The 110,002-nt window shown below is 52.0% G+C and carries 108 protein-coding genes (1 of these 108 only partly in view); 1 reads left to right on the top strand and 107 read right to left on the bottom strand.

Going from position 1 to position 110,002, the window contains the following annotated elements; translation table 11 throughout:
* Nucleotides 1–155: 155 nt before the first annotated feature.
* The 107 genes from ABH899_RS03735 to ABH899_RS03205 form a co-directional block, all read right to left on the bottom strand.
* Nucleotides 156–1,583 (bottom strand): ArnT family glycosyltransferase, encoded by a 1,428-nt coding sequence (locus ABH899_RS03735; RefSeq protein WP_369994051.1) that lies wholly within the window; start codon nucleotides 1,581–1,583, stop codon nucleotides 156–158.
* Between the two features lie 10 nt (nucleotides 1,584–1,593).
* Nucleotides 1,594–1,956, bottom strand: a complete 363-nt coding sequence (locus tag ABH899_RS03730) for an SMR family transporter (protein ID WP_009674964.1) — start codon at nucleotides 1,954–1,956, stop codon at nucleotides 1,594–1,596.
* Complete coding sequence (locus ABH899_RS03725; RefSeq protein ID WP_218228540.1) at nucleotides 1,953–2,735, bottom strand: glycosyltransferase family 2 protein; 783 nt, start codon at nucleotides 2,733–2,735, stop codon at nucleotides 1,953–1,955. Before ABH899_RS03725 ends, ABH899_RS03730 begins: the two co-directional genes overlap by 4 nt.
* Nucleotides 2,736–3,024: 289 nt before the next feature.
* The gene (locus tag ABH899_RS03720; protein WP_369994048.1) at nucleotides 3,025–3,378 is read right to left on the bottom strand and encodes a four-helix bundle copper-binding protein; all 354 of its coding nucleotides are present in this window, start codon (nucleotides 3,376–3,378) and stop codon (nucleotides 3,025–3,027) included.
* Nucleotides 3,379–3,465: 87 nt separating this feature from the next.
* The gene (locus ABH899_RS03715) at nucleotides 3,466–4,236 is read right to left on the bottom strand and encodes a DUF2087 domain-containing protein (protein ID WP_369994087.1); all 771 of its coding nucleotides are present in this window, start codon (nucleotides 4,234–4,236) and stop codon (nucleotides 3,466–3,468) included.
* Nucleotides 4,237–4,377: 141 nt separating this feature from the next.
* A complete protein-coding gene (locus ABH899_RS03710; protein WP_009674934.1) occupies nucleotides 4,378–4,794 on the bottom strand; it encodes a YlbF/YmcA family competence regulator in 417 nt (138 codons plus the stop codon).
* 32 nt (nucleotides 4,795–4,826) lie between these two features.
* Nucleotides 4,827–6,311 (bottom strand): tRNA (N6-isopentenyl adenosine(37)-C2)-methylthiotransferase MiaB, encoded by a 1,485-nt coding sequence (miaB, locus tag ABH899_RS03705; protein ID WP_009674948.1) that lies wholly within the window; start codon nucleotides 6,309–6,311, stop codon nucleotides 4,827–4,829.
* 154 nt (nucleotides 6,312–6,465) lie between these two features.
* Nucleotides 6,466–7,035: a phosphate propanoyltransferase gene (gene pduL, locus ABH899_RS03700; protein ID WP_009674971.1), complete on the bottom strand. Its 570-nt coding sequence runs from the start codon at nucleotides 7,033–7,035 to the stop codon at nucleotides 6,466–6,468.
* A gap of 121 nt (nucleotides 7,036–7,156) precedes the next feature.
* Nucleotides 7,157–8,023 carry a 2-oxoacid:ferredoxin oxidoreductase subunit beta gene (locus ABH899_RS03695; RefSeq protein WP_369994043.1) on the bottom strand — a complete coding sequence of 289 codons (867 nt, stop codon included), beginning with the start codon at nucleotides 8,021–8,023 and terminating at the stop codon, nucleotides 7,157–7,159.
* A complete protein-coding gene (locus ABH899_RS03690; RefSeq protein WP_369994040.1) occupies nucleotides 8,011–9,762 on the bottom strand; it encodes a 2-oxoacid:acceptor oxidoreductase subunit alpha in 1,752 nt (583 codons plus the stop codon). The genes ABH899_RS03695 and ABH899_RS03690 overlap by 13 nt, the downstream gene beginning before the upstream one ends.
* Before the next feature lie 222 nt (nucleotides 9,763–9,984).
* Entirely contained in the window at nucleotides 9,985–10,923 is a 939-nt protein-coding gene (locus ABH899_RS03685; protein WP_369994039.1) for a dipeptidase, read from the bottom strand.
* A 118-nt stretch (nucleotides 10,924–11,041) separates the two neighbouring features.
* The gene (locus ABH899_RS03680; RefSeq protein ID WP_005550495.1) at nucleotides 11,042–11,302 is read right to left on the bottom strand and encodes a stage V sporulation protein S; all 261 of its coding nucleotides are present in this window, start codon (nucleotides 11,300–11,302) and stop codon (nucleotides 11,042–11,044) included.
* 170 nt (nucleotides 11,303–11,472) lie between these two features.
* Nucleotides 11,473–12,267, bottom strand: coding sequence for a TIGR00282 family metallophosphoesterase (locus ABH899_RS03675; protein WP_036739441.1), 795 nt, complete (start codon nucleotides 12,265–12,267; stop codon nucleotides 11,473–11,475).
* A gap of 84 nt (nucleotides 12,268–12,351) precedes the next feature.
* Nucleotides 12,352–13,896 carry a ribonuclease Y gene (gene rny, locus ABH899_RS03670; RefSeq protein ID WP_009674960.1) on the bottom strand — a complete coding sequence of 515 codons (1,545 nt, stop codon included), beginning with the start codon at nucleotides 13,894–13,896 and terminating at the stop codon, nucleotides 12,352–12,354.
* A gap of 312 nt (nucleotides 13,897–14,208) precedes the next feature.
* A complete protein-coding gene (locus ABH899_RS03665) occupies nucleotides 14,209–14,868 on the bottom strand; it encodes a RecX family transcriptional regulator (protein ID WP_369994035.1) in 660 nt (219 codons plus the stop codon).
* A gap of 108 nt (nucleotides 14,869–14,976) precedes the next feature.
* A complete protein-coding gene (recA, locus tag ABH899_RS03660) occupies nucleotides 14,977–16,038 on the bottom strand; it encodes a recombinase RecA (protein WP_016423447.1) in 1,062 nt (353 codons plus the stop codon).
* Between the two features lie 287 nt (nucleotides 16,039–16,325).
* Nucleotides 16,326–17,579, bottom strand: coding sequence for a competence/damage-inducible protein A (locus tag ABH899_RS03655; RefSeq protein WP_009674935.1), 1,254 nt, complete (start codon nucleotides 17,577–17,579; stop codon nucleotides 16,326–16,328).
* Nucleotides 17,580–17,822: 243 nt separating this feature from the next.
* Entirely contained in the window at nucleotides 17,823–18,410 is a 588-nt protein-coding gene (pgsA, locus tag ABH899_RS03650; protein ID WP_009674945.1) for a CDP-diacylglycerol--glycerol-3-phosphate 3-phosphatidyltransferase, read from the bottom strand.
* On the bottom strand, nucleotides 18,410–19,738 hold the full coding sequence (rimO, locus tag ABH899_RS03645) for a 30S ribosomal protein S12 methylthiotransferase RimO (RefSeq protein WP_218228538.1): 1,329 nt from the start codon (nucleotides 19,736–19,738) through the stop codon (nucleotides 18,410–18,412). Before rimO ends, pgsA begins: the two co-directional genes overlap by 1 nt.
* A gap of 125 nt (nucleotides 19,739–19,863) precedes the next feature.
* A complete protein-coding gene (locus ABH899_RS03640; protein WP_042233112.1) occupies nucleotides 19,864–20,355 on the bottom strand; it encodes a YajQ family cyclic di-GMP-binding protein in 492 nt (163 codons plus the stop codon).
* Nucleotides 20,356–20,400: 45 nt separating this feature from the next.
* Nucleotides 20,401–21,285 (bottom strand): helix-turn-helix domain-containing protein, encoded by an 885-nt coding sequence (locus ABH899_RS03635; RefSeq protein ID WP_009674965.1) that lies wholly within the window; start codon nucleotides 21,283–21,285, stop codon nucleotides 20,401–20,403.
* Nucleotides 21,286–21,337: 52 nt separating this feature from the next.
* On the bottom strand, nucleotides 21,338–22,102 hold the full coding sequence (locus ABH899_RS03630; RefSeq protein ID WP_009674943.1) for a DUF3388 domain-containing protein: 765 nt from the start codon (nucleotides 22,100–22,102) through the stop codon (nucleotides 21,338–21,340).
* A gap of 91 nt (nucleotides 22,103–22,193) precedes the next feature.
* Nucleotides 22,194–23,060, bottom strand: coding sequence for a hypothetical protein (locus ABH899_RS03625; protein ID WP_369994032.1), 867 nt, complete (start codon nucleotides 23,058–23,060; stop codon nucleotides 22,194–22,196).
* 80 nt (nucleotides 23,061–23,140) lie between these two features.
* On the bottom strand, nucleotides 23,141–23,392 hold the full coding sequence (locus tag ABH899_RS03620; RefSeq protein WP_369994030.1) for a DUF3243 domain-containing protein: 252 nt from the start codon (nucleotides 23,390–23,392) through the stop codon (nucleotides 23,141–23,143).
* 124 nt (nucleotides 23,393–23,516) lie between these two features.
* Nucleotides 23,517–24,272, bottom strand: a complete 756-nt coding sequence (ymfI, locus tag ABH899_RS03615) for an elongation factor P 5-aminopentanone reductase (RefSeq protein ID WP_009674962.1) — start codon at nucleotides 24,270–24,272, stop codon at nucleotides 23,517–23,519.
* Nucleotides 24,269–25,555, bottom strand: a complete 1,287-nt coding sequence (yfmH, locus tag ABH899_RS03610; protein WP_369994026.1) for an EF-P 5-aminopentanol modification-associated protein YfmH — start codon at nucleotides 25,553–25,555, stop codon at nucleotides 24,269–24,271. The genes ymfI and yfmH overlap by 4 nt, the downstream gene beginning before the upstream one ends.
* A complete protein-coding gene (yfmF, locus tag ABH899_RS03605) occupies nucleotides 25,552–26,838 on the bottom strand; it encodes an EF-P 5-aminopentanol modification-associated protein YfmF (protein ID WP_369994025.1) in 1,287 nt (428 codons plus the stop codon). Before yfmF ends, yfmH begins: the two co-directional genes overlap by 4 nt.
* Nucleotides 26,839–26,973: 135 nt before the next feature.
* The gene (gene sleB / locus ABH899_RS03600; protein ID WP_009674938.1) at nucleotides 26,974–27,762 is read right to left on the bottom strand and encodes a spore cortex-lytic enzyme; all 789 of its coding nucleotides are present in this window, start codon (nucleotides 27,760–27,762) and stop codon (nucleotides 26,974–26,976) included.
* A 135-nt stretch (nucleotides 27,763–27,897) separates the two neighbouring features.
* Entirely contained in the window at nucleotides 27,898–30,495 is a 2,598-nt protein-coding gene (locus tag ABH899_RS03595; RefSeq protein ID WP_369994022.1) for an FtsK/SpoIIIE family DNA translocase, read from the bottom strand.
* A gap of 64 nt (nucleotides 30,496–30,559) precedes the next feature.
* On the bottom strand, nucleotides 30,560–30,790 hold the full coding sequence (locus ABH899_RS03590; protein ID WP_369994020.1) for a YlzJ-like family protein: 231 nt from the start codon (nucleotides 30,788–30,790) through the stop codon (nucleotides 30,560–30,562).
* Complete coding sequence (locus tag ABH899_RS03585; RefSeq protein WP_170318685.1) at nucleotides 30,787–31,461, bottom strand: ClpP family protease; 675 nt, start codon at nucleotides 31,459–31,461, stop codon at nucleotides 30,787–30,789. Before ABH899_RS03585 ends, ABH899_RS03590 begins: the two co-directional genes overlap by 4 nt.
* Before the next feature lie 707 nt (nucleotides 31,462–32,168).
* Nucleotides 32,169–33,845: a ribonuclease J gene (locus ABH899_RS03580; RefSeq protein WP_009674953.1), complete on the bottom strand. Its 1,677-nt coding sequence runs from the start codon at nucleotides 33,843–33,845 to the stop codon at nucleotides 32,169–32,171.
* A gap of 189 nt (nucleotides 33,846–34,034) precedes the next feature.
* Entirely contained in the window at nucleotides 34,035–34,895 is an 861-nt protein-coding gene (dapA, locus tag ABH899_RS03575; protein ID WP_369994017.1) for a 4-hydroxy-tetrahydrodipicolinate synthase, read from the bottom strand.
* Between the two features lie 29 nt (nucleotides 34,896–34,924).
* Complete coding sequence (gene dapG, locus ABH899_RS03570) at nucleotides 34,925–36,142, bottom strand: aspartate kinase (protein WP_369994015.1); 1,218 nt, start codon at nucleotides 36,140–36,142, stop codon at nucleotides 34,925–34,927.
* Nucleotides 36,143–36,235: 93 nt separating this feature from the next.
* Nucleotides 36,236–37,273 (bottom strand): aspartate-semialdehyde dehydrogenase, encoded by a 1,038-nt coding sequence (locus ABH899_RS03565; protein ID WP_369994012.1) that lies wholly within the window; start codon nucleotides 37,271–37,273, stop codon nucleotides 36,236–36,238.
* 38 nt (nucleotides 37,274–37,311) lie between these two features.
* Nucleotides 37,312–37,908, bottom strand: a complete 597-nt coding sequence (locus tag ABH899_RS03560; RefSeq protein WP_009674970.1) for a dipicolinate synthase subunit B — start codon at nucleotides 37,906–37,908, stop codon at nucleotides 37,312–37,314.
* A complete protein-coding gene (gene dpsA, locus ABH899_RS03555; protein WP_369994009.1) occupies nucleotides 37,905–38,804 on the bottom strand; it encodes a dipicolinate synthase subunit DpsA in 900 nt (299 codons plus the stop codon). Before dpsA ends, ABH899_RS03560 begins: the two co-directional genes overlap by 4 nt.
* Nucleotides 38,805–39,114: 310 nt before the next feature.
* Complete coding sequence (gene dut, locus ABH899_RS03550) at nucleotides 39,115–39,603, bottom strand: dUTP diphosphatase (RefSeq protein WP_050803027.1); 489 nt, start codon at nucleotides 39,601–39,603, stop codon at nucleotides 39,115–39,117.
* Nucleotides 39,584–40,840, bottom strand: a complete 1,257-nt coding sequence (locus ABH899_RS03545) for a M16 family metallopeptidase (RefSeq protein ID WP_369994006.1) — start codon at nucleotides 40,838–40,840, stop codon at nucleotides 39,584–39,586. The genes dut and ABH899_RS03545 overlap by 20 nt, the downstream gene beginning before the upstream one ends.
* A gap of 90 nt (nucleotides 40,841–40,930) precedes the next feature.
* Entirely contained in the window at nucleotides 40,931–41,992 is a 1,062-nt protein-coding gene (locus tag ABH899_RS03540) for a polysaccharide deacetylase family protein (protein ID WP_369994004.1), read from the bottom strand.
* 159 nt (nucleotides 41,993–42,151) lie between these two features.
* Entirely contained in the window at nucleotides 42,152–44,257 is a 2,106-nt protein-coding gene (pnp, locus tag ABH899_RS03535; protein WP_009674966.1) for a polyribonucleotide nucleotidyltransferase, read from the bottom strand.
* 251 nt (nucleotides 44,258–44,508) lie between these two features.
* A complete protein-coding gene (gene rpsO / locus ABH899_RS03530) occupies nucleotides 44,509–44,778 on the bottom strand; it encodes a 30S ribosomal protein S15 (protein ID WP_009674959.1) in 270 nt (89 codons plus the stop codon).
* Nucleotides 44,779–44,931: 153 nt separating this feature from the next.
* On the bottom strand, nucleotides 44,932–45,876 hold the full coding sequence (locus ABH899_RS03525; protein WP_016423449.1) for a bifunctional riboflavin kinase/FAD synthetase: 945 nt from the start codon (nucleotides 45,874–45,876) through the stop codon (nucleotides 44,932–44,934).
* Between the two features lie 86 nt (nucleotides 45,877–45,962).
* Complete coding sequence (truB, locus tag ABH899_RS03520) at nucleotides 45,963–46,898, bottom strand: tRNA pseudouridine(55) synthase TruB (protein ID WP_369993999.1); 936 nt, start codon at nucleotides 46,896–46,898, stop codon at nucleotides 45,963–45,965.
* On the bottom strand, nucleotides 46,895–47,908 hold the full coding sequence (locus ABH899_RS03515) for a DHH family phosphoesterase (protein ID WP_369993997.1): 1,014 nt from the start codon (nucleotides 47,906–47,908) through the stop codon (nucleotides 46,895–46,897). Before ABH899_RS03515 ends, truB begins: the two co-directional genes overlap by 4 nt.
* Complete coding sequence (gene rbfA / locus ABH899_RS03510) at nucleotides 47,905–48,261, bottom strand: 30S ribosome-binding factor RbfA (RefSeq protein ID WP_009672009.1); 357 nt, start codon at nucleotides 48,259–48,261, stop codon at nucleotides 47,905–47,907. The genes ABH899_RS03515 and rbfA overlap by 4 nt, the downstream gene beginning before the upstream one ends.
* 6 nt (nucleotides 48,262–48,267) lie before the next feature.
* Nucleotides 48,268–51,015: a translation initiation factor IF-2 gene (gene infB, locus ABH899_RS03505; protein ID WP_369993994.1), complete on the bottom strand. Its 2,748-nt coding sequence runs from the start codon at nucleotides 51,013–51,015 to the stop codon at nucleotides 48,268–48,270.
* A 13-nt stretch (nucleotides 51,016–51,028) separates the two neighbouring features.
* A complete protein-coding gene (locus ABH899_RS03500) occupies nucleotides 51,029–51,355 on the bottom strand; it encodes a YlxQ family RNA-binding protein (RefSeq protein ID WP_016423451.1) in 327 nt (108 codons plus the stop codon).
* Nucleotides 51,321–51,632 carry an RNase P modulator RnpM gene (gene rnpM / locus ABH899_RS03495; protein WP_009672016.1) on the bottom strand — a complete coding sequence of 104 codons (312 nt, stop codon included), beginning with the start codon at nucleotides 51,630–51,632 and terminating at the stop codon, nucleotides 51,321–51,323. Before rnpM ends, ABH899_RS03500 begins: the two co-directional genes overlap by 35 nt.
* Before the next feature lie 26 nt (nucleotides 51,633–51,658).
* Nucleotides 51,659–52,756 carry a transcription termination factor NusA gene (gene nusA, locus ABH899_RS03490; protein WP_009672008.1) on the bottom strand — a complete coding sequence of 366 codons (1,098 nt, stop codon included), beginning with the start codon at nucleotides 52,754–52,756 and terminating at the stop codon, nucleotides 51,659–51,661.
* Nucleotides 52,757–52,804: 48 nt separating this feature from the next.
* Nucleotides 52,805–53,263, bottom strand: a complete 459-nt coding sequence (gene rimP, locus ABH899_RS03485; RefSeq protein WP_009672012.1) for a ribosome maturation factor RimP — start codon at nucleotides 53,261–53,263, stop codon at nucleotides 52,805–52,807.
* Between the two features lie 202 nt (nucleotides 53,264–53,465).
* Nucleotides 53,466–57,770: a PolC-type DNA polymerase III gene (locus ABH899_RS03480; RefSeq protein WP_369993988.1), complete on the bottom strand. Its 4,305-nt coding sequence runs from the start codon at nucleotides 57,768–57,770 to the stop codon at nucleotides 53,466–53,468.
* A 117-nt stretch (nucleotides 57,771–57,887) separates the two neighbouring features.
* Nucleotides 57,888–59,336, bottom strand: a complete 1,449-nt coding sequence (proS, locus tag ABH899_RS03475) for a proline--tRNA ligase (RefSeq protein ID WP_369993985.1) — start codon at nucleotides 59,334–59,336, stop codon at nucleotides 57,888–57,890.
* A 109-nt stretch (nucleotides 59,337–59,445) separates the two neighbouring features.
* The gene (gene rseP / locus ABH899_RS03470; protein WP_369993983.1) at nucleotides 59,446–60,696 is read right to left on the bottom strand and encodes an RIP metalloprotease RseP; all 1,251 of its coding nucleotides are present in this window, start codon (nucleotides 60,694–60,696) and stop codon (nucleotides 59,446–59,448) included.
* Nucleotides 60,697–60,895: 199 nt separating this feature from the next.
* Nucleotides 60,896–62,041 carry a 1-deoxy-D-xylulose-5-phosphate reductoisomerase gene (locus ABH899_RS03465; protein WP_369993980.1) on the bottom strand — a complete coding sequence of 382 codons (1,146 nt, stop codon included), beginning with the start codon at nucleotides 62,039–62,041 and terminating at the stop codon, nucleotides 60,896–60,898.
* A 57-nt stretch (nucleotides 62,042–62,098) separates the two neighbouring features.
* Entirely contained in the window at nucleotides 62,099–62,896 is a 798-nt protein-coding gene (locus ABH899_RS03460) for a phosphatidate cytidylyltransferase (protein WP_009676789.1), read from the bottom strand.
* A gap of 24 nt (nucleotides 62,897–62,920) precedes the next feature.
* A complete protein-coding gene (locus tag ABH899_RS03455) occupies nucleotides 62,921–63,691 on the bottom strand; it encodes an undecaprenyl pyrophosphate synthase (protein WP_369993978.1) in 771 nt (256 codons plus the stop codon).
* A 63-nt stretch (nucleotides 63,692–63,754) separates the two neighbouring features.
* Nucleotides 63,755–64,309 carry a ribosome recycling factor gene (gene frr / locus ABH899_RS03450; RefSeq protein ID WP_369993976.1) on the bottom strand — a complete coding sequence of 185 codons (555 nt, stop codon included), beginning with the start codon at nucleotides 64,307–64,309 and terminating at the stop codon, nucleotides 63,755–63,757.
* Nucleotides 64,310–64,313: 4 nt separating this feature from the next.
* Nucleotides 64,314–65,039: a UMP kinase gene (pyrH, locus tag ABH899_RS03445; RefSeq protein ID WP_009676779.1), complete on the bottom strand. Its 726-nt coding sequence runs from the start codon at nucleotides 65,037–65,039 to the stop codon at nucleotides 64,314–64,316.
* A 108-nt stretch (nucleotides 65,040–65,147) separates the two neighbouring features.
* On the bottom strand, nucleotides 65,148–65,804 hold the full coding sequence (gene tsf / locus ABH899_RS03440) for a translation elongation factor Ts (protein ID WP_009676775.1): 657 nt from the start codon (nucleotides 65,802–65,804) through the stop codon (nucleotides 65,148–65,150).
* 101 nt (nucleotides 65,805–65,905) lie between these two features.
* Complete coding sequence (rpsB, locus tag ABH899_RS03435) at nucleotides 65,906–66,604, bottom strand: 30S ribosomal protein S2 (protein WP_009676777.1); 699 nt, start codon at nucleotides 66,602–66,604, stop codon at nucleotides 65,906–65,908.
* A gap of 291 nt (nucleotides 66,605–66,895) precedes the next feature.
* Nucleotides 66,896–67,408 carry a hypothetical protein gene (locus tag ABH899_RS03430; protein ID WP_369993971.1) on the bottom strand — a complete coding sequence of 171 codons (513 nt, stop codon included), beginning with the start codon at nucleotides 67,406–67,408 and terminating at the stop codon, nucleotides 66,896–66,898.
* Nucleotides 67,395–68,036, bottom strand: a complete 642-nt coding sequence (locus ABH899_RS03425) for a DUF6115 domain-containing protein (RefSeq protein WP_369993968.1) — start codon at nucleotides 68,034–68,036, stop codon at nucleotides 67,395–67,397. Before ABH899_RS03425 ends, ABH899_RS03430 begins: the two co-directional genes overlap by 14 nt.
* A gap of 31 nt (nucleotides 68,037–68,067) precedes the next feature.
* Nucleotides 68,068–68,388, bottom strand: a complete 321-nt coding sequence (locus ABH899_RS03420) for a hypothetical protein (protein ID WP_009676781.1) — start codon at nucleotides 68,386–68,388, stop codon at nucleotides 68,068–68,070.
* A gap of 51 nt (nucleotides 68,389–68,439) precedes the next feature.
* A complete protein-coding gene (locus tag ABH899_RS03415) occupies nucleotides 68,440–69,852 on the bottom strand; it encodes a flagellar assembly protein A (protein ID WP_369993965.1) in 1,413 nt (470 codons plus the stop codon).
* A gap of 29 nt (nucleotides 69,853–69,881) precedes the next feature.
* The gene (locus tag ABH899_RS03410; RefSeq protein WP_369993964.1) at nucleotides 69,882–70,664 is read right to left on the bottom strand and encodes a FliA/WhiG family RNA polymerase sigma factor; all 783 of its coding nucleotides are present in this window, start codon (nucleotides 70,662–70,664) and stop codon (nucleotides 69,882–69,884) included.
* A 15-nt stretch (nucleotides 70,665–70,679) separates the two neighbouring features.
* Nucleotides 70,680–71,096 carry a hypothetical protein gene (locus ABH899_RS03405; RefSeq protein ID WP_369993961.1) on the bottom strand — a complete coding sequence of 139 codons (417 nt, stop codon included), beginning with the start codon at nucleotides 71,094–71,096 and terminating at the stop codon, nucleotides 70,680–70,682.
* Between the two features lie 2 nt (nucleotides 71,097–71,098).
* Nucleotides 71,099–71,593: a chemotaxis protein CheD gene (locus ABH899_RS03400; protein ID WP_009676751.1), complete on the bottom strand. Its 495-nt coding sequence runs from the start codon at nucleotides 71,591–71,593 to the stop codon at nucleotides 71,099–71,101.
* Nucleotides 71,571–72,209, bottom strand: coding sequence for a chemotaxis protein CheC (locus tag ABH899_RS03395; RefSeq protein WP_103993827.1), 639 nt, complete (start codon nucleotides 72,207–72,209; stop codon nucleotides 71,571–71,573). Before ABH899_RS03395 ends, ABH899_RS03400 begins: the two co-directional genes overlap by 23 nt.
* A gap of 4 nt (nucleotides 72,210–72,213) precedes the next feature.
* Nucleotides 72,214–72,675, bottom strand: a complete 462-nt coding sequence (locus tag ABH899_RS03390; RefSeq protein ID WP_369993958.1) for a chemotaxis protein CheW — start codon at nucleotides 72,673–72,675, stop codon at nucleotides 72,214–72,216.
* Between the two features lie 23 nt (nucleotides 72,676–72,698).
* A complete protein-coding gene (locus ABH899_RS03385) occupies nucleotides 72,699–74,771 on the bottom strand; it encodes a chemotaxis protein CheW (RefSeq protein ID WP_369993956.1) in 2,073 nt (690 codons plus the stop codon).
* 36 nt (nucleotides 74,772–74,807) lie between these two features.
* Nucleotides 74,808–75,971, bottom strand: a complete 1,164-nt coding sequence (locus tag ABH899_RS03380) for a protein-glutamate methylesterase/protein-glutamine glutaminase (RefSeq protein WP_369993953.1) — start codon at nucleotides 75,969–75,971, stop codon at nucleotides 74,808–74,810.
* 36 nt (nucleotides 75,972–76,007) lie between these two features.
* Entirely contained in the window at nucleotides 76,008–76,904 is an 897-nt protein-coding gene (locus ABH899_RS03375; RefSeq protein WP_369993951.1) for a MinD/ParA family protein, read from the bottom strand.
* Complete coding sequence (flhF, locus tag ABH899_RS03370) at nucleotides 76,897–78,669, bottom strand: flagellar biosynthesis GTPase FlhF (protein WP_369993948.1); 1,773 nt, start codon at nucleotides 78,667–78,669, stop codon at nucleotides 76,897–76,899. Before flhF ends, ABH899_RS03375 begins: the two co-directional genes overlap by 8 nt.
* Complete coding sequence (gene flhA / locus ABH899_RS03365) at nucleotides 78,666–80,699, bottom strand: flagellar biosynthesis protein FlhA (RefSeq protein WP_009676772.1); 2,034 nt, start codon at nucleotides 80,697–80,699, stop codon at nucleotides 78,666–78,668. Before flhA ends, flhF begins: the two co-directional genes overlap by 4 nt.
* Before the next feature lie 15 nt (nucleotides 80,700–80,714).
* The gene (gene flhB / locus ABH899_RS03360) at nucleotides 80,715–81,812 is read right to left on the bottom strand and encodes a flagellar biosynthesis protein FlhB (protein WP_218228514.1); all 1,098 of its coding nucleotides are present in this window, start codon (nucleotides 81,810–81,812) and stop codon (nucleotides 80,715–80,717) included.
* A gap of 28 nt (nucleotides 81,813–81,840) precedes the next feature.
* Complete coding sequence (gene fliR / locus ABH899_RS03355; protein WP_009676752.1) at nucleotides 81,841–82,638, bottom strand: flagellar biosynthetic protein FliR; 798 nt, start codon at nucleotides 82,636–82,638, stop codon at nucleotides 81,841–81,843.
* A gap of 6 nt (nucleotides 82,639–82,644) precedes the next feature.
* Entirely contained in the window at nucleotides 82,645–82,914 is a 270-nt protein-coding gene (gene fliQ, locus ABH899_RS03350; protein WP_009676755.1) for a flagellar biosynthesis protein FliQ, read from the bottom strand.
* 25 nt (nucleotides 82,915–82,939) lie between these two features.
* Nucleotides 82,940–83,716 carry a flagellar type III secretion system pore protein FliP gene (gene fliP / locus ABH899_RS03345; RefSeq protein ID WP_009676758.1) on the bottom strand — a complete coding sequence of 259 codons (777 nt, stop codon included), beginning with the start codon at nucleotides 83,714–83,716 and terminating at the stop codon, nucleotides 82,940–82,942.
* Complete coding sequence (gene fliO, locus ABH899_RS03340) at nucleotides 83,703–84,344, bottom strand: flagellar biosynthetic protein FliO (RefSeq protein ID WP_369993944.1); 642 nt, start codon at nucleotides 84,342–84,344, stop codon at nucleotides 83,703–83,705. Before fliO ends, fliP begins: the two co-directional genes overlap by 14 nt.
* Nucleotides 84,345–84,378: 34 nt before the next feature.
* The gene (locus ABH899_RS03335) at nucleotides 84,379–84,741 is read right to left on the bottom strand and encodes a response regulator (RefSeq protein ID WP_009676759.1); all 363 of its coding nucleotides are present in this window, start codon (nucleotides 84,739–84,741) and stop codon (nucleotides 84,379–84,381) included.
* A gap of 26 nt (nucleotides 84,742–84,767) precedes the next feature.
* On the bottom strand, nucleotides 84,768–86,051 hold the full coding sequence (gene fliY / locus ABH899_RS03330) for a flagellar motor switch phosphatase FliY (RefSeq protein WP_369993941.1): 1,284 nt from the start codon (nucleotides 86,049–86,051) through the stop codon (nucleotides 84,768–84,770).
* Nucleotides 86,041–87,039, bottom strand: a complete 999-nt coding sequence (fliM, locus tag ABH899_RS03325; protein WP_369993940.1) for a flagellar motor switch protein FliM — start codon at nucleotides 87,037–87,039, stop codon at nucleotides 86,041–86,043. The genes fliY and fliM overlap by 11 nt, the downstream gene beginning before the upstream one ends.
* A 41-nt stretch (nucleotides 87,040–87,080) precedes the next feature.
* A complete protein-coding gene (locus ABH899_RS03320) occupies nucleotides 87,081–87,527 on the bottom strand; it encodes a flagellar basal body-associated FliL family protein (protein WP_009676757.1) in 447 nt (148 codons plus the stop codon).
* The gene (locus ABH899_RS03315) at nucleotides 87,527–87,748 is read right to left on the bottom strand and encodes a flagellar FlbD family protein (RefSeq protein ID WP_009676773.1); all 222 of its coding nucleotides are present in this window, start codon (nucleotides 87,746–87,748) and stop codon (nucleotides 87,527–87,529) included. Before ABH899_RS03315 ends, ABH899_RS03320 begins: the two co-directional genes overlap by 1 nt.
* A 62-nt stretch (nucleotides 87,749–87,810) precedes the next feature.
* On the bottom strand, nucleotides 87,811–88,641 hold the full coding sequence (gene flgG, locus ABH899_RS03310) for a flagellar basal body rod protein FlgG (protein ID WP_218228512.1): 831 nt from the start codon (nucleotides 88,639–88,641) through the stop codon (nucleotides 87,811–87,813).
* 121 nt (nucleotides 88,642–88,762) lie between these two features.
* Nucleotides 88,763–89,137 (bottom strand): TIGR02530 family flagellar biosynthesis protein, encoded by a 375-nt coding sequence (locus tag ABH899_RS03305; protein ID WP_009676749.1) that lies wholly within the window; start codon nucleotides 89,135–89,137, stop codon nucleotides 88,763–88,765.
* Complete coding sequence (locus ABH899_RS03300) at nucleotides 89,134–89,595, bottom strand: flagellar hook capping FlgD N-terminal domain-containing protein (protein WP_369993938.1); 462 nt, start codon at nucleotides 89,593–89,595, stop codon at nucleotides 89,134–89,136. Before ABH899_RS03300 ends, ABH899_RS03305 begins: the two co-directional genes overlap by 4 nt.
* A 44-nt stretch (nucleotides 89,596–89,639) precedes the next feature.
* Nucleotides 89,640–91,037, bottom strand: a complete 1,398-nt coding sequence (locus ABH899_RS03295) for a flagellar hook-length control protein FliK (RefSeq protein ID WP_369993935.1) — start codon at nucleotides 91,035–91,037, stop codon at nucleotides 89,640–89,642.
* Between the two features lie 30 nt (nucleotides 91,038–91,067).
* A complete protein-coding gene (locus ABH899_RS03290) occupies nucleotides 91,068–91,970 on the bottom strand; it encodes a MotE family protein (protein ID WP_369993934.1) in 903 nt (300 codons plus the stop codon).
* A gap of 24 nt (nucleotides 91,971–91,994) precedes the next feature.
* Nucleotides 91,995–92,441 (bottom strand): flagellar export protein FliJ, encoded by a 447-nt coding sequence (gene fliJ / locus ABH899_RS03285; protein WP_009676776.1) that lies wholly within the window; start codon nucleotides 92,439–92,441, stop codon nucleotides 91,995–91,997.
* Nucleotides 92,442–92,448: 7 nt separating this feature from the next.
* Nucleotides 92,449–93,774, bottom strand: a complete 1,326-nt coding sequence (gene fliI / locus ABH899_RS03280) for a flagellar protein export ATPase FliI (protein ID WP_369993930.1) — start codon at nucleotides 93,772–93,774, stop codon at nucleotides 92,449–92,451.
* Nucleotides 93,771–94,604, bottom strand: a complete 834-nt coding sequence (locus ABH899_RS03275; RefSeq protein WP_369993928.1) for a FliH/SctL family protein — start codon at nucleotides 94,602–94,604, stop codon at nucleotides 93,771–93,773. Before ABH899_RS03275 ends, fliI begins: the two co-directional genes overlap by 4 nt.
* Nucleotides 94,597–95,616 (bottom strand): flagellar motor switch protein FliG, encoded by a 1,020-nt coding sequence (fliG, locus tag ABH899_RS03270; protein ID WP_016423453.1) that lies wholly within the window; start codon nucleotides 95,614–95,616, stop codon nucleotides 94,597–94,599. Before fliG ends, ABH899_RS03275 begins: the two co-directional genes overlap by 8 nt.
* A gap of 12 nt (nucleotides 95,617–95,628) precedes the next feature.
* A complete protein-coding gene (gene fliF / locus ABH899_RS03265) occupies nucleotides 95,629–97,206 on the bottom strand; it encodes a flagellar basal-body MS-ring/collar protein FliF (RefSeq protein WP_009674479.1) in 1,578 nt (525 codons plus the stop codon).
* A 49-nt stretch (nucleotides 97,207–97,255) separates the two neighbouring features.
* Nucleotides 97,256–97,567, bottom strand: coding sequence for a flagellar hook-basal body complex protein FliE (gene fliE / locus ABH899_RS03260; RefSeq protein WP_009674468.1), 312 nt, complete (start codon nucleotides 97,565–97,567; stop codon nucleotides 97,256–97,258).
* A gap of 25 nt (nucleotides 97,568–97,592) precedes the next feature.
* On the bottom strand, nucleotides 97,593–98,042 hold the full coding sequence (gene flgC / locus ABH899_RS03255) for a flagellar basal body rod protein FlgC (RefSeq protein ID WP_326050789.1): 450 nt from the start codon (nucleotides 98,040–98,042) through the stop codon (nucleotides 97,593–97,595).
* 3 nt (nucleotides 98,043–98,045) lie between these two features.
* Nucleotides 98,046–98,459 (bottom strand): flagellar basal body rod protein FlgB, encoded by a 414-nt coding sequence (flgB, locus tag ABH899_RS03250; protein WP_016423454.1) that lies wholly within the window; start codon nucleotides 98,457–98,459, stop codon nucleotides 98,046–98,048.
* 220 nt (nucleotides 98,460–98,679) lie between these two features.
* Nucleotides 98,680–99,465: a GTP-sensing pleiotropic transcriptional regulator CodY gene (gene codY, locus ABH899_RS03245; protein ID WP_009674483.1), complete on the bottom strand. Its 786-nt coding sequence runs from the start codon at nucleotides 99,463–99,465 to the stop codon at nucleotides 98,680–98,682.
* A gap of 64 nt (nucleotides 99,466–99,529) precedes the next feature.
* Entirely contained in the window at nucleotides 99,530–100,930 is a 1,401-nt protein-coding gene (gene hslU / locus ABH899_RS03240; RefSeq protein ID WP_009674474.1) for an ATP-dependent protease ATPase subunit HslU, read from the bottom strand.
* Nucleotides 100,931–101,006: 76 nt separating this feature from the next.
* Nucleotides 101,007–101,558 (bottom strand): ATP-dependent protease subunit HslV, encoded by a 552-nt coding sequence (gene hslV / locus ABH899_RS03235; protein ID WP_009674471.1) that lies wholly within the window; start codon nucleotides 101,556–101,558, stop codon nucleotides 101,007–101,009.
* Between the two features lie 159 nt (nucleotides 101,559–101,717).
* The gene (trmFO, locus tag ABH899_RS03230; RefSeq protein WP_218228506.1) at nucleotides 101,718–103,046 is read right to left on the bottom strand and encodes an FADH(2)-oxidizing methylenetetrahydrofolate--tRNA-(uracil(54)-C(5))-methyltransferase TrmFO; all 1,329 of its coding nucleotides are present in this window, start codon (nucleotides 103,044–103,046) and stop codon (nucleotides 101,718–101,720) included.
* Nucleotides 103,047–103,081: 35 nt separating this feature from the next.
* On the bottom strand, nucleotides 103,082–105,178 hold the full coding sequence (gene topA / locus ABH899_RS03225) for a type I DNA topoisomerase (RefSeq protein ID WP_009674480.1): 2,097 nt from the start codon (nucleotides 105,176–105,178) through the stop codon (nucleotides 103,082–103,084).
* Nucleotides 105,179–105,248: 70 nt separating this feature from the next.
* Nucleotides 105,249–106,361 carry a DNA-processing protein DprA gene (dprA, locus tag ABH899_RS03220; RefSeq protein WP_369993922.1) on the bottom strand — a complete coding sequence of 371 codons (1,113 nt, stop codon included), beginning with the start codon at nucleotides 106,359–106,361 and terminating at the stop codon, nucleotides 105,249–105,251.
* A 122-nt stretch (nucleotides 106,362–106,483) separates the two neighbouring features.
* Nucleotides 106,484–107,416 carry a succinate--CoA ligase subunit alpha gene (gene sucD / locus ABH899_RS03215; RefSeq protein ID WP_217557572.1) on the bottom strand — a complete coding sequence of 311 codons (933 nt, stop codon included), beginning with the start codon at nucleotides 107,414–107,416 and terminating at the stop codon, nucleotides 106,484–106,486.
* Nucleotides 107,417–107,478: 62 nt separating this feature from the next.
* Entirely contained in the window at nucleotides 107,479–108,639 is a 1,161-nt protein-coding gene (sucC, locus tag ABH899_RS03210) for an ADP-forming succinate--CoA ligase subunit beta (RefSeq protein WP_009674470.1), read from the bottom strand.
* A gap of 311 nt (nucleotides 108,640–108,950) precedes the next feature.
* Nucleotides 108,951–109,211 carry a hypothetical protein gene (locus tag ABH899_RS03205; protein WP_009674469.1) on the bottom strand — a complete coding sequence of 87 codons (261 nt, stop codon included), beginning with the start codon at nucleotides 109,209–109,211 and terminating at the stop codon, nucleotides 108,951–108,953.
* 165 nt (nucleotides 109,212–109,376) lie between these two features.
* Between ABH899_RS03205 and ABH899_RS03200 the strand changes: the two genes are divergently transcribed.
* Nucleotides 109,377–110,002, top strand: the beginning of a protein-coding gene (locus ABH899_RS03200) for a YifB family Mg chelatase-like AAA ATPase (RefSeq protein ID WP_369993917.1). Its footprint extends 970 nt past the window's final position; only the first 626 of its 1,596 coding nucleotides appear in the window; it begins with the start codon at nucleotides 109,377–109,379; its stop codon lies off the right edge, out of view.

Raw genomic sequence — 110,002 nt, 5'->3', positions numbered from 1 at the left:
CGGCTGCGTTAAGCGGCTGCGTTAAGCGGCTGCGTTAAGCGGCTGCGTTAAGCGGCTGCGTTAAGCGGCTGCGTTAAGCGGCTGCGTTAAGCGGCTGCGTTAAGCGGCAAACCAAAAGAAAGCAGGACCCTGCATGCAGGGTCCTGCTTTCTTTTTCAGTTCAGCCGGTAAATGTCATAGCCGCCCTCTACGGGAATTTTCTCGAACTTCGCGTTAAGATAGCGGCGCAGTTCCCCGGCCTTATCTCCGTCAATCTGCCCTTTGAGCGGAACAAAATAAGCCGCTCCGCCCGCCCGGAAATATTCCAGCTCTTTGACCGGATCGTCCGGGATGGAATTAAGCACCCTCCAGCCTACCCGGTGGCTGGCGTTCAGGAGCGAGGGGTCGTCGGTGCCGACGACAATGAGATCGCCCGGCTTTGTCAGCCGTTCGACCGCCCGGGCCTGCTCCAGAATGACGGTTTTCTCCTTCCCGTAATCGGGATTCATCATAAGGGCGCAGGCCCATCCGATTCCCGCAACGACGACTGCGGCGGGAATCCAGCCGAACCGGAGCTCCGTCAGCCGGCCGATCGTTTTCGCGGCGAGCAAAGCCGCCACCGGAGCAAAGAAGATCAAATAATAATCGAATTTGATCACCGCCACGATTGTGGCCAGCTCCAGAAGCATCGCCCACCCCCACACGCGGACGGGGATATCCTTCTGCCGGAAGCCGGCAAGCAGACCCGCGGCCGTCAGGGCCAGAAGCGGCCAGGTAAAGGCCTTTGGCAGCTCCCGCAGGAAAAAGTCCCAGGTTTCGGGGGTAAACAGCGCCGTCGCCATTTTCGGGAAAATGTGCTTCGTCGCTATCCCCGATACGAATTGGAATTCCGCTATGGACGAGGCCCAGGCGTAATACAGGGCGGGAAGGCCGAGAGCCAGAACCGCGAACAGCCACAAGCGCCAGTTCAGGACCATTTTCCCCTTATACTTCGCCGCCGCCATGAAAAGCATGGGAATGCCGACGAAGACCGTCGGAACCTTGAGCGAAATCGCCAGCGCCGTAAACAGCGCCGCGGTAAGCACAAAAGCGGTGCCGCCCTTGCGGATCCACACCGTGAACGCATAGAACGCGCCGAGGTAAAAAAACAGCGATGCCGCTTCCGGCATAATGGCCCGGGAATACGTCACCGCAACCGGTAAGATCCCGTACAGCAAAACCGCGATCCAGGCTGTCCGCTTCGTATAAAACGAACGGGCGATCAGGTAAAGAAACCACGCCGAGCCCATAAAAAATGCCAGAGGCACGAGCCTGGCCAGCCAGTACTGGTACCCGAACAGTTTGTACAAAATCGCAATCAGAAACGGGGTAATCTGAAATTCCAGCTCCACATAATTGGGAAGCGGCCCCTGATAATTGAACTGCGGATAGAAAAGATTAAATTTAGTTTCCACAAAATGGCGGGCAATCGATTCCGTATCCGACTGTCTCCATGAATCGATTTCATACGGTGAATTGGTTATGTATGGAATTCTCAGCGCAGCAATCGCAATAAACAAGAGGGCGGTTATGAGCCACGCAGGAATGCGCGTCTTGTGTTCCATGCGCTTCTCCTTATTTATTAATGATAATGATTCCGATTATAATCACGGCCATACCGACCAGCTTTTGCATCGTAAACGTCTCCTGGAACCATAGAAACGACATGACGAACACGATCACGTAGCTCAAGCTCATCATCGGATACGCATAGCTCAGTTCTACCTTGGTGAGCACCTTGACCCACAGCAGAAAGCTCGTTCCGAACAAAATAAGTCCGATCAGGATTTCGGGCGTTTTGACCATCCGGAATACATCCGGAATCAAGGTGGCCGGAGCCAGCGAGAGTTCGCCCAGACGGTTCGCCCCCGCCTTGAGAAGAACTTGCCCGACCGCTCCCATACCGACCGATAATAAAATGACCCACAGTGCGCTCATACGGTACCCTTCACTTTCTTTTGCGTCCCCTGCACAGGGGGTTTAACTTTCATCAACAGGCGGAAATAGCCCGCAATCGTCCGCTTTACGTTCATTTTGCTGCGGCCGACTTTTAAATGGTATTCCAGCACGAGCGGATACTCCCCCGCTTTAATTCCGATTTTACTGAACCGGGCCATCATTTCGGCCATACAATCGAAACCGCTGGTCGTGATCAGTCTTTCTTTGTAAAGGTTCATAGCCTGGTTGAGATATCCGATCCGGTATGCGCGAAAGCCGCTCGAATAATCATGCACCCCCTCGATCGGAAAAAATAACTTGAAAAACACCATCGCCCCGCGGCTGTAGAGCCTCCGGAGAAACGACAAGCCCAGCTCTTGGCCCCCTCTGGCAAAACGGGACGCCACAACCAGATCCAGCTTGTTCTCCTTCAGTTTCGCGACGAGCGCCGGAATCAGGTTCGGATTATGCGTATTGTCCGCGTCCAGCGTCACAAGCACATCGCTCGGCTGGTACTCGCTGGTTACAAATCGGACCAGGGTGTTCATGGCCTCCCCGAGTCCGCGGTTGCGCTCATGGTCGATAACTTGAAGCCATGCATAGGTTCGGCATGCTTCCTTCAAGACCCCGGCCGTTCCGTCCGAGCTTCCGTCGTTGACCACGACCACGCGAAAAGCCTCCCCAAACTGCACCGACAATTGTTCCAGCTTCGGAAGCAGTTTAGGCAAGGCATCCTGTTCGTTGTAGGCCGGGAGCCCCACAATAATAGTTTCCTTCATAAACGATAACTCCTCAGGCAACAAAAATTAGGTCTTCTCTATGATTACAGGCACATCAGCAACATTTACCCAAATAAAAGCGGATTGAAACAGGCTTTCAGTCATAGACGTAATGCGGGAAGGAAGGTTGCACTTTCGGGCATTCTTTCCCTCATTATAACCTTAACTGCCCCATTCCGGTCACCCAATTATTAGTATATTTTAATAGTTTTTACATCTTGTTTTACTTCTTTCCTCGCTTGTGGAAACTAAAAAAAGAACCCATGCGGGGTTCCCTTTTTAAACTGTCTTAAGCAGCCATTCTACGGCAAGCTTCCGCGCAGGAGCGGCATACTTTGGCGCACTCTTGGCAGTGCTCATGTTCATGTTCCGCGCATTCTTTGGCACAAATTTCGCAAACCGTCGCGCATAGATTGCAAATTTCCACAATGAACGGGCTTTGACGGGTCATGGCCGATGCCGCATAGGTACAAATGTCCGCGCATTCACGGGTCAGCCTGATGCACGAGGCCATATGGGAAGCGTGGTCTTCCTTCAGACAGGCATCGAAACAATAATTGCAAGTTTTGATACAATTTATACATTCTTCGATACAGCGTTGAACTTCTTCGTTAACGCCTTCATGGGTCATATCATAGGGCATGGTTATATCCTCCTTTGTCTCTAGCTGCTGCTATACGGATATTAACCTTTTTTGGTGAATTTGACCCAAGCCATGCTTCCTGTTGTCTTAACGGGTTACCCAATACGCGCTTCCGTCGTCATGGCGCTTCATAAAGCCGTATTCGATAAGATACCTGCGGATGGTCACGTAATCGTGCCACGCTTCTTTCAGAACCTCGTTCACTTCTTTTTCCGTGTACTTCCGGTCCGCTTCAAATCTTGTTGCCAGCTGCCGCAGGATAGCGATCTTACGCTTCTCTTTTTTCGGAAATTTGTTGAGCGGCCCGTCTATCCCTTCCGAAAAATAAAGTTTCAAAAACTGTTCGTTCTCCTGCTCCGTAATCGCGAATCTTTCATCAAGCACCGTAGCGCTTTTCGGAACGGCAATAAAGGAGGGCGCTTTACCGGCATCCGGCCGCTGATCCAGGAGCCCCATAAGCGCCAAATACACTTTAGCCTGCTTCTCCCGCTCCCTCATCGTAAACCGGTGATTACGGATGGTTGAGGTGCTTCCGCCGCCAAGTGCTCCCACAATCTCTTTGTCCGACAAGCCGTCGTGAAAAAAACCGAGCAGTTGCTTCTGCAGATCCGTCAGCCCCGTCAGTTTCTTATTCAAGTTGAGCAGGTAATGAAACATGGACCCATGCTCGGCGGCGATATGCCGGGACGCAAACTTTTCGGCTTCGTAAAACGTCTCGTCTTCCCGGTAAATGATCCCTTTAGTGAACGATTTCCCGCAAACCAGACACACATATGCATCTTCCTGATCCGAGAAAATGTATCCCCGTTTGATTTCCTCCGTCGACGCATTCCAAAAAAGCTCTGAAACATCTTTCAAATCAAACACCTTCAATCCTCGTCTATATTTATATAAACAATTTATAATATTGTTTGTTTTTTGTCAACTAACCATCAAAGGAATATACGGCAAAAAAGCCGCTCCCGCAACCGGAAACGGCCTTTCTGTAACAGGAACATTTTATTCGCTGCAGCTGGAAGGCGGTTGTGCCGAACCGGACTCCACCGTGATTTTGTCCGCAATAGTATCCCGGATCACGCCCATAACGAGTTGAAGCAGGTAGTTAATATCCGCCTGGGATTGCTGAAATTCACTGACGATCGGAATATTGTCCAGCTCATCCTGCAGGTCCTCGATTTCCTTCTCGATCTTTTTGACCATAATTTCGTTGTCGAATTTCTCGAAAGCGACAATTTCTTTCTGCTTTTTCTTCATGGCTTGAATCAGAGACTGAATGTGCTCGTTCTGGTTGATCTGTTTTTCGGCTTGTTGAAAAAACTGTACCTCGGAAGAGGTGGTAAGAAGCTCCGCCAGCTCTTTCGTTTTCGCCAAAATATCTTCTCTTACGATCATTTCGGTATTCGTGTAATGCTCCATCCTGCACACTCCGCTTCTTCATTATGGCGTTCTTAGCTTAACATTTGCAGAGGCTCCGCGACAAGCTCGCCTTTTACCAGCCAGGTTTGCGGTTCCGTCACGCGTACATGGGCGAAAGATCCGATGAGATTCTTGGATCCTCTAAAAAGAACGAGTTTATTCGTCCGGGTCCGTCCGGAGAGGACCTCCGAATTCTTCTTGCTCTCTCCCTCAACAAGAACTTCGACCACTTCACCGCGAAGCTTCTCGTTACTTTCCTTACTGAAAGCTCCGAGCACCTCATTGAGCCGGTACAGACGTTCTTTCTTCACATCCTCGGGAACGTTGTCTTCCATTGCGGCAGCCGGCGTTCCTTCACGAGGGGAATAAATAAAAGAATAAGCAAAATCGAACCGGACTTCCTTCACGAGAGACAACGTCTCTTCAAACTGCTCATCCGTTTCTCCCGGGAAACCGACGATAATATCCGTGCTGAGCACCACGTCGGGTATAGCCGTCTTGATTTTGCGCACAAGATCCAAATACAGCTCACGGCTGTATTTGCGGCTCATTCTTTTCAGCACTTCGGTGCTTCCCGATTGGACCGGCAGATGGATATGCTCCATCAAATTGCCTTTGTGCGCGAGCACCTCGACCAGATGATCGTCAAAGTCACGCGGGTGCGAAGTGGTAAACCGGATTCTCGGCACATCAATTTTACGCATATCCGCCATCAGATCACCGAAGGAATACGAGATATCCTCGAAATCTTTGCCGTAAGCATTGACGTTCTGTCCGAGCAGCGTAATTTCCTTAAATCCTTGACGGGCCAGATCTCGCACCTCCGCCAATACGTCCTCCGGACGGCGGCTCCGTTCCTTGCCGCGGGTGTACGGCACGATACAGTACGTGCAGAACTTGTCGCAGCCGTACATAATGTTGACCCAGGCGCGCATGCCTTCCCGCTTCTTGGGCAGGTTCTCGATAATGTCGCCTTCTTTGGACCACACTTCCACGACCATTTCCTTGCTTAAGTAAGCATCCTGCAGAAGGGCCGGAAGCCGGTGAATGTTGTGGGTGCCGAATATGAGATCGACATGCCCGTGTTTTTGTAAGATCCGCTTAACGACGCCTTCCTCTTGCGACATGCAGCCGCAGACTCCGAGCACCAGATTCGGCTTCTCCAGTTTGAGGTGCTTCAGATGCCCCAGTTCGCCGAACACCTTATCCTCCGCGTTCTCCCGGATCGCGCAGGTGTTCAGAAGGATCACATCCGCTTCCTGCTTCTCTTCCGTTGAGGTATAGCCCAGCTCCTCGAGCATGCCTTTCATCGTTTCGGTATCATGTTCGTTCATTTGACAGCCGTACGTGCGGATCATGTACCGCTTGCCTTGGCCAAACTCCTTCATCTCTTCCGGAATGTTGAAATCATACAGCACTTCAATGTTTTCCTTGCCGCGTTTTTTCGCATCCTTATAAGAAGGAGGTTGAAAATAGATCGAAAAATCCTTATCGGATTTAGCGGTTTTCACCGTCATTTCGCCATTCCTCCTGAATATTCCAAGCTAGACTCATAAATCTGATTATACCATGCCTGGTGCCCGGACAAAAGAAGAAAGAGCCGGGCAGAGGAAATCAGCTCCTCGTACCCGGCTCCCTGCGTGCATGGGACAGCTTGTCCCGGCCCGCTTCCTAATCTACAATAATTCCGACATCGCCGGTTTTAAGCCCTGCGGCGTTGCCTTCATCCGTATCGATATGCATATCCAAGGCGAACTGGTCCGATACACGGGCAATAACATCCTCGAAAATTACGGGACGATCCGTCCCCACGCGGACACGCAGGCGCTGTTTGTCCTCGATGCCCCATTTCTTCGCATCCTCGGTATGAAAATGGATGTGGCGGGCCGCAACGATCACGCCCTCTTCCAGCTCCACTTCGCCCTTGGGACCCACAATCTTGATTCCCGGCGTCCCTTCAATATTGCCGGATTCGCGTACCGGCGGATTAACGCCGAGTGCAAAAGCATCCGTGCGCGATATTTCCAGCTGGGAAATATTCCGAGCCGGCCCAAGGATGCGGACCTTGTCAAACCGGCCTTTGGGACCGACGACCGCTACGGTTTCGCCCGCGGCGAATTGTCCCGGCTGGGACAGGTCCTTCAGAACAGTCAGCTCATAGCCCTCGCCGAACAGGCGGGTAATGTGCTCCGGCTTCAAATGAATGTGACGGGCGGAAATCCCGATAGGTATTTGTTTCATTGTGTCTTCATCCCTTCCTGTGTCCATTCTCTGTCTCTATAGCAGGCTCTCCCCCTCAGTTTAACCTCTACGCGGAGAAAAAAAAAGCGCGCAGAGTACTCTGCGCGCCTTTCTGTACGGCTTATTTGAATTCTGCAACCAATTTGTCAAAATCAGCTTGGCTCAGCTTCATATCCTGCTTGGCAAGACCTTCTGCTTTGAAGCCTGTAACGAGGTTCTCGTAGCTTGGCTTCATTTTGTTCTGATAAATAATACCGGTCAGCATGCCGTCGGTTTCCATCAGCTTCGTCATAGCCTGGATCCGGTTGCTCGGATCGTAATCCGGGATCGTCTCCAGATCCACGATATTCTCCTTGAACCAGTCGTACGTGTTCACTTTGTTGAACGTGACGCACGGGCTGAATACGTTAATCAGCGAGAAGCCCTGGTGCTTGATGCCTTCTTCGATGATGTGTGTCAGCTGCTTCAAGTTGCTGGAGAAAGACTGCGCCACGAAAGTCGCGCCAGCAGCAAGCGCCATCTCAAGAGGCGCCAGAGGCGTTTCGATGGAGCCGCTCGGCGTACTCTTCGTTTTGAAGCCTTCGCCGCTTCTCGGAGACGTCTGGCCTTTAGTCAGGCCGTAAATCTGGTTGTCCATGACGATATAAGTCATGTCGATGTTGCGGCGGATCGCATGGACCGTATGAGCCATACCGATCGCGAATCCGTCGCCGTCGCCCCCGGAAGCCAGGACGGTCAGCTCGCGGTTCGCCATTTTAAGCCCTTGGGCAATAGGCAGGGAACGGCCGTGAATTCCGTGGAAGCCGTAGCAGTTCACATAGCCGGAGATACGGCCGGAACAGCCGATACCGGATACGATCGCAAGCTGCTCCGGTTCCAGTCCCACGTTCGCGGCAGCGCGCTGAATGGAGGCCTGAACGGAGAAATCTCCGCAGCCCGGGCACCAGTTAGGCTTTACATTGTTGCGGAAATCTTTTAACGTTGCCATGCTACAGTCAGCTCCTTGCATTCTTGATAAATTTCGGACGGCAAGAACGGGGTTCCGTCGTATTTCAGCATGTTTTTGATTTTATCGGCACTGCCTGCATTCAGCTTGATCAGATTCGCCAGCTGCGCAGTCGCGTTATTTTCGACGACAATTACATTTCTTGCTTTCTCCAGATGAGGCTTCAGCTCTTCGGCAGGGAAAGGATGCAGCAGACGAACGTGAACGTGGTTCGTTGCAAGACCGTCCTTCTCCAGTCTTCCTCTTGCCTCCTCAATCGTTCCGCCCGTCGAGCTCATGCCGATGATCAGAACATCCGGCTCTTCATGAGGCGCAGTGACGAGAATCGGATTGGTTACTTCCACGTGCTTGAGCTTCTCCAGGCGCTTATCCATCATTTTCTTCCGGTTTACCGGGCTCTCGGACGGGCGGCCTTCCTGGTCATGCTCAACGCCTGTCACATGATGCAGACCGTATTTCACACCCGGCAGCACGCGAGGCGATACGCCGTTCTCCGTAAGCTCGTAACGCTTGAACAGCTGTTTGCTGTCCTCGACTTCCTCCGGCTGCGCGACGAGGTTGCCGCGTTCAATAACGATTTTATTATAATCCAGCACTTCCGAAGACTGCTTGCCTAGCGAAAGCTGGAGATCTGTCAGCAGAATGACCGGAAGCTGCAATTTTTCCGCGATGTTAAACGCTTCGATCGTATCGTAGAAGCATTCTTCGATCGTGCTCGGTGCGAGCACGACTTTGGGGATCTCGCCGTGCGTGCCGTAAATCATGGCGTTTACGTCACTTTGTTCCTGTTTGGTCGGAAGTCCCGTACTCGGGCCGCCGCGCTGTGTATCCACGATCACGACCGGCGTTTCCGTCATGCCGGCCAGACCGATCGCTTCCATCATCAGGGACAGGCCGGGACCCGCCGAGGCCGTCATGGCGCGTACGCCGCCGTAGCTGGCGCCGATTGCCATCGTACAAGCCGATATCTCGTCCTCTGTCTGGATAACGGCTCCGCCGAATTTAGGAAGCACCTTCGTCAAGTATTCCATAATTTCCGAAGCCGGTGTGATCGGATAAGCCGGCATGAAGCGGCAGCCGGCGGCTACAGCACCGAGACCGATGGCGTCGTTGCCGATCATGAACAGCTTCTGCTCGCCGTCCGCAGGCTCCAGCTGCAGTTCCACGATCGGGCCGCCTGCCAGCTCCAGCACGGATTCCGCGCCTTTGCGCACCGCTTCGACATTCTTCTCGACTACGGCTGCGCCTTTGCGTCCGAATTCCTCTTCGACCGCTTTGTTGAATACATCTAAAGGCAGCCCCAGCAGCGCCCAGGAAGCGCCGGAAGCCGCCATATTTTTAAACAGGGAAGTTCCAAGCTCTTCCGCAATCGCCGTAATCGGCACCGGGAACAGACGCGCGTTAACGCCTTCCGGCAGGGTGGGATTAAACTTCGCGTCCGCGACGATCACGCCGTGGACTCCCAACTCATGAGAGTTCAAATCAATCGTCTCCTGGTCGAAAGCAACCAGAATATCCAAATCATCCGAAATCGAGCGAATCGGTTTCGTACTGATACGGATTTTGTTGTTCGTATGTCCTCCCTTGATGCGCGAAGAGAAGTGACGGTAGCCGTACAAGTAGTATCCGAGACGGTTAAGCGCCGTCGAGAAAATACGGTCCGTACTTTCTACACCCTCCCCTTGTTGTCCCCCGATCTTCCACGATAACTGACTAATCACCTTGCGTCCACTCCTTTTGATGGTGAGCTGCTCCGCCTCTGCAAACCATTTTGCAAAACGAGCCCTGCTTAGAACGATGCTTGTATGATAGATTTTAGGATATAAAAAAATTTTTTCAAGCTATCCAAATTCTATTCCTAGACCCCGTAAATTGCAAGGGTTTTCCGTAAAAGGGACAGATAGCTTTTTTAGATCATACCTATATCAAAAAGAGATCGCTCTCTAGGACACCGGCAGACTGCGTTCCAAGAAGGCGTACCCGTTCTGCCAGAGGAATTTCTGGGCTTGGACGGGCGTGTAGTGCTTGTACAGTTCATTGGCCAGGTTCGCGTACATGCCGGCGTTCTCCAGTCCCCGGATATATTTGTCTATCCCGTCGAAATCAGATCCGAAGCCGATAAAGTCTTCACCGCCCAGCGAGCAGATGTGATCGATATGCCGGAAAAGATCGGTAATAAAAACCGAACCCGTCTTCTTCACAAACCAGGGAACGAAGGTGATGCCGATCATTCCTTTCCGTTCAATAAGGCAGCGGATTTGTCCATCGGTCAAATTTCGCGGATGGTCGCATGCCGATTTGGCATTGGAATGGGAAGCGAACAGATGCAGGCCGGGTACGTCGGCCGCTTCCCAAAAAGCTTTTTCCGACAGATGAGAGGCATCGAGCAGCAGCCCGAGCTGATTACTTTCTTTTATCAGCTGCTGTCCCCGCAGGGTAAACCCCCCGTTTCGGGTCTCCATGGCCCCGTCTACCGCCCAATTGGCGAAATTCCAGGCGGGTCCTATGCTTCTGAGCCCCAATTGGTAGAGAATACGCAGTTGAGCCAGGCTGCCCCTCAGCCCTTCCGCTCCTTCCAAAGTCAGCAGCACGCCCCGTTTTCCCGTCGTCAGCACGTGCTGAAGATCCGAGCGGCTCTGGATCAGGACGATATCCGGATTGCAAAGCACTCTTCTGTACAAAATGTCCACATACTCTAGAATGTGTCCCACATCAGGATTCTTGATTTCTTCCGGCAGGTAGACCGCCATAAACTGGATTTTGACTCCCCCCTGCTTCATAAGGGGATAACTTACGTCCAAAACAGGCTCGGCCGCGTTAAAATCAAGCAGCGGATTCCGGTACATCTTCATCAGAGCATCACAGTGAGCATCGATAATCATGGTTACCTCCAGGCTCTTTAATGGGCCTTTCCTTTCTTGCACGATGCGAAAAAAACCTGTCTACAGAGTATGTAAACAGGTCCGTTCATGTATGTACAACCCGAGGAGCGCTCGTGTATCATCTCGGTTCTACGATGAGTTTGATCGCCGTGCGGTCTTCCCCGTCAATGACGATGTCTGTAAAGGCGGGTACACAAATCAAATCGACTCCACTGGGCGCCACAAATCCTCTTGCGATCGCTACCGCTTTGATTGCCTGATTCAGAGCACCCGCGCCAATGGCTTGAAGCTCTGCCGCCCCGCGCTCCCGTAACACGCCTGCAAGCGCCCCTGCTACGGAGTTTGGATTGGATTTTGCTGAAACTTTTAATACTTCCATGGAAAAGTACCTCCTTGGGTTGATGGATAAAGGATTAAGGATAAAGGTTTCCTCTTTCCATCCTATTCGGACAGGTGATCAAACATTCCTGAACCGGTATCACCGGGAGGTACAAGTTAAATTCTGTGGCAAAAAGCCGGTTGCTGAACATTCTTTATTGCCGAACGTTCTTATTCGAAAAGAAGATCTTCTTCGTTGATCCGGATGAGTTCGATCTTGCCCGCTTTGCCTGTCGTATCGTCGAGATCAATGACAGTCGCATGGAAATGCCACTGCCCTTCGTCTACGATGAATCTTACCGGCAGCTGCGTCGTAAACTTACGCAGAACGGCTGTGCGTTCCATTCCGAGTACGCCGTCGCGGGGACCTACCATGCCTACGTCCGTCACGTAAGCCGTTCCCTGCGGAAGCACGCGGTTATCGTTCGTCTGGACATGCGTATGCGTACCTACTACCGCCGAAACGCGACCGTCGAGATGCCAACCCATGGCAATTTTCTCCGACGTTGTCTCCGCATGAAAATCGACGAAGATATGTTTGTACTTTCCTTTCGCCGCCTCGAGAATCTCGTCTACCTTGCGGAACGGGCAGTCGATCGGAGGCAGAAAAGTCCGCCCCTGGAGATTGATCAGCAGGATTTCCTGGTTGCGCACCTTCAAAACGGTATGTCCCCGCCCCGGCGCTCCTTCGGGAAAATTCGCGGGACGCACCATCTGAACTTCATCGTCGATGAAATCAAAGATCTCTTTCTGGTCCCAGGTATGGTTTCCGAGCGTGATTCCATGAATCCCGAGCTGGTAGAGCTCCTTCGTAATTTGCGAAGTAATCCCTCGGCCTCCGGCCGCATTTTCACCGTTCGCGATAAATACCGCGTTCGCATATTTTAATTTCAGTTTAGGCACCATTGTTTTGACTGCATTCCGGCCGACTGATCCGACAATATCTCCGATAAATACGATCTTAATAACCCATCACTCCTGCCTCTTTCTCTTTTCGGCTAAAAAAAGGAAAAGTGGCTTACGCAGCCACTTTTCACAAGTATACTTCTTTTATTTGGCGTATTCAACCGCGCGGGTTTCACGAATGACCGTAACTTTGATATGACCGGGATAGTCAAGCTCGTTCTCGATCTTCTTCGTAATATCGCGGGCAAGTCTGAATGCTTCCGCATCGTCGATTTTCTCCGGTTGAACCATGACGCGAACCTCACGTCCGGCTTGGATGGCGTAAGATTTCTCCACACCTTCGAACGATTCGGAGATGCCTTCAAGCTTCTCGAGACGCTTGATATAGGTTTCCAGCGTTTCCCGGCGAGCTCCCGGTCTGGCCGCAGACAATGCGTCCGCCGCTCCGACGAGCATGGCGATAACCGAGGTCGCTTCCACGTCTCCGTGGTGGGAAGCGATACTGTTCACAACGACAGGATGTTCCTTGTACTTTTTGGCGATTTCAACACCGATTTCAACGTGTGACCCTTCCACTTCGTGGTCAAGCGCTTTACCGATGTCATGCAGAAGCCCGGCACGTTTCGCCAATGTCACGTCTTCGCCGAGTTCTCCAGCCATCAAACCGGAAAGATAAGCAACTTCCATCGAGTGTTTGAGAACGTTCTGTCCGTAACTTGTACGGAATTTGAGACGTCCCAGAATTTTGATCAGATCCGGATGCAGACCGTGTACGCCCACTTCGAACGTAGCTTGCTCCCCATATTCGCGAATCCGCTCGTCCACTTCCTTGCGGGACTTCTCCACCATCTCTTCGATACGAGCCGGATGGATACGTCCGTCGGCCACGAGCTTCTCAAGGGAGGTCCGCGCGATTTCTCTGCGGATCGGATCGAAGCCGGACAAAATAACGGCTTCCGGAGTATCGTCGATAATAAGATCGATCCCCGTCAAGGTTTCAAGCGCTCGGATATTACGGCCTTCACGACCGATAATCCGGCCTTTCATTTCTTCATTCGGAAGACTTACGACAGATACCGTCGTTTCGGCAACATGGTCGGCAGCGCAGCGCTGAATGGCGAGCGTGATGATTTCACGCGCTTTCTTGTCGCCTTCTTCTTTGGCCTGCTGCTCTATTTCTTTAATAAGTTGTGCGGTTTCATGACGAACTTCCTGTTCAACGCCGGATAGGATGATGGTCTTCGCTTCTTCCATGGTCATGCCGGAAATACGTTCGAGTTCCGAAACCTGTTTGCGGTAGAGCTCATCAATCTGATTCTGCGTTTCTTCAATTCTCTTCTCTTTGTTGGCGACTTGCTCTTCTTTGCGTTCAAGAGATTCTAATTTTTTATCCAGCGACTCCTCTTTTTGCAACAATCGTCTTTCATGTCGTTGAGATTCATTTCGACGTTCACGAATGTCTTTTTCAGCTTCGGCCCGGAGCTTATGAACTTCATCTTTGGCTTCCAATACCGTTTCTTTTTTCAGTGCCTCCGCTTCTTTGCGGGCATTTTCTACAATTTGTGCAGCGGCAGTTTCAGCACTGGAAATTTTCGCTTCTGCAAGAGACTTGCGGATAAAATAACCAATCCCTAAGCAAATAACGCCAACAACGAGAATGATCAGGACCCAGATAATTGGATTCATCATGTTCACCTCCTCGTTGGTTCCTCCAAGGTGTTAGCTTGGGATGATTCGGTTTTTTTAATCCGATATTCGTTTGTTCAAGCCGTATGGACCACATTCCGTGCTAGAAAATGGTTCGGTTTGTTTGTCCGTACAACGGGGGTTGTTCGGAACAGCATGGAGCAGAAGCAATCTTGGCGGAAATCGCTTCCGTTACCTCATAGAAAATCTGATGATTTTTTATGAAAATATACAATTGTATTTTATCTGTTCACAAAGAACATTGTCAAGCTATTGGCTTCGTCAACCGCGACTGAGTGCGCTTTCACAGAGAAGCTATTCCTCATTTTCGAGCTCTTCTTCGGAAAGCCGGCGCATCACATCGTTAACGAGCGAAGACGGATACCCCCTCCGAAGCAGAAAAGCCATCGTTTTTCTTTTGCGGTCCATCCTCTCGCCTGACACCGTTTTCCATTTCTTGCGGCCCACAATAAGGGCCCCTTCCATTTCTTCCTCCGTGTCGACCGCAGACAGCGCTTTGGAGATCTCGTCCCGGGAAAGCCCTTTCTGGGCGAGCTCGTAGCGGACCGCATTTCGGCCTTTACGCTGGTATTGAATACGCTGTTCCGTCCAAAGCTTTGCGAAATCGGCATCATCCAGGTACTTTTGTTCCAATAGACGGCCCACCGTCCAATCAATCAGGTCGGCTTCGTAGCCCAGGTCCTTAAGCTTCATTTTTACTTCCTGGACAGATCTCGGCCTGACCGCCACGAAACGGATCGCTTTCAGATAGGCTTCATGCTTCTCGTCCTCCTCCAGCGCTTGCCGCAAGCGCTGCACATCTATCTGTTCCCCTTTGAGCAGACGGTTCTTGATCAAGATATCTTCATGCACGGAGCAGGCATATTCATCGTTGACGTAAACATTGTATCGTTTCTTATTACGCTTTTGCCGTTCTATTCCTGTAATGATGGAAGCTTCTGTTTCGTCTTTCATAAGCTCTTTCCCCTTTCGACACCTACGGGTCCATAAACAAAGAAAAGCTCCCCAGGGAGCTAAAACAAGGCCGCATCCTGCGCTGTACGTAAGAGGCGGCCCTTGTTCTTATTCTTCGTCTTCCGTAAAGAGTGCCAGTTCTTCGTCCGGATCGTCTACATCCACGCCTGCCGGAGGAACTACATTCGTGAGATTGCTCGCTTCCCGGATTTTTTGTTCAATAACATCGGCAATTTCCTTGTTTTCCTTGAGGAATTGCTTCGAGTTCTCGCGTCCTTGGCCGAGACGGTCGCCGTTATAGGAGTACCAGGCGCCGCTCTTATTCACGATATCCAGTTCCGTTCCGATATCGATGATACTGCCTTCACGGGAAATGCCTTCCCCGTACATAATGTCAATATCGGCCTGTTTGAACGGAGGCGCAACTTTGTTCTTCACGACCTTGACACGGGTACGGTTACCGACCATATCGTTGCCCTGCTTAATCGTTTCAACACGGCGAACATCCAAACGCACGGTCGAATAGAATTTCAACGCGCGGCCGCCCGGAGTTGTTTCAGGGTTACCGAACATAACGCCGACTTTCTCACGCAATTGGTTAATAAAGATGGCAATAACCTTCGATTTGTTGATGGCGCCGGAAAGCTTACGCAGCGCTTGCGACATCAGACGGGCCTGAAGACCGACGTGGGAATCCCCCATCTCGCCTTCGATTTCCGCCTTAGGAACCAAAGCCGCAACGGAGTCGATAACGATAATATCCACCGCTCCACTGCGTACAAGGGCTTCCGCGATTTCAAGCGCCTGCTCGCCTGTGTCCGGCTGGGAAAGAAGCAATTCGTCAATATTAATGCCGAGCTTGCTTGCATAAAGCGGGTCCAGAGCATGCTCCGCATCGATAAATGCGGCTTGTCCGCCAGACTTTTGCACTTCCGCGATTGCGTGAAGAGCGACCGTTGTTTTACCGGAAGATTCGGGTCCATAGATTTCGATAATTCTACCGCGAGGAAAACCTCCGGTTCCAAGTGCTATATCCAAAGCAAGGGAACCACTGGGGATGGTCTCCACCTGCATGTGTGTCGATTCTCCGAGTTTCATGATCGAACCCTTGCCAAACTGCTTCTCAATTTGGCGCAATGCCATTTCTAATGCGGCACGACGATCTGACAATACACTCACTTCCTTCAACTGTTATAGGTATATCATACCTTCTTTTTCACCCGTTGCCAAGTATTTTTTCGAACATACATTCGTTTTTTTTGTGACAGCCCTCTATCGCCGCCCGGTGAGGAACTCGGACAGAAAACTTCTCTTATTTAAAGGGAACGGCGCTCCTTTCGGTCATTGCGCGGCAAAAAATAAAAACCGCAGCAAAGACAAATTCTTCGCTACGGTTCTTCCGTTAACATACTTTCATTATAACTTAAAATTTGCGGTTTTTCAACAAAAAACGCCGATCAGCCGTCCGCTTTTACAAGTTTCCAAAGCTGGTGCAGAGCCGTTTTGGCCGCGCGCAGCTTGATCGTCTCCCGCAGTCCGGGAAGCTGGAGCTTTTGAACATGAATATCTCCGTCCTTGCAGCCGACTCCGACATAGACAAGCCCGATCGGTTTGCCTTCTGAGGTAGTCGGTCCGGCAACTCCCGTTACGGATACGGCATAATCCGCATGTGTGCGCTCCAGCAGGCCCCGCACCATCGCTTCCGCCGTTTCGGCGCTCACCGCTCCGGGAGCGTCCTCCCCTTCCAGCAGCTCCGTAGGAACGCCGAGCATACTGTGCTTCATTTCGTTGGAATAAGAGACGACTCCGCCCAGAAACACCGAGGAACGCCCCGGGATGGATGTGATCAAATCACTCAGGAGTCCGCCGGAACAGCTCTCAGCCGTCGTCAGGGTCTGATTTCTGGATTGAAGTATCGCGAGCACCGCTTCCTCGATCGGAATATCCTCTTCCGCATATAAGTGTTCCCCTACGCGGCTGCGGATTTCCTTCTCTACCTGTTCCATCTTGCGGAGAGCTTCTTCTTCCGTGTGCGCCTTCGTCGCCAGACGTATCGTCACCTCGCCCTCCTTGGCATATGGGGCAATGGTCGGATCGGTCTGTTTCTCGATGAGGTCAAACAGCTTATGCTCGAGGGAGGACTCGCCTATCCCGGCAAACTTGAGCATCTTCGAATACAGAGGCATCTCATCGGTTATAAGGCCGCTCAGCCAGTCCTTGGCGTAGCGCTCAAACATCGGCTTCATTTCCTTCGGCGGGCCGGGAAGAAGCAGATACCGGGTCCCCTCGTGATCCAGGCCCAGCCCCACGGCCAATCCCGTATCGTTCGGAAGCGGCTCCGCTCCTTCGATCATGTTCGCTTGCCTGGAATTGCTCTCGACCATATGAAGCCCCTGCGAATCGAATAGCTCGCGGATCTTGGCCATGGAAATCTCGTCTATATAGAGCCGGCGGCCGGTCATATCGGCCAATACATCCTTCGTCAGATCGTCCAGAGTCGGACCGAGTCCTCCCGTCGTGATAACCAGATCGGCCCGTTTCCCGGCCTGTTCCAACGCTTCCCGAATGCGGGCGGGGTTGTCGCCTACGACGGTCTGGAAGTACAAGTCGATGCCGAGCATCGCGCATTCCTGCGCCAAGTACTGGGCATTCGTATTTAAAATCTGCCCCAGCAGAAGCTCAGTTCCGACCGCAATCAATTCTGCTTTCATGCTGTAGATCCTCCTTCGCTTATGTAAACTTGCATGATGTGAGCTGCATTTGCCGGTCGGGTTGTTTCTTACTTCCGAAAAATGAACGCCGGACAAATCCGTCTTTTGTCCGATTCAGTACGCTTGTCCGGCGAAAAGCCCAGCTCATTATATGGTTGGCGTGAACATACCGGTTACATTCACAGCCGCATTTATCCCTAAACCTCCCCCAGCTTGTTCCCGGAGACGAAGAAAACACAGTATCTACTGTGTTTTCTCGGAAAAATCAATCACATGCTTATTTTTAATGAAGTAATCGAGCCCGGAGTACACCGTGATGATCGCGGCAATCCAGCTTGCGATCAAATCGAACGGAACGTTGATAAACGCAAACGGGAAGTTGTTGATGAGCAGCGCAATAATCGCTGTGATTTGTGCCGCTGTTTTAGCTTTACCCCATTTGCTCGCCTGAATAACAGCCCCCTCCAGCAGAGCGATCTGCCTGAGTCCGGTCACGGCCCATTCCCGGCTGATGATCACGATCACGATCCATGCGCCCAGTTTATCCATTTCAACGAGGGACACCAGAACGGCGGTTACAAGCAATTTATCGGCCAGCGGATCCAGCAGCTTTCCGAGGTTCGTAACCAGTTTGTTTTTGCGGGCGATGTATCCGTCCAGACTGTCGGTGCTCGCCGCAATAATGAAAATTAGCGCCGCGATAATCTGGTTGTACGTGATGGAAAACGTTTGAATTTTAATATGTGGAAACTGGATGTTCACAAGAAGGAAAAACATAATAATCGGCACCAGAAAAATCCTGGCAAGTGTAATCTTGTTCGCTAAATTCATTATGCGATTACCTCCCCGGAGAGGTCGAATTCAAAGGAGTGGGTAACCCGCACTTTTACAACGCCGCCTATTCCGATATTATTACCGGTTACGAAAACTTCCCCGTCGATTTCCGGCGCATCGTATTGGGAACGGCCGATATACACGTCGCTGCGGCCGTCGTAGCGTTCGATAAGCACATCTACCGCTTCGCCCAGTCTACGGCCTCCGCGGCGGTTGGATATTTCGCGCTGAAGCTCCATCAGAGCGGCCGCGCGGTATTCTTTTACCTCGTCCGGCACCTGTCCGGGAAGGCGTGACGCCGGTGTGTCTTCTTCCATCGAATAAGTGAAAACGCCGAGCCGGTCGAACTGGACATCTTTTACGAACTGCACAAGATGTTCGAAATCTTCTTCCGTTTCACCCGGAAATCCGACGATAAGCGAAGTCCGCAAAGCCGCATCCGGCATTCTTTTGCGTATTTTGAGAATAAGTTCCCGGGCGTCCTTATCTCTTCCGGGGCGTCTCATCCGCTTGAGAATAGCGTCGGAGCTGTGCTGGAGCGGCATATCTATGTATTTGCAAATCTTCGGATTGGCCGCCATCGTTTCGATCAGCTCATCCGTAAAAAATCCGGGATAGGCGTAATGCAGCCTGACCCATTCGATGCCTTCCACTTCGCTCACCCGATTGAGCAGCTCGGGAAGCATGAACTTATCGTACAGATCCGTTCCGTAATTGGTGGAATCCTGGGCGATGAGGCTGACCTCTTTAACCCCTTGCGACGCCAATTGCCGCGCTTCCGAAATAACGGACTCCATCGAACGGCTGCGGAATTTCCCCCTCATAATCGGAATGGAGCAGAACGTACAGGCGTTATCGCAGCCTTCCGCGATTTTGACGTATGCGGTATACCGGGGGGTAGAAACTTTGCGCGGAAGCGCTTGCTCATAGTTAAACACCGGATTCCCGACATAGACCGGCTTTTTGCCTTTCAGGGCTTCGTCAATAATGGCATTGATGTTGTGAAAATCGCCTGTTCCCACGATCCCGTCAATCTCAGGCATTTCTTTCATCAATTCTTCTTTGTACCTCTGTGTCAGACACCCCGAAACGATTAGCGCTTTCAAATTCCCGGTTCTTTTGAGATCGGCCATATCCAGAATGGTAGTAACCGATTCTTCTTTGGCGGCATCGATAAATCCGCACGTATTTACAATAATCACGGTAGCTTCTTCGTTGTTCTCGACCACGCTGTACCCTCGCTGATCGACCAGTCCGGACATGATCTCGGAATCCACCAAATTTTTCTCACATCCAAGCGTTACTACCCTTACCTTTTCCGTCATGCTGAAACCTCCAAACGTCGTAGCAAAGCCATCGTTACAAGTATAATACAACGTTAATCCGAGTGTCAAAATAGGGAAACCCTCCGATATCCGAGGGAAAAACCGGGATTCCGGAGGGCCTTTATTTATCTGAAATTGTCAAACTGCAGATCGATAGGAAGATCGGCGCCTTTCAGCATTTGAATCACTTTCTGCAAATCATCTCTGCTTTTGCCGGTTACACGGATGGAATCTCCCTGAATCTGGCTCTTTACCTTCAGCTTCGAATCACGGATCATGATGTTAATCTTCTTGGCGATATCCGCTTCGATTCCTTGTTTCAGCTTAACGCGCTGACGGACCGTTCCCAAAGAAGCCGACTCGATTTTGCCGTATTCGAGATTTTTAAGGGCAATGCCTCGTTTAGCCATCTTGGCGTGAAGAATGTCAATCACGTTCTGAAGCTTGAAATCGTCGTCCGAAAGAAGAACGAGTTCTTCTTTCTCCAATGTGATCTCGCTCTTGCTGCCTTTGAAATCAAAACGGGTTTCGATTTCTCTCTTGGCCTGCGTAATGGCATTGTTTAATTCCTGCATATCCAGCTTGGATACGATATCGAAAGAGCTTTCCGAACTCATTTTGGCTTCGTCCTCTCCTGCGTATTTACACCGATAAGTTCACGGTCAAGGCTGCGGCTGCAGCGTGATTTTAATGTTTTTAGGGTTGGAGGCATCTCCGACATTGAGCTCTTGCCCGTTTACGGTGATTTTAGCGGCGTTAGCCGCGCCTACACGAATCTGTGCGGTAGTCGTCAGGGAGAACGTCTCCGTTTCGCCCTGTTTCAGAGTTCCCTGCTTCTCCATTTTCTTGCTGTTGTTCGGGAAACTGTCGACTCTGTACCAGCACTGTGTCCCTGCCGCCGTCACGGTAATGTCGAGTTTACCGCCTACTGCCGTGTAATTGTCCAGACTGCTGCTGCTGTTCACAAGCGTCAATGCGCCTGCAGGCGTCGGAGTCGGCGTAGGGGTCGCGCTAGGCGTCGGTGTAGGAGACGGCGTAGTTGTGGCTGTCGTGCCCCCTCCGTTGCCCGGAGCAGGACTCGGAGCGGCCGTCGCGTTGGGATCCGCCGTATCCGTCAGCCTGTTGGGCTCATTGATCGCGCCCGAGCTGCCTCCCTTGTTGTTAACCACGACGAAATAATACACAATGGCCGCTATCAACAGCACGAACGAAACGACCATAATGGTGGATGCCCACTTGCTGAGTCTGTCCGTGCTTCTCGCTGAACTCCGGCGCGGTGTGCGGATCGTTTCGACCGTCGGCTCCGGCGGAGCTGCCGGAACCGTGCCCTGATACATGTTCAGAACTTCGTTCGGATCGAGACCGACCGCTTCCGCATAGCTTTTGATAAACGCCCTCACATAAAAACTGCCGGGCAAAACTTTATAATTTTCCTCTTCAATTGCTTCGAGGTATCTGGTTCTGATTTTCGTAACTTCCTGTAAATCGTCCAGAGACATTCTCTTTTCCAATCGGGCCTGCTTCAATCGCTGACCGAGTTCCGACATGTTCTCACCTCCGTAAATTCAGTGGGTCCTTCCCTTTTAGACGAACAAAACCTCAAAATGGTTCTGTGTTATACGTAAAACTGTCATAGTTGATTTCTTCGTCCGGGCTGTTGCGAAGTTCGATGATGTAATTGAAATCGTTATACGTGTAGTGGGACTCTTTGATAAAAATATCCGGATGTTCGATTACTTTGGTAGACGGCGTAGCCATAATCTCCTGCAGCAGCGAGAAGTGTTTCTCATTGGAACGGATAGTTGAAACGATTCCGTCAATGATAAAAACGTTGTTCATAGACATCTCATCCTCCGAAAGCTGGCTGCGAACGGTCTGTCTTAACAAAGTGGACGAAACAAATGTCCAGCGTTTGTTCGAACATACGCTGCCTGCAATGATGGACTCGGTCTTGCCTACGCGCGGCATTCCGCGGAGTCCGATCACCTGATTGCCCTCGCGTTTGAATACTTCGCCCAGAAAATCGACCAGGAGTCCGAGTTCGTCTCTTGTGAAACGAAACGTTTTCCGGTCGTCGGAGTCGCGTTCTATGTACCGGCCGTGTCTTACGGCAAGAATATCAACCAGTTTTGGGGTTCTGAAGGCGGTTATGGTGATATTATCCACCTTTTTTAACATTTTACCCATTAACTCGATTTTTTCATCATCGTTGGTTTGAAGAAGCATTCCGCGTGTGCGGTCCTCCACCCCGTTGATCGTCACAATATTAATATCGAGCATCCCCATGAGGGAAGCGATATCCCCCAGAAGCCCCGGACGGTTCTTATGTATTCGATATTCCATGTACCATTCTTTAATTTCCAAAACGTAAGCACCTCATTTGCCATGGCACGAATTAGACATTCCGAGTTATTATTCTACAACGTTTGACAAAGTCCTGCCAACTTCTTTGTAACTACGACTTTTTTAGAAATTCGACTTGTTTCATTTCTTCCGCAGAATAGGTCTGTATACCCGGCTTCCAATCCCCTTGAATCATCCTGTTCTGCTCCTGCGCCATAACGGCTTCCCAATTCACTTGTACGGCAAAAGATTGATCCAGCGGCACGACGGGAATTCCGAGCGATTTGATTTTCTGCTGATCCGTTTTCTGAAGAGCCGTATACTGGATAATCCAGCTTGAACGATGCTCGGCGGCCTGTTTTTTCAGCTGGTCGAACCATTCGGGATTGCTGTCCGTGTTTACGGTGTGACCGGATAAGCCGGAAGGGGATAAACCTGAGGGTATGGGAACCGAAGATTTCGTTACCCATTCGATGGATTTTCTTTTGTCCGCCTGTTCTTTGACCCAGCCGCTCATCGCCTGTTCGATCATCGCATGATCTACACCGCGAAGAACGGTATTCGGAGGGGCCGTCTTCTCCGCCTGCATACCGGGATCTTCCAGACGGTCCGCAAGCAGGGAGAATTTCTGATTCTTGAGCCTGACCGCCTCTGCCGAAGCTTGAGGAACCAGACTGCTGCCGATTACAACGACATAATCATAGCGTTTCGATTCGAGCTGTTTGCCCAGAGCGCTGTCAAAGGCCGCGTCCTGTTTCCACTCCGAAGTGAGTCCGCTGCCGCTTCTCCATTTTGCGAGTGCCGCCGCAACGCTCGTTTTCGTTTCCTGTGACACATCCGAGGCCGTTACGACCAGAACCGAATGTTTGGACGCCAGCTGCTGTTCGGTGATCGTCGGAAGCCCGCGAGTCCCGCATGAAGAAAGCATGACCGTGATGACTGGCAGGAAAAGTGCAAGTTTTACCCGCGAGAAACTCATGATACCGAATCCTTTCCTGAAATGATGGCATGGAAAAGCCCCGCAGTGAAGTGGGGCTTTTCGCATGTACATCATCTATTCTACTCTTTATTCACCAGTTTGACCATTAAACGTGCCATAACCTTGCGCTCGTTCTCGTCACCTGCATCCCAGAGTTCTTTGAGCAGGCGCTCTTCGCGATTTTCCGGATCCACTTTATCGGACAGAAACTCACCGATCTGGAATGCAAGCTTAGAAATTTTCTCGTCGTTCAGGCCTGCTCTCTCGGCTTGGTCCACCCGTTCAGCCAAAAATTCTTTCCATCTGTCAAACACTGTAAGTACCGTAGACATGGGTCGGGCCTCCTTTGATTTGTTAGGATGAGAGGAACACCTGTAATATCTGCATCCGAACAATCAAATATTCCCGGAAAGCTATCCAAACCCTTGGTAATTAAGGGAATACCTCAGGTCGCTTTCAAGTCAGCCAGCCCCCGTTGGGGCTGATAATCTGGCCGGTAATGTAGCCGGACTCGGGCAAAGCCAGAAAATACACCAGCGAGGCGATTTCGTCGGGCGCCGCAAAACGGCCGGCCGGTATTTCGCTCGCGATCGCTTCTTTCTCTGCGTGGTCGAAACCGGACATCATATCGGTATCGACCGCTCCGGGCGCAACGGCGTTTACAGTGACGCCCGAAGGAGCCAGTTCCTTGGCCAATGCTTTCGTAAACGCGTTGATGCCGCCTTTTGCTGTCGAATAGATAACCTCGCAGGACGCACCCGAAATTCCCCAGATGGAAGACACGTTAATAATGCGGCCGTATTTCCGGGAGATCATTCCGTCCATAAAGAGCTGGCTGCACAGAAACGTGCCCTTCAGGTTAATGTTCATAACACGGTCCCACTCCTCTTCCGTCACATCGGAAAGCAGGCCGTAGTGGGAAATCCCCGCATTGTTGACCAGCACATCGGGCATAAAGCCCCGCTGCTCCATTTTGTCGCGCATAGCCACAATCTGTTCCTTCGAATTCAGATCCGCGCACACCGTCATGACCTTCGCTCCATGGTTCATGCAGCGGCGCGCCACTTCGTTGGCGGATTCGTGGGACTGCAGGTAATGGATCACCACGTTCATGCCCAGCTTGGCGAACCGTTCGGCGATGGCCGCTCCGATTCCGCGGCTGCCGCCCGTTACGAGGACCGTCTGCTCGGTAAACGGCCGGAGCCCCGTCACGAACGCTCGCTTCGCACGAGCGAAACGGCAAAGCGGCTCCAGTCAAAATGTTCACGAAGTCTGGACTCCGCCTCATCCTTGGTGATGGATTCGTACGTTTTTAAAATGTCAAACATATCGGCGCCCTTAAACAGGTACCGGGTAAATTCGTTCGTGATCGCTTCGGGGGAATTCAGCATCCGTAGAAATCCGCCGATTTTTTTTCTGCGGCTTCTTTCGAAAGCTTCTTCGTCCAGCCCTTCCGTTTTCGCACGGTCCAGCTCTTCACGGATTCTGCTCAGCAGCAGATCCGGATCTTTCGTATCCCCGCCCATCGCGGAAAACGCGTACTCCGGAGACGAGTTGTACTCATGACTGAAATTGTCCGAGATGAGCCCTTCATTGTACAGCTTCTGGTAAATCGGGGAGCTTGAGCCCAGCAGGACTTCCAGCACAAGTTTCGTCGTAAGCTCTCGTTTGAGGATCGCGTCCCCTTCTTCATGCAGAGCTTTTTCTTTAAACCCGAACAGGCATTTAGGCAGCGATACCGGCAGGAGCGTTTCCTTGCGTTCCGTCTCGACGGCTTCCGGCTCCGATTCGAAAAACCGGCGGATTTCCCCCTGAGGTTTGAATGTTTTGGCCGCCTGATTCGCCCGGATATGCGAAATCACTTCCTCGGGATTCACGCCGCCCGCGATAAAGACCGTCATGTTGCTCGGGTGATAGAACGTGTGATAGCAGTCGTACAACATATCCTTGGTAATTTCGGTAATGGACGGGATGGTGCCCGCGATGTCGATCCGCACCGGGTGTTTGCTGTACAAAGCCTCGATCAGGCCGTAGTACGCTCTCCAGTCCGGATTGTCTCGGTACATGTTGATTTCCTGCCCGATGATGCCCTTTTCCTTCTCGACGTTTTCTTCGGTAAAATAAGGATTCTGAACAAAATCGATCAGGGTTGTGATGTTCTCCATAATCCGGCCCGTAGCCGAAAAGAGATAGACCGTCCTCTCGAAGCTCGTAAATGCGTTCGCGGAAGCTCCGCGGGATGCAAACGTGGCGAAAACATCGCCGGTAGGCTCCTCGAACATTTTATGCTCCAGAAAATGGGCAATCCCGTCCGGCACGCGGATTTCGGGCCCGCCCTCCACTTGAAAATGGTTATCGATCGACCCGTAGCGGGTGGAAAACGTCGCGTACGTTTTTTGGAAGCCTTCCTTAGGCAGCACGTATACGTGAAGGCCGTTCGGAAGCTTTTCTTCGTACAAAGTTTCGTTTAAGTGAGGATAGGGAATGACGTTCACTTGGCTTCCTCCTTTTCATCCCTCAAGAAATAGATGGTGTCCAGGAATACTCCCTCGGCGGCCTGCTGAATCTCTGCGATGCTTGTGTTCGTCACTCCGTCGATCAGCTCTTGAACGGTACGTTCTTTGCCCGAAAGAACGGCATTGAAATCAAAGGCGATCTGTTCGAAGGCGGAATCCTGCATTTCCCGCAGTTGGTTGGCTATCATCGCTCTTGTCTGACTGAGCTCGATATCGCTGATAAAGCCGGTTCTCATGTCTTCCAGCTGCTTGCGGATAATGTCAACCGCTTTCTCGTAATTCTGCATCTCGATGCCCGATTGGATCGTCAGGATGCCTTTGTGCCCGTCAAGACGGGAAGAAGCATAGTAAGCGAGGCTCGCCCTTTCGCGCACATTCAAGAACAGCTTGGAATGGGGATATCCGCCCAGAATGCCGTTATACATAAGTGCGGCGGGATACGCATCGTCTCCGTACGTAACGGGAGTGCGCAGGCCCATGTTCAGCTTGCCCTGCGTGACGGGGAATCGTTCCACCACGACGTTAGTCTCCCCTGTCCGGCGCTGAGGCACGGTGCGCGTGTAGACGGGATTCTCCTCCCTCTCCAGCCGGAAAGAACGGCTCACGATGTTCTCGACTTCCTGGAGCGTCGTATTGCCGACCACATACAGGTCGATAGGCGCTTCGGCCAGCCATTTTTTGAAATAGGCAAATAGGGATTCAGGGGTGGAAGCGGGAATATCTTTCAGCTCGCCCAGCGGATGCAGCCGATACGGCTCCCCTTTGCACATTTCGGCCATACAGCGTTCGGCGGCGAAGCGGATTTTATCGTTAATAATGGACTCGATCCGTTTGCGCAGCGTTTCCTTCTCGGACTCCACATACTTGGAGAGGAAAGCGTCTCCTTCGGCTGCCGGTTTCGTGATGGCTTCACCCAGAAACGAAAGGGCTTTCTCCAAAAGAGATTCCGGGGACGATACAAACCGGTCGTTAATGACATCCATGCGGAATTGAACGATCTGGTAGTCTCCGCGCTTGTAAATGTCAAAACCGAAGCCCGCTCCATAGAGATCGTCGAGATGCTCTCGGAACTGCTTCGTTTCGGGATAACTTTCCGTTCCCCTTCTCAGAACAAAAGGGACCAATGCCGTCTGCGTTACGTCTTCCTCGGAAAGAGGACGTCCTATGTAAGCGGAAATGGCGAATGTTTTATAGCGATCTGTAGGCAGTACATGCAGCCTTATCTGACGCAGTGTACTCCGTTCAAACTGTTGGGTGCTCAATGCTGTCGTTCTCCCTTCACAACCGTCTTGGGTCTAAACTATTCGGTTCTCCAAATGGCTATACCCATTATATTCCTTCATAAACAGAAGAAGCAACCGAGCGGTCACTTCCTCTGTCGTTCTGTTCAGTTCAGGTTATTTGCAGAAAATATGCTTGCCGATGGTTTTCACCTGCGGGCGCGTCCAAATCCATTTGGACGTAGCCGTTTCGGGGTTAAAATAATATTCGCAGCCGCCGGTAGGGTCCATGCCGTTGATGGCATCCCGGACTGCTTTTTTGGCGGTTTCATTTGGCGTAAGCCAGATTTGGCCGTCCGCAACAGCGGTAAAAGCACCGGGCTGGAAAATGACGCCGGATACGGTATTCGGGAAGCTGGCCGAGTCCACCCGGTTCAGAATGACCGCCGCAACGGCCACCTGACCGATGTAAGGCTCGCCGCGGGATTCGCCGTAAACGGCGTTAGCCATCAGATCGAGGTCGGATTTGGAAAATCCTTTGTGCGTCGTCGGCGTCAGATTCGATCCGGAAGCGGCCGTGCCGCCTTGATTGCCCTGGTTAGCCTGGCCTGCCGCTTTACCTGTATTGGCGGCTTCAGGCGCGGTCGGCTTCCAGTTCTTCGTCGCTTCCCACAGTTTAAGCTTGGTTTTGGGGCCCACATGGCCGTCCACTTTCAAACCGAACTCGCTTTGAAACCATTTTACGGACCGGAGTGTTCTCCAGCCGTAATCGCCGTCTACAGTTCCCGTGTAAAATCCGAGAAACTTGAGCCTTCCCTGCAGCTCATTGACATCGGAGCCTTTGGCTCCATAACTGATGAGATTTTTGCTGAATGTAGCTTCGGTCGTGAAGTTCTGCTTAATCTGCAGAGCCGCAAACAGCGTAAATACGACGCAAACCGTGATGGCGATCAAACGTTTGTTCATGCGTTTATTCATGCTCCATTATCAACCTTTCTCTCATGATGACTGGCTGTTAGTGATTATTATGAGAAAGGAGGAAACGTTCTATGCAAGAAAAACACCCTGCCGTAAACCCGGCAGGGCGTCCTTGAACTTGGATCAGGAACTCATGCGATTGTGCTGGAATTGCTCCAGTGAAATAAGGACTTCACGCGGCTTGCTTCCTTCATGCGGCCCGACGATCCCATTGGATTCCATCGAATCGATGAGCCGTCCCGCGCGCGCATAGCCGATGCGCATCCGCCGTTGAAGCAGAGACGCCGAAGCCTGCTTGGCTTCGATGACAATCTGAACGGCCTGATCGTAGAGTTCGTCCCCGAACTCGTCCTGCTGCTCCGGCTGCTCTTCCACCTGAGGCACCATATCTTCCCGGTAATTCGCTTCCTGTTGAGTCCGGACGAAGTTGACTACCGTCTCGACCTCCTGATCGGAAAGGAAAGCTCCCTGAACACGGACGGGCTTGGAGGCTCCGACAGGCAGGTATAGCATGTCGCCGCGGCCGAGAAGCTTCTCGGCCCCCACCATGTCCAAAATCGTCCGGGAGTCTACCTGAGAAGATACCCCGAAGGCGATCCGCGAAGGAATATTCGCTTTAATAACGCCGGTGATGACATCCACGGACGGGCGCTGGGTCGCAATAATCAGATGGATGCCTGCGGCGCGCGCCATCTGAGCCAGCCGGCAGATGGCGTCTTCCACATCGTTGGCAGCCACCATCATCAGATCGGCCAGCTCGTCCACGATGACCACAATGTACGGAAGGGGCGCTTCCGTACCGTTTTCAATGAGCATGGCATTGTAGCCCTCGATATTCCGCGTACCGCTCTTGGAGAAAAGCTCGTACCTCTTCTCCATCTCGACGACGACCTTTTTCAGGGCAAGAGACGCCCTTCGCGGATCGGTGACGACCGGAGCCATGAGATGTGGAATCCCGTTATACACATTAAGTTCGACCATTTTGGGATCGACCATCAGGAACTTGACTTCGTTGGGCTTAGCCTTGTAAAGGATGCTCGTAATAATTCCGTTGATACAGACGGATTTACCCGAACCTGTAGCACCGGCTACAAGCAGGTGGGGCATCTTCGCCAGGTTGCCGACGATCGGCTGTCCGGAAATATCCCTGCCCAAAGTAACGGACAATCTGGAACTGGCTTCCTGGAAGGCGGAAGTTTCCATCACCTCGCGCATCGTAACGACGGATACTTCGGAATTAGGCACTTCGATACCGATGGCGGATTTGCCGGGAATCGGCGCTTCCATCCGGATATCTTTGGCGGCCAGGGCCAGCGCGATGTCATCCGTCAGACTGACGATCCGGCTCACCTTCACCCCTACGTCGGGCTGAATTTCATACCGGGTCACCGCAGGTCCGCGGACGACTTCCAGCACCTTCGCACGCACGCCGAAGCTTTCCAGCGTGGCTTCGAGCTTGCGGGCGTTGGCCTTGTAATCCGCCATCTCGGAGCCCTTGCCCGCCGCCGGTTTCGTAAGAAGCGTCAAAGACGGCAGGTCGTAAGGCGGGAGAACCGGCGGCACGGCTGTGTCAACCAGCTGAAGGTCATCCGCAGTTTCAAGCTGCTCATCGGCCGGAATCTGCTCTCCGTTTGCGGAAGGGGCCGCTTTAGCGCTCACAGCCAATGCTGCGGGTCCTACCGTACCTGCCGTTACCGGAGAGGAGGGTACGACCTTTTCTTCCTTCTGCACCTGCTCTTGAAAGTCCCGGAAAACGGTGGAAAACTCCCGGTCGGCTTGAGGTTCATCGTTCATGTTCAGCGCTGCCGGATCTCTATCGGAATCGACCTTGTATACGACTTTCTCCTCGGGATAACCGCCGGCGGCGCCCGAAACCGCCAAATCGTCCTCGTCCCGATCGTCATCCTGCTGCGGACCGGGCTGTTTTAACAGCTGAAGGAAACGGGGTTTCTTCCTCTTGGGATCCGGGCGGTATACTTCCTCGTCGAATTCGTCGTCATAAGGAAAGTCAGGCTCTTTGTAGGTTCGTTCGCTTTTGCTCGCGGAAACGGCAGCTTTCCCTTTGGTTTTAACCGCGGAGGAAGATCTGCCTTTGCCGCGCTGCATATTCTGGAATTTCTTTTCCAGCAAAGTAAAAAAGCGTTTCACGCGCGCGCGCAGCTTTTGAACGGCTTCCACGTAAGACAAGTTCGTAACCAGAATGAGCCCGATGGCGAATAAAGCGAACTGTACAAGTCGCGCACCCATGTTGTCGAACAAAAAATACAGCAGGCTGTAGACAATCGCTCCGATCATCCCTCCGCCCACATCGTTCAAAAGAATTTTGCCGTTTGCGGGCTGCAGACCCTGCTTCAGAGCTTCCCATGTCACGGACAGAATCGTTGTGGCCTCGTAGTTGCCTTTTGGAAAAAGAGCTTGGAATAAATTAATATGATTCATGACAAGAAGACCCGTCACAATTAACAAAACCCCGGTTTTGCGGGTTGTCCATCGTGAGGGCCAGGAACGCTTCACCATAACATGCAGTGCTATGTATATACAGATCAGCGGGATCAGAAAATCCCACGTACCGATGAAAAAGCGGCAAACGTAATGAAACGAACGTCCCACATGACCTTCTCTGGCCAGCGCAATCACCGAGAAAATCAGGATTAAAATACCGTACAGCTCAAACATGAGATTAGTCTTGACCGTCTTGCTTTTCTTACGGCGTTTTGCCACTCTATTCCACCTCCGATAAATCATTATACCACAGTTTCGGTAGGCGGAACACGGGCGGCAGTGCCTAGATCCCTTGCGGGGCAGGCACGTAATTAATTAGACTTCCTGGCGTAAAAAGCGGATTTAAGTAATGTTTTGGCTCCGAGCTGTAAAGCCGCACAATCCGCACCCGGCTCTCATCGACAGCTTCCACCTGCATCAGGATGCCGCTGATTTCAACATCCCGGAAGCGGGGTTCGTATTCATCCCAGCCTTCGTAAACGACTTCATCCGGCAGGATCGTGTAGTGGGTCATGCCGTTCCGCCTCCCCGGGAACCTCGGCGTTCCTCGATTCTGCGGTTCAGTTCGGCGATTGCCTGCCCGATCCCTCCCACTTCATCGATCAACCCGTATTTAACGGCGTCTTGGCCGATAACCGTAGTTCCGATGTCTCTGGTGAGCTCGCCCGTTTTGAACATAAGCTCCTTGAACTGCTCTTCGGAGATTTTGGAATGCTTCGTGACAAAACGGGTTACCCTCTCCTGCATTTTCTCCAGGTATTCAAACGTCTGCAGCACACCGATGACAAGTCCCGTCAGACGGATCGGATGAATCGTCATGGTGGCCGTCTCGGCGATAAAAGAACGGTTCGAGCTTACCGCGATCGGCACACCGATGCTATGCCCGCCGCCCAGTACAAGGGTAACCGTAGGTTTCGAAATCGTTGCAAGCATCTCGGCGATAGCAAGCCCCGCTTCCACGTCGCCGCCAACCGTGTTCAGAATAACGAGGACTCCCTCGATTTTCGGATTTTGTTCGGCAGCTACGAGTTGAGGAATCAGGTGCTCGTATTTCGTCGTTTTGTTTTGCGGCGGCAGTACGATATGCCCTTCCACCTGACCGATGATGCTCATGCAGTAGATATTCGACTCACCGGCCGGCGTGTTGATTTGCCCGAGCTGCTGGATTGTTTCTACCGCTGCCAGCTTCTTCTGTTCCTCCGTGGGCTGCTCTTCGCTTCTGAAAGAGGGCGGCTCGTTGAAAGGAGCCGGTCCGGGAAAAGGCGCCTGAGGACGCGAGTTGTAGTCGCTTGTAACGGAAGCGTCGGCTCTAAGCGCAGCCGCACCCTCTCCTAGCTCTTCAAAATGAACCTGCTGCAGCGTAACGTTATCGGCATCGTTAGCCGTTTCTTCCGCTGTGTAGGAGGAATCGTTTTGCCTGAAGCCGTACGACGTTGCCTGGTTAAAGGGATTGGCTGTCACCTGTCCGTAGGCGCCTCTTTGAGGCCCGCCGGAGTAGGCGGAGTATGTATTCCCCGCTTCAGCAGAAGTACTCTGTCCGGCCCCCTGTTGACCGCCGTATCCGTTTCCTCTGTTCAAAGAGCCGCCGCTGCCCGCTGAAACATTCGCGTTCGCCTGCTGAAACGGATATTCGTTTCTGCCTGCATAGCGCTCCGAGGATACACTTGCTCCCGTGTAGGGAGGTCTATTCTGTTGTCCTTTATATCGATTTCCGTTTCCCATGGCTATTCCTCCTAATTGAATCATCGAGGTTAGTGTGGGCAGGAACGCTATTACTTTATTCACCCTCTTCTCAGGCAGCGATGAATGAGGTCTGGAAGCATTTAAAAAAGCCCTCTCCGGCTATGGAGAGAGCTTTGGTTTCGGTTGGGTTAAGTGACTAGTTTGAGAGACTAAACTTCCATGATAATCGGAAGAATCATTGGTCTTCTTCTGGTTTGTTCATATAAAAATCGTCCAAGCGCGTCTTTCACATGTGTTTTTAAAGACGCCCATTCATTTACGTTATCATTCATTAATTTATTCAGCGTACTCGTCACGATACGATTCGCTTCGTCCAATAAACCTTCGGATTCGCGGACATATACAAAGCCGCGGGAAATGATGTCCGGACCGGAAAGAATGGTCCCATCCTGTTTGCTTAGTGTCACGACAACGACCAGAATGCCGTCTTGAGAAAGAAGCTTTCTGTCGCGCAGGACGATGTTGCCTACATCTCCGACACCCAGTCCATCAATCAAAATGTTGCCTGCCTGAATTCTTGCACCCTTACGAGCTACACCACCCTGGATTTCAACGGTGTCCCCGTTATCCAGAATGAAGATATCTTCTTGGTCCACTCCGACGGATTCGGCAAGTTGACCGTGAAGACGAAGCATGCGGTATTCCCCGTGAATCGGAATAAAATATTTCGGCTTCATGAGGTTCAGCATAAGCTTGAGCTCTTCCTGGCTTCCGTGTCCGGAAACGTGTACGCCCGTCTTGGAACCCGGTCCGTAGATGACGTCCGCACCCAAACGGAACAGTTCGTCTACCGTACGGCCGACATAGCGCTCGTTACCCGGAATAGGAGTAGCTGCAATGATTACCGTATCGCCTGGAAGAATGTCCACTTTACGATGAGTGGAGCGAGCCATACGGGTCAAAGCCGACATCGGCTCCCCTTGGCTGCCCGTACAGAGAACGACCACGCGGTCGGCCGCCATACGGTTTACCTCTTCAGGTTCAATCAGCATGCCGTCCGGAACGCGGAGATATCCGAGTTCCGAAGCGATCGACACCACGTTAACCATACTCCGCCCGATTACCGTAACTTTACGGCGGGTAGCCTCAGCTGCGTCGATAACCTGCTGAACACGGTGAATGTTCGAAGCGAAAGTCGCGATAACTACGCGCTGCTTGGCTTTGCGGAATACTTCCTCGATAGTAACGCCGACGCTTTTCTCAGAACCCGTAAATCCGGGTTTCTCGGCATTTGTGCTGTCGGAAAGAAGGGCCAGTACGCCTTTCTTTCCGATCTCGGCCATCCGGTGCAGGTCAGCATATTGATCATTAACCGGTGTCTGGTCGAATTTAAAGTCTCCGGTGTGCACGACGACTCCTTCGGGAGTTTCAAGAGCAACCCCGACGGAATCCGGAATGCTGTGGTTGGTTTTGAAGAACGTGGCTGTAATCGTTCCCAAATTAAGCTCGGAATCCGCATTGATCAGAATCCGCTTGGTTTCGCCAAGCAGATTCGCTTCTCTCAGCTTATTTTCCACAAGCCCAAGGGTAAGCCGCGTACCGTAAACAGGCACATTCAAGTGCCGAAGTACGTAAGGCAACCCTCCGATATGGTCTTCATGGCCGTGAGTCAGCACAATGCCGCGGACTTTGTCCTTATTCTCGAGCAGGTAGTTGATATCCGGAATGACAATGTCGATTCCAAGCATATCTTCCTCAGGAAACTTCAAACCGCTGTCGATAACCACAATATCATTCGCATACTGCACCACATACATATTTTTACCGATTTCACCCACGCCGCCAAGGGCAAAAATCAGAACTTTATCGTTATTTTTCTTAGACAAAAAAGTAACCTCCTTGAATTCATTTGACGACGATTTTTATAATGAAACCGAACCAGTCACTTGCCACCATTATACAGGAAAGATCTACCCGATTACAAGTTGGTGCGTATATGATTTGTAGTCTCTCCTAAAATGACAAAACCGATGCCAGGCGGCACCGGTCGTAATAAGGAAATTTTTGCGATTGGATTAGAACAGCGATGCCACGAAAGCCTGCTCCTGCTCACTTAAATCGACAAGAGGAAGACGGACGCTGCCTGTGTTCACGCCTTTCAGATTAAGGGCGTACTTAACCGGAGCGGGACTCGGGGCACAGAATAAACCGGTAAATACCGGGAGCAGCTTCGCGTTGAGCTGAGCCGCGCGCTTAACGTCACCCGATGTATACGCTTCAACAAGCTCCTGCATCTCTTTGCCGACAACATGGCTCGCTACGCTGATTATGCCGTGACAGCCGACGGCCAGCGCGGGAAGTGTCATGCTGTCGTCGCCGCTGTATACCGTAAAGCCCTCGGCCGCTCCGGCGGCTACGATCGTCAGCTGGTCGGTACCGGAACAGTCTTTGGTAGCTACGATGTTCGGTACGCGGGAGAGCCTGATAGTCGTATCCGCATCAATGTTGACAATGGAGCGGCCGGGAACGTTGTACAAGATAATCGGCACATCGACGGCTTCGGCGACGGCTTTGAAATGCTGATACAAGCCTTCCTGGCTGGGCTTGTTATAGTAAGGAGCGACGAGCAGGATCGCATCTACGCCCAGCTTGGCCGCTTCCCGCGATAACTCGATCGTGTGATTCGTGTTGTTGCTGCCGGTTCCCGCAATAACCTTGCACCGTCCGTTCGCATGCTTGACGACGGCTTCAATCATCCTCAGCTTCTCTTCGTCCGTCAGGGTCGGCGATTCGCCGGTCGTTCCGCAAACAACCAGCCCTTCGCTGCCCTGCTCGTCAATCAGGTAATCGACCAGGGGGCCTACCTGATCCCAATCGATTTCCAGCTGTTCGTTTAAGGGAGTTACCATCGCTGTAATTACTCTTCCGAAGTCCAAAATTCCCGCCTCCTACGTGTGCTTTTTGCCTATTTATGCAGTTGGAACGATTTATGAAGTGCTCTTACTGCGCTAACCATATCTTCCCCGTGTATCAGGCACCAGATGGTGGTGTTGGAGTCCGCGGATTGCAGAATTCGGATGTTCTCTTCCGTAAGCGCCTCGACGATCTTGGCCATAACGCCGGGAACACCGTTCATACCGCCCCCGATGACGGACACTTTAGCGCATCCACTCAGTGAAGTGGGTTTATAGCCGAGCCCGCGCAGCAGTTCAAGCGCTTTTTCCGCTACGTGGTCAAATACCGTATAAACAACCCCCGAAGGATTTACGTTAATAAAATCGACGCTGATGCTGTGCTGCGCCATCGTTTTAAACACTTGAAGCTGAAGGTCGTATTGGCCTTCGGCCGCTGGAACTTGAATTTGTGTAATGTTCCCGAAATGGGCGATCCCTGTCACGTGGCGGTCTTCGACCCGTTTCTCCGCGCCGTACAAGGAATCGGGATTGGTCACGAGCGTGCCTTCCTCTTTGGAGAAAGTAGAACGTACCCGGACCGGGACATTCGCCTGCATCGCCACTTCCACCGCACGCGGATGAATCACTTTGGCGCCGTTATGGGCCATGTTGCAAATTTCCGCATAACTTACGCGCGTTAAGGGCCTAGCGTCTTCCACGATGCGCGGATCCGCTGTCAGAATTCCGTTGACGTCGGTAAAAATGTCCACGACTTCGGCCTTAAGCGCCCCGCCGATCGCCGTGGCGGACGTGTCGCTTCCTCCCCGTCCGAGTGTCGTAAACTCATGATCGGCCGTCTGCCCCTGGAACCCGGCGACAATTACGACCTCGCCCCGGTCCAGATGCTCCAGAATCCGCTTCGGCTGAACCGAAACAATCTGGGCATTGCCGTAGGCGTCATTCGTTTCGATCCCCGCCTGGCCGCCTGTCAGAACGACCGCCGGAATGCCTTCCGCTTGAATCAGGCTGCACAAATTGGCTGCGGAAATCCATTCTCCGCAGCACATCAACAAATCCCTCTCCCTTGCAGGAAGCTGGTCTCCATTCTGCCGGATCAAACCGAGCAGAGTATCGGTAGCATAAGGCTCTCCCTGCCGCCCCATCGCAGATACAACCACGACAAGCTGACAATCCTCGCTGCGCGCAGCTTGGATATGTTCCAGCACATGTTTTCTGGCTTCAGGCGTGGACAGGGAAGTGCCGCCAAATTTCTGAACTCGAATACGCATATCCTTCCCTCTTTTCCTATTCGCTTTCTTGTCGATGTTTAATCATGATGCGAGCAATCGGCACCGTCTGATGACGATGCCGATTGTGTGAGTTTACTTGTTCTGTGCAAAATATTCCGCGATCTGTACCGCATTCCAGGCAGCGCCCTTCAGCAGGTTATCGGATACGATCCACAGGTTAAGCGCGCGTTTGTTGTGAAGATCACGGCGTACACGCCCTACGAACGTTTCCAGTTGACCTGCCGCTTCGGTTGCAAGCGGGTACTGCTGCTCCTGCGGATTGTCAAGGAGTACGATACCCGGTGCGTCCGCAAGAAGGCTGCGCACTTCTTCTAGCTCGAAGTCTTCCTTCAATTCCACGTAAACCGATTCGGAGTGACCGTATACGACGGGAATCCGTACGCAGGTTGCCGTAACTTCAAGGGATTCGTCGTTCATAATCTTCTTCGTTTCGTTAATCATTTTCATTTCTTCATTTGTAAACCCGTTATCCAGAAACTTATCAATCTGCGGGATCGCATTGAACGCAATCTGATGTTTAACGGGAAGGGAACCGACCGGCAAAATGTCCGGGTTCACCGGATTGCCCGCCAACGCTTCACGGGATTGGCGAAGCATCTCATCAATCGCTTTGCTGCCTGCTCCGGATACGGCTTGGTATGTAGATACGATGATTTTGGAGATGCCGAAACGATCATAGAGAGGCTTCAGGGCAGCCACCATTTGAATCGTGGAGCAGTTAGGGTTGGCGATAATGCCTTTATGCTTGTGAACCTCTTCAATGTTAACTTCGGGCACGACAAGCGGTGTTTCCGGATCCATACGGAAGGCATTCGTGTTGTCGATACAGATCGTACCGCCGGCAGCCGCAATCGGAGCGAGTTCTTTACTCACGTCGCCGCCTGCGCTGAACAGGGCGATGTCTACCCCTTTAAAGCTGTCCGGCGTTGCCGCTTCAACCGTGATGTCTCTGTCTTTGAAACGAATTTTCGTACCCGCGGAGCGCGGGGACGAAAGAAATTTTAATTCCTTAATGGGGAAATTGCGTTCATCGAGTAAGCGGATAATTTGTTCTCCGACGGCGCCGGTTGCGCCGACTACTGCTACGTTAAAAGTTCTTTCATTAGACATGTCGTTTGCTCCCCCATTATTTAAATGATCTATAATAATTAAGAATATTGAAATCGCTCAATAATCATCGGCTGGAGCTGTTTGCCGTTCAGGGCCGCTTCGCATGTCTCCGAAATCAAATCCATTCGGGCGACAAGTGAATTCGGCTTCGCTTCCGGCGCATCCTGGCCGAACGGGACAAAATAAATGTTCTTCGTAACGAGCAATTTCGCAATATTCGCGGAATTCAGTCCGAGCCCGTCATTAGTAGAAATGGCCAGTACAAGCGGACGATGATTGCGCATCTGTGCTTTAGCGGCCATTAGGACTGGGCTTTCCGTCATTGCATTCGCGAGCTTGCTTGTCGTATTGCCCGTGCAGGGGGCGATTACCATGACGTCGAGCTTCTTGGAAGGCCCGAGCGGTTCCGCTTCGACAATCGTCGTAATGGGATCGCTGCCAGTCATGTCTTTGAGCTGCTTCTGCCAATCGACGGCCTTGCCGAATCTCGTATCCGTCGTCAAAACGGATTGGGAGACGATCGGTACAACCGCGGCGCCTGCGTCTATGAATCTTTGAATCTGCGGCATAATCTCTTCCAAGGTGCAGTGAGAACCTGTCAACGCAAACCCTACCGTTATCCCGTTCCAGTTCATTCCGGACCACTCCCATTCCTGATGTCTTCCACCATCAACTGACTCAGCGTATTCGCCAAAATCCGACCAGCTGTTTTCGGTGCGACGATCCCGGGTAGGCCTGGAGCGAGCATCGCCTTAATCCCCCTCTTCTCGGCAAAACGGAAGTCCATTCCGCCCGGCTTGGAAGCTAGGTCGATTAATACCGCGCGATGCGGGATATTCGTTATTATTTGCGCTGTGACTATCATAGTCGGAATTGTGTTAAAAAGCAAGTCAATATTCGCCACTTCCTGATAGAGTTCGCGGGTATAAAACGGCGTAAAACCCATCTCCAAAGCTCTGGCAAAATGCTCCGGTTTTCGCACCCCGACCTTCACTTTTGCTCCCAGTCCCTGAAGGGTGCGAGCCATCGTTAAACCCGTTCTTCCGAACCCCAAAACCATCGATTGCGAGCCGTGAATCGTAATGTCCGTATTCTGAATGGCAATCATCAAAGCGCCTTCCGCCGTCGGAATCGAATTGTAGATCGCCACGTCATCCCGCTCAAGAAGCTCGACTAGTTTAAGACCCTGCGATGCGCAAAGCTGCTTCAAATAAGTTTTCGCCATACCCGTATAGATCACGGCATGTTTTGGAAGTGCGCCCAGCAGATCCGGCGTGAGCGTCAGTTCATTGCCGGAAAAAATACTTTCCACACGTCCTTGTTCATCCGTTCCTACAACCGGCAAAACGAGCGCGTCGGCTTTCTCCAGCGCTTCGGGTGAAAGCTGCTTGCCCGCCGCTCCCGCGAATGGCTTCTGCAGATTGTCGAATCCGATTAAAGTCACGGACGCATCGAGCTCGATCAGCTTATCGATCACTTCAAGCTGACGGGCATCGCCGCCGATAAAAATCACTTCCGCTCCGGTGAGCATACTGTTTCCGTTCCTCCCTTACGTGCATCCGTCTCGATAACATACAGTATGCCGCCGCCTACCGAAGGGTGACATCCGCTTGCCGGGCATCCGCACATTACGGATTATCCCTTTTTTCAAACCGGACTCCGGCAAACGGACATAAAAAAGGCCTCTTATCAGCTTCAAACTGATAGAGGCCCTTTTTCATTAAAACTTCAGCCTTGCTAGGTTAGTGATCTGACGGATAAGAGCATGCACGGTCCGCCAACTGTGGCGGCCAAGCCTGGATCGTTCCTGGTTCCCGCCTGTAATCCGGCAGGAACGCAGGTCATTTCCGCGCTTCGGTGGTCAGCCCCGTATGCCCGAAGCCGCCGGCGCCGCGCGTGGTATCATCCAGCTCGTCCACTTCCGTCAATAGGACGGCCGGCACGAGCTGGAACACCATCTGCGCGATTCTTTCGCCGCGGCGGATCGTGAATGTCTCCTGACCATGATTGATCAGGAGCACTTTGACTTCGCCGCGGTAGTCCGCATCGATCGTGCCCGGCGAATTCAGCGTGGTGATGCCGTGCTTGTAGGCCAGTCCGCTCCGAGGACGGATCTGGGCTTCAAGCTCTACGGGCATCGCCAGCGCGAACCCCGTCGGAACGAGCGCCCGCTCACCGGGCGCCAGGTCGAGGGGTTCGATATTCGCCGCGTGCAGATCGAAGCCGCTTGCCGCGGCGGACATTTTCTCCGGCAGCGGAAGACCTTCGCTGCCGGGCAGGCGTTTAATGCGGATGGGGAATACAGGTGTGTTATTTTCCAAGAAGCTCATCTCCTCTGATTGACTGCAAAGCCTCGTCGCGGCTGCCGACCATCGCAATGGCAAATGGCTTGGAGAACAGCTTGCGGGTCAAGGCGTAGATATGCTCCATTTCAACGCTTTCGATCCGGTTGATCATTTCGTCGAGCGTGTAATGCCTTCCGGTCATCAGCTCGTTTTTGCCGATCCGGTTCATCCGGCTGTTGGTGCTTTCCAGACTGAGAATCAGGCTGCCTTTCAGCTGTTCCTTGCCTTTTCTCAGTTCCGCGTCCGTCATGCCTTTCTCCGCGATATCGTTCAGCATTTCGATCGTCACCTTCAGAACTTCCTCCGTTTGTTTCGGAGCCGTTCCCGTATAGATCGTAAATACCCCGTTGTCGATGTGAGAAGAATGATAGGAATACACCGAATAGGCCAGTCCCCGCTTCTCGCGGATTTCCTGGAACAACCTGGAGCTCATGCCCCCGCCGATCGCGTTATTGAGCAGCACCATCGGGTAGAGGTTTTCTTCACGAAGAGAAAGACCCGGGAGCGACAGGCAGATATGATTCTGTTCCGTCGTCTTGGCTTGGAAAACCCGCTCGCTCATAAACGCGGGCTCTTCCTGGTTCTGCTGCGTACCCGAAACGTTGAAATGACCGAAATGCTTCTCCAGCAGTTCAAACACACTATCGTCGATGTTCCCCGCCACGGCAATGACGGTATTCTCAATGGTGTAGCATTCTTTCATATAAGCCCGCAGATCGTTTGGCTTCATTCCGGACAAATGCGCCTGCGTTCCCAAAATGGTGTACCCCAGCGGATGGCTGCCGTAAGCCGCTTTTGCAACGAGATCGTGAACCAGATCATCGGGAGTATCTTCATACATGGCGATTTCTTCGAAAATGACGTTCTTTTCTTTCTCAAGCTCTTCTTCATTAAAGACGGAATTGAAAAACATATCGGATAAAATATCTACTGCAATGCCGAGATGCTCGTCAAGCACCTTGGCGTAATAGCATGTATATTCTTTGGATGTGAAAGCATTCACATTCCCTCCGATCCCGTCGAACACTTCCGCAATGTCTTTCGCGCTGTGACGCTCTGTGCCTTTAAAGAGCATGTGTTCGATAAAATGGGAGATTCCGTTATTCAGCTGAGTTTCGTTCCGGGAACCGGTTTTTACCCAGATTCCGATTGCTACCGAACGGCAGGTCGGAATTTTCTCGGTCACGACTCTGAGCCCGTTATTTAAATGGGTTTTATTCACCAAGCTGTTCCTCCTCAAATGTGCGCACAATGGGGTCCGCTTAGGAGCCCTTAAGTTCAACTTTGATTTTAACAAAAATGTCGAAGTGACTCAACCTGACCGCTCGTCGCTCGCTTGGTCCGCTCCCGGAGCAGGGGCCGATATCCGCTGCGGAGACAGTGTTTCGCTTACCGATCCCAGCTGCAGCCCCCTGCTTTTGATAACCGAAATCATTTCGGGCAGCGCGCTGCTGGAAGACTGGGTCGGATGCATCAGGATGAGCGAGCCCGGCTCTATATTTTTGCGGACTTTGGCAAGGATCGCGGGGGCGCCGGGGTTTTTCCAGTCAACTGTGTCGAGCGTCCACATGACGGTCTTTAACTTAAGCTCCGCGGCTATTTTCACCGTTTCGGCATCAAAGTCTCCCGAGGGGGGAGCAAAAAGAACATTGGTGACACCAAGCTCCTTTTTCAGCAGATCCTCGGTTTTCACAATTTCCTCATACGCCTTGGAGCGGCTGAGCGTGCTCATATTTTTGTGTGAATACGCGTGATTGGACAATTCGTGTCCCTGTTTCTGAATCTCTTTGGCAATGTCCACATGCTTCTTAAGCCAGCTTCCATCGAAAAAGAACGTGGCTCTTACATTTTCTTTGCGGAGTGTCTCCAATATTGACGGAAGGAACTCCTCTCCCCACGCCACATTGATCATGAAGGAAACCATCGGTTTTTTGGGGTTGCCTTTGTAAATAGGCTCCGGCGGAAGGTCGTTCAAGTTGACTTGAGGCGAAACTTGCTTCATGACGAAAGGCAGTTTGTCTCCCGCCCCATTCTTTTTGGCCGCCTCGTAGGTCTTGTCGATGTCGACTTCCAGCCCGTTATAACCCGGCACCGCTTTCCATACTCTGTCCACTTTCGCATTGATCGGGGCGATGTACAGACCTTTCGCTTCTTCCCTAATCCGCGCGAGCAAAGCGTCCTCTGCCGGCTGTGCGGTCTTACCGTTACTCTCCGGCCCTCCCGCATCATTGGAAAGCTTCGTCTGTGTTTGGACGGAAGGCTGCTTTCCCTGCTGGATCGCTCCCACAAAGGTATGCACACTTTCGCTTTGCAGCAGTACCCATATACACCCGGCCGTTATACCGCCAAGCAGCACCAGCTTCTTTTTTTGCATGAGATTCCGACTCCTCCGTAAAGATTATGTCAGAGTTTATGCAAAGCCGGACAGGGTTATGACTTGGACGATACAGCCGTGCACGTAAAAATTCGGTGTAAGCATGCAAAAAAGAGACAGAAAGATCTGGCTCTTTGTATGTTTGGTGCGATTCGGTTATTAGGATTGAGTGGAAACTTCGTTGTTCACGAGCGTTGCTTTGCGGGACAGGTTAACGCGTCCTTGATTGTCGATTTCCGTGACTTTAACGGTAATCGTATCGCCGACTTTAACGACATCCTCCACTTTGGCAACCCGTTCGGTAGACAGCTGGGAAATGTGGACGAGTCCTTCTTTACCCGGCAGCACTTCTACGAAAGCTCCGAACTTCTCCACGCGTTTTACCGTACCGAGGTATGTTTCGCCGACAACGACGTCTCGTACGATACCTTCGATAATCTGCTTGGCACGTTCGTTCATCTCCGCGTTCGACGAAGCGATAAAGACTTTGCCGTCCTGCTCGATGTCAATCTTAACGCCGGTTTCTTCAATAATTTTATTGATGATTTTGCCGCCTGCTCCGATCACGTCACGGATCTTATCCGGGTTGATCTGCATCACGACAATTTTAGGTGCGTATGCGGAAAGTTCTTTCTTAGGTTCCGAGATGCGCTCCAGCATTTTGTTCATGATAAACGTACGGCCTGCCTTAGCCTGATCCAGGGCCTGCTTCAAAATGTCGCGATTGATTCCGTCAATCTTGATGTCCATTTGAAGAGCGGTAACCCCTTTGGACGTGCCTGCCACTTTAAAGTCCATATCCCCGAGATGATCTTCCATGCCTTGAATATCCGTCAGAATGGAGAAATGCTCTCCTTCTTTAATAAGACCCATGGCGATACCGGCAACCGGTGCTTTGATCGGAACACCCGCATCCATCATAGCGAGCGTGGAAGCGCAAATGCTTGCTTGAGAGCTCGAACCGTTGGATTCCAGAACTTCCGAAACGAGACGGATTGTATACGGGAACTCGGCTTCGCTCGGAATGACGTACGAAAGCGCGCGTTCTCCGAGAGCGCCATGTCCGATTTCGCGGCGGCCCGGCGGACGAAGCGGTCTTGCTTCCCCTACGCTGAACGGCGGGAAGTTGTAATGATGCATAAAGCGTTTGGTTTCTTCGAGGTCCAAACCGTCGAGAATCTGTACGTCACCGAGCGCCCCGAGCGTACATACGCTTAACGCCTGCGTTTGACCGCGTGTAAACAGTCCGGAACCGTGCGTGCGCGGCAACAGATTAATGTCCACGTCGATCGGACGGATTTCATCCAGTGCGCGTCCATCCGGTCTTACCTTGTCATGCGTGATAAGGCGGCGGACTTCGTCTTTCACGATATCGTGAAGCACTTCTTTGACGTCTTTCAGCTTCTCCGGCGTTGCTTCATAGAGCGCCGTAAAATGCGCAACGGCATCCGCGTTGACCGCGTCGATCGCTTCTTGGCGCGCATGCTTCTCTTGAACCTTAATCGCTTCAACGAGACGGGCTTCGGCAAACTCGCGCACGGCTGTGTTGATTTCGCCGTCTACCGTATGAAGCTTCACTTCCATTTTAGGAACGCCGGCTTCGGCAACGAGCTGCTCCTGAAGGGCGATCACTTTCTTGATCTCGTCATGCCCGAACATAATCGCTTCCAGCATAACGTCTTCCGGTACTTCGGCGGCGCCTGCTTCTACCATCATAATAGCATCCTTGGTGCCTGCCACAACGAGATGTACGTCGCTCTTGTCTTCCTGCGCCGGCGTCGGGTTCACGACGAAGTTACCGTCGATGCGGCCTACAATGACGCCGCCGACCGGACCGCTGAACGGTACGTCGGAGATCGACAGTGCGGCGGAAACACCGATCATGGCCGTAATTTCCGGCGGACATTCCTGATCCACGCTCATGACCACCGCGACGATCTGTACGTCATTACGGAATCCTTCCGGGAACAGAGGACGGATCGGACGGTCAGTCAGACGGCTGGAGAGAATCGCTTTCTCGCTCGGACGTCCTTCTCTTTTGATAAACCCGCCCGGAATTTTACCTGCTGCATATAAGCGCTCTTCATAGTTGACCGTCAGCGGGAAGAAATCAAGATCTTTCGGCTCGCTGGAAGCGGTCACGGTGCAGAGCACAACTGTATCGCCATAGCGGGCAAGTACCGCGCCGTTGGCTTGCTTGGCTAAACGACCGGTTTCAAGGATAAGCGGACGTCCGGCCAAGTCCATTTGCACACGTTTTTCCATACTAAACCTCCTAATTTTATCTCAAAACACGCGGGAATCGAACTATACCGCGCAAAATGGTTCCGATTCGGTAAAAACGGTAGGATTTGCGGGAGCTCATGCCTCCTGCATCACCTAATAATTCTGCGTATGTACAGTATTTCCTTCTTTGCAACGATTTAAAATACACAAAAAGCAACCCGGAGCCGCTGCGGAAGCTCGGCTCGGAGCCCACCACAGAGAACAGCAGGGTTGCTTTCTGAATGCGGATTTTATCTACGCAGACCGAGCTTTTCAATCAAAGCACTGTAGCGTTTAACGTCTTTGTTCTTAAGGTATGCCAACAGCTTGCGGCGTTGACCAACCATTTTAAGAAGTCCGCGACGGGAATGATGGTCTTTCTTGTGTGTACGGAAATGGCTCGTAAGGTTTACGATGTTTTCCGTCAGGATAGCAATTTGCACTTCGGGAGATCCCGTATCGCTTTCATGCGTTTTGTGCGTTTGAATCAGTTCCTGTTTACGCTCTTGAGTTAATGCCATCCCAATCACCTCCTATTCATATAATCGCCTATGGCCCAGAGTGCGTCGGTGAAGCGCGGCTCCGCGCCAAGGTTCGTAATTGAAGCTTACGGCAAAGCCGAAGCAACGTAAATCAGTATAGCATACATGATGGACAGAAGTAAATGCCAACGCCTACAGAATCTGCGCAAACTTCGCTTCAGCCGTCGCTACATCTCTTTTGAGCTGGGTGATCAGCTCATCGATACCGTTAAACTTGCGCTCGGGGCGCAAATAATCGACAAATTCGACAAACACGGTGCTGCCGTAAATGTCCTGGTCGAAGTCAAGCAGATGCACTTCGAGCGACATCACTTCACCGCTGTGGAAGGTCGGCTTCGTTCCGATGTTCATAACAGCCCGGTACCAGCTTCCTCCCACAAACGCACGGACGGCGTAAACGCCGGAAGCGGGCACGAGAAAGTTCTCGGACATCTGCAGATTCGCCGTAGGGAATCCGAGCTGACGCCCGCGCTTATCGCCCGATACGACGACACCGCGTATTCCGTAGCCTCTGCCGAGCAGTTCGGAAGCCGCCGGCGGATGTCCGGTGAGCAGCGCCTCGCGGATCGCCGTGGAGCTGACCTTGGCGCCGTTCATCCGGTACGGGCGGATCACCTCCACCGCAAAACGGCCATGCCCCAGCTCGCAGAGCGTATCGGGCGTTCCCCGGCCTTTGTAGCCGAACGTAAAGTCGAATCCGACTACGACGGTTTCAACGCCAAGCGCCTCCAGGACACGATCGACAAACTGCTGCGGAGAAGCCTGCATCAGCGCCGTATCAAACTTGAGCACGTACGTGCAGTCTACGCCCAGCTTCTCGAAGAGCTCCATCTTGTAGGAGGTCGGCGTCAGAAGCCGCGCATACTTCTCCTGGCCGAGCAGCTCCCGCGGATGCGGATCGAACGTCATAATCGCGGCCGGGACTCCCAGCTCGCGGGCATTCTCGACAGCGCGCTGGATAACTTCACGGTGTCCGAGATGCACACCGTCGAAATCGCCGATGGCGATGACCTTTTTACCGGCCAGCGGAAGAAGTTCCGCATTTTCGATGGGATAAGACAAATGAATGGTTTGCATGGGTACGAGTTCACCTACTATTCCTTGAACCGCTTTATACCGCCAGGGGTTAGATGATTCCGGCCGAGGGCCGGCTTACTTACATCCTAATTAAAAACTTTGACCGGAGCAAGATGTCCTTCGGACTCATTCCAGGAAAAGAGACCGATAAACCGTTTATGAGGATCATAAACACGGATAATTCCCGTCTGTTCTACTCCGGTTTCGCTGTCGCGACTGCCCTGCAGAGCCGGCGCCTCATGGAGCCGGACTTTGCGTCCTTGCAGGGCAAAAACGGACAACTGCTCATTCAACACGAGAGAAGGCAAGTAATCGACAGCCTGGTCCGCCTGAATGATCTTTGTATCCAGAAGACCCTCCTCGCGCAAACGAGGGAGGTCTTCCAGTGCCACGCATTGCTCCAGTCCGATTCGTCCGGTGGAAGAGCGGACCAGCTCTTTCATCGCCGCCGGAACGCCCAAGGCTCTTCCTATATCCACACACAAGGTACGGATATAGGTGCCCTTCGAGCAGATCACCCGGAAACGGACTTCCGGGTGATCCCGGTTCAGGTCCAGTTCGAGCAACTCGATCTCGTAAATGGTTACGTTCCGGGCTTTACGCTCGACTTCCACGCCCGCTCTCGCCAGTTCGTACAACCGTTTTCCGTCGACTTTTACGGCGGAATACATCGGGGGAACTTGGCTGATCTCTCCGACGAACGACTGGATGACGGAACGGACCTTGTCCTCCGCAAGCTGAACGAGCGGAATTTCCTCCAGCACGTTCCCGCTCAGATCTTCCGTGTCTGTGGCCAATCCAAAAACCACGGCTGCCTCATACTGTTTCGGCAGCTCCTGGATGTATTCGACCATGCGGGTTGCACGGCCGATACAAAGCGGCAGCACGCCGGTAACCTCAGGATCAAGCGTACCGGTATGACCGATCCGCTTAATCCCAAGAAAACGGCGCGCTTTCGCTACCACATCGTGGGAAGTCATTCCCTTTGGCTTGAGGATTGGAAGTATTCCTTCTATCGTCATGGCAGTTTATTCCCTACTTCCTCTACAACCCGTCGGATGGCTTCCTCAATGGAGCCGTTAATCGTACAGCCGGCGGCGCGGACATGACCCCCGCCTCCGAACGACTGTGCGATCTGAGCCACATCTACCGCACCTGCGGAGCGCAAGCTCACTTTAACCGCCGATGCATTTCTTTGTTTGAACAAGAGCCCGACTTCGACTCCCTCGACATTACGGGCGTAATTGACCAGCCCGTCCATATCTTCGTTGGTGGCGCCTGTCGCTTCGATCACTTCGGTGGATACCGCAATAGTCGATATCCGCCCGTTTTTATGAAAATCAAGCGTTGCGAGCCCCTGCTGAAGAATACGAATCTGCTGGAAGGTCATTCTCTCCAGAAAAGCTTCGGCGAGTTCCGATCCTTTTACTCCCCATTCCAAAAGGTCTGCCGCTGTCTTCATCACTTTGGGTGTCGTGCTGGAATACCGGAAACCTCCCGTATCGGTCAGCAGTCCCGTATAAATACAGGTCCCGAAATCGATGTTCGCTTCCATTTGAAGGTGCTTGGATAAATCATAAATAATTTCAACGGTTGCCGCGGCGGAAGCCTGTATAACGGAACATTCCCCAAAGCGGTCGTTAGTCGCATGATGATCGATATTGAGCAGCTTGGCATCGGGGGTAAATTTCTCGCTGACCCGTCCGATTCTTGAAAAATCGGCGCAATCCACACTTATAATCGTATCATAGGACAGGTGATCGGGCATTTGGGACAAAGTCAGAATGCCGTCAAACCCCCAGAGCCTGCTGAATTTCTCCGGTATGTCCCCCTCGTTAGCAAGCGTATAGCGCTTTCCCATCCGGTCAAGCAGCCAAGCAATGGCTAAAGTAGAGGAAATGGCATCCCCGTCCGGCTGGACATGGGATACCACCAGGAAATCATTATGATCGTGCATGAATTGCTTTGCCGCCTCCAACTGCTCCAAGTAGCTGCCGGAGGCGCCGCCGCCTATAAACTGGCCCGCCGTCATTCAGCGGATTTCCCATCGTTAAGATCATGAAGCAGACTTTCGATCCGGCTTCCGTAATCAATCGATGTGTCGAATTTAAAGATAAGCTCGGGTACTTTGCGCAATCGGATTCTTTTGCCCAGCTCGGAACGGATATACCCGCTCGCACTGCTTAAGGCTTTCAAAGTTCCTTCCTTTTGCTCGTCCGTACCCAGCACACTGAGATAAACTTTGGCCTGAGACAGATCATTCGTTACGTCAACCCCGGTTACCGTAAGAAATCCGATGCGGGGGTCTTTAATTTCGCTCTGCAAAATTTGGCTGATCTCTTTCTTGACCTGCTCCCCCACTCTGCCTACACGAACTCTAGCCATAGCTGATCACCTCTCTACTGTTTCCATGACGAAGGCTTCGATGATGTCCCCTTCTTTAATATCATTGTATTTTTCCAGGGAAATACCGCACTCGTAACCTTGCGCCACTTCTTTGGCGTCGTCTTTGAAGCGTTTCAGCGCGTCCACTTTGCCTTCGTAGACTACGATGTTGCTGCGAAGCAGACGAACTTCCGCATTACGCGCAATTTTACCGGAGGTAACCATACAACCCGCAATGGTGCCCACGCCCGTAATTTTGAAGGTGTTGCGGACTTCCGCATGCCCGATAATGTTTTCTTTGAAAATCGGATCGAGCATACCCTTCATGGCTTGTTCAATTTCTTCAATCACATTGTAGATGATCCGGTGCAGACGAATGTCTACTTTCTCCTGATCCGCAGTTACTTGAGCGGCAGGCTCCGGACGAACGTTGAAGCCGATAATAATGGCATTGGAAGCCGATGCCAGAATAATGTCGGACTCGGTGATGGCGCCTACGCCCGTGTGAATCATCTTCACGCGTACGCCTTCCACTTCGATTTTCTCGAGGGAACCGCGCAGCGCTTCGAGAGAGCCTTGAACGTCCGCTTTGATAATAACGTTCAGGTCTTTAATTTCACCGTCTTTGATGTGCTTATACAGATCATCCAGCGTAACGCGGGAATTCGCCGTAAGCTCGGACTGGCGGAGCGTGATAGCACGCTTATCGGCAATATCGCGCGCTTTGCGCTCGTCTTCGAAGGCAAGCAGCGGATCTCCCGCTTGCGGAACCTCCGTGAGGCCGGTGATTTCAACCGGAGTCGAAGGACCCGCTTCTTTAAGACGTTTGCCCTTATCATTTACCATTGCGCGGACACGGCCGAAACATACGCCTGCAACAAAACTGTCGCCGACTTTGAGCGTACCGTGCTGTACGAGAATGCGGGCTACAGGACCGCGTCCTTTATCCAGCTCCGCTTCGATTACCGTACCTCTGGCGCGTTTATCCGGATTTGCTTTATATTCCTGAACCTCAGCCACGAGAAGAATCATTTCAAGCAGGTTTTCCAGGCCGATCCGCTGTTTAGCCGAAACTTCGCAGAAGATCGTGTCGCCGCCCCACTCTTCCGGTACGAGTTCATACTCGGTAAGAGCTTGTTTGATTTTTTCCACATTGGCTTCCGGCTTGTCGATTTTGTTGACCGCCACGATAATCGGCACGCCTGCCGCTTTCGCATGGGCAATCGCCTCGACGGTTTGCGGCATAACGCCGTCATCCGCCGCTACGACGATAATCGTGATGTCGGTCACCTGAGCGCCGCGTGCACGCATAGTCGTGAAAGCTTCGTGGCCAGGGGTATCGAGGAACGTAATTTTCTTTCCGTTCGCTTCAACCTGGTAAGCCCCGATATGCTGGGTGATGCCGCCCGCTTCGCCTTCCGTCACGCTTGTATGACGGATTGCGTCAAGAAGGGTTGTTTTACCGTGGTCAACGTGACCCATGATGGTAACGACAGGAGGACGTTCTTTCAGATCCGCCGCATCGTCGACTTCTTCTTCCAGCTCGAAACGGTCGTCTTCGACACGGATTTTCAGATCCACTTCGACGTTATACTCCCCGGCTACGAGCTGAATCGTATCGAGATCGAGTTCCTGGTTGATGGTCGCCATCACGCCGAGGAACAGGAGCTTCTTAATGACTTCGGAAACGTCCTTGTGGAGAAGTTTCGCAAGTTCACCGACCGTCATTGCGCCGCGCACAATAATCTTCTTCGGTGTGTTGTCGATCTTTTCTTTCTTAACCATCGATTCTTGACCGCGTCCGCGTCCGTTATTGCGCCCGCCGCGGTTGTTGCCGCCACGGTTGCCTGCGCCGCCGCGTCCGCCGCGTCCGTCATCGTAACGACTGGTTTTGCTGCGGTCGTCGCGGTTGCCCTGTCTGTTGTCGCCCGTACGCTGGCCGCTGCGGCCTGCATCCGTGCCCGCAGCCGGACGTCCGTCCGTTCTGCGCGGAGCTTGGCCCGGTCTTGCACCGGCGCCGGTTGATCCGCCGCGGTTCTGGCCGCCTTGACCGCCGCCGCCCGGAGGACGCTGACCGCCGCTGCCGCCTTGAGGTCCGCGGTTGAAACCGCCGCCCTGGCCGCCTTGCGGACGTGGTCCGCCGCCGCCTTGACCGCCGCTCCGTGGAGCGCCGCCTTGGCCCTGCGGACGCTGACCGCCCTGAGGACGGCCTTGACCGCCGCTTTGCGGGCCGCGGTTGTATCCGCCCTGCCCGCCTTGCGGACGCTGTCCGCCGCCTTGGCCGCCGCTGCGCGGTGCGCCTTGGCCTTGCGGACGGTCGCCGCGCGGCGCGCCCGTTCTTCCGTCACCGCTCGGACGCGGTGCACGGTTATCCTGGGAGCCTTGCGGACGTGCTTCCGCAGCCGGACGCTCCTCTTTCTTCGCTTGCTCGGACCCCGCTTGCTGCACAGGCTGCTTAGCGCTTACCTCTGCTTTAGGGTTGGACTGTTTGTCTGGTTTGGGTTGATTTGAATTTGGACTCACGTTACCTCCATCTGACCCTGCCCGTTTGGCAGCCGCATTCGCTTTAATGTCACGGAAAAACTTTTCTACGCTGCTGACCGCATTGTTTTCCATAACGCTCATGTGGTTGTTCACGGGGATATTCAAACGCTTCAGGATCGTTATAATTTCCTTGCTGCTCATATTCAAAGATTTGGCATATTCATAAACCCGAAGTTTATCCTTAGGATCTTGTTTATTTGTCAAACCCATTCACCTCCGGAGGTTATACCCGATACTTTTTCAGCATCCTGGCGAAGCCGTCGTCAACGACGGCAATCGTGACTCGAGCTTCCTTCCCTATGCTGGAACCAAGTTCCTCACGGTTGCCCAGGACCAGCAAAGGTACGTCGTATGAACGGCATTTGTCCTGAAACTTCTTGCTTGTATTGTCAGCCGCATCTTCCGCCATAATGACCAGCTTCGCATCACCCGAGCGGATAGCCTTCAGCACGCTCTCTTCTCCGGTGACAAGCTTGCCTGCTCTCATGGCGAGACCTAAGTTTGAAAAATAATTTTTATTCGTCATCGTCCATCCCATCTTTGCCCGCATGGAATTCTTCTTCCACCTGGATAAAATCCTGTTCAAGCTGATCATAAATGGGAGCGCCCACCGATTGCTTCAACGCACGGTCCAGCGCTTTGGATTTTTTGGCAAGCCTGAAGCAAGCCACTTTGCCGCACAAATAAGCGCCTCTGCCCGATTTTTTGCCTTTCAGATCGATTTGGATCTCCCCTTCGGGGGTACGAACGACCCGAATCAGTTCTTTCTTCGGCATCATTTCCTGGCAGGCCACACATTTGCGCAGAGGTATTTTCCGCTGTTTCACGTCATCCTCACCTCGCCCCGCCGGCGTCAGTCAAAGCTGACGGAATCTTGATGCATTTCCTCGATCTGCGATCTCGGACGGCCGTATTCCTGCTCCGCCTGCGCCTCGCTCTTGATGTCGATTTTCCAGCCGGTAAGCTTGGCGGCCAAACGCGCGTTCTGACCCTTGATCCCGATTGCCAGCGAAAGCTGATAATCCGGAACGATGACGCGGGCCATCTTCTCGTTCTCGAACACGTTGACTTCCAATACCTTCGAAGGGCTGAGTGCGTTAGCGACGTACTCTTCCACACTCTCCATCCAGCGTACGATGTCGATCTTCTCGCCGCGGAGTTCGCCGACGATCGTCTGGACACGCAGTCCTTTGGGACCTACGCAGGAACCGACAGGGTCCACTTCGGTATTGCGGGAGTGCACGGCGATCTTGGAACGGAAGCCGGCTTCCCTGGCAACGGACTTGATTTCTACGACGCCTTCGTAGATCTCTGGAACTTCCAGCTCGAAAAGGCGCTTGAGAAGCCCCGGATGTGTTCGGGACAAAATGATTTGAGGACCTTTTGTCGTGTTTTCCACTTTGGTAATATACGCTTTAACACGCTCGCCTTGCTTGAATTTCTCGTTGGGCATCACCTCGGTGAGAGGCAGAACCGCTTCCACTTTGCCAAGATCGATATAATAGTGACGCTGATCTTGACGCTGTACGATACCCGTAACGATATCTTCTTCTTTCTCGATAAAAGCATTGTAAATAAGTCCACGCTCGGCTTCACGGATACGCTGCGTCACAACCTGCTTGGCGGTCTGAGCCGCAATGCGTCCGAAGTCTCGCGGTGTAACCTCAATCTCTACAATATCGTCCATCGTATAATTCTGGTTGATTTCCCGCGCAGCATGCAGCGTGATTTCCAGCCTCGGGTCCAGCACATCCTCCACGACGGTTTTGCGTGCGTAGACGCGGATGGTGCCGGTTTGCCGATTAATATCCACGCGCACATTCTGTGCTGTGTTAAAGTTGCGTTTATAGCTGGAAATCATCGCGGCTTCAATCGCATCAATCAGCAGATCCTTGGAAATGCCTTTCTCTCTTTCGATTTCAGCCAACGCTTCGATAAAATCCATGTTCATTTGAACCGAGTTCCCCCTTTCAATGGTTCGCAGACGCGGTTAACCGCGTCAGAATACGATGGCAAGCCTCGCGCTGGCCACTTTGCTGTATGGAATGGCGCTGCGTTTCTTCGGGGTTTGCACAACAAGCTCCTCGTCGTCAAACGACAGAAGCTCACCTTCGAATTCCTTGCTATTGTCAATTGGCTCGTATGTAGTTACAAATACATGTTTGCCAACAGCCTTCTTAATGTCTTCCGGTTTTTTTAGCGGCCTCTCGGCACCCGGTGAAGAGACTTCCAGGAAATAAGCCGTCGGAATCGGATCGTTCTCATCAAGTTTCGAGCTTAAGAATTCGCTGATGCGGCCGCAATCGTCGATATCAATGCCGCCTTCTTTGTCTACGAATACACGGAGAAACCAGTTGCTTCCTTCCTTGACGTATTCGATGTCGACAAGCTCAAAGCCTTGCTCGTTGAAATAATCCAGCAGCATATCTTCCACGACGGATTTAATTGGTGAATTCATATGTTTTCTCTCTACCCTCCTGTATGACCTTCCCGGTGAACCTGCCAAAAAGTCTTAGCAAAATGTAAAGAGTGGGTTTCCCCACTCTCCGGTTCACAGTCGATATCCTCATTATTGCCAAGAAAAATTATACCATAACCGTCTAAAGGTTGACAATAGTAAGAAAAAGTTACTCACCTTGTCACCCTACGCTTCGTGCCCGCTAAAACAAGGACAGCTGATTGGATTCCGGCAGTCCCCGGAAGCAGCCCATGCCGTTCAACAGTTCGACGACCGTCTTCGAAGCCTTCGAACGGTTTTGGAAATCTTCGATCGAAAGAAAGTCCCCGCTTTCCTTGGAAGCGGCAATGTTGCGGGCCGCATTCTCCCCGATTCCCGGTACGGCCGAGAACGGTGGAATAAGCGAATCCCCGTCAATAATAAACTTCGTGGCGTCGGAGCGGTATAAGTCGATGGGCTTGAAGCTGAATCCGCGTGCGGTCATTTCCAGCGCCATCTCGAGAATGGAAATCATCGCTTTTTCCTTCGGAAGAGCCTGGAACCCTTTATCCTCGATTTCGATCAGCTTTTTCATGATCGCATCGTAGCCCTGGCAGAGCAGTTCCAGATCAAAGTCCTCCGCACGGACCGTAAAGTAGGTCGCATAGTACGAGATCGGGTGGTAAACCTTGAAGTAAGCCGTACGCACCGCGGAAATAACGTAAGCGGCGGCGTGGGCTTTCGGGAACATATATTCGATCCGCTCGCAGGATTCAATGTACCAGGCAGGCACATTGTGCTTCTTCATGTCTTCCTTCCACTCATCGGTAAGACCTTTCCCTTTACGTACGCTCTCCGTGATTTTGAAGGCCAGGCCCGCATCCATGCCGGCTTTATAAATGAGATAGAGCATAATATCGTCCCGGCAGCCGATTACGGTCTTAATGTTGCAAATGCCCTTCTTGATCAGTTCCTGCGCGTTGCCCAGCCATACGCCGGTTCCGTGGGAAAGCCCGGAAATTTGCAGCAGATCGGCAAAGCTGCTCGGATGAGTTTCCTGAAGCATCTGCCGGACAAACTTCGTTCCCATCTCGGGAACTCCATAGGTGGCCACAGGCGTCCGGATTTTTTCAGGCGGAACTCCGAGCGCATCCGTCGAATGAAAAATGCTCATAACTTTAGGATCGTTCATCGGAATCGTCGTCGGATCAATGCCGGTCAAATCCTGAAGCATACGCATCATGGTCGGATCGTCGTGCCCCAGAATATCGAGCTTGAGCAGGTTGGCGTCAAACGCGTGATAGTCGAAATGCGTCGTTTTCCACTCGGAATTTTTATCGTCGGCTGGGAATTGAACGGGAGTGATATCGTCCACTTCCATATAATCCGGCACGACGACAATACCGCCGGGATGCTGTCCGGTGCTTCGCTTAACGCCGGTACATCCGGAGGCCAGCCTTACAATTTCGGCGTTCCGCCATTTTTTGCCATGGCCTTCCTCATACTTTTTCACATAACCGAAGGCTGTCTTATCCGCAATGGTACCGATGGTGCCTGCGCGGAACACGCTTTTTTCGCCGAAAAGAACCTTGGTGTAGTTATGAGCGACCGGCTGGTACTCCCCGGAAAAGTTCAAGTCGATATCGGGAACCTTGTCCCCTTTAAATCCGAGGAACGTTTCGAACGGAATGTCCTGGCCCTCGCCTTTAAGCTTGTCGCCGCAGGTCGGGCAGGTCTTATCCGGCAGGTCGAACCCGCTCGGAATGCTTCCGTCCGTAAACCATTCGCTGAATTTGCACGAGCGGCAAATATAATGCGGCGGGAGAGGGTTAACTTCCGAAATGCCCAGGAATGTGGCGACTACGGAGGAACCGACCGATCCCCGGGAACCGACGAGATAGCCGTCTTCGTTGGATTTTTTAACGAGCCTTTCCGAAATGAGATAGTTGGCCGAGAACCCGTATTTGATGATCGGCACCAGTTCTTTTTCAAGCCGCTGCACGACAATTTCCGGAACTTCATCCCCATAAATCTGACGGGCCGTCTCATAGCATTTGTTGCGGATTTCGTCGTCCGCTCCTTCAATGATCGGCGTGAACAGCTTGGTCGGAAACAGCTCGATTTCTTCAAAGCGGTCGGCCAGATCGTTTGTATTGCGCACCACGACTTCATGGGCCTTTTCCTGACCGAGGAAACGGAATTCTTCCAGCATCTCGCGCGTCGTGCGGAAATGAGCGTCCGGCTTCTTCATGTCTTTGAGGGGACTAAAGCCGGTGATGCCATTGATCGTAATATCCCGCGCGACTTTGTCCCGGGGCTCCAGGTAATGGACGTTCCCCGTCGCAATAACGGGTTTCCCCTGTTTTGCGCCGATGGCGACAATCCGCTTCACCGCGTCTTCCAAATCCGCTCGGCTGCCGACTAGCCCTTTATCCACCAGATGCATGTTGTAACTGACGGGCTGGATTTCCAGCACATCGTAAAATTCGGCAACCTGCTCGGCCTCTTCCTGCGATTTGTTAAGAACCGTCTCGAAAAACTCGCCTTTCTCGCAGCCCGAAGCAATAAGCAGCCCTTCCCTAAGCTCAATGAGCCTGCTTTTCGGAATCGTCGCCACTTTGTTGAAGTACTCCGTATGGGAAATGGAAATCAGTTTGAACAGATTTTTCTTTCCGACCGCATTCGTCGCATAAATGCAGCAGTGGAACGGACGCTGATTTGACAAGTCTTTCCCGACAAAATCATTCATACGTCCAAGATTTGTGATATTCCGGTCGTAGGCCTCGTTAATCAAATGCTGGAGAACATGTCCCAGCGCAATCGTATCGTCAATCGCCCTGTGATGGTTTTCCAGACTGACTTTAAATTTGTCCGACAAGGTGTTCAGCCTGTGGTTTTTCATGGAAGGGAAAAGCAGTCTGGCCATTTCCAGCGTATCGAGAACCGCATTCGTCATCTGCGGGTGGCCCAATCTTTTCAAGTTGGCCTGAATAAAGCCGATATCGAACCGCGCGTTATGAGCGACAAGCACGGAATCGCCGATAAAGTCGATAAACTTGGGAAGCTCGTCCGCGAGCTCCGGCGCGTCTTTTACCATCTCGTCGGTGATATTCGTGAGCTGCTGGATGTGATACGGAATTTTTTCATGCGGCTGGATAAACGTAGAATAACGGTCGATTTCTTTGCCTTCCTGTACCTTTACGCCGGCAATCTCGATAATTTTATTATTCAGAACGGACAGCCCCGTAGTCTCGATATCAAAAACGACGTAAGTGGCCTGCTTCAAATCCGCATCAATCGGGTTTAAGACGATCGGAACGGAATCGTTCACCACATTCGCTTCAACGCCGTAAATCACCTTGATGCCGTTTTTCTTGCCCGCCTTGTTCGCATCCGGGTAGCTTTGAACCCCGCTATGATCCGTGATGGCGATCGCTTTGTGGCCCCATTTTGCAGCCGTCTTGATGTACTGGTCCACCGGAGTGATTCCGTCCATCGTACTCATCGTCGTATGAAGGTGGAATTCCACGCGTTTCTCTTCGGCGTCATCCATTCTTCCCTTGGGCGGCAGCACTTCGTTGATATCCGACGGGATCATGACAAGCTCGGGCACCATCATGAAGCGATCGTATTCCACACGTCCGCGCGCACGAATCCAGCAGCCGTTGGAGAGCAGATTGAGAATGCGCACGTCTTCCTTCGTCTTCCCGAACGATTTCAGCATAATGGAATCGGTGTAGTCGGTAACGTTAAACGAATAAAGGGTGCTGCCGTTCCGCAGCTCTTTCACTTCCAGATTGAAGACGGCCCCTTGAATGGTAACCTTCTTCTCCTCTTCCACAATATCCTGGATCGGCACGGGCGCATCTTTAATATCGTAGCCGACCATGAGCCGGACATCCGCATCCGGGATCGCCGAAGCCTGGAGCTCCTGCTCGATGGACTGCATAATCTCCTGTGTAACGAGCTTCTCCTCTTCGACGATCTGCTGGGCAAATCGTTCGAATTCCTCGGTGCTTTTCTCGCTGAGCGCATACTTCACGGTAAACTCGGTTTTAAAATAATCCTGGAAGAAGGATTTCACCCAGTTATCCATGTTCTTTTTCTTCGCGAGCTCAAAACCGATCTGATCCAGCAGAATCAAAGTCAGCTGATTTCCCTGCACTTCGGTTTTGGCTTTGCTCAGCCACCCGTTTACCGTAACGGCTTCGCGCTGTACCCACTCCAGAAAAAGGCTCCAATATTCTTCCACGAGCCTGCCTGGCTCCGCATTCTCCATGTGTATGACAAATCGCGTCTTGGCGATATGAGCGAACTTTTCTTGAACGTTCCGGCAGAAAGAACGGTACACGTCCTGCGGGACCAGCTCCTGCTTTACCAGATGGAAGGTCCACTCCCGGTTTTTCCGGCTGATTTCTACTTTGTCGATATACCCGTCCGCAAAATGAACCGTTGACATCTCGTGCGGTATGTCCGCCTGCTTCATCAGAAGCTCGAACCGCTGTCTTTTATCCGGTGTCTGACTCATGTCTTCCCTCCCCCAAGCTTCCGGTTTGCTCCGATTGCCGCCTTACTCTCACCCGGCCGGAAAAAGAAAAGGACAAAGAGAGAAAGTAATCTCGTTTGCCCTTCATTGTAATCGTGCTTAATAAGATTTACCGAAAACGACGGCGTGCTTGGCTTTATCTCCGCAAACCAGACAGGTTTCTTTCGATTCCCGCGGCGAAAACGGAATGTTACGGCTCGTTGCTCCCGCCTCTTCTTTGACCTGGGCTTCACAAGCTTCCGAACCGCACCAGCCTGCAAGCGCAAACCCGCGGTTCGTTTCCAAGTATTGTTTGAACTCATCCAGCGTGTCTACCGCGATCAAATGCTCTTCGAGGTGCTGCTTCGCACGGTTGAACATGTCCTGGTGTATCTCTTCCAGGAGCTGCTGAACTTCTTGAACGAAGTTGACCTGCTGGACGATTTTCTTCTCTCCGGTAATCCGGGAAACGAGAACGATCTGACCGTTCTCCATATCGCGCGGTCCAAGCTCGACACGGATAGGAACGCCGCGCATTTCGTATTCGTTGAATTTCCAGCCCGGGCTCAGATCCGCACGGTCGTCCACTCTTACCCGGACACCTGCCTGCTTCAATTCGGCAAACAGCTCGTCCGTGCGGGCCACGACCTGCTCCCTCGTTTTAGGAGGACCTATCGGGATCATGATCACTTGTGTAGGAGCTACTTTAGGCGGCAGTGCCAGCCCGCGGTCGTCCCCGTGCGCCATGATCGTCGCGCCGATCAGACGTGTGCTTACTCCCCAGGAGGTAGTGTGCACGAACTGGTGCTGATTTTCCCGGTTCAAATATTTAATATCGAAAGCAACCGCAAAGTTGGTGCCGAGGTAGTGCGAAGTACCCGCTTGTACCGCTTTGCCGTCTTTCATCATCGCTTCGATCGAGAAGGTATCCACCGCTCCGGCAAACTTCTCGGAAGGTGTTTTCTGACCGATAATGACCGGCATGGCAAGGAAATTCTCGGCGAAGTCTCTGTAAATTTCCAGCATCTGCATCGTTTCGCGGCGAGCATCTTCTTCGTCTTCGTGAGCGGTATGCCCTTCCTGCCATAAAAACTCCGTCGTACGAAGGAATGGCAGGGTACGTTTCTCCCAGCGGACCACGTTCGCCCACTGATTGATAAGGAGCGGCAGATCACGGTAGGAATTGATCCATTCCGCGTACATATGGCCGATCATCGTCTCGGAAGTCGGACGGATGGCCAGACGCTCTTCGAGCTTCTCTCCTCCCGCTTCGGTCACCCAGGGAAGTTCCGGATTGAAGCCTTCCACGTGCTCCTTCTCTTTCTGGAAAAAGCTCTCCGGGATGAAAAGCGGAAAGTAGGCGTTGCGGTGCCCGGTTTCCTTGAAACGCTTGTCCAGCTCACGCTGGATGTTTTCCCAAATCTCGTAGCCGTCCGGCTTGAAGACCATGCACCCGCGAACCGGGGAATAGCTCATAAGATCGGCTTTTTTGATGACATCAATGTACCACTGGGAGAAATCTTCACCCTGCGGCGTGATTTCCCGGACAAACTGTTTATCTTTGGACATACGGATCCTCCTACGGAAGTCCGTCCGGCGGGGCAAACGCAAGGTTCGCCCGGGCGGACGGACAGGCATCGTTTCACCTAACGGTTACATCTATCTATCATAATACAGATTAGCTTTTAATTAAACGTAAAATATCGTTGTAGGTCACGGCGACCATCAATAACATGAGCATGGCAAAGCCGATAAAGTGAACCATGCTTTCGCGGTTGGGATCAACCGGCTTACCGCGAACCGCTTCGATGGCGAGGAATACGAGCCGGCTTCCGTCCAGCGCAGGAAACGGAAGCAGGTTAAAGAGCCCTAAATACAGGCTGAGCAGCGCAACCCAGTAAATGTACGATTCACTGCCGTGGCTGGCGAATTCACCGGTTACCTGCACGATGCGCACCGGACCGCCCAGGTCGTCCATTTTGAACTGACCCAGCACGAGTTTCTTGAATCCGTCGAGAATACCTACTGTTGACGTCGAAACGTAGTTATAGGTGCCCTTCAACGTTTCGCCGAAGGAAGCCGAACGCTTGTCTCCCGTGATATAAACCCCGACCTTGCCGTTCTCATCCGGAGTGATTTCGATTTTCTTCTCCACGCCGCTCCGCTGGATCACCCAGTTCATTTTCTGGTTAGGGGAGGAACCGACCACTTTCATAAACTTCTCGCGGTTGTCCCCGATCGTTTCCTGATTCACCGAAACGATGACGTCTCCGGCCATAAGTCCCGCTTTCTCGGACGGACGGCCTGGTTCCAGCTTGTCGACTTTTACGTTCGTCGGAACTCCCTGCATGATAACGAGGGTAAGGAACAGTACCGCGGCCAGCAAAAAGTTCATAACCGGCCCCATCAGGATGGACAGGAAACGCTGCCCCACCGTCTTGCTGCCAAACTGCCGGTCGAGCGGCGCAATCTGTGTCTCCACACCGCGGGTAACCATGAGGGCATCAGGCTTAACGGGGTAACGGACCTGCTCGTCTCCCACTTCAAGCTTTACAAAAAGGTCTTTTTCCAGATCGATCTGCTGCACGGCACCTTGAATGACATTCGCCCGCTGGTCAAGCTGGTCCAAATAAAGCTTAGTGACTTGATTGTCCTTGTTTAACTTTACGGCTATCGTCTGTCCGTCCTGGATTTGAACGATTTCCGGATCCTCGCCCGCCATGCGGACATAGCCGCCGAACGGGAGCAATCTCAAGGTGTAACGAGTTTCGCCCTTTTTATATGAAAACAATTTTGGTCCGAACCCGATAGCGAATTCACGCACCAAAATTCCGGCCCGTTTCGCAAAATAAAAATGTCCCCACTCGTGAATCGTAACGAGGACGAAGAACATAAGGACGATTTTCAGTCCTGTCTCAATGCTTCCCAACCCGCATCTGCCTCCTCCGGCGCTTTCTCTCCTGAAAGCCGTCTCGTTTATGCTTACGTATGTTCCTAATGTACCATTATTGAGCGGCCTAATACAAGCAATCGCCTATGTCAGTATACGCAGGAACATGGAGCTCATAGACTAAAAAACCGGCCGTCCGGAAAATTTCCAGAGCGGCCGGTTTATCCTTCATCGAGGCTCAGCCGAGCAGAGACGCGGTTTCACGCGCCCACCGGTCGGCTTCCAAAATATCACCGATCTGGGGACTGCTCATGACAGAGTGTCTTTGCAGACATTCTTCTATGATGGTTTCAATGCGGAGAAAAGGAATCTCTCCCTGCAAAAACTTCGCAACGGCTTGTTCGTTAGCCGCGTTGAACACGGTTGGCGCCGTGCCTCCGGTCCGACCGCTTTCGTAAGCCATCCGGAGGCAGGGGAACCGGTCGAAATCCATGGGCCGGAAATTCAGTGTAGCGATTTCCGCCAAATCCAGGGATTTCGCAGGTGAAAGCAGCCGGTTCGGGTAGGACAGCGCATATTGGATCGGCACGCGCATGTCCGGGTTTCCGAGCTGGGCTATAATGCTGCTATCCTTGAACTCAACGTAAGAGTGGATGATGCTTTCCGGATGCAAAAGCACGCCGATTTGATCGTAGGGTAGGTCAAAAAGCCAATGGGCTTCCATGACTTCGAGCCCTTTGTTGACCATCGTGGCCGAGTCGATCGTAATCTTCGCACCCATGGACCAGTTCGGATGGTTCAACGCCTGCTCTACCGTAACGCCTTCCAGCTCCTCCCGGCTGCGGTCCCGGAAAGAACCGCCGGAAGCCGTAATGGTAATTTTCCTGATCTCTTCCCGGCGTTCGCCGTTTAGACACTGGAAAATCGCGGAATGTTCGCTGTCGATGGGCAGCAGCCGCACGCCTTTGCGTCTCGCGGCTTCCGTTACCAGATGTCCCGCGCTCACAAGCGGCTCTTTATTCGCAAGGCCGATCGTTTTGCCCGCTTCAATCGCGGCGATCGTCGGTTCCAGCCCCTGGTTGCCGACTACGGCCGTTACGACAAAATCCGCATCTGTTCCGGCTGCCGTCTCCAGGAGACCCTCTTCACCGAACAGAATACGCGTACCTGCGGGTATTAAAGCGGACAACCGATCCGCCAGTTCGCGTGTAGCCACGGAAGCCAGTTTCGGCTTGAACCGGCGGATTTGCTCGGCTAGAAGCTCCACGTTCCGTCCGCCGGCAAGAGCCTCTACGGTAAATTGATCCGGATGATGGGCAATGACATCAAGCGTTTGCGTACCGATCGATCCGGTGGAGCCAAGTATCGCTATTCGTTTATTCATATTCTCCCCCGTTGGATGAGCCTGAGCCGATTCTGTCTGATGGACGGGTACACGGGTTCAGGACGGAATCAGTGCAAGCCAGTGGACAAGCGGAAAAACGATAAGCCAGCTGTCCACGCGGTCGAGAATTCCACCATGACCCGGCAGAATGGTCCCCGTATCCTTAATTCCCTTCACCCGCTTGTAGGCGGATTGCATAAGGTCGCCGAGCTGCCCCGACACGGCAATAACGACACCGATCAGCACCGCGCGAGCCGGAGACAGAAGTTCGGGACGGGCCAGGGAAAAACAGAGTCCCGCTACAATAGCAATCAGTACTCCGCCGAGGGCTCCCTCGACCGACTTCTTAGGGCTGATTACCGGCCACAGCAAGTGTTTGCCGAATTTCGATCCGACAAAATACGCGCCGGAATCCGTCGCCCAAATGCAGACAAAAATAAGAAGCGTCCAAAACAAACCATGCTCGGGTATCCACCGCGTCATGATCATATAATGAAATCCGACACCTATGTACACGACTCCGAGAAAGAGAAGCGACACCATGTCGATGGTAATTTTGTTCTTGGACAAGACCGTAGCGGCCATCAGCACGAAGGCGGCTCCCCAGATCAGGCCGACCTCGTTGAGCTCATAGGTAAACCGGTGCATTTCCCATGGAAGGGTAAGCAGAATCAAGGCGATCATGCCGACCAACCATGTGATCCGGTGGTCTTTCAACTTGTTCATTCGCACATACTCATCAAAGCCGATTATAGCCATTAGTACGATCAGGGCGGCAAACCAGTTGCCGCCGACAGCCAGCAGTCCCAAAAATCCGGCTCCGGCTATCGCTCCCGTCAGAATCCTCTGCTTCAACGCTTCATTCCTCCAAACCGATGCTTACAAGCCTCCGTATCGTCTTGCCCGTCGTTGGTATTCGGCAACGGCCCGGTAAAAATGCTCTTCCGAGAATTCAGGCCAGTAAGCTTCCGTAAACCATAATTCGCTATAGGCGAGCTGCCACAGCAGAAAATTGCTAAGCCTCAGCTCTCCGCTCGTCCGGATCAGCAGGTCGGGGTCAGGAAGCCCGGAAGTGAGCATATACGAAGAAAATGTTTCCTCCGACAAATCTTCCGGACGAAGTTTGCCTTCCTGGACATCCCTCAGCACATCCTGAACACCGGCGAGCAGTTCCTTGCGGCCACCGTAATTCAGAGCAAAGTTTAGGATGAGGCCTGTGTTATTCTTTGTGCGCTCGATTGCATCTTCAATGGCATTCAGTGTGTAATCCGGCAGACTTTCTTTCCAGCCGGTCATACGGATCCGCACATTACGCTCGATCAGTTCCTCTATCTCCAGCGGAAAGAACTCTTGGGGCAGCTTCATGAGGAATTCGACTTCCTCTTTAGGGCGCTTCCAGTTTTCCGTGGAAAAGGCATACATCGTCAGCACCTTGACTCCGATGCTGTCGGCTGCAATGGTGATTTTCTTCACATTCTTCATACCGGAATGGTGCCCGGCCACACGGGGAAGTCCGCGCTGTTTCGCCCAGCGTCCGTTTCCGTCCATGATAATGGCAATATGAGACGGAACGTTGTCCAACTCCAAATGGGGAGACTTCTCGTCCTGTGCAGACTCGTTTCCAAGCCATTTTTTCAGTTGATTGAACATCTCTTTTCCCCCACTATGGAAAGATGAAAAGCCCCCGGTATTTCAGGGGGCGACGATAGCCGTTTACACTTCCATAATTTCTTTTTCTTTACCTGTCAGGACTTTCTCGACTTCGGCCGTGAATTTGTCCGTAAATTTCTGAATATCGTCCTGGTGACGACGGGACTCGTCTTCGGAAATACCGTTCTTCTCCTGCTTCTTGATGTCCTCATTGGCATCGCGGCGGATATTACGGATCGCAACTTTGGCCTCTTCCCCGTATTTGCGGGTCAGTTTAACCAGCTCGCTGCGGCGTTCTTCCGTAAGCGGCGGAATGACCAGTCGGATCACCGTACCGTCGTTAGCCGGAGTCAAGCCCAGTTCGGACTTGAGAATAGCTTTCTCAATAGCTCCCATGGAGCTTTTATCCCATGGCTGAATAATCAGCGTGCGGGAGTCCGGCGTGGAGATGTTAGCCAACTGGTTAACCGGAGTCATCGCGCCATAGTATTCCACTTGGATTTTATCGAGCAGCGCAGGGTTTGCGCGGCCTGCACGTAGAGTGGCCAGATCGCGCTTGAGTGCGTCGATAGCCTTGCTCATCCGCTCTTCTGCATTCTTTTTAATCGATTGCGGCATACGATTATACACTCCCTTTGACAATGGTACCGATTTTTTCGCCGAGGACTACCCGTTTAATGTTGCCATTTTCTGTGATCGAAAATACGATAAGCGGGATATTGTTGTCCATGCACAGCGAGGAAGCGGTTGAATCCATCACGCCGAGATTTTTGTTAAGCACCTCTAGATAAGTGAGGGTCTCGTATTTCTCGGCCGTTTCGTCTTTGAAAGGATCCGCGGAGTAAACTCCGTCTACTTTGTTCTTGGCCATCAAGATAACTTCCGCTTCAATCTCGGCCGCTCTAAGCGCAGCCGTCGTATCCGTGGAAAAATAAGGGTTACCTGTTCCGGCAGCAAAGATGACGACTCGGCCCTTCTCCAGATGACGAATCGCTCTTCTGCGGATGTACGGCTCCGCTACCTGCTGCATGGAAATGGAGCTTTGCACACGGGTCGGCACGCCAATATTCTCCAGCGCGTCCTGCATAGCCAGGGAATTCATGACCGTTGCAAGCATGCCCATGTAGTCTGCCGTAGCCCGGTCAATGCCTTTGGCACTGCCTGCAATCCCGCGCCAGATGTTGCCTCCGCCCACGACGATAGCAACTTCCACCCCGAGATCGACCACATCTTTCACCTGCAGGGCGATAGAAGAAATGATGTCCGATTCGATCCCGAATCCTTGCTGTCCGGCAAGAGCCTCACCGCTCAGCTTTAAGATTACTCTTTTATACAAAGGTCGCTCCAACTTTGGTACCCTCCGTTCTGACAAATCAGCGTGCTTCTATCTTTCTTGTACCGTTTCTGTTTATAAAAGAAGGAACACAATGTGTTCCCGCTTTTGGTCCGTTCGGTATTAGGCGTTGCCTTTAGCTTGTGCCATTACTTCTTCAACGAAATTGTCGACTTTCTTCTCAAGACCTTCACCCAGCTCAAAGCGAGCAAAGCGGCGGATGGAGATGTTCTCCCCGATCGTGCTGATCATTTCGTTCAGCAGGACGGATACCGTTTTGTCCGGATCTTTGATGTAGGATTGTTCCATCAGACAAATTTCTTCGTAGTATTTGCTGATGCGGCCTTCAACCATTTTGTCCACGATGTGAGCAGGTTTGCCTTCGTTCAGCGCTTGGTTGCGAAGAATTTCTTTTTCTTTATCAAGCTCTTCTGTCGGAACTTCTTCACGACGAACGTAGGAAGGGTTCGCAGCTGCGATTTGCATCGCGATACCTTTTACGAAATCACGGAAGTTGTCCGTTTTGGCAACGAAGTCAGTTTCACAGTTAACTTCGACAAGAACGCCGATACGTCCGCCGGCATGAATGTAAGATTCTACAACGCCCTCGGTAGCTGCGCGGCCCGCTTTGCTAGCGGCAGCGGCAAGGCCTTTCTCACGAAGGATTTCGCTTGCTTTCGTCAGATCACCGTTTGCTTCGTCCAGCGCTTTTTTGCAATCAAGCATGCCTGCGCCTGTTTTTTCACGCAATTCTTTTACCATTGCAGCTGTTACTGCCATAATAGGGACCTCCCTAAGAGTGTAAGTATTTTAAAAAAAGGGCGGTGATAGGCTTAAGTGCCTTCAGACCACCCTTTTCCTGTTACGTTCGTTTATGTCGATTAAGCCGTTGTTTGTTCGCCTTGGTTAGCTTCGATCACAGCGTCGGCCATTTTACCGGTCAGCAATTTAACAGCGCGGATCGCGTCGTCATTACCTGGGATAACATAATCGATTTCGTCCGGATCGCAGTTCGTATCAACGATACCTACGATTGGGATACCAAGTTTGCGAGCTTCTGCAACCGCAATACGCTCTTTGCGTGGATCAATGATGAACAGGGCGCTAGGCAGGCCTTTCATGCCTTTGATGCCGCCGAGGAATTTATCGAGGCGATCTTTTTCCTTGTTCAGGATGATAACTTCTTTCTTAGGAAGAAGTTCGAACGTGCCGTCCTGCTCCATTTTTTCAAGCTCTTTAAGACGGTTGATACGTTTTTGAATCGTTTGGAAGTTGGTCAGCGTGCCGCCGAGCCAGCGTTGGTTGATGTAGAACATGCCGCAACGTTCCGCTTCTTCTTTAACGGAGTCTTGAGCTTGTTTTTTGGTGCCTACGAACATGATCGTACCGTTCTCAGCAGAGACCGATTTAACGAAGTTGTAAGCTTCCTCAACCTTTTTAACCGTTTTTTGTAGATCGATAATGTAAATGCCGTTTCTTTCAGTGAAGATGTATTTGTCCATTTTCGGGTTCCAACGACGGGTTTGGTGACCGAAGTGTACCCCAGCTTCTAGAAGCTGCTTCATGGAAATTACTGCCATCCTCACACACCTCCTCAATAAAATGGTTTTAGTGTAATGCTCCTCCGACAGCCGCATCTCCGTATAAAACTCGCCGTGCGCAAGGCCCGGACAAGCACCGTTATACGAATTAACTGTCGTGTGTTTTTAACACCGTCAATAACTATACCACAAGTCGCATACGGGATGCAACAGCGTTTGGAGACAACTTTCGGCAAGATTTTTAATCCGCGGGAAGGCACCGGCCGGGCGTTATCATGATTCCCTTCCGCACGCAAAATAAGACCCTCGCGCAATGCAAGAGCCCCATTTTTATTCCGGCTTGCTGGTCAGATTCTGAATGATCTCGTCCAGCGTCGGTTTGCCTGTAAATTTATGAACGCCCGACTTGATCTTACCCGTTGCCGCCTTAGCCGCCATCGCCTGCTCAAATTGCTCCTGGCTTTCGACTAACCCGCTCACGGAAACGATTTTGGCCACCTGGCTGGACTTCATTCCCGGTGCGATGTAGACGGCGGTTATTTGAGGCTTCGCCGAAGGAGCGGGCTGGGCGGACGGTGCTTTCGCTTTCTCCGCCTCCAACTGCTTTTGCAGTTCCTGTTCATGCTGCTCTTTCGTGAAGACGGGCTGGTTTTTGTCAAAAACCTGGTAGTACTTCCCGGCTTCGGTTTTCAGCTTGTTCATGTCCATCTGTTCGATGGAAACGGCCGAATTCCGCGACAACGGCTGGACCGGCTGGGCCGCCGATATCATCAACTGAAGAAGAGCCGAGCCCGCGATCATGCCGATGCCGATTCCGGCCAGCAGCGTTTTATTTACTTTCATCGGAATGTCCCTCCCGTTTGGCCAGCTGCATGATCAGCATGACTTCCCCTTTGTTCATCCCGAGCTGTTTGGCGATCTGCTCCGTGGATCTTCCCTGGTCATGCAGCTCAAAAAGAGCGGCATACCGGGCGCGCACGGAGAGCTCCGGCTCCGTTCGGGGAGCTTCCTGCGGCTGAACAGATGCGGCAGCATCTGCGGCCGCGAACTCCTCCGTCTGCGTAAGACGGGGCGTTGGCAGTGCAGATTCGTGCGTCTGAACGGCAGGCTCCGCGTAGACATGAGGTTCCGTGCTCCGGGACCCGTGCCGGGAAAGATCCGGCGCGGACTGGCGGCCGGCCTGCACCGCCGCCCCGCTTCCGTCCACGCTGCGGCGCTCCAGAACTTCAAGCCTGGCGGTCAATTTGGCGACCTCGAGCTTGTGCTCCCTCTGCGTCTCTTTGAACAGGTCGATGAGCGCCTGGTTCTGCTGCTCAAGATCGGACGCAAAGTGAGCCATGCTCTCTTCCAGCTCTTTCACGAGCTGGGCCGAAGGCCCCTGCCCGCCTCTTTTTGCAGCCGAACGGGGAATCACTCCCGCAAACACCACAATCACGAGGCCGAGGAGAACAATCATCTGCCAAGGTTCCATTTTAACATCACCTGTACTTTCAAATCTTCCTTTATAGACTCAAGTCGATATGCGAGCCTTTAAAAGGGTGAACCGCCTTTGGCGGCTCCGCTTCTTGAGACGGAGGAGCCTTCTTCTGCTGCCGGCCCCGTCCGCCCTGACCGCCGTTCTGCCGGCCCTCTTTGCGGATTTGAGCCTCTTCGCTCTCTCCGATTTTCTCGCTGGCTTTCCGGTTATGTTCGGCGTTCTTCTCATTTTCCGCCCCCAACAGGACCTGATCCATCTCGGGTTTGTGGTTCAACTGCTGCTGCCGGATGCCGGCCTGATCGTTCTTGTGAACCGCGAACTGCAAATCGACCGGTTTCATATCCATAAAAGTTCCACCTCGTCATTATCGCTGGTTATTGGCTTGACCGGGAAGCCTTTACTTAGGCATATAGGCGCTGTGCCCGATATCGCCTGCAACAAGCTGGAACACGACATGGCTCATCGGATCTTTGATGAACTTCGTGTAGCGGCCGATCACGATTTTGGCTCCTCCGTATACGGTAGAGATCACTTCTACGCTAGAGCGTTCGCTGTCTTCGAGCGATTTCTCCATTTCAAAAATCCGTTCACGGAGCTCACGCTGTTCTTCTCCGGCCTGGCGCTTTGTATGATTCAGCTTAATTCGCAGCGCTACTTTGTCCGGTCCGAGCTGGCCGGACGCTGCCAACTGGTCCAGCAAAATAAGGGCTTTGTCCGTCTTGGACTGATTATCCGCAAGCGCTTTGAGCTGGGAACGAAGCTGAATCAATTCATTGCGAAGCTCCGGCAGCACCCCCACCTCGATTGCAGTCGTATTGGAGAGGGAATTTCCGATCGTTCTGGCGATAACCTTCTCCCCGGCCTGAACGGTTCCGCCCACGATCAGCCCTTTGGGCCCGTTGCAAGCGACGGTTTTACCCGCACGTATTGTCGAATGAAGAATACTTTGGGAAACGGTAATCGTATCCGCCGCTTCTACTGTCGCATCCTGGATAAAAGAAGATTTCACGTTCTTCCCGGCCCGGATTACGGCTTTGTTCCTGCCCACGATACCGGCGGTTATTTCAACGGAACCGCTCGCTTCGAGTTCGGCCGCTTCCACACCGCCGACTATACGGATATCCCCGGAAGCTTTGATCTTGAAACCGGGGCTCACGTTTCCGCGAATGACGACAGTTCCGACGAAATCGATGTTACCCGTCCGGTAATCCACGTCTCCGTTCACCTCGTATACGGGGAACACGTTTACTTTGTTCCGGTCCGTGTAGGTGACGAGTCCGTCGATAGCGGCATAAATGGCGTTCTCCTCGTTATCCGTTACGACGTTTTTTCCCAGTTTAAACCTGGCTTCCTTGCCTTCGCGTGCCGGCAGCGGCTCCCCGGTTACGGCTTTGCCGGGTGTTCCTTCGGTCGGGGGAACCTTTTTGCCGATGATCTGGCCTTTTCTGATATTGTTCAAGGTGGATACTTCTTTGAGATCGACGCGTCCGTCTTCCGTCTCGACAGGCTTATGCGTATCGTTGTTGCGCCCGTACAAATAATCGACGTATCCGTCGGTTCCGTTAACGGGGCGGGTGCCTTGGGCGATCACGGTTTCGGCGAGCAGATAAGGCTGAGGATCTATCGCTATGCGGAGCAGCGCCTCCGTATCGAGTCCATGAACGATGCTGTTCGCTCTGGCCAATCCTTGAAGCTCGTCAAACGTGACCGTAAAATCATCTCCGACATCGGCAAACTTCAGCAAGGATGTCAACTTATCGTCCGTGACGGAAATCCTAATGATTTGGTCCAACTCCAAAATCCGGTCCATCCTGTATCGACAACCTTTCCCGGCAACTTCTATTTTTCAAACAACTGAACTTTATATCGACTCAAAACTCCTCTTAATCGCAGCATGGCTTTGGAATGAAGCTGAGAAATGCGGGAAGGCGACAAACTCATCACTTCCGCAATCTCGCTCAGGGAAAGTTCTTCGAAATAAAACAGGGAAACGACGATCCGTTCTTTCTCCGTTAATTTCTCTATCGCCCGCGCAAGAGTTTCTTTGAGGTAAAATTCGTTAACTGTAAATTCCGGATTTTTGGCACGCTCGTCCACCAGAAGCGAAAGCCGGGTTTCGGATTCTTCTTCACGAATCGGTTCGTCTATGGAACAAATGGAGGTTACGGCGATTTCCTGAAGCATATGCTGAAACTCGTCCTCCGTAACCTGGAGATAATCGCTGATCTCTTCATCCGTCACGGTCCGAAGATACTTCTGCTCCAGCTTCTGATACGCTTCCTCGACTTTCTTGGCCTTCTCACGTACGGAACGGGGAACCCAATCCCCTTGTCTGAGGCCGTCGATAATGGCCCCGCGTATGCGCCAGGACGCGTAAGTTTCGAACTGCAGACCGCGTTCGTAGTCAAACTTCTCGACGGCGTCGATCAGACCCATGATTCCGAAGCTTCCCAGGTCTTCCTTGGAAACGTTCTTGGGGAGACCAATCGCCAAACGGCCCGATACGTATTCGACAAGAGGCAGGTACGTTTCAATCAGCGTTTGCTTGGCTTCTCTGGAACCGCCCTGCTTCCACTGTCTCCACGTATCGAAATGCGCCAGATTAGGTTTTTTATCAATCATGGCTGTACACCGTCCTTATTCTTCAGACATTTGACGAAGGGCTCTGACCGATTGCTCGGTGTCAGGTTGCTTCCGGGTAACTAGCTTCGTGGGCAGCAGCGGCGCAAATTCCGCTTCCTCCCTGTCCACTCCGTCCTCCGCTTTCTGCGCGGTTTCGTCGGGAGTAGTCAAATCGAGATGCTGGCCGAGATTCTTGTTTGGAGAGGGCCCTTCTGCGGCGGCCGCTGCCGTTTCATTTACGACAGGACTGTTAGCGGATAGGAGCAGGCCCATAATAAACCGAAAGCCGAAAGTGACGGCAAATAAAATGACAAAACTGTAAACGCTTCGCAGCAGCGTGGTCAGCCAAACGTTGCTGCCCAGCGAAAGGAGAAAGGTGAGGACAAAGGAGACGGCACCGACTATGAAATTCCAGCGAATCGTTCCCGCCATCTCTACAAATCCTTCAAGCCGTGCTGTACGCTTCGAATCGTCAGCACGCCCGTATCGCAGTTAAGTTCAATCGTTCTTCCATAGTTCTGGCCCGTATCTTCACCTTTGACTCGGATCTTGTATCTGACCAACATTTCTTTGCAAGCCTCTACATTACGAGGTCCAATTCGCATCGTATCGCCCCCTCCGGCAAAAGCGAACATCTGAGCTCCTCCTGCCAGTTTCGCTTCCATCCGATTTATTGAGGCACCAAGACGGGTCATCCGGTCGATCAATTCGGGAATGGCGGTATCCGCATATTTAGCAATGTTGACGGTGCCTTCTCGGGCGATTTCGGATGTCGGCAGCATGACGTGCGCCATTCCGCCGACTTTGGCAAAGTCATCGAATAAGGTAAGCCCGACGCAGGAACCGAGTCCCGTCGTTTTAAGCACGCCCCCCGGCATGCCGACATTAAGATCCGCCATACCGACTTTAATGATCGTCTGTTGATTCATGTGCCTCTACCCCTAGTGCCGCAAATAATTTCCCAAACGATTCCGGGTCCGGAATAAGGAAGAAGTTTCCTTGTACTTCTTCGTTTCCTTCCAGAAACTTCGTGTCAATCAGCAGTGCCTGATCCCCCATCTCCCCGAACTGCAGCAAGCCGTAACTTAAAATGGCTCCCGCCATATCAATGGCCAGGGAAGGTACGGTCGGGGACATAGACAACCGAGTAAAATCGGCCAGCGAGGACAAGTACGATCCCGCCAAAATGTTCCCGATTTCGTTTAATGCCGAAATTTCCAGTTCCGTATACTCACCGCTGTCGGAAAGCTCCATCCCGATCAGGGAAAACAGCATCCGTTTGGCGGATTCGAGATTCAGAATAAAAAACATATTGCCCGGAGCATCCCCGACCACCCGCAGAAAAATAGCGAGTACGACTTCCTCCGCTCCGCCCACGATTTCAGGGATCTCCTCGAAAGGAAGAACCATAACTTTCGGAACGAGCATATCCACAGGCTTGTCCAGCAGGGTAGACAGAGCAGTGGCCGCATGACCGGCACCGATGTTGCCGATTTCCTTAAGTACATCCAATTGATAATCCGCCAACTGCCTGAACGTATCCACTTGCTTAGGCCTCGATCTTTTCCAATTGGATGACTTCGTCCCTGTTCAAAACCTGTTCCAGGTTCATCAGGACCAGGAGACGGTCTTCTCCGATTTTAGCGATGCCGTGCAGATATTTCGCCTTGATACCGCCGACAACTTCGGGAGGATTCTCGATATTGTCTTCGTTCAAGTCAATAACGTCGTTAGCGGAATCTACAATAAGCCCTACTTCGAGGTCGTTAACCGCTACGATGATCACACGGGTATTATCCGAATACGGGGTTTCCGGAAGCCCGAAGCGGGAGCGGAGATCGATAACCGGCACGACCACGCCTCTGAGGTTAATAACGCCTTTGACGAAAGCGGGCGTTTTCGGAACGCGGGTCATCGGCTGCATCCGCTCGATCGTTTTGACCTTATCCACTTCTACTCCGTATTCCTCATGTGCCAGCGCAAATACGATAATTTTTTTATCTTCAGCCATTTGAACGGCCTCCCCTGCCTGATTTATTTAATGAGTTCATTCGTATCGAGAATCAATGCGACCTGACCGTCGCCGAGAATGGTCGCTCCCGAAATCGCGAACAGCTTTGTAAAGTATTTACCCAATGTTTTCAAGACGATCTCCTGTTGACCGATAAACTCCTCCACCATAAGCGCCGCCATTTTCTCGCCTTTGCGTACAACCACAACTTCGGTTTCAGTCTCATCGGCTTCACTGTAGTCGGGAATATCGAGTACGGAGCTCAGCGAAACGAGCGGAATCATGCTGCCTCTGAAATCGATCATCCGGTTTCCTTGCACGGAACGGACTTGCGCCTGCTGGATAAGGGCCGTCTCCACAATCGAAGAAAGCGGGATCGCATATTTCTCGCTGCCGATCTTGACCAGCATAGCCGAGATGATCGAGAGCGTAAGAGGAAGCTTGATCGAGAAGATCGAACCGCTGCCCGGATTGGATTCGACATGAATATGTCCTCCGAGCGAGTGGATTTTCGTTTTTACAACGTCCAAGCCTACCCCGCGGCCGGAAATGTCCGAGATTACGTCCGCGGTACTGAAACCGGATGCGAATAGCAGCTGATCGATATCGGAATTGCTCATTTTGTCCGCCATTTCAGGCGCGACAATCCCTTTCTTCACTGCGGTCGCAAGCACTTTCTCCCGGTTAATGCCGTTACCGTTGTCTTCGATCTCGATAAAGACGTTGTTCCCGCTGTGATAAGCGCGGAGATGAACGGTTCCGCTCTCGCTTTTGCCCTTCGCCACACGCTGGGTCACGGTTTCGAGCCCGTGGTCAACCGCGTTGCGAAGGAGATGCACGAGCGGATCGCCGATTTCGTCGATTACCGTGCGGTCCAGCTCGGTTTCTGCGCCGGTTATGACGAGATCGACTTTTTTGTCCAGCGACTTGGCGATATCCCGGATCATCCGCGGGAACCGGTTAAAGACCGTATCGACCGGCACCATCCGCAGCTTGAGAACGATATTCTGCAAATCGCTGCTGACCCGGGCCATATGCTCGACCGTCTCCGTCAGCTCATTGCGCTTGATTTCGCTTGCCAGCTGCTCCAGGCGGACCCGGTCGATGAGCAGTTCGCTGAAGAGATTCATCAGGGAATCCAGACGTTCGATATCTACCCGAATGGTACGGGTTCCCACAGGCCCGCCGCCTGCAGCCGCTGCCGGTTTGGCAGCTCCGCCGGTTTCCTTGGCCGGCGCCGCTTTGGCTGCCGGAGCGGGTGCTGCAGCCGCTGCAGCCTGGGCTTCACCCGCCCTGACCTCCGCCTGGGCTGCGCCGCTTCCCGTCATCTCGTCCAGCGTTTCGCGATCGAGTACGATGATCTGTACATGCTCGATTTCGGAGACATTCGAAATTTCTTTCTCCAGATCGGCTTTCTCGACGTTAGCTATGTAATACACGGAGAAGGTACGGTCGAATTTCTCCTGTTCGATCTCCTGAACGGAAGGCGTCGCTTTGATGACTTCCCCGGAACGCTCCAAAATTTCGAACACCATGTAAGCACGGGCCGCTTTCAGTACGCAATCTTCCCGGACGGTGACCTCGACATAAAACACCTGCATGTTGGCGTCAATCGATTGCTGGAGAACCGAGAGCTGGAATTGGTCCAGCGCAATAACGCTTTCTTCCTGGCCTTCCGCTCCGGCGCCTCCGGCGGATGGAGCGGATTTGAGATAATCCCCGCTTACAATGGATTTCAATGCGGTGACAATAGCCGTAACATCGGCCTTGCCCGTTCCGCCCTGAACGATATCCTCGACCATCGAATCGAGAGCGTCCAAACTTTGGAAAAGACTGTCGAAAATGAAGGGGTCCATTTTCAGTTTCAAGTTACGAACCAAGTCCAGAACGTTTTCCATTTCGTGAGTCAACGAAGCGAGATCTTCGAATCCCATCGTCGCGGACATGCCTTTAAGTGTGTGTGCCGAGCGGAAAATATTATGAACGATATCTATGTTGTCGGGACTGTTTTCCAGGCTGAGCATGTTGTCATTTAGAGCCTGCAGATGTTCTTTCGATTCGTCGATGAACATCGATAAATATTGGTTCAACTCCACAGAACTGCACCTCCGTCAATTTAACGAGTACTTTCTTTAGCGGCTGCCGTTTTTATCCGTCACCCGTTCGACAAGCTTCGGAGCGATATCCCCCAAAGGAAGGACAAACATGGCGGCTCCGTTCTCCACCGCGACTCGCGGCATGCCGTATACGACGCATGTCTCTTCGGATTCGGCAATCGTGGTCGCCGCTCCGTCCTTTCGGAGTTCTCCGATCGTTCTCGCTCCGTCACTGCCCATCCCTGTCATAATAACGGCGTGCCGGATCAGCTCTTTTAAGGGAAGAAGGGATTGGAAAAGCTTGTCTACGGAAGGACGGTGTCCGGATACCGGCTCGCTTTTGCTCAAAGAAATCCGGTATTTCTTGTCGTCGGCCCTGACCACGGTCATGTGCAGTCCGCCGGGAGCGACATATGCCGTACCGGGTTCGAGCACCTGGGCTTCCTCCGCTTCCACGACCCGAACCGCACATTGGTCGTTAAGGCGCTGAGACAGCGACTTGGTGAAATTCGGAGGCATATGCTGGACGATAAGAACAGGGGCCGGAAAATCCGCCGGCAGGCCGCTCAGTACCTTCTGCAGCGCTCTGGGTCCACCGGTCGATGTGCCGATCGCCACGAGATCCCGAAAACCTTTCGAACTGCCAGTGCCGACACCGCTCGCGGGCTTCCCCGTTTCTTGCGTCGCAGCAGTTCTCTTGGGAATCTCCGCTGCCGACGGCGGCCTCACGAACGGAGCGGACGGCTGAACGAAGCGTTCGGGCCGTTTCGCCGGTTCTATCGGAGGCTGCGGCTGCATGCGTGTTTTGACCGCAATCCTCAGCTTCTCATGCAAAAGCTGCTTGACCTTGAATAAATCCAGCGAAATCGAACCGGACGGCTTCCGGATAAAATCGATCGCGCCGAGTTCAAGGGCCCGGATCGTTTCAACCGCTCCCGACATAGTCAGCGAACTCAGCATAATAACGGGAGTCGGAGTGGCGGCCATAATGCGTTCCAGCGCTTCCAGCCCGTTCATTTCAGGCATTTCAATATCCATCGTAACCGCGTGCGGTTTCAGCTCTTGTGTCTTGACTACGGCTTCCGCACCGTTCTTTGCGACGGCTACAACACGGAAATTGGGGTCTTCTTCGATCAGATCCGTAATGATCTTCCTCATGAACACCGAATCGTCGACTACCAGAATACGGTACGGCTCCATAGGGTCCCTCCTGAATTGGCTCTAGATGTGAATATATTAGCGGCCGATCAGCCGGCTGAGGAAACCTTTAAATCCGCCGGTTGAATCTGCTTTGGGCTGCTGGCCCAGAAATTGATCGACAAGGACATTCATACTTTTGGCGGCAGGAGAATTCGGATAAGCAATCGTAAAAGGTGTCTGCTCCTTAACGGCCCGGGATACATGCTGATCGTCTTCCACGAATCCGAGTGTCTGGAGTTCGACGGACAGAAAGCGGCGGGCCACCATGGCGATCTTCTCGGCCGTTTCCTTTGCCTCCCGGCTGTGAGCGGCCCGGTTGACCACGAGCTTGAAGTGCACATCGGGATCTTCGCTACGAACCATTTTAATGAGCGCATACGCATCCGTAATGGACGTGGGCTCCGGCGTCGTAACCACGAGCGTTTCCTGGGCAGCGGCTATGAATCGCTGGGTTTCTTTGGAAAGCCCGGCTCCCGTATCGAACAGGATAAAATCGGCCATTCCGCCAAGCTCCTGAATCTGGTCGGTAAAAGAATCCGCTTCGGAGTCCGACAGCCTCACCAGATCGTAAAGCCCCGACCCCCCTGCGATAAACTGCAGGCCTTTGGGTCCAGTCTGAACGAGCTCCCCGATCGTTTTTTCTCCTTTAATTAAATGAAGGAGGTTTGCTTTGGAGGAAATCCCCATGAGCACGTCAATGTTGGCAAACCCGATGTCGGCATCGAAAATGAGTGTCTTGTATCCCCGGGCCTGCAGGCAGAGAGCAAAATTCAAGGTGAAATTCGATTTGCCTACCCCGCCCTTGCCGCTTGTGACGGTAATAATCCGCGTCTTTCGCTCCGGCTGTCCGGTTAGCGCGGATCCCGGGGACGGCGTATCCTTCTCGTGCCTAAGGCGGATCAGTTTACGCAGTTCCTGGGCCTGGTCACTCATACGAGTAACCCTCCAGCACCGCATCGACAATCCGGTTCTCGTCCGCTACCATGATGTCATCGGGTACGTTCTGTCCGTCCGTCACGTAGGAAAGTCGGATCGGGAATTCATCCAGCAAATTCAGCATGGCGCCGTAAGAATACGTTTCATCCATTTTGGTAAAAAGGACTTTATCTACTTTAAACTTGGAAAAGTTAGCGGTAATGGCTTTCATGTCGCTGTACTTCGACGTAAGGCTCAGCACCAGAATCGTTTCGCTCGGCCCTTGGTGCCTTATCAGCGTATTGAGTTCGGATACGTACATCTCGTTGCGGAAATTGCGTCCGGCCGTATCCATGAAGACCACGTCGGCCTCCCTCAAATTGTGCAGAGCCCTCGTCAGATCGGCCGGGGAAAACACCACTTCCACCGGAACGTCCAAAATATTCGCATACGTGCGAAGCTGTTCGATCGCGGCAATCCGGTAGGTGTCGGAAGTGATCAGCCCGACTTTGCGGCGCTGCTTCAACACCTGATCGGCGGCCAGCTTTGCGATCGTCGTCGTCTTGCCGACACCGGTCGGTCCGACGATATGGACGATCTTGGAGTCCGCCGAGATCGGCTTGCCCTGCGGCGGCGGGAACAGCGCAAGCATCCGCTTGCGGACCGCTTCCGCCGCCTGCCGCGCTTCCGACTCGTCGGCCGAGGCGGCAAGATCTCTTCTGGCGCTTTCGATCAGCTGCCGGACCAAGTCCGGCTGTACTTCCTGCGCCAGCAGATGCTCCTCCAGCCTCCCCCATACGGGCGGCAGCTGGGGCTGTGCGGATGGCCGGGCAAGACCGGCCATCATGGTCTTGAGATGCTGGAGTTCAGCCAGCATCAGGTCTTCGCGGGCCGCGCTCTGCGCAGCGGCCGCTTCTGCCGCCGCCTCCGCGCGGGAGGCGGCCAGTGCGGCGCGCAGCGCCTCGGCCTGTTCGTCGGCGAAGCCGCCGCTCTGCGGCGCTGCGGCAGCCGGCTCGGGCGGAGCTTCCGCCTTCGGCGGAACAGGCGGAGCCGCTTGGGCCGGCAGGCTCTGCCGCTGTTCGGCGGCCGGCCTTGTCTGCGCGTAAGCGGCTGCGGCAGCCGCCGGAGAGCGCTGCGGAATGACGGGCAGCGCTTCCTCTGCGGCCGGGCTGCCGCTCGTACGGTCGATGACCGCGGGAGATGGCTGCGAGGACCGCTGGCCCGGTACCTCATGTTGGTCCGAGCCTGCTCCCCTCACTGCGCTTGACGACTGCCCATCGACAGAAGCCGCGGAAGTCTCAGAACCGGACTTGACGTCCAAGGTCTCTTCTTTTTTGAGAAGGCTTGTCTCCCTTGCGGTCAACGCCTCGGCAGCGCCGGTTCCGTAAGTCGGAACCGCTTCATTTTGCAAGGCGGATTGTCTGAGCAGAAGTTCCGCAAATTCTCTCTGCCTCTGCTCCTGCTCTTTATTGGTACGGGGCTGATCGGCCGACTTCTCCGCTTCTTCCTGCCGCGCTTTGGCAACAGCGGTTACCGCTGCGGCGGCGGCCGCTTTAGAGGACGGACGGGCCTGAGCGCCGCCTTCAAGAGCGTTTTTACCGGAACCGGTTTGACCTTCCTCGAGAGCTGCAATCACTTCAATGCGTTTTTTTCCGAAGAGTCCCAAAAACCCGCCGGTCTTCACTTCTTTCGTGCTTAAAATAACGGCATCCTTACCGAGATCGGTTCGGATTTTATGAAGAGCGTCCGGCATTGAATCGACAATGTAACGTTTCACTCTCACAAGTTGACAACTCCCATGCTTTGAATTTCTACACTCGGTTCAAGCTCGCTGTAAGACAAAACCGGAATGTCCTGCATGGTACGTTCCAAAAGCTGGCGCAAATACATACGGATCGTCGGTGAAGCCAGGATAACCGGCTGGTGGCCGGACTGAACCATTTTACTCACCTGTTCACCCAGCTTGTGATAAATGACCTGCGAGGAAGACGGGTCGATAGCCAGATAAGATCCCTGATCCGTCTGCTGAACGGAATCCGCGATTTTTTTCTCCAGCCCCGGTCCTACGGTAATGACGCGGAGCGAATCCTGCGGAGACGAGTACTGCAGCGTGATCTGCCTCGAAAGAGACTGCCGCACATACTCCGTCAAAATATCCGGATCTTTGGAGTAAGGTCCGTAATCCGCCAGCGTTTCCAGGATGGTAACCAAATCGCGTACGGAAATTTTTTCCCGGAGCAGTTTCACAAGCACTTTCTGCACGTCGCCGATGGACAGGACATTCGGAATCAAATCGTCCACGAGAGCCGGGTACGCTTCTCTGACGTTGTCGATAAGCGTCTTGGTTTCTTGACGTCCCAGAAGCTCGTGGGCGTGCTTCTTGATGATTTCCGTGAGATGAGTAGCGACTACGGAAGGCGGGTCCACTACGGTGTATCCGGACAATTCCGCCCGCTCTTTGGTCATCTCATCGATCCACAGGGCCGGCAGTCCGAACGCAGGTTCGGTCGTCTCGATTCCCGTGACGGATTCGTCTTCGAATCCCGGGCTCATGGCCAAGTAGTGGTTAAGCAGCAATTCGCCGCCCGCAACCGTATTGCCTTTAATTTTGATGATATACTCGTTAGGCCGAAGCTGAATATTATCGCGGATCCGGATAACCGGAACCACGATACCGAGTTCCAGCGCACATTGTCTGCGGATCAGAATAATGCGGTCGAGCAAATCTCCGCCCTGCTGGGCATCGGCCAACGGAATGAGCCCGTAACCGAATTCGAATTCGATCGGATCCACCTGCAGCAGGCTGATCACGCTTTCCGGACTCCGTACTTCTTCAATCTGCTGTTCTTCCACCATCTGTTCTTCCTCAACCTGTTTCCGGTTCAAGTTCTGCTGCATCTTCCGTGCCGCGAAAACGAGTAGAACCGCAATAGGAATGGTCGTATACCAATGGATCGGCGTGAAAATTCCCAGAAAGGCAATCGTTCCCGCCACGATGTACAGCAGCTTCGGATAAGCGGTCAACTGACCGACGATATCGTTGCTGAACGTTCCTTCCGAAGAAGCGCGCGTAACGATAATACCGGAAGCGGTTGAAATGAGCAGGGCCGGGATCTGACTGACCAGCCCGTCACCGATGGTAAGAATCGAATACGTATGTCCGGCTTCTCCGAACGACATGCCTTTCATCGAAATCCCGATGATCAGTCCGCCGACCAGGTTGATCAGCAGGATGATAATGCCGGCAATCGCGTCTCCTTTGACGAATTTACTCGCTCCGTCCATGGCTCCGTAGAAGTCGGCTTCGCGTTCTACTTTTCTGCGGCGCTCTCGCGCCTGCTGCTCATTGATCATGCCGGCGTTCAAATCGGCGTCGATACTCATCTGCTTGCCGGGCATCGCATCCAGGGTAAAGCGAGCCGCTACTTCGGCTACGCGCTCCGAACCTTTCGTGATGACGATAAACTGCACGATAACCAGAATAAGAAACACGATAAATCCGACTACGATATTACCCGCCGCCACGAAGTTACCGAACGTCTCGACCACGGCTCCCGCTTCGGCATGAGCCAGAATATTTCTAGCCGTCGAAACGTTAAGAGCCAAGCGGAACAAGGTCGTCACAAGCAGCAGGGCCGGGAAAATGGAAAACTGCAGAGCTTCCTGCGTGTTCATCCCGACCAGAATAATCATCAGCGAGATCGTAATGTTTATGATGAGCAAAAAATCGAGGAGGGCGGTTGGAATCGGCACCACCATCATCAAAATAATCCCGATTACCCCGATCAGTACAACTAAATCTTTTGGTTTCATGTACGGCCCCCCTTTCTACGCGTTCTTCACTTTGCCCTTAATTTTGTATACATAAGCCAGCACTTCGGCTACGGCCTGGAACAGATCGCCCGGAATCGACTCTTCCAGATCGACCTGAGCGTAAAGCGCCCGTGCAAGCGGCTTGTTTTCCATAATCATAATGCCGTGTTCCTTCGCAATTTCACGTATTTTCAAAGCCACGTGATCCGTCCCTTTCGCAACCACCTTAGGGGCCTGCATATTGGCCGAATCATACCGGATGGCCACCGCGAAATGCGTCGGGTTTGTAATAATGACATCCGCCGTTGGAATCTCCTGCATCATCCTCTGCATGGCCATTCGGCGTTGTTTTTCGCGAATCTTCCCTTTAATAAGGGGATCGCCTTCCATTTTCTTATATTCGTCTTTGATGTCCTGCTTGGACATCCGTATGCTTTTCTCGAATTCATACTTCTGGTACAGGTAATCGAACAAGGCAAGCACGACCAGAATTAAAGCGATTTTCATGCCCAACATCAGCGTCAGCGACCATATATAATGAAGCGATTTTTCCAGCGGTACATGACTAAGGCTGAGAAGCTGCGTTTTCTCGTCCCACAGCGTCATATAAACAACGATTCCGATCACGCTCATTTTCAGCATGGACTTTAAAAAGTCAACGGCCGAACGCATCGAAAATATTTTTTTGAACCCCTCGATGGGATTCAGTTTGCTCAATTTCATTTTGAGCGGATCGCCTGTAAAAAGTATTCCGATCTGAAGGTAGTTTCCCGCCAGTGCAATGACCATCGTCAAGATCAAGATGGGAGCCAGCATAACCAGAAAATGAATTAACAGCCGGTAAAATAACATCCGCACATTCGCCATGGTCACATCCATCAACAAATCGTGCCTCAGCGTACCCGAGAACAGATCCATCAGACGTTCCTTCATAAATCCGCCGATCATGTAAAACGATAAAAATGAAAAAAACAGGATAAAAGCAGCAGGCAGCTCCATACTTTTCGCCACTTGGCCTTTTTTACGGGCGTCCTGCCTCTTTTTCGGTGTCGCCGGTTCCGTCTTCTCTTGCGAGAACAACTGCAGGTCCAGCTTCAAACGGAGCGGTTCCATACGTATCCTTTCCTTTCCCGTACAGGTGCTACGGTGTTTCAAGCGCTTTGCCGGCCACTAGGTTAAGCAGCTTTTGCATCGCTTCGAACATCCGGTCGAACAATTGGTGAAACAAACCGATCAACTCGGGCATTAACAGGGCGATCAGGAAAAACCCGATGATGATCTTCAGCGGCACCCCGACTACGAAAATGTTGAATTGGGGAGCGACACGCGTCAGTAAACCCAAACCGAGGTCCGTCAAAAACATCGCTGCGACAACGGGAGCCGCCAACTGCATCGACAGAGAGAAAACACTCGAGAAAGTTTTCACCAGAAATTCGGTAATCTGTCCCCCGTAGAGCTGGGCAAACAAATTGTTGGACAGTGGAATCCATTCATAGCTGTTCATAATACCCTGCAGCATAAAATGGTGACCGTTGAAGCTTAGCAGCAGCAGCATGGCAAGCATGTACTTCAAATTGCCCATCAAGGGTACGGTAGTTCCCGACATCGGATCGATCACATTGGCCATCCCGAGTCCGATCTGCATATCGATAAAGGAACCCGCGATTTGTACGGCCGTAAAAAATAGATAGGCGATAAAACCGAGCAGCAGGCCGACGATTATTTCCCGGATGACCAGCAGTACATACTGCGCGTCCATCGGAACCAGCTGGGACGTCCCTTGAGCCGCCGTCACGATCAGAGTCAGAAATAAAGCGAGTCCGATTTTGAACATACTGGGCACATTTCGGGACGAAAACAGCGGTACGACGACAAGGAACGAGGTCATTCGACAAAAAATCAGCATAGCGTTGGGTAAAAGTTGAACCAAAAGCTCCATGGCCGCCTACCCGATATATTGATGAAGATTGTTGAATAAATTGAATGTAAAGTCGACCAGCGTGTTCAAAATCCAGGGTCCGAAAATTAAGACTGACAGCAGAACCGCCACGATTTTCGGCACGAATGCAAGCGTCTGCTCCTGAATTTGAGTCGTAGCCTGAAAGATACTGATGATAAGACCGACCGCCAGGGCGATCACCAGCATCGGAGCGCTGGCTTTCAGCACCGTATAGACCGCTTCGCCGGCCAGCTTAATGATAAATTGCGAACTCATGTTAGGCGACCTCCAGCTTCCGCGTTCATGTACTGTAACTGAGGAGCAGCGATTTAACGACCAGATACCAACCGTCCACCAGAATAAACAGCAGGATTTTGAACGGCAGCGATATCATAACGGGCGGCAGCATCATCATCCCCATAGCCATCAGCGTACTGGCGATAACCATATCGATAACCAGAAAAGGAATAAAGATCATGAAACCCATTTGAAACGCCGTTTTCAGCTCGCTGATGGCATAAGCCGGAACGAGGGCTGTCAGCGGTGTATCTTCGACTCCTTTAGGAGCCTCCGCTTTCGTATAATCCAGGAAAAGCTTTAAATCTTTAGGCCGGGTATGATTCCACATGAACTGCTTGATGGGAACGGACGCTTTTTGAAGAGCCTGCGTCTGATTCAATTCCCCTTTCATGTAGGGCTGAACGGCCGTATCGTTGATCTGCCCAAGGGTCGGGGCCATGATAAACAGGGTGAGAAACAGGGCCAGTCCGATCAATACCTGGTTGGGCGGCATCTGCTGCGTCCCTAGAGACGTACGCACGAAACCCAGCACAATGACGATTCTCGTAAAGCTGGTCATCAGAATCAGAAACGAAGGCGCCAGACTCAGAACCGTTAACAGCAAAATGACGCTAATCGTGCTTGAGGCTCCGGAAGCTCCGCTTCCCGAATCTACGTTGAAGCTAATGCCGGGAATCGGATTTTGCGGGTCCGGGGCGGCATAAGCCGTATTCCCTGCCCATCCCATGAACACAAGTAAAGCAAGCAGAATAATAAGAGTTCCTTTATTTTTGCTCATTTGACTTCAACCGATCTTGTTCGTTTTCTTCCTGCAGCCATTCTTCTACGCTTTTGTTGCGCTGGGCGACATTCTGCAGTTTGTCCTGAAAGACCTGGTGAAAATTCGGCGAAATCTCTTCTTCCACCACGTTGTTTTCACCCGGCTTCTTGCGTATTTTTTCAAGCCATTTGCCGACTGTAATAAATTCCGTTGCCGCCCGGGTCTGTGCCGTGATCTGCTCTTTCAGCCTCGCCGCCTCGCCCGCATCGGCTATTTTCTCGAGTAGCTGGATGTTATCTCCAACTCCGACGATGTACAGCGAATCACCGATTTCGACGACTTGGATCGATTTGTTTTGGCCGAGCGGCACCCCACCCAGCGACTGCATGGCACGTCCGAAGCGGAATCCGCTTTTTTTCGACAACATCTTCATAATGCCGTAAAAAAGACCGATGATAAGAAGGAGAAAGAAAATCACCTTTCCGATCATGACGATCGAATCGATACTCCCCGTCTCTCCCGTTCCCGAACCGGGCCCAGTGTTGTCGCCCAGCTCAGGTGCCCCAAAACAAACGGAAGTCCAGAACGGCAGCTGAACGATCAGTCCTGCCGTTGCCAGAAGCAGCTTTCCTGCCTGTTTCTTCAAGCTTCACATTCCTTTCCTTATTAAAAGCTTACGCTTAGCCCATTGTTTTCTTAATGGCTTCGATAACACGGTCCGCTTGGAAAGGTTTCACGATAAAGTCTTTGGCGCCGGCTTGGATCGCATCAATGACCATCGCCTGCTGTCCCATCGCCGAGCACATGATAACCTTGGCATTAGGATCAATCTTTTTGATCTCTTTCAGTGCATTGATCCCATCCATCTCCGGCATGGTGATATCCATCGTTACGAGGTCGGGACGCAGCTCTTTGAATTTCTCTACAGCTTGTACGCCGTCGTTGCCTTCGCCGACAACCTCATACCCGTTCTTAGTCAAAATATCGCGAATCATCATTCTCATAAATGCTGCATCGTCTACGATCAAAATTCTGTTCCCCATGATAAAATAATCCTCCCAAAAGATAGTTATTGTATTTTTTGAATGCGATCCCACTGACTGACGATATCGGTGACGCGAACGCCGAAGTTCTCATCAATAACGACAACTTCTCCCTTGGCGATCAGTTTGTTGTTAACCAGAATATCTACCGGTTCACCGGCCAATTTATCCAGCTCGATGATCGAACCTTGCGAAAGCTCCAGGATATCCTTGATCACTTTCTGCGTTCTTCCCAGCTCGACCGTTACTTTCAAAGGGATATCAAGCAGCAGATTCAGGTTCGTGTCGTCTGTCTGGTTGTATCCTCCCTGCTGAAGATTGGAGAACTGTACCGGTTGTACGTTTACGTTCCTGTTCATTCCTCCGTAATTTCCTCCCTGTGGTGCATGATTCATCGGCTGCTGCGCGTATGACTGTTGTGCAGGCGGTTGATTCATAGGCATCGGGTTGCCCCCCATCGAAGGATTCGTGTACGGCGCTTCTGCCGGGTTGGTATAAGGCGGTTCCGGAACCGGCTGCTGATAAGCTTGAGCGTTCGTGTCCGCTTGCACCTGGTTGGTGACAGCAGGCGGAACTTCTTCGCTGACTGCGGCCGCCGTTTCTTCGTAAACCTCTTCGGAGCCCCCGCCCATCAGGATGTGTACCATTTCTTTGGAGAAATCGACGGGAAGAAGCTGCATGATGGTCGAATCGATAAGGTCCCCGATTGTCAGTCTAAAGGATATCTTTATAAATACGTCTTCGTTCGGCAGTTTTCCTTCTCCATTCGACAGATTCAAAATATCTATTCCCGGAGGAGAGATATTCACGAACCGGTTGAATATCGTAGACATCGAAGTCGCGGACGAACCCATCATCTGATTCATGGCTTCCTGAACGGCGCTGACGTGAATTTCGGACAGCTCGTCGCCCTCCACATGACCGTCTCCACCCATCATCAGATCGGCAATGACTTGAGCGTCGCGAGTCTTGATCACGAGCAGATTGATGCCGTCAAAGCCGTCTACATAGTTGACGTGAACGGCAACGTGCGGTTTGGGAAACTCGTTAACCAGCTGTTCGCGCGGAATGCACGATACTTTAGGTGTCGTGATGTCCACTTTCTTGCCGAGCAGAGTAGATAATGCGGTCGCCGCGCTTCCGAACGTGATGTTGCCGATCTCCCCCAGAGCATCCTGCTCCAGCGAGGATAAGTAATCATCGATATTCGAAGAATGAGAAGAAGATGGATTATCGTCGGAACGCTCATCTACCGCCTGCTTCAACAGCGCGTCTATTTCCTCCTGCGACAAATAATCTTTACTCGTCATGTTCTTCTGCTCCTTCGTTTACAATTTCGCCGATTTGAACGGCCATTTTGCTCTTGGTTGTACCTGCGCTGCCTGTAAATTTAAGCTTCTCGCCGACTTTGATGTGCAGAGGCTCGTTTACCGGCTTGTTGAGTGTAATGACATCCCCGGGCTGCAGATTCAGAAACTCGTGAATCGTGATTTGCGATTCTCCCAGTTCCGCGATAATGGGAAGCTTGGCCTGCGTCAGCCTGTCCTGCAAAATCTCGACTTCCTCGGGAGCCCGGCTTTTCTTCTGGGATACAAACCAGTGGTGCACCGACAGACGGGGCATAATCGGCTCGATAACGACATGCGGGATACAAAGGTTGATCATCCCGGTCGTGTCGCCGATTTTGGTGCTTAACGAAATCAGGGCAATGGTTTCATTGGGAGAAACGATCTGCATAAATTGCGGATTCGTTTCCAGAGCTTCGAGGCGTGGAGACAGATCAATGATCGTTTTCCATGCTTCCTGGAGGCTCTCAAACGCCCGGCTGAAAATCCGCTCCATGACGATCGTCTCGATCTCGGTCAAAGCCGCGATTTTCTGCGGAGACACGCCGACACCGCCCAGAAGTCTGTCCAGCATCGCGTACGCCACGTTCGGATGGACTTCCAAGACCATTCTTCCCTCTAATGGCTCTGCTTCAAAAATGTTCAAGATCGTCATTTTGGGAATCGAGCGGATAAACTCATCGTAAGGAAGCTGTTCGACCTGAACGACATTGATCTGGACAAACGTTCTTAGCTGTGCCGAGAAATAAGTCGTCAAGTACCGGGCAAAGTTCTCATGAATCCGCGTTAAGCTCCGGATATGATCTTTGGAAAAGCGTACGGCCCGTTTGAAATCATACAATCGAACTTTTCGCTGCGTATCTTCTTTCTTGAGTTCCTCTGCGTCCATTTCACCGGAAGAGAGAGCAGCCAGAAGAGCGTCGATTTCATTTTGTGACATAACATCAACCATAAGAGTCACCCCCTTTGTGCGTATCCGATCTATGTAAAAGGCTACTCAAGTACAATGTCGGTAATATTTATGCGCCTTATTTTTCCTTCATTAAGAAGCGGATTAAGCTTGCTGATCAGCGTGTTGGTCAAGTTATCCTGCCCTTTGCTGCCTGAAATCTGATCGGAATTCATGTCAGAAAGAGTCCGGATGATTGTTCCTTTGATGCGGGAATCAATCAGATTTTCGAAATCCGTTTTTGCCTTTTTGTTTTCCAGCTCAAAAGCCAGACTGATTTTAACGAAGCTGCCCTGACTGGCCAGGTTTGTCGTAATATCTTTCATAATGACGGTGTTTTCTTTGATCTCTGCCGAAGTCTGCGCCTTTTCCTCACCGGCCGATTCCGATTTATTGTCCATAACCGTCCATAACACAAATGCAGCCGTCAGAACTAATGTGATGGCGACAAGAATGGAAACCAACATCAGAAAAAATCGATTTTTAAGCACTACAAGCCCTCCGTATTCGCCGACTTGATCGTTGCTTGAACCGCACCGATCCGTTTCAAAAATTGTTCCACCATCTCTGTGACCACTGCCTCTTGTTCAAGGACCATAATTTTTTTTCCGTTAATCAATGTAATCACGGTGTCCGGTGTTTCTTCCATCATTTCAATCATAAGCGCGTTGATCACTAACGGCTTGCCGTTCATTCGGGTCAAACGTACCATGGTTCCCTCCATAGGTTCCAGGAGGGGGACCAGGCCCCCTTACCTTTTACCTTTGCCTGTTATTAGCGTTTCAGGTTAACGATCTCTTGCAAAATTTCATCCGACGTGGTGATAATCCGGGAGTTCGCCTGGAAACCACGCTGGGAAACGATCATTTCGGAAAACTCCTCGGTCAGATCCACGTTGGACATTTCAAGCTGTCCGGCGATGATGGAGCCAGTGCCGGTGGCCGGGTCAGCTGGCAGTGCATTCGAAAGATAGGCTACATCAATTGTGTTATTCACATCAGCATTAGGAGTATATTCGTAAAGATTGCCACCAGCTTTATTCAAACCAGCCGGATTGGCTACTTTCACAACTGCCACTTTATAATCTGAAGGAGTTGGAACTCCTCCAATGACCTGCATAACCGTTCCATCTTGAGAAATTGAAAATTTAGTCGCGTTAGCATCAAGCTGGATAGGCTCGGCATCTGTCGACATCAAATACATACCATCCGGGTTCACGATATAATTGTCTCCATCGACATAAAAGTTCCCAGCTCGTGTCAAATACAGTGGATCTTGTCCGTTCTGAGTTACTCCAAAAAATCCATTACCATCGATTCTTAGGTCAGTAGGAACGTTTGTTGTCATAGCACTTCCGCCCGTATGCACAGTGTCAATCGCAGCAGTCCCTACACCGAGACCGATTTGCTTCGAGTTGACTCCGCCTTGTGTCGTAGACGTCGGGGCTGTTTCTCCAGCAACAGTCTGGCTCAGAATGTCCTGGAACATGACGCGGCCTTTTTTGAAACCTACCGTGTTCACGTTGGAAATGTTATTGCCGATTACATCGAGCTTTGTCTGAAAACCGCGCATGCCCGAAATACCGGAGTACATGGATCTTAACATTTGTCGTTCCTCCTCTTATGTCGCCCGCCTGGGTGGGCATCTTCCTTTAAAGCCGCTTCTATCGGTCCGCAGCTATCAGGGCCTCCTGCCTAGGTCCGGCCCGCTTTGTTGGGTAATGTTCCTATGAAATGATGACAGCACTGTCTATTTGCGTAAAAACCTGATCCTGCAGCTTGGCTCCGTCCAGAGCCGTGATCACCGTCCGGTTCGGGACGTTCACGATAAGGGCCGTTCCGCCCAGCACCATCAATGTATCTTTGGCACCCTTGGCGGCCGCTTTGTCAATGGCATTTTCAAGCTTAGCCAACTGCTCGTTGTCGATTTGAATCCCCCGTTGTTTCAACCGGGTTTCCGCATGATGACTGAACTTGACCAGTTCGCTTTGCAGAAGCTGATCGAATTCGGAGCGTCCGGCAGCCGGTCGTGCTCCACCGTTTCGCTGAAGGGGTGCCGGAGGAGTGGGATATAGTCTTCCTACCGTTATACGTTCGGTCATGGTGCAGGAACCGCCGGCTTGGAGTTTTCTATCTTAAGGACTTCCTCCAGCTTGACTTCTTTCCCGCCTACCGTCGCATACTGCACACCGTCCCGGACGATTATGGATTCGACGACTCCATTCTTCATCACCGTTTCCCCGCTGTCCGTTTTGCCCATCCAGCTGATGTCCTTCCCGATCAGACTCGAAGTGAATCCGAGCGAAGACCGGAGCAATTTCATCTCGGAAGCCATGTTTGACAGCTGTTCGACCGAAGTGAATTGGGCCATTTGCGCCACAAACTCTTTATCCTGCATAGGCTGCATAGGATCCTGATTTTGAAGCTGGGCGATCAGAATTTTAAGAAAGTCATCCTTGCCGAGAATCGAACCGTCCTTCTTCTCCTTGGCTTTCGAAGCTGCGCTTGCCGTGTTCGTCGTAGAGCCCGTTTTGGTCAAATCTCCCCAAAGTTCTGCCATTGCTGCACCTCCTATCTAAGCTGAGTCTGTCATTTCACTCTTGATTAAGCCGAGGTTTCGAAGGAATTTCCTAAAGCCGCTTTTCTTGTTTCCTCCAAAATTTTCAACTCTTCGTTCCATTCCGTAAGCTCTTCCGAGCTGTCCTGATTACCTCCGCCGCCGCGCTGCTGAAGAAACTGCTGCGAAGACTGCTGCTGTCTGGAATCTTGGAACATCGTGGAAGACATGGTGTTTTGGCCGACTTCCATCTTGTCTACCTGAACGCCCTGGCTGTGCAGAGATTGTCTCAAATGTGCGAGTTGACTTTCGAGAAGTTCTTTTCCCAGTGCCGTATCCGCTGTAAACTGGGCAACCAGCTGCCCGTTTTGCATCGTAAGGACCACGTCAATGGTTCCCAAATGCTGCGGACGGAGCGAAAGTTTGGCTTCCGAGAAACCGTTCCCCATTTTCAGGCTCATGCGCTTCACCATGAATTGACTTAGTTCTTGAGCGAAGTTTTGAGCTGAAATCGTTGGAGCTGCCGCTTTGGCCGCCTGCTCCGGAAGAGTTGTTTTCATTCCTTCTTGAAGACTTGTCAAACCATTCGCTGCCGGCTCGTTTTCGGATGCCGGGGTAGTGGAGGTCTGTACCGCCTCAACGGTTTCATGAGCCGCTTGTCTCACCGAGTTCCAGACTCCGTTTCTTGCAGCCAGCAATTCCAATGAAGCTTTGACGTTGCCGGTCTTTGTGACGGTCATCACCGGCTCCGCGGCGTCAAGGTTGCTGTCAGTTGCACTAGTAGGCAGCGTCAATTCCGTTTCGGCCGCTTTAGCCGTTGCTTTACCGGTTGCACCTGCCAACTGCTGGTTTACAAGAGACGGCAGTGCCGTTTCCACCAGCTGCTTGAATTCGGCCGACAGCTGCTGCAGAAGCGGATGATCCGGCTGCTGCTTAAGCATGGCCGTCAAATCCAAAATCGTCTTCTGAAGTTTCAGCGAAGCGTCGCCGCTGTCAAGCTGAATGGCCTGCAATCCGGTTTGCTGCGTGCCGCTTAACAGCTGAAGCAGAGCCGAAGCATCATTCGCCCACTGCTGCATGGCATCGGACTGGCTTAGCTTACTGAATAGCTCCGGACTGCTCTGTAATGTGCTAAGCAAAAGGTCCGCCATTCCTTCCGTTCCCGTTTGTCCTTCCATATCGCTCAGAGCTTCCTGGACAGGCGCCGGGAGGAAAGGAACCACTTGAAGCAGGCCGGCCAGGATGGAGTCGACGGAGTTGGCATTTTCCTCACCCGCTTCCTTCTGAAGCTGGCCGTTCATCACCTCTTGGAAAGTTCCCGCATCGCCCTTGCCGTTTCCTGCTGACGTTGCAGCCGCTGTTGTAGTCTTTGCCGTTCCCGCTTTAACCGCCGTAGATCCTGCTGACGGTGCGGACGAAGGCGTACTTGCTACTGGCATTTCCATTGTTTATTTTCACCTCCTTTCATTAAAGATTTATGGAACCAGATTGCCGGTAATGGAAGCCGCGGTTTCCTTGCTGATGCCCGCGATTTCGCCCATTAATGCGGCGCGTTTGCTCGTGTCCATTTCCCTTAGGATGGTTAACACCTGAGCCGAGTTTTTCCCGTACATATCGGTTAATACTTTCGCGGCTTTGGACGCATCCATCGATGCGAACGTCTGGCTCAGCTCAGCCGAAGTCATCTTCTTTTGCGCGGAATCCGGTTTTTGCTGGAGAACGAGACGATCCTGGAGAGCCGCGATTTTCTGATCCTGCGAAGTTGTCAGATCCTTGAGTGCGATCGAAGCGTCCGCCGCTTTCTTCGGATCCATTTTTTCAAGCACTTTTACCCGTTCGTCTGTTTTCATCGCATTCAGAACGAGAATCGTTTCCTGCGGACTCAGGTTTTGAATGATTTGAGCGGCCTTACTCGGCATCATCTTCGCATAAACCGAAGCAAGTTCCCGCACTTTCTTGTCGTACTCTTCATCCTGTTTGGCCAGCTCTTTATCTTCCAGCTCCGCCTTTTGCTGCTTGAGGTCCAGAATCGTTTTGTCCTTCTGGGCACTCGTCTGATCCGCTTTGTCCAGCTCTGTTTTAAGCTCCTGCACCTTGCTGTTCAACTGCTCGACTTCTTTGGTTTTCGTCTTTACTGCATCTTCTTCCGTCCCTTTAGCTGCGGGGGTGCTTTGCGCATCCTCTTTCGGTAGGGGAATCATTTCCCCAACGACCGGGATTTTGTTCAGCGTCCGCTGGACAGTTTTCATCACATCGTAATCAAAAACGGATAGAAGAACACCAAGAAGAACGGCCGTAAACACGAACGGGATCAGAAACCAGACCAGAAAACGTTCCAATTTACCGCCCGAGGACGACTCTGTGCCTGCTTCTTCCATGACGCCTCCTCCTTTCGTGCGGGTTTACTGATAGGACAACCGGATATGCCGGTTGGATGCAATTTCGTCCAGCGCCTCTTGTTCTTTTTTCAGAACAAAACCGGTAAACTGCTCCAACGCTTTATCCCGCGCTTTCGTCCAGACTTTCTCATCGACCATTTTGTCGTTCAGGAGGTCCCTGTTGTGATTCACATGGCGCTGGGCTTTGGAGACGTCGTGACGTTTGCGCGCAATCAGATGCTCGATGTGATCCACATAAGACTGCAGCTGACGAATCTCCAGCATGGAAACCGGCCGCATGGAAGTTTCCAGCATTTTCTCCTGGGCTTCGTTTTTGAGACGAATCAGCTCCTGGAGAGAGCTTTCTTCGTGATTCAGGTTGCCGATGGCAGTAGAAAGATTCCACTCCGCCTGCGAACGCTCATTATTTTTCAAATTTACGATCTGCTGAAACGCATACTGGAATTTCATATTAGCCTCATCCTAACGAAAAATGATCGATCAAGCGCTGTTGGGCTTCTTCCAACGTCACTTTTTCATTGGTTTTTTGTTTAACAAAATCAAGGATCTCATCCATATACTGAAGTGAAATATCAATTTCTTGATTTGATCCTCTCTGGTACGCCCCCAAATTTATCAAATCTTCCGAATCCTTATAAACAGAAAGCATTCGTTTGAGATGAGACGCAGCGTCGAGTTGCTCCTGGGTAACGATCTCTTTCATCACCCGGCTTACGCTGGCAAGAACGTTAATGGCGGGATACTGGCCTTTGTTGGCGATATTCCGGTCCAAGACGATATGACCGTCAAGAATACCACGAACCGCATCCGCGATAGGCTCATTCATATCGTCACCGTCCACCAGCACCGTGTAGAAAGCGGTAATCGAGCCTTTCAACCCGGTTCCGGACCGTTCAAGCAGCTTGGGCAGAAGGGCGAAAACCGAAGGCGTATACCCTCTCGTCGCCGGAGGTTCTCCGACCGCCAGACCGACCTCACGCTGAGCCATCGCAAAGCGGGTTACGGAGTCCATCATGAGCATGACGTTCATCCCGCGATCCCGGAAATATTCCGCAATGCTCGTTGCGATAAAAGCTCCTTTGATCCGGACCATTGCCGGCTGGTCCGACGTAGCGACAATGACGACAGAACGCGCCAGGCCCTCCGGCCCGAGATCTTTCTCGACGAATTCGAGAACCTCACGGCCCCGTTCTCCGATAAGCGCGATCACGTTGACGTCCGCCGACGTGTTTCTCGCGACCATGCCGAGCAGAGTGCTTTTGCCCACCCCGGAACCGGCGAAAATACCGACCCGTTGTCCCTTGCCTACGGTAAGCAGGCCGTCGATTGCCCGGACACCCACGCCGAGCGGCTCTTGAACCCGCGGTCTCGACAAAGGATTGCTGGGGACATTGTTCGTAGAAACATGGGCCATTCTTGAGGGTAAGAACGAACCGTCCAAAGGCTGGCCGAGACCGTTTAATACTTTACCCAGCAGTTCGTGACCGACCTGCACCGTCAGCGGCTTGCCAGTTCCGACCACATCGCAGCCGGGGCCGATCGCTTCAAGTTCACCAAGCGGCATCAGAATGACCTTATTGCCTCTGAATCCGACAACTTCCGCCATCAGCGGTTGATTGGATTTATGAGGATAGATGTGGCATAGCTCACCGATACTTACATCCGGACCTTCCGATTCAACGGTCAAACCGATCACTTGCGTCACTTTGCCGTTTACCCGGACAGGATCCAGCTGCCTTAGAAAGTCTACATATTTGCCTGCATTCGGGCTTCCTTGACTCATGATTCATCACCTTCACCGTGAAGGGCAATTCGCTGCAAAGCCAGCTTGATCTCGTGAAGCTGCGTATCGATGCGGGCGTCAATGCTTCCGAACGTCGAACGGACTACACAGCCTTCGTCCTGAACACTCGCATCCGGGATAATTTCCAGTTCGGCCTGCGAGTCGATTGCCGACAGCAGCTCTTCACGGGCATCCTGAATGTAAGCGAAGTAGCGGGGTGCTACGCAGAGCGTGATCGTTCCGCTCTCTTTTCGACGAACCAGCACGCTGCGAATCGTTTCGATCATCCATTCGGGCGATAGGGTCAGCTGCTTGGAAATGATTTTCTCGGCAATGGAGCAGCTTAATTCGATGAGAAAAGGTTCCGCTTCCTGAATGACCTGCTGTTTTACCTGGTAAGCCTGCTGCAGTACCTGCCGCGCTTCCGATAACATCTCATCGTACTGCTGGCTGACATCTTGCCGGGCTTGATTCATGCCTTCTTCATAACCCGTTTCGTAACCGGTTGTCCTGGCCTGCTCCTGATGCTGCTCATCTTCTTCGCGCCGCTGCATCCACCAAGTTTCGATCTCGGCTTCCGTCTGTTCTTTCAGTTCGGATACTTCCTGGATCGCCTGCTGCATATGGGATTGCGCGAAAGATTCAGCATCTTCGAGAATATGCCGTTTTAAGCTTTCCGCTTCGCTCAGCTGCGCTTCTTCTTCTGGAGTGAACCGCGGTTCATCTTCCGTAAGCTCAGCCTGAGGCGTATAAATCGGTTTGACCGGTACCCGGTAAGCGTTTGTCTCATCCGCAGGAGCATAATGGAAAGGCTTTAGGATGTTAGACAATAATATCGTCTCCTCCACCGCGTGCGATGATGATTTCTCCGGATTCTTCTAGGCGGCGAATTGTTGATACGATCCGGGTTTGCGCTTCTTCGACATCGCGCAGCCGAACCGGGCCCATAAATTCCATTTCTTCTTTGAACGTCTCCGCCATCCGTTTGGACATGTTGCGGAAAATAGCTTCGCGGACTTCCTCGCTCGCCACTTTAAGCGCAAGCTGAAGGTCGGCATTCTCGATATCGCGAACAATGCGCTGAATGGAACGGTTGTCCACATTGACGATATCTTCGAAAACGAACATCCGCTTCTTGATTTCTTCGGCGAGTTCGGGATCTTGAATTTCGAGCGAATCCAGAATGGTACGCTCCGTACCTCTGTCTACTCCGTTCAAGATTTGAACGATCGAAGAAATACCGCCGGCCGATGTGTAATCCTGTGTAACGGTGGCCGAGAGTTTCTGTTCGAGCACTCTCTCCACTTGAGAGATCACTTCCGGTGATGTGCTGTCCATCAGAGCGATCCGTTTCGCAACATCCGCCTGCTTCTCCTGCGGCAGGGAGGACAAAATGATCGAGGCTTGTTCCGCCTGCAGATAAGACAGGACGAGTGCAATGGTTTGCGAATTCTCGTTTTGGATAAAGTTTAAAATCTGTGCAGGATCCGCTTTTCGGGCAAAATCGAACGGCCTTACCTGCAGATTAGCCGTCAGCCGGTTAATAATATCGACGGCTTTGTTGGAACCGAGCGCTTTTTCAAGAATTTCTTTCGCATAGGCGATACCGCCTTGGGAGATATATTCTTGAGCCCGGCAAATTTGGTGGAACTCCGATAAAATCGATTCTTTCTCTAATGCGTCTACCTTGCGTACATTTGCGATTTCGAGGGTAAGCTGCTCAATTTCATCTTCGCGCAAATGCTTGAAAATTTGAGCAGAAACTTCCGGTCCGAGGCTGATAAGCAGAATCGCCGCTTTTTGCCTTCCCGTTAACCCCTGATGTATTGCTCCTCTTGCCAAACACCCACACCTCTATTCATCCACTAGCCAGGTTCTAAGCAAATTAACAAATTCGTCCGGCTTTTTCTTGGCTAGCGTCTCTAATTGCTTGCGTACTTGATTTTCGTTGGAGACATTCTCGATATCGATCGTAGGATATTCCACTTTTGCCGGTGGAAGGTCAAGCTCATCCTCTTCTTCTCCAGCTTTTTTCTTTCTTCTGATGGCATACATCCCGAGCGCACCGAGCAGCAGAGCAGCCAAACCGATTCCGCCGTACAGAAGATATTGCTGCCAATTCGTACCCGCAATTCCGGATGGTGTTACGAATGTTTGAGGAACTACTTTCACTTTGTCCTGAATTTGAGCCGGCGTGTATTCCACCTTGTTGTCGGCAAGCGACGCACGAACAATGTTCGCCATTTGCCCTTCGATGAGACCTTTCAGTTCAGCTACCGCGGCCTGGTCTTTCCCGGTTGAATCAAATCCGATATTGATGCTGATATCTTTGACGACATAAGGCGTCTGGATAATGTCGTTCGTGATGCGGTTAATTTCGTAATTGACCGTTTTGCTGCTCTCTTCGGAGTTGGCATTACCGGATGCGGCTCCTCCCGGATAACCAGGCACGTCCGTCTGACCGGTTCCGGCCACTCCCCCCGTATTTCCTCCCGTACTCGTAGAAGTTTTGGAGGATTCCTGGGTAGAAATTTCAAGTCCCTTCTTGTCTTCCACATTAGGCGGCGTCACCAGATTTTCCGTCGTTTTCTTCTGGTCGAAGTTCATCGTCGAGAAAACACTGACAACCACTTTGTCGGGACCGAGCATTTTGTTGAGAAGATTTGTAATATTTCCCTGTACACTTGTTTCAAACTTGCGTCTGATGTCGAATTGGTTCTGAACCAGACCTGAAGTGCTTTGACCGCCGTTCGTTTCCTTCGAATAAGCCAGGAACTGTCCGTACTGGTCGGAAATCGTTATGTTCTGCAGCGGCAAATTTTTGACGCTGTGTGAAACGAGGTTATAAATCGTGTCTACTTGCCCCTGATCCAGCGAATAGCCCTGCTTCACGTTCAGTACAACCGACGCCGTGGCTTCTTGCTTCTGATTGGCGAGAAATACCGTCTCATCCGGCATCGAGATCAGAACCTTCGATTTATCCACCGCTTCGTTGGAATTGATAAGCTGTTGAAGCTCTCCCTGCACCGCGCTTAAATACTTCACTTTAAACTCGTTGTCCGTCATTCCGAAGGCACTGTCCGAAGCGAACGCGTCGTAACCGATCGAACTTCCTTTGTTCAAGCCTTGCGATTCAATGCCCAGCTTGACATTGGCGACTTCGTTCTTTGGCACTTCAATGCTTTTCCCGTCGGAACTAAGGTTATAAGGGATTTTCGCCGTGTCCAGGTACCCTTTAATCGCAGCGGCATCTGCCGGCTGGAGATTCGTATACGCCAGTGAATACTCGGTTTTCGCGAGATTGTAGCTGATGATTCCAATAGTCAATAGGAGAACGAACAATGCAGCTACAAAAGTAAGCTTGGTCGTTTTGCTATATTGATTCCAATACTGTTTGGCTTTCTCCCAATATTGGAGCAATCTTTCGTTCACAATGTCACCCCATCCGATTCAATCAATGTCGATCATGGTTCAGCCGCCGTTAAAGCTGCATCCGCATGACTTCCTGATAAGCTTCCACGACTTTATTGCGCACCTGGACGGTGAACTCTAAACCGAGCGATGCTTTTTCGGAAGCAATCATCAATTGATGGACGTCCGATAATTCCCCTTTAGCGAACTGCTGGTTGAGTCCGTCTACCGTATGCTGATCCGAATTCAACCCATTCATGGCCTCGCTGAGAAATGAGGAAAACTGCTTTGTAAATTGGGAGGCACTTGCAGGCTCGCTCCCCACCGGCTGCTTTATTGTCTGCACCGGAGAAAATGCATTTAGATAAGTCGGGTTTACCACACTCATTCTCCTTTTTTATCTTTTATCATCTGCCGATTTCAAGCGCTTTGGTAATCATGCCTTTGCTTGCGTTAAGAGCCGTTACGTTTGCTTCATAAGACCTTGTGGCGGAAATCATATCTACCATTTCCTTGGCGACATCGACGTTGGGCATCATGACGTACCCCTGCTGGTTGGCATCCGGGTGCGAAGGATTGTAAACCTGCTTGAATGGAGTCGTATCTCCGGAAATACTGGAAACCCGAACCCCCTGCCCCGTCCCGTCCGTCATTGCCGAGTTGAGCATTTGAGCAAACGTTGGCTGGTTTTTCGGTTCGACCGAAACGATTTTGCGCTGGTAGGGTGTCCACTGCCCGTTCACAAATGACGCCCGGGTCGTATCCGCATTCGCGATATTCGAAGAGATGACATCCATTCTTAAACGCTGCGTCGTTAATGCCGATGCGCTGATGTCAAAGCTATTCGTAATTCTCATCCCTTATCTTCTCCCATCCATCGCAATCTTCAGTTTACGGAACTCGTTATTCATCTCTTGTACCATCGTGTTGTATTTAAGCTGATTTTTGGCCATCAATGACATCTCGTAATCCATGTCGACGTTGTTTAAATTGTTGTTCATCAAACTGTTCGGATCTGATTCAACAACCGCTTGGCCGGGTAAGTTGGTATTAGATGGAATCTGCAGGTGTCTCGAATTTGTGCGCCTGCCTTCCAATACCGGCTGGTTTCCGGTCATCTTCTCTTGGAGTAATTCCTCGAACAGAACGTCTGACCTTTTAAAATGAGGAGTGTCGGCGTTGGCCACATTGTTGGAAATCACCCGCTGCCGAAGGGCTGATGCATCCAGTGATTTCTCCATCCACTGAAATCCGGCTTGGTTTAGCAAGAACATGGTTACCCCACCTTTTATGTCTTTATGAAACTAAATTCCATAATGAAACTTCACATTCCTCCTAACTTCGACACAAGGATTATTCGAAGTGTGTACATTATGTAGAATAATGTTGCTAAAATTATCATGAAGAAAAGTCTGGAAATAGACAATGAGAAAAAAGCCCTATCTTTAGGAAGATGGGCCTTCGTTTGGTTCATACATAAGTATGAAATTTTTGTTACATTTTAGACTTAACTTGGTCAATCGCCTGCATCAATTGATCATTCAATATACGAATATACGTTCCTTTCATACCAAGAGAACGAGTCTCAATGACACCCGCGCTTTCCAGTTTACGGAGCGCATTTACGATCACGGATCGAGTGATTCCGACTCGATCTGCAATCTTGCTTGCAACGAGAAGTCCTTCTTTTCCTTCTAATTCTTCGAAAATATGCTCCACTGCCTCCAGTTCGCTGAACGATAATGAACCGATGGCGACCTGAACCACTGCCTTGCTTCTTGCCTCCTGCTCAACCTCTTCCGCCCTCATATGAAGGATTTCCATTGCTACGACTGTTGACCCATACTCTGCCAAGATATAATCATCATCTGTGAAGGCAGAGTGCGTTCTACATAGGACTAAAGTCCCGAGTCTGTCGCCGCCGCCCAAAATCGGCACTATGGTGAAGTAGGTATATTCTCTTAAGTTCTTCATTTCTTCCACAAAAGTCGGAAACATTTCCAGCGCATCCGAATTTGAAGTGGTTTCATCCACCTTTAGAAGAAAATGGTTGAATTCCGGCGAGAATCTTTTCTCATCCGCCACGATTCGATTGATTGCCGAAGTCGGCAGTTCATTCGTCGTCGCGTATCCTAACAATTTGCCACGTCTGCTGACCACATACACATTGGAGTGAATGGTGTCCCGCAATACCTCGGCCATATCCATAAAACTGACAGCACTCACCGCCTCCTTCTGGAGCAGACGGTTAAGCCTTCTCGTTTTGTTCAACAAGGTCATTGGCTTGCCTCCTACAATCTTATACCCAAGAATAGAAAACCGAAGGCGGGCAACGCCTTCCGGTTTACAAAATATATTGGCTCAAATCCCGGTTCTGAACGATATCGCCCAACTTCTCGCGGACGTATTCAGGCGTGATTACCATTTCCTCCAGATTTAATTCCGGAGCTTCGAACGATAAATCTTCCAGCAGCTTCTCCAAAATGGTATGCAGCCGCCGCGCACCGATGTTTTCCGTGCTCTGATTGACTTCGACGGCAATGCGCGCAATCTCTTCGATCGCGGACTGGCTGAAATCGATCCGGATTCCTTCGGTTTCCAGCAAAGCCGTGTACTGCTTGGTTAACGCGTTTTTAGGTTCCTTAAGAATGGAAACAAAATCTTCAAGCGTTAAATTGCTGAGCTCTACCCGAATCGGAAAACGCCCCTGAAGCTCCGGTATCAGATCGGAAGGCTTGGAAACATGAAAAGCCCCGGCCGCAATAAACAGAATATAATCCGTTTTGACAGGCCCATACTTCGTTACGACCGTTGAGCCTTCCACGATCGGGAGAATATCGCGCTGGACGCCTTCGCGAGAAACATCCGGTCCGCCGCTTCCACGGCCGTTGCCCGCGATTTTATCGATCTCATCCAGAAAAATGATTCCGCTTTGTTCGGCACGCCGGATGGATTCCTGAATAACCTCATCCATATCGATCAGTTTCTGCGCTTCGTCCTGGGTCAGCACTTTTCTGGCTTCTTTAACGGGAAGCTTCCGCTTCTTCGTGCGTTTCGGCAGGAGGCTGCCGAACATTTCCTGCATGTTCATCCCAGCTTGATCCTGCCCCTGGCCAGCTAGCATATCCAGCATGGAGGGAGAATTATCTTCCACATCGACTTCGACGATGTAATTTTCGAGTTCACCGCGCTTAAGCTGTTCTTTGATCTGCGCGCGCTTCGTTGCCAGCTGAGGATCCTTATCCTCCTCATCCGGTTCCTGGTTGCCCTGTTGATTGCCGAAAATCATCTCCAGCGGATTGCGCTGAAATTTGGGACGGCTCGCGCTTGGCGCCAGAATGGACACCAGACGCTCGTTGGCAAGCTCTTCCGCCCGTTCCTTCACACTTTCGGTACGTTCGCTCTTAACCATGCGTATCGACGTTTCGACGAGATCCCGGACCATGGACTCCACATCCCTGCCCACATAACCGACCTCGGTAAATTTTGTAGCTTCCAGCTTCACAAAGGGGGCTCCGACCAGTTTAGCGAGTCGTCTTGCTATCTCCGTCTTGCCCACTCCTGTCGGCCCGATCATCAGGATATTTTTGGGCACAATCTCGTCACGCATGGATTCTTCCAGTCTGCTGCGGCGAAAACGGTTACGCAGGGCTACGGCTACGGACTTCTTGGCCTGCTTCTGACCGACAATATACCGGTCCAGCTCTTGCACGATTTGTCTAGGTGTAAGGGAGCTTGTGCTCAAAAGGAACCCCTCCTTCATATAGTGCCCGATAAGACTTGGTTGCAAGCCTTACCTGCCTATTGCTCGTCGGTCGGCGTTATATTTCTTCTACAATAATATTGTGATTCGTAAACACGCAAATATCCGCGGCCATTTCGAGCGATGCTTTCGCAATGTCGGCTGCGCTCATGTCGGTTGCGTAACGGGAGAGGGCGCGGCCTGCCGCCAGGGCAAAGCTGCCTCCCGAACCGATTGCAACGATGCCGTCATCCGGCTCGATAATTTCCCCGTTGCCCGAAATAAGCAGAAGCCCGTGTTCGTCCATCACGATCATCATGGCCTCCAGTTTGCGCAGAACGCGGTCGGATCTCCATTCCTTCGCCAGTTCTACGGCCGCCCGCTGAAGATTTCCGTGATGCTCCTCCAGCTTGCCTTCGAACTTCTCAAACAAGGTAATCGCATCCGCGACAGACCCCGCAAACCCGGAAATCACTTTTCCCCGGTACAGACGCCGCACTTTCTTCGCTGTATTCTTCATAATCATGCTGTTGCCGAAAGTCACTTGGCCGTCTCCGGCTATCGCCCCGCGGCCGTCTTTACGGATGGCGAATATCGTGGTGGCATGAAAAGTCGCATTTGTCGGATCCATAGTTCACCTCTCGATTCTTTTCCGAAGCTGCTTGCTGCGAGAGAACGGAAAATAAGAAGCAGCAGCAAAAGGTTGTTTTGATGCTGCTTCCGGAGTTTGATTTAAAGTGGTTGTGTACAGCGTCGTTCAAAACAACTTAATCGTAACACAGCCGCACTTTCACTTACAAGTTGACTGGACTGTATTTTGCGAAAAATTCTGAATAGTCTCAATTGCCCGTTCCGCAAGCTTTTCGTACTTCATTTTTTTATTGCGGATTTTTTCGCCCAGCGGCGGGAAAAGACCGAAGTTAGCATTCATCGGCTGAAAATGTTTGGTGTCCGCAGTCGTAATATACTGCGCCATGCTGCCAAGTGCGGTTTCCAGCGGGAACTGCAGGCAATCCAGCCCCTGTGCCAATCTTCCGGCGTTGATACCGGCGATCAGGCCGGATGCGGCCGATTCGACATAACCTTCTACTCCGGTCATCTGTCCGGCAAAGAACAAATTATCCCGGTTTTTGAACTGATAAGTCGGTTTCAGCAGACGGGGGGAGTTGATAAAGGTGTTGCGGTGCATAACCCCGTAACGCACGAACTCGGCGTTTTCCAGACCCGGGATCATTTGCAGAACCCGCTTTTGTTCGCCCCATTTCAGATGCGTTTGGAACCCGACAAGATTGTACAGCGTGCCCGCCGCGTTATCCTGACGAAGTTGAACGACCGCGTAAGGAAGCTCACCCGTATGCGGGTTGATAAGACCTACCGGCTTCATCGGGCCGTACAGAGCGGTTTGTTTGCCGCGTTTGGCCATCACTTCGATCGGCATGCAGCCTTCGAAATAGATCTCTTTCTCGAACTCCTTCACAGGTGCCGTTTCGGCCGTGATCAGTGCTTCGTAGAAAGCATCGAACTCCGCCTCCGTCATCGGGCAATTCAGATAAGCGGCTTCTCCCTTGTCGTACCGGGAAGCCAGATACACTTTGCTCATATCGATGGAGTCTTTCTCGATGATCGGCGCGGCCGCATCATAGAAATACAAATATTCTTCGCCCATGAGCGCCTGCAGGCTTGCAGACAAGTCCGGGGAGGTAAGCGGCCCGGAAGCCACAACGGTAATGCCGTCCGGAAGTTCCTTAAGTTCCTCGGTGCGCACTTCAATGAGAGGATGATTGCGGAGGGTATCCGTGATCTCCCCGGAGAAGCCGTCACGATCGACCGCCAGAGCGCCTCCAGCGGGTACTGCATGCTTGTCGGCACTGGAGAGGATGAGTGAGTTCAGCTCCCTCATCTCCTGCTTCAGAACGCCTACCGCGTTCGTCAGACCGTTCGCACGCAGCGAGTTGCTGCACACAAGCTCGGCGAATTTATCGGTAATGTGTGCCGGTGTCTTCCGCACCGGACGCATTTCGTACAATTCAACGGGCACTCCCTGGCTGGCGATTTGAAAAGCCGCTTCACTTCCTGCCAGTCCGGCACCGATTACGGTTACTTTTTGTCCTGCTGTCAATGTTCACACCTCTAGTTCAATCGTTAGCAATCCGATCAGCCTTCGTCGTTTGCTTCATCTTTCACTTCTTCTTTAAATCCGCACTCTACACACTGATGATTGACGGATGTTTTCGTTCGCTTCTCGATCATCATCGAGCCGCAGTTCGGGCAAGGCTGGGCAACCGGTTTGTCCCAAGACACGAAGTCACATTCGGGATAATGGTCGCAGCCGTAGAAAATACGGCCCTTTTTGCTGCGGCGTTCCACGACTTTACCTTCCTTGCATTTCGGACACGTGACGCCGATATCCTTGACGATCGGTTTGGTGTTGCGGCAGTCCGGAAAACCGGAGCAGGCAAGAAACTTGCCGAAGCGGCCCATTTTATAAACCAGATGTTTACCGCACTTCTCACAAATTTCATCCGAAACTTCGTCCTGGATCTCGATTTCCTTCATTTCTTCCTCGGCGAACTCCAGCCGTTTTTCGAAAGAACTGTAAAATTCGTCGAGAACCTTAACCCAGTTTTCTTTACCTTCGCCTACGTGGTCAAGCTCTTCTTCCATCTGTGCGGTAAATTCCACATCCAAAATCTCGGGGAAAAACTCGCTCATCAGTTGGATAACCAGTTCTCCCAGCTCGGTGGGCACGAACTTCTTTTCCTCAATGGCTACATATCCCCGCTTCTGGATCGTTTCAAGCGTCGGGGCGTATGTACTCGGCCTCCCGATGCCCAGTTCCTCGAGGGCGCGTACGAGACGGGCTTCCGTATACCGCGGAGGCGGTTGGGTGAAGTGCTGCTTCGGTTGAATTTCATCGGAAACGACCTGATCTCCGGATTTAAGCGGAGGAAGCAATTTGTCTTCTTCCGTCGTACCGTCATCGTTGCCTTCCACGTATACTTTCATGAATCCCGGAAACTTGAGTTTGGAGCCGACCGCCCGGAAAACCGTGTTTCCGACGTTCAAGTCGATGGTCATCGTGTCCAGCACGGCGGACGACATCTGGCTCGCAACGAAACGTTCCCACACCAGCTTGTATAAGCGGAACTGATCCCGCGACAAAAATTCCTTAACGGAATCCGGATCCCTCGTTACGGAAGAAGGACGAATCCCTTCGTGCGCATCCTGAGTGTTGGAGCCCTTCTTCGTATAGACGCGAGGGGTTTCCGGATAAAAGCTTTCCCCATATTTGCCCAAGATGTATTCCTTGGCTTCTTCCTGGGCTACCGGAGAAATCCGCGTGGAATCGGTACGCATATAAGTAATTAAACCGACCGTACCTTCCTTGCCCAAATCGATCCCTTCATATAACTGCTGCGCTACGGACATGGTTTTGGCTGCACGGAAATTGAGTTTCCGGGCCGCCTCCTGTTGAAGCGAACTTGTAATGAATGGCGGCGATGGATTGCGAAGCCGTTCTTTTTCTTTCACTTCCTTCACGATAAAAGGAGCTCCTTCAATCGCTTTCAGGACCGCTTGAACTTCTTCCTCGGAACCGAGCTCTTTCTTGGCGCCGTCCATGCCGTAAAATTTCGCTTCGAAGTGGGCTTTGCCTGCCTCGAGCATGGCGGTAATGGTCCAGTACTCTTCGGGAACGAAAGCCTTGATTTCGTTTTCCCGGTCCATAATGAGTTTGACGGCTACGGATTGGACGCGTCCGGCGGATAAGCCCTTTTTGACTTTCTTCCATAGAAGAGGACTGATCTTGTATCCCACAAGCCTGTCGAGTATACGCCGGGCTTGCTGCGCGTTCACCAGATCGATGTTAATCGGGCGCGGTGTTTTGAATGCGTCTTTAACCGCCTGCTTCGTAATCTCATTGAATACGACGCGGCAGTTATCGGTATCGTTTAACTCCAGATAGTGCGCCAGATGCCAGGCGATAGCCTCCCCTTCGCGATCCGGGTCAGCTGCGAGATAAACTTTTTTCACTTTTTTGCTGGCATCCTTCAATTCTTTCAAAACGGAGCCTTTACCGCGGATCGTAATGTATTTCGGTTCGAAGTCGCGTTCAACCTCCACACCGATCTGGCTTTTCGGCAGGTCCCGAATATGACCCATCGACGCTTTTACAATATATTTACTTCCCAAATATTTACCGATCGTTTTGGCCTTAGCCGGTGATTCTACAATCACTAATGAGTCTGCCATCGGTCGAATGCTCCTCCCCTCAGTGTCATCTGCTGCTGCATGTATATCATCATCGTTTTTAATAGAAATTTCATATGGAAACGTAAGAAGAGCCTGGAAGCTCCGCTATCACCTTTTTCAATAGCAAGGATATCAGAACTGAATGCAAATGTCCAAACGTAAATTGAGTCTGCTCCAGGAGGACGTCAATTGGGACAGGCACGCTCGACAGCAATCGATAAAGAATCGACTCGTCTTCTGTCAGCTGTTGGTCCAGTGACGGCATGGAAGCCTGCTGAGCCGAGACTCCCAATTGTCCACTCAGGGAGGACATCAAATGCATATATTCTTCGTAAACGTCCCGGGGATCCGTCACCATTTTGGCCCCCTGCTTGATAAGCGATAGCGCTCCTCTGCTCTTGGGAGAATGGATGGGACCCGGGACGGCAAACACATCCCTTGATTCCTCCAGGGCGAGATCCGCCGTAATCAAGGAGCCGCTTCTCTCGGCCGCCTCCACCACGATCACACCCAGACTGACGCCGGCAATCACCCGATTGCGCATCGGAAATAATCCCGGGTGCGGAACTGTACCGAGCGGGTACTCGGATACGACGAGACCTCCGCAGGCGATGATTTCCTCATGCAGTCTCGTATGCTCCGGCGGATAAATCCGGTCCGGCGGCACACCGAGCACGGCAACCGTTCCGCCCGCTCCGTCTTTGGCCCCGTGGTGAGCCTCCGCATCAATGCCCCGCGCCAAACCGCTTACGACAACAAAGCCCGCGGCGGACAAAGCCAGACTGAGTTCCCGCGCGGCTTTCCGCCCGTAGGCGGTCGGTGTCCGCGTGCCGACGACCGCGAGGGCCGGTCTTTGCAGAACCTCCTGCCGGCCTCTGCAGTAGAGGATCCACGGGGGCTGAGCGGTTTCTTCGAGCAGCCGCGGGTAGCCGGGATCGAAGCGGGTCAGAATGCCGATGCCGAGCGACTCGTACTTTTCTAATGAAGCTTCAATTTTAAATGGAGTCAATTCATCTATTAACCGCTGGATTCTGGCTGCCGGAAGGCCAAGCCTGGCGTATTCGCCGGCTGACCAGAGCAGCAAATCCTTCAAATCGGAACATGAGCGGACCAGCAGATCAATGGTCTTCCATCCCACTCCGGTTATGCCGTGAAGCCCGATAAGTACAGAGCGATTCTCCATAGTATAAAACACTCCCTTGTCATTCACAAATTTTACAGACCTAAACAAAAAAACCTTCCAATTCCCAACGGGAACTGGAAGGTTGCTTACCATCCATAAAAGCGCCGAAACCGGCGGCTCTATTATTTTTTAGTGATGCATTTTTCCAGCAGGCCTTTTTCTTCCAGGACGCTCACGAGAGTGGAGCCCATTTCGGAAGGAGTCGCCGCTACGCGGATACCGCAAGCTTCGAGTGTCGCCACTTTCTCAGCCGCTGTGCCTTTACCGCCGGAAATGATGGCGCCTGCGTGGCCCATACGTTTTCCCGGAGGCGCTGTTTTACCGCCGATGAAGCCGACAACCGGCTTCGTCATGTTCGCTTTAATCCACTCGGCCGCTTCTTCTTCAGCGGAACCGCCGATTTCACCGATCATGATGACTGCATAGGTGTCCGGATCTTCGTTGAACAGTCGAAGAATGTCGATAAACTCGGAGCCTTTAACCGGGTCGCCGCCGATACCTACTGCGGAAGACTGGCCGATGCCGCGGGTTGTAAGCTGGTGAACCGCTTCATACGTCAGGGTACCGGAGCGGGATACTACGCCCACGTGGCCCGGAGTATGAATGTAGCCCGGCATAATACCGATTTTGCATTCGCCCGGCGTAATGACACCCGGACAGTTCGGTCCGATCAGACGGGTGCGTTTGCCTTCCATATAACGGGCAACTTTCACCATGTCAAGAACCGGAATACCTTCGGTGATACAGATGACAAGATCAAGATCCGCGTCAACGGCTTCCATGATGGAATCGGCCGCGAAAGCCGGAGGAACGTAAATAACGGATGCCGTGGCACCTGTCGCGTCCTTCGCTTCTTGTACGGTGTTATAAACCGGAAGAGTAACGGTAGAGCCGTTTTCAAGCGTGAAATCGACTTTCGTGCCGCCTTTTCCCGGAACCGCGCCGGCTACCATTTGCGTACCATATTCAAGACCGCCGAGTGTATGGAACATACCGGTCTTACCCGTCATGTTTTGGGTAATGACTTTTGTGTTTTTATCAATCAAAATAGACATGGTAATTATTCACATCCCCTGAATTTTTTGAAGAAAAGAAAGCTTGTACTCAATGACCGGAATTACTTAACGAGCGCAACGATTTTCTGTGCGCCGTCAGCCATCGAATCCGCGGAAACGATGTTCAGTCCGGATTCATTCAGGATTTTCTTGCCGAGATCCACGTTGGTGCCTTCCAGACGAACGACAAGCGGACGGTCCAGACCCAATTCCTTGGCTGCGGCGACAACGCCTTCGGCAATAATGTCACATCTCATGATTCCACCGAAAATATTGACGAAAATGCCTTTTACTTTCGAGTCGGAAAGAATGATTTTGAACGCTTCGGTAACTTTCTCTTTCGTAGCACCGCCCCCTACGTCAAGGAAGTTAGCCGGGTCTCCGCCGTAGTGCTTGATGATATCCATCGTAGCCATGGCAAGTCCTGCGCCGTTAACCATACAGCCGATATTGCCGTCCAGGGCGATGTAGCTGAGGTCATATTTGGAAGCTTCGATTTCCTTCTCGTCTTCTTCTTCGAGGTCGCGCAGATCCAGAATGTCTTTATGACGGAACAGTGCGTTGGAATCGAAGTTAAGTTTCGCGTCAAGCGCCATTACGTTTCCGTCGCCGGTTACGACGAGCGGATTGATTTCGGCAATGGAGCAATCTTTTTCAACGAACGCGGTGTAAAGGGCAAGCATGAACTTAACCGCTTTATTCACGAGTTCTTGAGGAATTTTGATGGCATAAGCCAGTTTGCGAGCTTGGAAAGCTTGCAGGCCGATTGCCGGATCGACGATTTCTTTGAAAATCTTCTCCGGAGTGTTAGCCGCCACTTCCTCGATGTCCATACCGCCTTCTTCGGAAGCCATCATCGTAACACGGCCCGTTCCACGGTCGACAACTACGCCTATGTAGTACTCTTTCTTGATATCGCAGCCTTGCTCGATGAGCAGGCGTTTAACTTCCTTGCCTTCAGGACCGGTTTGGTGAGTGACCAGCACCTTGCCCAGGATTTGCTCCGCATAAGTCCGGACTTCGTCCAGATTTTTAGCTACTTTCACGCCGCCCGCTTTACCGCGGCCGCCTGCATGAATTTGCGCTTTGACAACTACGACCTGAGTGCCCAGCTCTTTAGCTGCTTCGACCGCTTCATCCACGGAAAACGCCACTTTGCCCTGGGGTACGACAACGCCGTACTGCTTCAGGACTTCTTTGCCTTGATACTCATGGATATTCATTTGCAAATCCTCCTAAACGTATTGTTTCTCCCTGTATGCACGAAACCTCATTCAAGCTTCGAATCTATCCGCATAATCAACGTAGGGTATTCGCCGTTTGACAGGGGAAATCCTGCCCGGCTCTTTTTGGGTCCGGACAAACATTTGCCATCGATAATTGTATCACTTTTTGTCGACAGTTTCCTCTCTTTTTAAAAAAGAAATCGTTTTTTCTAATTGCTCAGGAAATCGTTAACTCTTCTTCCACCCTCTTCATGAAAAAAGCACTTCCATCCCCGTCCGGTTCCGGAAGCGCTTGAATGCACAACTGCCTATACGTAAGTCGGGTTGACCTGGGTCACAGTGCGGGGCTCGCGCTCCGCCTGCTTGACGAATCGCATCTCGTTACCGACAAAGCTGCATACCTGGCACTGTATCGTCGGCTCGCTCTCGGCAATCGCGTTCGCTTCACTGGATTCCGTGACGACTCCCGTGAGAGCGTCTTTCACAAAAGGCTGCGAATAGCTGGTCATAAGACTGAACTTGACCCGGTTGGAGCGGCAGTTCGGGCAGAAATACGGTTTATCCTGCATATCAATCACCTCGGAGTTAGTATGACCAATTATCCGCAGCTAAAAGAACATTTTCATGTCTGGGTATTTTTGGTATACTAACCAAATAACCATGAAATAACAACGAAACGGATCATAAGGAAGCACCTTTGACCTGTCCACTGCGAAGGGAGAAGGTGTTTTTACATGTATGGTAAAGTAACCGGGGCATGCCTGCACGGAATCGACGGAATCTGCATCGAGGTGGAAATCGATATCGCAAACGGGCTCCCCCAAATCAACGTGGTCGGACTTCCCGACACCGCCGTCAGAGAATCGATCGACCGTGTACGCTCCGCCATCAAAAACTGCGGGTTTCAGTTTCCTCTTGAACGTATTACGGTCAATCTGGCCCCAGCCGATCTGAGAAAAGAAGGCGCCTCCTTCGACCTCGCTATTGCTGCCGGTATTCTGCTGACCAGCGGCCAGATTCAGCTGCCCGGCATAAGCGGTTGTCTGCTCGTCGGAGAACTGGCGCTTGACGGCGGCCTCCGCCCCGTACCGGGGGTGCTGTCCATGGTCGATGCCGCCCGAAGGAAAGGAATCCGGCACGTTCTGCTGCCCTTGGCCAATGTGGACGAAGCCCGCCTGATTTCAGGGACTGAAGTCCAGGGGATAAGCAGTCTGAGCGAGCTGGTGGCCCCCTGCAAGCGAGGCGTGACAGCAGACGGCGCATCCCTTTCGGAAATCGGATCCGCTTCAGTATCCTTCCCCTGCGAAGCTCTTCCCGCCCGGACCGATGTCCCTGCCGAGATGCACGCCCCCGTGGCGGC

It is taken from the genome of Paenibacillus sp. RC84 (genome assembly GCF_041260495.1).
In the GTDB taxonomy this organism is placed as follows: domain Bacteria; phylum Bacillota; class Bacilli; order Paenibacillales; family NBRC-103111; genus Paenibacillus_F.
This window is presented reverse-complemented; position numbering and strand designations above follow the sequence as displayed.

Coding starts and splice junctions, on each gene's coding strand:
- ABH899_RS03735 (WP_369994051.1), bottom strand. CDS start 1,583: ATGGAACACAAGACGCGCATTCCTGCGTGGCTCATAACCGCCCTCTTG.
- ABH899_RS03730 (WP_009674964.1), bottom strand. CDS start 1,956: ATGAGCGCACTGTGGGTCATTTTATTATCGGTCGGTATGGGAGCGGTC.
- ABH899_RS03725 (WP_218228540.1), bottom strand. CDS start 2,735: ATGAAGGAAACTATTATTGTGGGGCTCCCGGCCTACAACGAACAGGAT.
- ABH899_RS03720 (WP_369994048.1), bottom strand. CDS start 3,378: ATGCCCTATGATATGACCCATGAAGGCGTTAACGAAGAAGTTCAACGC.
- ABH899_RS03710 (WP_009674934.1), bottom strand. CDS start 4,794: ATGGAGCATTACACGAATACCGAAATGATCGTAAGAGAAGATATTTTG.
- miaB (WP_009674948.1), bottom strand. CDS start 6,311: ATGACGGTGAAAACCGCTAAATCCGATAAGGATTTTTCGATCTATTTT.
- pduL (WP_009674971.1), bottom strand. CDS start 7,035: ATGAAACAAATACCTATCGGGATTTCCGCCCGTCACATTCATTTGAAG.
- ABH899_RS03695 (WP_369994043.1), bottom strand. CDS start 8,023: ATGGCAACGTTAAAAGATTTCCGCAACAATGTAAAGCCTAACTGGTGC.
- ABH899_RS03685 (WP_369994039.1), bottom strand. CDS start 10,923: ATGATTATCGATGCTCACTGTGATGCTCTGATGAAGATGTACCGGAAT.
- ABH899_RS03680 (WP_005550495.1), bottom strand. CDS start 11,302: ATGGAAGTATTAAAAGTTTCAGCAAAATCCAATCCAAACTCCGTAGCA.
- rny (WP_009674960.1), bottom strand. CDS start 13,896: ATGATGAATCCAATTATCTGGGTCCTGATCATTCTCGTTGTTGGCGTT.
- ABH899_RS03665 (WP_369994035.1), bottom strand. CDS start 14,868: ATGAAAGACGAAACAGAAGCTTCCATCATTACAGGAATAGAACGGCAA.
- ABH899_RS03655 (WP_009674935.1), bottom strand. CDS start 17,579: ATGAAAGCAGAATTGATTGCGGTCGGAACTGAGCTTCTGCTGGGGCAG.
- pgsA (WP_009674945.1), bottom strand. CDS start 18,410: ATGAATTTAGCGAACAAGATTACACTTGCCAGGATTTTTCTGGTGCCG.
- rimO (WP_218228538.1), bottom strand. CDS start 19,738: ATGACGGAAAAGGTAAGGGTAGTAACGCTTGGATGTGAGAAAAATTTG.
- ABH899_RS03640 (WP_042233112.1), bottom strand. CDS start 20,355: ATGAGTTCGGAAAGCTCTTTCGATATCGTATCCAAGCTGGATATGCAG.
- ABH899_RS03635 (WP_009674965.1), bottom strand. CDS start 21,285: ATGTCGGAACTCGGTCAGCGATTGAAGCAGGCCCGATTGGAAAAGAGA.
- ABH899_RS03625 (WP_369994032.1), bottom strand. CDS start 23,060: ATGAGTTTCTCGCGGGTAAAACTTGCACTTTTCCTGCCAGTCATCACG.
- ABH899_RS03620 (WP_369994030.1), bottom strand. CDS start 23,392: ATGTCTACGGTACTTACAGTGTTTGACAGATGGAAAGAATTTTTGGCT.
- sleB (WP_009674938.1), bottom strand. CDS start 27,762: ATGAACAAACGTTTGATCGCCATCACGGTTTGCGTCGTATTTACGCTG.
- ABH899_RS03590 (WP_369994020.1), bottom strand. CDS start 30,790: ATGACCCACTACACGATCCTGCCGGATGAAGTCGTTTACGAAGGCTGG.
- dapG (WP_369994015.1), bottom strand. CDS start 36,142: ATGCGTATTCGAGTTCAGAAATTTGGCGGCACTTCCCTGTCCACGCCT.
- ABH899_RS03565 (WP_369994012.1), bottom strand. CDS start 37,273: ATGTCTAATGAAAGAACTTTTAACGTAGCAGTAGTCGGCGCAACCGGC.
- ABH899_RS03560 (WP_009674970.1), bottom strand. CDS start 37,908: ATGAACTGGAACGGGATAACGGTAGGGTTTGCGTTGACAGGTTCTCAC.
- dpsA (WP_369994009.1), bottom strand. CDS start 38,804: ATGCTCACCGGAGCGGAAGTGATTTTTATCGGCGGCGATGCCCGTCAG.
- dut (WP_050803027.1), bottom strand. CDS start 39,603: ATGAGCTTCTTGGAAAATAACACACCTGTATTCCCCATCCGCATTAAA.
- ABH899_RS03540 (WP_369994004.1), bottom strand. CDS start 41,992: ATGCAAAAAAAGAAGCTGGTGCTGCTTGGCGGTATAACGGCCGGGTGT.
- pnp (WP_009674966.1), bottom strand. CDS start 44,257: ATGGAAAAACGTGTGCAAATGGACTTGGCCGGACGTCCGCTTATCCTT.
- rpsO (WP_009674959.1), bottom strand. CDS start 44,778: ATGGCATTAACTCAAGAGCGTAAACAGGAACTGATTCAAACGCACAAA.
- ABH899_RS03525 (WP_016423449.1), bottom strand. CDS start 45,876: ATGCAAACCATTCATTTGTCTTATCCCATCGAAAATGCGGAACTTCTT.
- truB (WP_369993999.1), bottom strand. CDS start 46,898: ATGACGATAGAAGGAATACTTCCAATCCTCAAGCCAAAGGGAATGACT.
- ABH899_RS03515 (WP_369993997.1), bottom strand. CDS start 47,908: ATGACGGCGGGCCAGTTTATAGGCGGCGGCGCCTCCGGCAGCTACTTG.
- rbfA (WP_009672009.1), bottom strand. CDS start 48,261: ATGGCTAGAGTTCGTGTAGGCAGAGTGGGGGAGCAGGTCAAGAAAGAG.
- infB (WP_369993994.1), bottom strand. CDS start 51,015: ATGGGTTTGACAAATAAACAAGATCCTAAGGATAAACTTCGGGTTTAT.
- ABH899_RS03500 (WP_016423451.1), bottom strand. CDS start 51,355: ATGCGGGCAAAGATGGGATGGACGATGACGAATAAAAATTATTTTTCA.
- nusA (WP_009672008.1), bottom strand. CDS start 52,756: ATGAACATGGATTTTATCGAAGCGTTGGCTGAAATCGAAAGAGAGAAA.
- rimP (WP_009672012.1), bottom strand. CDS start 53,263: ATGAATTCACCAATTAAATCCGTCGTGGAAGATATGCTGCTGGATTAT.
- ABH899_RS03480 (WP_369993988.1), bottom strand. CDS start 57,770: ATGAGTCAGACACCGGATAAAAGACAGCGGTTCGAGCTTCTGATGAAG.
- proS (WP_369993985.1), bottom strand. CDS start 59,336: ATGTCCAAAGATAAACAGTTTGTCCGGGAAATCACGCCGCAGGGTGAA.
- ABH899_RS03465 (WP_369993980.1), bottom strand. CDS start 62,041: ATGAATAAACGAATAGCGATACTTGGCTCCACCGGATCGATCGGTACG.
- ABH899_RS03455 (WP_369993978.1), bottom strand. CDS start 63,691: ATGTTCAATCAACTGAAAAAATGGCTTGGAAACGAGTCTGCACAGGAC.
- frr (WP_369993976.1), bottom strand. CDS start 64,309: ATGCCGCAATCGATTAAAAAGAATGCAGAAGAGCGGATGAGCAAGGCT.
- tsf (WP_009676775.1), bottom strand. CDS start 65,804: ATGGCAGTAACAGCTGCAATGGTAAAAGAATTGCGTGAAAAAACAGGC.
- rpsB (WP_009676777.1), bottom strand. CDS start 66,604: ATGGCAGTAATTTCCATGAAGCAGCTTCTAGAAGCTGGGGTACACTTC.
- ABH899_RS03430 (WP_369993971.1), bottom strand. CDS start 67,408: ATGAAAGTAAATAAAACGCTGCTGGCCGGAATCGGCATCGGCATGATC.
- ABH899_RS03425 (WP_369993968.1), bottom strand. CDS start 68,036: ATGGAACCTTGGCAGATGATTGTTCTCCTCGGCCTCGTGATTGTGGTG.
- ABH899_RS03420 (WP_009676781.1), bottom strand. CDS start 68,388: ATGGATATGAAACCGGTCGATTTGCAGTTCGCGGTTCACAAGAACGAT.
- ABH899_RS03415 (WP_369993965.1), bottom strand. CDS start 69,852: ATGGACCGGATTTTGGAGTTGGACCAAATCATTAGGATTTCCGTCACG.
- ABH899_RS03410 (WP_369993964.1), bottom strand. CDS start 70,664: ATGATTGATAAAAAACCTAATCTGGCGCATTTCGATACGTGGAGACAG.
- ABH899_RS03405 (WP_369993961.1), bottom strand. CDS start 71,096: ATGGCGGGAACGATTCGCTGGAATTTCATAGTCGGTGCCGTCTCCTTT.
- ABH899_RS03400 (WP_009676751.1), bottom strand. CDS start 71,593: ATGAATCAACAGACGATCATTAAAGTCGGTATGGCGGATCTTAATGTC.
- ABH899_RS03390 (WP_369993958.1), bottom strand. CDS start 72,675: ATGGCTGAAGATAAAAAAATTATCGTATTTGCGCTGGCACATGAGGAA.
- ABH899_RS03380 (WP_369993953.1), bottom strand. CDS start 75,971: ATGGAGCCGTACCGTATTCTGGTAGTCGACGATTCGGTGTTCATGAGG.
- ABH899_RS03375 (WP_369993951.1), bottom strand. CDS start 76,904: ATGAGTGACCAGGCCCAGGAACTGCGTAAACTGATCCGCCTTAGGCAC.
- flhA (WP_009676772.1), bottom strand. CDS start 80,699: ATGAAACCAAAAGATTTAGTTGTACTGATCGGGGTAATCGGGATTATT.
- flhB (WP_218228514.1), bottom strand. CDS start 81,812: ATGGAACCGCTCCGTTTGAAGCTGGACCTGCAGTTGTTCTCGCAAGAG.
- fliR (WP_009676752.1), bottom strand. CDS start 82,638: ATGGAGCTTTTGGTTCAACTTTTACCCAACGCTATGCTGATTTTTTGT.
- fliQ (WP_009676755.1), bottom strand. CDS start 82,914: ATGAGTTCGCAATTTATCATTAAGCTGGCCGGCGAAGCGGTCTATACG.
- fliP (WP_009676758.1), bottom strand. CDS start 83,716: ATGAGCAAAAATAAAGGAACTCTTATTATTCTGCTTGCTTTACTTGTG.
- ABH899_RS03335 (WP_009676759.1), bottom strand. CDS start 84,741: ATGGGGAACAGAATTTTGATCGTAGACGATGCAGCATTTATGAGAATG.
- fliY (WP_369993941.1), bottom strand. CDS start 86,051: ATGACGAGTAAAGATTATTTGTCGCAGGAGGAAATAGACGCGCTGTTG.
- fliM (WP_369993940.1), bottom strand. CDS start 87,039: ATGGTTGATGTTATGTCACAAAATGAAATCGACGCTCTTCTGGCTGCT.
- ABH899_RS03315 (WP_009676773.1), bottom strand. CDS start 87,748: ATGGTACGTTTGACCCGAATGAACGGCAAGCCGTTAGTGATCAACGCG.
- flgG (WP_218228512.1), bottom strand. CDS start 88,641: ATGTTAAGATCCATGTACTCCGGTATTTCGGGCATGCGCGGTTTTCAG.
- ABH899_RS03305 (WP_009676749.1), bottom strand. CDS start 89,137: ATGACCGAACGTATAACGGTAGGAAGACTATATCCCACTCCTCCGGCA.
- ABH899_RS03300 (WP_369993938.1), bottom strand. CDS start 89,595: ATGGCAGAACTTTGGGGAGATTTGACCAAAACGGGCTCTACGACGAAC.
- ABH899_RS03295 (WP_369993935.1), bottom strand. CDS start 91,037: ATGGAAATGCCAGTAGCAAGTACGCCTTCGTCCGCACCGTCAGCAGGA.
- ABH899_RS03290 (WP_369993934.1), bottom strand. CDS start 91,970: ATGGAAGAAGCAGGCACAGAGTCGTCCTCGGGCGGTAAATTGGAACGT.
- fliJ (WP_009676776.1), bottom strand. CDS start 92,441: ATGAAATTCCAGTATGCGTTTCAGCAGATCGTAAATTTGAAAAATAAT.
- fliI (WP_369993930.1), bottom strand. CDS start 93,774: ATGAGTCAAGGAAGCCCGAATGCAGGCAAATATGTAGACTTTCTAAGG.
- flgC (WP_326050789.1), bottom strand. CDS start 98,042: ATGAGAATTACGAATAGCTTTGACATCAGCGCATCGGCATTAACGACG.
- flgB (WP_016423454.1), bottom strand. CDS start 98,459: ATGTTCTTGCTAAACCAAGCCGGATTTCAGTGGATGGAGAAATCACTG.
- codY (WP_009674483.1), bottom strand. CDS start 99,465: ATGACCTTGTTGAACAAAACGAGAAGGCTTAACCGTCTGCTCCAGAAG.
- hslV (WP_009674471.1), bottom strand. CDS start 101,558: ATGGATCCGACAAATGCGACTTTTCATGCCACCACGATATTCGCCATC.
- topA (WP_009674480.1), bottom strand. CDS start 105,178: ATGGCAGACTCATTAGTGATTGTAGAATCACCGGCTAAGGCCAAAACG.
- dprA (WP_369993922.1), bottom strand. CDS start 106,361: ATGGAGAATCGCTCTGTACTTATCGGGCTTCACGGCATAACCGGAGTG.
- sucD (WP_217557572.1), bottom strand. CDS start 107,416: ATGTCTATTTTGATTGATAAAAACACAAAAGTCATTACCCAAAACATG.
- sucC (WP_009674470.1), bottom strand. CDS start 108,639: ATGAATATCCATGAGTATCAAGGCAAAGAAGTCCTGAAGCAGTACGGC.
- ABH899_RS03205 (WP_009674469.1), bottom strand. CDS start 109,211: ATGCAGGATAAACCGTATTTCTGCCCGAACTGCCGCTCCAACCGGGTC.